This window comes from Flavobacterium sp. UBA2787, from assembly GCA_002352205.1.
Taxonomy (GTDB): Bacteria; Bacteroidota; Bacteroidia; order Flavobacteriales; family Flavobacteriaceae; genus Flavobacterium.
Map to the genome: position 1 here is coordinate 57,672 of DEHZ01000003.1, position 115,343 is coordinate 173,014.

107 protein-coding genes and 2 tRNA genes (1 of these 109 only partly in view) are annotated in these 115,343 nt (G+C 33.9%); 27 read left to right on the plus strand and 82 right to left on the minus strand.

Features of this window, described 5'->3' with window-relative positions:
* Positions 1 to 58: 58 nt before the first annotated feature.
* From B4N66_RS02095 to B4N66_RS02260, 34 genes are read right to left on the minus strand one after another with little or no spacing between them, the layout of a single operon-like run.
* Positions 59 to 871 (minus strand): zinc-dependent peptidase, encoded by an 813-nt coding sequence (locus tag B4N66_RS02095; RefSeq protein ID WP_291092089.1) that lies wholly within the window; start codon positions 869 to 871, stop codon positions 59 to 61.
* A gap of 33 nt (positions 872 to 904) precedes the next feature.
* Positions 905 to 2,197 (minus strand): phenylacetate--CoA ligase family protein, encoded by a 1,293-nt coding sequence (locus B4N66_RS02100; protein ID WP_291092090.1) that lies wholly within the window; start codon positions 2,195 to 2,197, stop codon positions 905 to 907.
* A complete protein-coding gene (locus B4N66_RS02105) occupies positions 2,194 to 3,858 on the minus strand; it encodes a C45 family autoproteolytic acyltransferase/hydolase (RefSeq protein ID WP_291092091.1) in 1,665 nt (554 codons plus the stop codon). Before B4N66_RS02105 ends, B4N66_RS02100 begins: the two co-directional genes overlap by 4 nt.
* Positions 3,855 to 5,381, minus strand: a complete 1,527-nt coding sequence (locus tag B4N66_RS02110) for a phytoene desaturase family protein (protein ID WP_291092092.1) — start codon at positions 5,379 to 5,381, stop codon at positions 3,855 to 3,857. Before B4N66_RS02110 ends, B4N66_RS02105 begins: the two co-directional genes overlap by 4 nt.
* A 2-nt stretch (positions 5,382 to 5,383) precedes the next feature.
* On the minus strand, positions 5,384 to 9,055 hold the full coding sequence (locus B4N66_RS02115; RefSeq protein WP_291092093.1) for a 1-acyl-sn-glycerol-3-phosphate acyltransferase: 3,672 nt from the start codon (positions 9,053 to 9,055) through the stop codon (positions 5,384 to 5,386).
* Positions 9,056 to 9,063: 8 nt separating this feature from the next.
* Positions 9,064 to 10,236: a DUF2062 domain-containing protein gene (locus B4N66_RS02120; protein ID WP_291092094.1), complete on the minus strand. Its 1,173-nt coding sequence runs from the start codon at positions 10,234 to 10,236 to the stop codon at positions 9,064 to 9,066.
* A 10-nt stretch (positions 10,237 to 10,246) separates the two neighbouring features.
* Positions 10,247 to 10,732, minus strand: a complete 486-nt coding sequence (locus B4N66_RS02125; protein WP_291092095.1) for a hypothetical protein — start codon at positions 10,730 to 10,732, stop codon at positions 10,247 to 10,249.
* A 1-nt stretch (position 10,733) separates the two neighbouring features.
* Complete coding sequence (locus B4N66_RS02130; protein WP_291092096.1) at positions 10,734 to 11,105, minus strand: 3-hydroxyacyl-ACP dehydratase; 372 nt, start codon at positions 11,103 to 11,105, stop codon at positions 10,734 to 10,736.
* 31 nt (positions 11,106 to 11,136) lie between these two features.
* Positions 11,137 to 11,721 (minus strand): outer membrane beta-barrel protein, encoded by a 585-nt coding sequence (locus B4N66_RS02135; protein WP_291092097.1) that lies wholly within the window; start codon positions 11,719 to 11,721, stop codon positions 11,137 to 11,139.
* A gap of 19 nt (positions 11,722 to 11,740) precedes the next feature.
* On the minus strand, positions 11,741 to 12,340 hold the full coding sequence (locus B4N66_RS02140) for an outer membrane beta-barrel protein (protein WP_291092098.1): 600 nt from the start codon (positions 12,338 to 12,340) through the stop codon (positions 11,741 to 11,743).
* 11 nt (positions 12,341 to 12,351) lie between these two features.
* Positions 12,352 to 12,984 (minus strand): hypothetical protein, encoded by a 633-nt coding sequence (locus B4N66_RS02145; protein WP_291092099.1) that lies wholly within the window; start codon positions 12,982 to 12,984, stop codon positions 12,352 to 12,354.
* Positions 12,950 to 13,576: a LolA family protein gene (locus B4N66_RS02150; protein ID WP_291092100.1), complete on the minus strand. Its 627-nt coding sequence runs from the start codon at positions 13,574 to 13,576 to the stop codon at positions 12,950 to 12,952. Before B4N66_RS02150 ends, B4N66_RS02145 begins: the two co-directional genes overlap by 35 nt.
* Positions 13,566 to 14,342: a polysaccharide deacetylase family protein gene (locus tag B4N66_RS02155; protein WP_291092101.1), complete on the minus strand. Its 777-nt coding sequence runs from the start codon at positions 14,340 to 14,342 to the stop codon at positions 13,566 to 13,568. Before B4N66_RS02155 ends, B4N66_RS02150 begins: the two co-directional genes overlap by 11 nt.
* A complete protein-coding gene (locus B4N66_RS02160; RefSeq protein ID WP_291092102.1) occupies positions 14,336 to 15,397 on the minus strand; it encodes a beta-ketoacyl synthase N-terminal-like domain-containing protein in 1,062 nt (353 codons plus the stop codon). Before B4N66_RS02160 ends, B4N66_RS02155 begins: the two co-directional genes overlap by 7 nt.
* A complete protein-coding gene (locus B4N66_RS02165; protein ID WP_291092103.1) occupies positions 15,394 to 16,593 on the minus strand; it encodes a beta-ketoacyl-[acyl-carrier-protein] synthase family protein in 1,200 nt (399 codons plus the stop codon). Before B4N66_RS02165 ends, B4N66_RS02160 begins: the two co-directional genes overlap by 4 nt.
* Positions 16,594 to 16,603: 10 nt before the next feature.
* Positions 16,604 to 16,885, minus strand: coding sequence for a phosphopantetheine-binding protein (locus B4N66_RS02170; RefSeq protein ID WP_291092231.1), 282 nt, complete (start codon positions 16,883 to 16,885; stop codon positions 16,604 to 16,606).
* Positions 16,885 to 17,445, minus strand: a complete 561-nt coding sequence (locus B4N66_RS02175; RefSeq protein WP_291092104.1) for a 3-oxoacyl-ACP synthase — start codon at positions 17,443 to 17,445, stop codon at positions 16,885 to 16,887. The genes B4N66_RS02170 and B4N66_RS02175 overlap by 1 nt, the downstream gene beginning before the upstream one ends.
* 1 nt (position 17,446) lies before the next feature.
* Positions 17,447 to 18,601, minus strand: coding sequence for a beta-ketoacyl synthase N-terminal-like domain-containing protein (locus tag B4N66_RS02180; protein WP_291092105.1), 1,155 nt, complete (start codon positions 18,599 to 18,601; stop codon positions 17,447 to 17,449).
* Positions 18,602 to 18,608: 7 nt separating this feature from the next.
* On the minus strand, positions 18,609 to 19,058 hold the full coding sequence (locus B4N66_RS02185; protein WP_248435443.1) for an acyl-CoA thioesterase: 450 nt from the start codon (positions 19,056 to 19,058) through the stop codon (positions 18,609 to 18,611).
* A complete protein-coding gene (locus B4N66_RS02190; RefSeq protein WP_291092106.1) occupies positions 19,033 to 20,319 on the minus strand; it encodes an ABC transporter permease in 1,287 nt (428 codons plus the stop codon). Before B4N66_RS02190 ends, B4N66_RS02185 begins: the two co-directional genes overlap by 26 nt.
* A complete protein-coding gene (locus B4N66_RS02195) occupies positions 20,309 to 21,064 on the minus strand; it encodes an ABC transporter ATP-binding protein (RefSeq protein ID WP_291092107.1) in 756 nt (251 codons plus the stop codon). Before B4N66_RS02195 ends, B4N66_RS02190 begins: the two co-directional genes overlap by 11 nt.
* 6 nt (positions 21,065 to 21,070) lie before the next feature.
* Positions 21,071 to 22,066 (minus strand): BtrH N-terminal domain-containing protein, encoded by a 996-nt coding sequence (locus B4N66_RS02200; protein ID WP_291092108.1) that lies wholly within the window; start codon positions 22,064 to 22,066, stop codon positions 21,071 to 21,073.
* Positions 22,066 to 22,470 carry a hypothetical protein gene (locus tag B4N66_RS02205; protein ID WP_291092109.1) on the minus strand — a complete coding sequence of 135 codons (405 nt, stop codon included), beginning with the start codon at positions 22,468 to 22,470 and terminating at the stop codon, positions 22,066 to 22,068. The genes B4N66_RS02200 and B4N66_RS02205 overlap by 1 nt, the downstream gene beginning before the upstream one ends.
* Complete coding sequence (locus B4N66_RS02210) at positions 22,470 to 22,931, minus strand: ABC transporter permease (protein ID WP_291092110.1); 462 nt, start codon at positions 22,929 to 22,931, stop codon at positions 22,470 to 22,472. Before B4N66_RS02210 ends, B4N66_RS02205 begins: the two co-directional genes overlap by 1 nt.
* 3 nt (positions 22,932 to 22,934) lie before the next feature.
* Positions 22,935 to 23,372, minus strand: a complete 438-nt coding sequence (locus B4N66_RS02215; RefSeq protein WP_291092111.1) for a hypothetical protein — start codon at positions 23,370 to 23,372, stop codon at positions 22,935 to 22,937.
* Positions 23,373 to 24,506, minus strand: coding sequence for a beta-ketoacyl-ACP synthase III (locus B4N66_RS02220; RefSeq protein ID WP_291092112.1), 1,134 nt, complete (start codon positions 24,504 to 24,506; stop codon positions 23,373 to 23,375).
* A gap of 16 nt (positions 24,507 to 24,522) precedes the next feature.
* The gene (locus B4N66_RS02225) at positions 24,523 to 25,425 is read right to left on the minus strand and encodes a dialkylrecorsinol condensing enzyme DarA (RefSeq protein WP_291092113.1); all 903 of its coding nucleotides are present in this window, start codon (positions 25,423 to 25,425) and stop codon (positions 24,523 to 24,525) included.
* Between the two features lie 55 nt (positions 25,426 to 25,480).
* Positions 25,481 to 27,133: a phytoene desaturase family protein gene (locus tag B4N66_RS02230; RefSeq protein ID WP_291092114.1), complete on the minus strand. Its 1,653-nt coding sequence runs from the start codon at positions 27,131 to 27,133 to the stop codon at positions 25,481 to 25,483.
* Between the two features lie 49 nt (positions 27,134 to 27,182).
* Positions 27,183 to 28,067, minus strand: coding sequence for a lipid A biosynthesis acyltransferase (locus B4N66_RS02235; RefSeq protein WP_291092115.1), 885 nt, complete (start codon positions 28,065 to 28,067; stop codon positions 27,183 to 27,185).
* A 5-nt stretch (positions 28,068 to 28,072) separates the two neighbouring features.
* Positions 28,073 to 28,330, minus strand: coding sequence for an acyl carrier protein (locus B4N66_RS02240; protein ID WP_248435461.1), 258 nt, complete (start codon positions 28,328 to 28,330; stop codon positions 28,073 to 28,075).
* 9 nt (positions 28,331 to 28,339) lie between these two features.
* On the minus strand, positions 28,340 to 29,560 hold the full coding sequence (locus B4N66_RS02245; RefSeq protein ID WP_291092116.1) for a beta-ketoacyl-[acyl-carrier-protein] synthase family protein: 1,221 nt from the start codon (positions 29,558 to 29,560) through the stop codon (positions 28,340 to 28,342).
* 11 nt (positions 29,561 to 29,571) lie between these two features.
* On the minus strand, positions 29,572 to 30,303 hold the full coding sequence (gene fabG, locus B4N66_RS02250; protein WP_291092117.1) for a 3-oxoacyl-ACP reductase FabG: 732 nt from the start codon (positions 30,301 to 30,303) through the stop codon (positions 29,572 to 29,574).
* 28 nt (positions 30,304 to 30,331) lie between these two features.
* Positions 30,332 to 31,441: a WG repeat-containing protein gene (locus B4N66_RS02255; RefSeq protein ID WP_291092118.1), complete on the minus strand. Its 1,110-nt coding sequence runs from the start codon at positions 31,439 to 31,441 to the stop codon at positions 30,332 to 30,334.
* Positions 31,442 to 31,469: 28 nt separating this feature from the next.
* A complete protein-coding gene (locus B4N66_RS02260; protein WP_291092119.1) occupies positions 31,470 to 32,990 on the minus strand; it encodes an HAL/PAL/TAL family ammonia-lyase in 1,521 nt (506 codons plus the stop codon).
* A gap of 113 nt (positions 32,991 to 33,103) precedes the next feature.
* Here B4N66_RS02260 and B4N66_RS02265 point away from each other — a divergent pair, with 113 nt between their 5' ends.
* Complete coding sequence (locus B4N66_RS02265) at positions 33,104 to 34,342, plus strand: NAD(P)/FAD-dependent oxidoreductase (protein ID WP_291092120.1); 1,239 nt, start codon at positions 33,104 to 33,106, stop codon at positions 34,340 to 34,342.
* A 68-nt stretch (positions 34,343 to 34,410) separates the two neighbouring features.
* On the opposite strand, the gene B4N66_RS02270 is transcribed toward B4N66_RS02265, so the two are convergent.
* The 17 genes from B4N66_RS02270 to B4N66_RS02350 form a co-directional block, all read right to left on the minus strand.
* On the minus strand, positions 34,411 to 35,010 hold the full coding sequence (locus tag B4N66_RS02270; protein WP_291092121.1) for a hypothetical protein: 600 nt from the start codon (positions 35,008 to 35,010) through the stop codon (positions 34,411 to 34,413).
* Between the two features lie 34 nt (positions 35,011 to 35,044).
* Positions 35,045 to 36,646, minus strand: coding sequence for a hypothetical protein (locus tag B4N66_RS02275; RefSeq protein ID WP_291092122.1), 1,602 nt, complete (start codon positions 36,644 to 36,646; stop codon positions 35,045 to 35,047).
* A 515-nt stretch (positions 36,647 to 37,161) separates the two neighbouring features.
* Positions 37,162 to 37,235: transfer RNA gene (locus B4N66_RS02280), tRNA-Arg, on the minus strand.
* 37 nt (positions 37,236 to 37,272) lie between these two features.
* Positions 37,273 to 37,722, minus strand: a complete 450-nt coding sequence (locus B4N66_RS02285) for a GatB/YqeY domain-containing protein (protein WP_291092123.1) — start codon at positions 37,720 to 37,722, stop codon at positions 37,273 to 37,275.
* A 117-nt stretch (positions 37,723 to 37,839) separates the two neighbouring features.
* Entirely contained in the window at positions 37,840 to 39,771 is a 1,932-nt protein-coding gene (gene ftsZ, locus B4N66_RS02290) for a cell division protein FtsZ (RefSeq protein WP_291092124.1), read from the minus strand.
* A gap of 54 nt (positions 39,772 to 39,825) precedes the next feature.
* On the minus strand, positions 39,826 to 41,187 hold the full coding sequence (ftsA, locus tag B4N66_RS02295; RefSeq protein ID WP_291092125.1) for a cell division protein FtsA: 1,362 nt from the start codon (positions 41,185 to 41,187) through the stop codon (positions 39,826 to 39,828).
* Positions 41,188 to 41,193: 6 nt separating this feature from the next.
* Positions 41,194 to 41,919: a cell division protein FtsQ/DivIB gene (locus B4N66_RS02300; protein WP_291092126.1), complete on the minus strand. Its 726-nt coding sequence runs from the start codon at positions 41,917 to 41,919 to the stop codon at positions 41,194 to 41,196.
* Positions 41,903 to 43,255 (minus strand): UDP-N-acetylmuramate--L-alanine ligase, encoded by a 1,353-nt coding sequence (murC, locus tag B4N66_RS02305; RefSeq protein WP_291092127.1) that lies wholly within the window; start codon positions 43,253 to 43,255, stop codon positions 41,903 to 41,905. The genes B4N66_RS02300 and murC overlap by 17 nt, the downstream gene beginning before the upstream one ends.
* Positions 43,256 to 43,295: 40 nt before the next feature.
* Entirely contained in the window at positions 43,296 to 44,390 is a 1,095-nt protein-coding gene (gene murG, locus B4N66_RS02310) for an undecaprenyldiphospho-muramoylpentapeptide beta-N-acetylglucosaminyltransferase (protein WP_291092128.1), read from the minus strand.
* Between the two features lies 1 nt (position 44,391).
* On the minus strand, positions 44,392 to 45,702 hold the full coding sequence (locus B4N66_RS02315) for an FtsW/RodA/SpoVE family cell cycle protein (RefSeq protein ID WP_291092129.1): 1,311 nt from the start codon (positions 45,700 to 45,702) through the stop codon (positions 44,392 to 44,394).
* 76 nt (positions 45,703 to 45,778) lie between these two features.
* Positions 45,779 to 47,110: a UDP-N-acetylmuramoyl-L-alanine--D-glutamate ligase gene (gene murD / locus B4N66_RS02320; RefSeq protein ID WP_291092130.1), complete on the minus strand. Its 1,332-nt coding sequence runs from the start codon at positions 47,108 to 47,110 to the stop codon at positions 45,779 to 45,781.
* Positions 47,110 to 48,336 (minus strand): phospho-N-acetylmuramoyl-pentapeptide-transferase, encoded by a 1,227-nt coding sequence (gene mraY, locus B4N66_RS02325; protein WP_291092131.1) that lies wholly within the window; start codon positions 48,334 to 48,336, stop codon positions 47,110 to 47,112. Before mraY ends, murD begins: the two co-directional genes overlap by 1 nt.
* 7 nt (positions 48,337 to 48,343) lie before the next feature.
* Positions 48,344 to 49,807 (minus strand): UDP-N-acetylmuramoyl-L-alanyl-D-glutamate--2,6-diaminopimelate ligase, encoded by a 1,464-nt coding sequence (locus B4N66_RS02330; protein WP_291092132.1) that lies wholly within the window; start codon positions 49,805 to 49,807, stop codon positions 48,344 to 48,346.
* Complete coding sequence (locus B4N66_RS02335; protein ID WP_291092133.1) at positions 49,804 to 51,798, minus strand: penicillin-binding protein; 1,995 nt, start codon at positions 51,796 to 51,798, stop codon at positions 49,804 to 49,806. Before B4N66_RS02335 ends, B4N66_RS02330 begins: the two co-directional genes overlap by 4 nt.
* Positions 51,789 to 52,136 carry an FtsL-like putative cell division protein gene (locus B4N66_RS02340; RefSeq protein ID WP_291092134.1) on the minus strand — a complete coding sequence of 116 codons (348 nt, stop codon included), beginning with the start codon at positions 52,134 to 52,136 and terminating at the stop codon, positions 51,789 to 51,791. The genes B4N66_RS02335 and B4N66_RS02340 overlap by 10 nt, the downstream gene beginning before the upstream one ends.
* Positions 52,137 to 53,045 (minus strand): 16S rRNA (cytosine(1402)-N(4))-methyltransferase RsmH, encoded by a 909-nt coding sequence (rsmH, locus tag B4N66_RS02345; protein ID WP_291092135.1) that lies wholly within the window; start codon positions 53,043 to 53,045, stop codon positions 52,137 to 52,139.
* Positions 53,020 to 53,493, minus strand: coding sequence for a division/cell wall cluster transcriptional repressor MraZ (locus B4N66_RS02350; RefSeq protein WP_248435497.1), 474 nt, complete (start codon positions 53,491 to 53,493; stop codon positions 53,020 to 53,022). The genes rsmH and B4N66_RS02350 overlap by 26 nt, the downstream gene beginning before the upstream one ends.
* A gap of 397 nt (positions 53,494 to 53,890) precedes the next feature.
* Between B4N66_RS02350 and B4N66_RS02355 the strand changes: the two genes are divergently transcribed.
* Complete coding sequence (locus B4N66_RS02355) at positions 53,891 to 54,655, plus strand: alpha/beta fold hydrolase (protein ID WP_291092136.1); 765 nt, start codon at positions 53,891 to 53,893, stop codon at positions 54,653 to 54,655.
* 37 nt (positions 54,656 to 54,692) lie between these two features.
* Positions 54,693 to 55,310: a ribosome biogenesis GTP-binding protein YihA/YsxC gene (gene yihA, locus B4N66_RS02360; RefSeq protein WP_291092137.1), complete on the plus strand. Its 618-nt coding sequence runs from the start codon at positions 54,693 to 54,695 to the stop codon at positions 55,308 to 55,310.
* Here yihA and gldC read toward each other — a convergent pair.
* Together gldC and gldB are read right to left on the minus strand one after the other, a co-directional pair.
* A complete protein-coding gene (gene gldC / locus B4N66_RS02365) occupies positions 55,307 to 55,639 on the minus strand; it encodes a gliding motility protein GldC (RefSeq protein WP_291092138.1) in 333 nt (110 codons plus the stop codon). The genes yihA and gldC overlap by 4 nt on opposite strands.
* Complete coding sequence (gene gldB / locus B4N66_RS02370; protein WP_291092139.1) at positions 55,639 to 56,595, minus strand: gliding motility lipoprotein GldB; 957 nt, start codon at positions 56,593 to 56,595, stop codon at positions 55,639 to 55,641. The genes gldC and gldB overlap by 1 nt, the downstream gene beginning before the upstream one ends.
* 116 nt (positions 56,596 to 56,711) lie before the next feature.
* Here gldB and nadE point away from each other — a divergent pair, with 116 nt between their 5' ends.
* Together nadE and B4N66_RS02380 are read left to right on the plus strand one after the other, a co-directional pair.
* The gene (gene nadE, locus B4N66_RS02375) at positions 56,712 to 57,527 is read left to right on the plus strand and encodes an NAD(+) synthase (protein WP_291092140.1); all 816 of its coding nucleotides are present in this window, start codon (positions 56,712 to 56,714) and stop codon (positions 57,525 to 57,527) included.
* Between the two features lie 109 nt (positions 57,528 to 57,636).
* On the plus strand, positions 57,637 to 58,266 hold the full coding sequence (locus B4N66_RS02380; protein WP_248435508.1) for a response regulator transcription factor: 630 nt from the start codon (positions 57,637 to 57,639) through the stop codon (positions 58,264 to 58,266).
* A gap of 40 nt (positions 58,267 to 58,306) precedes the next feature.
* Here B4N66_RS02380 and dnaG read toward each other — a convergent pair whose 3' ends face one another.
* The 6 genes from dnaG to rlmN all read right to left on the minus strand — a co-directional run bounded on the left by dnaG (position 58,307) and on the right by rlmN (position 65,188).
* On the minus strand, positions 58,307 to 60,295 hold the full coding sequence (gene dnaG, locus B4N66_RS02385; protein ID WP_291092141.1) for a DNA primase: 1,989 nt from the start codon (positions 60,293 to 60,295) through the stop codon (positions 58,307 to 58,309).
* Positions 60,296 to 60,421: 126 nt separating this feature from the next.
* Entirely contained in the window at positions 60,422 to 61,534 is a 1,113-nt protein-coding gene (locus tag B4N66_RS02390; RefSeq protein ID WP_291092142.1) for a hypothetical protein, read from the minus strand.
* Positions 61,535 to 61,569: 35 nt separating this feature from the next.
* Entirely contained in the window at positions 61,570 to 62,247 is a 678-nt protein-coding gene (locus tag B4N66_RS02395) for a hypothetical protein (RefSeq protein WP_291092143.1), read from the minus strand.
* Positions 62,234 to 62,794, minus strand: coding sequence for an RNA polymerase sigma factor (locus B4N66_RS02400; RefSeq protein WP_291092144.1), 561 nt, complete (start codon positions 62,792 to 62,794; stop codon positions 62,234 to 62,236). Before B4N66_RS02400 ends, B4N66_RS02395 begins: the two co-directional genes overlap by 14 nt.
* A gap of 313 nt (positions 62,795 to 63,107) precedes the next feature.
* Positions 63,108 to 64,088: a polyprenyl synthetase family protein gene (locus B4N66_RS02405; RefSeq protein ID WP_291092145.1), complete on the minus strand. Its 981-nt coding sequence runs from the start codon at positions 64,086 to 64,088 to the stop codon at positions 63,108 to 63,110.
* 47 nt (positions 64,089 to 64,135) lie between these two features.
* Complete coding sequence (gene rlmN, locus B4N66_RS02410) at positions 64,136 to 65,188, minus strand: 23S rRNA (adenine(2503)-C(2))-methyltransferase RlmN (RefSeq protein ID WP_291092146.1); 1,053 nt, start codon at positions 65,186 to 65,188, stop codon at positions 64,136 to 64,138.
* A 71-nt stretch (positions 65,189 to 65,259) separates the two neighbouring features.
* Between rlmN and B4N66_RS02415 the strand changes: the two genes are divergently transcribed.
* The gene (locus B4N66_RS02415; protein ID WP_291092147.1) at positions 65,260 to 65,901 is read left to right on the plus strand and encodes an O-methyltransferase; all 642 of its coding nucleotides are present in this window, start codon (positions 65,260 to 65,262) and stop codon (positions 65,899 to 65,901) included.
* On the opposite strand, the gene B4N66_RS02420 is transcribed toward B4N66_RS02415, so the two are convergent.
* The 8 genes from B4N66_RS02420 to B4N66_RS02455 form a co-directional block, all read right to left on the minus strand.
* Entirely contained in the window at positions 65,898 to 66,467 is a 570-nt protein-coding gene (locus B4N66_RS02420; RefSeq protein ID WP_291092148.1) for a phosphatase PAP2 family protein, read from the minus strand. The genes B4N66_RS02415 and B4N66_RS02420 overlap by 4 nt on opposite strands.
* A 2-nt stretch (positions 66,468 to 66,469) precedes the next feature.
* Entirely contained in the window at positions 66,470 to 66,817 is a 348-nt protein-coding gene (locus B4N66_RS02425) for a Sec-independent protein translocase subunit TatA/TatB (RefSeq protein ID WP_291092149.1), read from the minus strand.
* A 184-nt stretch (positions 66,818 to 67,001) separates the two neighbouring features.
* Positions 67,002 to 69,257, minus strand: a complete 2,256-nt coding sequence (locus tag B4N66_RS02430) for a M1 family metallopeptidase (protein WP_291092150.1) — start codon at positions 69,255 to 69,257, stop codon at positions 67,002 to 67,004.
* A 55-nt stretch (positions 69,258 to 69,312) separates the two neighbouring features.
* Positions 69,313 to 69,816 (minus strand): DUF6702 family protein, encoded by a 504-nt coding sequence (locus tag B4N66_RS02435; protein ID WP_291092151.1) that lies wholly within the window; start codon positions 69,814 to 69,816, stop codon positions 69,313 to 69,315.
* 8 nt (positions 69,817 to 69,824) lie between these two features.
* Entirely contained in the window at positions 69,825 to 70,625 is an 801-nt protein-coding gene (locus B4N66_RS02440; RefSeq protein ID WP_291092152.1) for a carboxypeptidase-like regulatory domain-containing protein, read from the minus strand.
* Positions 70,612 to 71,328 carry a hypothetical protein gene (locus B4N66_RS02445; RefSeq protein ID WP_291092153.1) on the minus strand — a complete coding sequence of 239 codons (717 nt, stop codon included), beginning with the start codon at positions 71,326 to 71,328 and terminating at the stop codon, positions 70,612 to 70,614. Before B4N66_RS02445 ends, B4N66_RS02440 begins: the two co-directional genes overlap by 14 nt.
* Complete coding sequence (locus B4N66_RS02450) at positions 71,321 to 72,073, minus strand: hypothetical protein (RefSeq protein WP_291092154.1); 753 nt, start codon at positions 72,071 to 72,073, stop codon at positions 71,321 to 71,323. The genes B4N66_RS02445 and B4N66_RS02450 overlap by 8 nt, the downstream gene beginning before the upstream one ends.
* Positions 72,066 to 72,821, minus strand: coding sequence for a carboxypeptidase-like regulatory domain-containing protein (locus tag B4N66_RS02455; RefSeq protein WP_291092155.1), 756 nt, complete (start codon positions 72,819 to 72,821; stop codon positions 72,066 to 72,068). Before B4N66_RS02455 ends, B4N66_RS02450 begins: the two co-directional genes overlap by 8 nt.
* Before the next feature lie 199 nt (positions 72,822 to 73,020).
* Between B4N66_RS02455 and pepE the strand changes: the two genes are divergently transcribed.
* The 3 genes from pepE to B4N66_RS02470 all read left to right on the plus strand — a co-directional run bounded on the left by pepE (position 73,021) and on the right by B4N66_RS02470 (position 74,774).
* Positions 73,021 to 73,728 carry a dipeptidase PepE gene (pepE, locus tag B4N66_RS02460; RefSeq protein ID WP_291092156.1) on the plus strand — a complete coding sequence of 236 codons (708 nt, stop codon included), beginning with the start codon at positions 73,021 to 73,023 and terminating at the stop codon, positions 73,726 to 73,728.
* A 235-nt stretch (positions 73,729 to 73,963) separates the two neighbouring features.
* On the plus strand, positions 73,964 to 74,368 hold the full coding sequence (locus B4N66_RS02465; RefSeq protein WP_291092157.1) for a hypothetical protein: 405 nt from the start codon (positions 73,964 to 73,966) through the stop codon (positions 74,366 to 74,368).
* 28 nt (positions 74,369 to 74,396) lie between these two features.
* The gene (locus B4N66_RS02470) at positions 74,397 to 74,774 is read left to right on the plus strand and encodes a hypothetical protein (RefSeq protein ID WP_291092158.1); all 378 of its coding nucleotides are present in this window, start codon (positions 74,397 to 74,399) and stop codon (positions 74,772 to 74,774) included.
* A 48-nt stretch (positions 74,775 to 74,822) separates the two neighbouring features.
* Here B4N66_RS02470 and B4N66_RS02475 read toward each other — a convergent pair.
* A tRNA-Gly gene (locus B4N66_RS02475) sits at positions 74,823 to 74,895 on the minus strand.
* A 188-nt stretch (positions 74,896 to 75,083) separates the two neighbouring features.
* On the opposite strand from B4N66_RS02475, the gene B4N66_RS02480 reads away from it, so the two are divergent.
* Positions 75,084 to 75,533: a GNAT family N-acetyltransferase gene (locus B4N66_RS02480; protein WP_291092159.1), complete on the plus strand. Its 450-nt coding sequence runs from the start codon at positions 75,084 to 75,086 to the stop codon at positions 75,531 to 75,533.
* A gap of 5 nt (positions 75,534 to 75,538) precedes the next feature.
* Positions 75,539 to 77,113, plus strand: a complete 1,575-nt coding sequence (locus B4N66_RS02485) for a L,D-transpeptidase family protein (RefSeq protein ID WP_291092160.1) — start codon at positions 75,539 to 75,541, stop codon at positions 77,111 to 77,113.
* Here the strand turns inward: B4N66_RS02485 and B4N66_RS02490 are convergent.
* Positions 77,102 to 77,809, minus strand: a complete 708-nt coding sequence (locus tag B4N66_RS02490) for a murein L,D-transpeptidase catalytic domain family protein (protein WP_291092161.1) — start codon at positions 77,807 to 77,809, stop codon at positions 77,102 to 77,104. The genes B4N66_RS02485 and B4N66_RS02490 overlap by 12 nt on opposite strands.
* A 260-nt stretch (positions 77,810 to 78,069) precedes the next feature.
* Here B4N66_RS02490 and B4N66_RS02495 point away from each other — a divergent pair, with 260 nt between their 5' ends.
* The 7 genes from B4N66_RS02495 (at position 78,070) to B4N66_RS02525 (ending at position 90,893) form a co-directional block, all read left to right on the plus strand.
* On the plus strand, positions 78,070 to 80,475 hold the full coding sequence (locus B4N66_RS02495) for a DUF5916 domain-containing protein (protein WP_291092162.1): 2,406 nt from the start codon (positions 78,070 to 78,072) through the stop codon (positions 80,473 to 80,475).
* A gap of 52 nt (positions 80,476 to 80,527) precedes the next feature.
* Positions 80,528 to 82,045, plus strand: a complete 1,518-nt coding sequence (gene gpmI, locus B4N66_RS02500) for a 2,3-bisphosphoglycerate-independent phosphoglycerate mutase (RefSeq protein WP_291092163.1) — start codon at positions 80,528 to 80,530, stop codon at positions 82,043 to 82,045.
* A 3-nt stretch (positions 82,046 to 82,048) separates the two neighbouring features.
* Positions 82,049 to 85,639, plus strand: coding sequence for a T9SS type B sorting domain-containing protein (locus tag B4N66_RS02505; protein ID WP_291092164.1), 3,591 nt, complete (start codon positions 82,049 to 82,051; stop codon positions 85,637 to 85,639).
* Between the two features lie 153 nt (positions 85,640 to 85,792).
* Positions 85,793 to 86,464, plus strand: a complete 672-nt coding sequence (locus B4N66_RS02510) for a TetR/AcrR family transcriptional regulator (RefSeq protein WP_291092165.1) — start codon at positions 85,793 to 85,795, stop codon at positions 86,462 to 86,464.
* A gap of 2 nt (positions 86,465 to 86,466) precedes the next feature.
* Complete coding sequence (locus B4N66_RS02515; RefSeq protein ID WP_291092166.1) at positions 86,467 to 88,137, plus strand: peptidase domain-containing ABC transporter; 1,671 nt, start codon at positions 86,467 to 86,469, stop codon at positions 88,135 to 88,137.
* A 1-nt stretch (position 88,138) separates the two neighbouring features.
* Complete coding sequence (locus tag B4N66_RS02520; RefSeq protein ID WP_291092167.1) at positions 88,139 to 89,485, plus strand: HlyD family secretion protein; 1,347 nt, start codon at positions 88,139 to 88,141, stop codon at positions 89,483 to 89,485.
* Positions 89,486 to 89,492: 7 nt separating this feature from the next.
* On the plus strand, positions 89,493 to 90,893 hold the full coding sequence (locus B4N66_RS02525; protein WP_291092168.1) for a TolC family protein: 1,401 nt from the start codon (positions 89,493 to 89,495) through the stop codon (positions 90,891 to 90,893).
* 43 nt (positions 90,894 to 90,936) lie between these two features.
* On the opposite strand, the gene B4N66_RS02530 is transcribed toward B4N66_RS02525, so the two are convergent.
* Positions 90,937 to 92,223, minus strand: a complete 1,287-nt coding sequence (locus B4N66_RS02530; RefSeq protein WP_291092169.1) for an acetyl-CoA hydrolase/transferase family protein — start codon at positions 92,221 to 92,223, stop codon at positions 90,937 to 90,939.
* 269 nt (positions 92,224 to 92,492) lie between these two features.
* On the opposite strand from B4N66_RS02530, the gene map reads away from it, so the two are divergent.
* From map to B4N66_RS02545, 3 genes are all read left to right on the plus strand, one after another.
* Positions 92,493 to 93,305 (plus strand): type I methionyl aminopeptidase, encoded by an 813-nt coding sequence (gene map, locus B4N66_RS02535; RefSeq protein ID WP_291092170.1) that lies wholly within the window; start codon positions 92,493 to 92,495, stop codon positions 93,303 to 93,305.
* Positions 93,306 to 93,395: 90 nt separating this feature from the next.
* On the plus strand, positions 93,396 to 94,184 hold the full coding sequence (locus B4N66_RS02540) for a DUF3667 domain-containing protein (protein ID WP_291092171.1): 789 nt from the start codon (positions 93,396 to 93,398) through the stop codon (positions 94,182 to 94,184).
* Positions 94,184 to 94,948 (plus strand): class I SAM-dependent methyltransferase, encoded by a 765-nt coding sequence (locus B4N66_RS02545; protein ID WP_291092172.1) that lies wholly within the window; start codon positions 94,184 to 94,186, stop codon positions 94,946 to 94,948. The genes B4N66_RS02540 and B4N66_RS02545 overlap by 1 nt, the downstream gene beginning before the upstream one ends.
* 86 nt (positions 94,949 to 95,034) lie before the next feature.
* Here B4N66_RS02545 and B4N66_RS02550 read toward each other — a convergent pair whose 3' ends face one another.
* The 11 genes from B4N66_RS02550 to B4N66_RS02600 form a co-directional block, all read right to left on the minus strand.
* Positions 95,035 to 97,842 carry a M16 family metallopeptidase gene (locus tag B4N66_RS02550; RefSeq protein ID WP_291092173.1) on the minus strand — a complete coding sequence of 936 codons (2,808 nt, stop codon included), beginning with the start codon at positions 97,840 to 97,842 and terminating at the stop codon, positions 95,035 to 95,037.
* A 93-nt stretch (positions 97,843 to 97,935) separates the two neighbouring features.
* Complete coding sequence (locus B4N66_RS02555; RefSeq protein WP_291092174.1) at positions 97,936 to 98,955, minus strand: FAD:protein FMN transferase; 1,020 nt, start codon at positions 98,953 to 98,955, stop codon at positions 97,936 to 97,938.
* Positions 98,933 to 99,298, minus strand: coding sequence for a Na(+)-translocating NADH-quinone reductase subunit F (locus tag B4N66_RS02560; RefSeq protein WP_291092175.1), 366 nt, complete (start codon positions 99,296 to 99,298; stop codon positions 98,933 to 98,935). Before B4N66_RS02560 ends, B4N66_RS02555 begins: the two co-directional genes overlap by 23 nt.
* An 82-nt stretch (positions 99,299 to 99,380) precedes the next feature.
* Positions 99,381 to 99,797 (minus strand): SH3 domain-containing protein, encoded by a 417-nt coding sequence (locus tag B4N66_RS02565; RefSeq protein WP_291092176.1) that lies wholly within the window; start codon positions 99,795 to 99,797, stop codon positions 99,381 to 99,383.
* An 8-nt stretch (positions 99,798 to 99,805) separates the two neighbouring features.
* Positions 99,806 to 100,147 carry a transporter gene (locus tag B4N66_RS02570; protein WP_291092177.1) on the minus strand — a complete coding sequence of 114 codons (342 nt, stop codon included), beginning with the start codon at positions 100,145 to 100,147 and terminating at the stop codon, positions 99,806 to 99,808.
* A 111-nt stretch (positions 100,148 to 100,258) separates the two neighbouring features.
* Positions 100,259 to 101,554, minus strand: a complete 1,296-nt coding sequence (nqrF, locus tag B4N66_RS02575; RefSeq protein WP_291092178.1) for an NADH:ubiquinone reductase (Na(+)-transporting) subunit F — start codon at positions 101,552 to 101,554, stop codon at positions 100,259 to 100,261.
* Between the two features lie 19 nt (positions 101,555 to 101,573).
* Positions 101,574 to 102,191 (minus strand): NADH:ubiquinone reductase (Na(+)-transporting) subunit E, encoded by a 618-nt coding sequence (gene nqrE, locus B4N66_RS02580; protein WP_248435616.1) that lies wholly within the window; start codon positions 102,189 to 102,191, stop codon positions 101,574 to 101,576.
* A gap of 29 nt (positions 102,192 to 102,220) precedes the next feature.
* The gene (locus tag B4N66_RS02585) at positions 102,221 to 102,883 is read right to left on the minus strand and encodes an NADH:ubiquinone reductase (Na(+)-transporting) subunit D (RefSeq protein WP_248435618.1); all 663 of its coding nucleotides are present in this window, start codon (positions 102,881 to 102,883) and stop codon (positions 102,221 to 102,223) included.
* A 4-nt stretch (positions 102,884 to 102,887) separates the two neighbouring features.
* Complete coding sequence (gene nqrC, locus B4N66_RS02590) at positions 102,888 to 103,619, minus strand: NADH:ubiquinone reductase (Na(+)-transporting) subunit C (protein ID WP_291092179.1); 732 nt, start codon at positions 103,617 to 103,619, stop codon at positions 102,888 to 102,890.
* A gap of 2 nt (positions 103,620 to 103,621) precedes the next feature.
* On the minus strand, positions 103,622 to 104,773 hold the full coding sequence (locus B4N66_RS02595; RefSeq protein WP_291092180.1) for an NADH:ubiquinone reductase (Na(+)-transporting) subunit B: 1,152 nt from the start codon (positions 104,771 to 104,773) through the stop codon (positions 103,622 to 103,624).
* Between the two features lie 10 nt (positions 104,774 to 104,783).
* Positions 104,784 to 106,133, minus strand: coding sequence for a Na(+)-translocating NADH-quinone reductase subunit A (locus B4N66_RS02600; RefSeq protein ID WP_291092181.1), 1,350 nt, complete (start codon positions 106,131 to 106,133; stop codon positions 104,784 to 104,786).
* Positions 106,134 to 106,514: 381 nt separating this feature from the next.
* Between B4N66_RS02600 and B4N66_RS02605 the strand changes: the two genes are divergently transcribed.
* From B4N66_RS02605 to B4N66_RS02625, 5 genes are all read left to right on the plus strand, one after another.
* Entirely contained in the window at positions 106,515 to 107,765 is a 1,251-nt protein-coding gene (locus B4N66_RS02605; protein ID WP_291092182.1) for a DUF5103 domain-containing protein, read from the plus strand.
* A gap of 3 nt (positions 107,766 to 107,768) precedes the next feature.
* Positions 107,769 to 108,893, plus strand: a complete 1,125-nt coding sequence (locus B4N66_RS02610) for a DUF3667 domain-containing protein (protein ID WP_291092183.1) — start codon at positions 107,769 to 107,771, stop codon at positions 108,891 to 108,893.
* A 3-nt stretch (positions 108,894 to 108,896) separates the two neighbouring features.
* Complete coding sequence (apaG, locus tag B4N66_RS02615) at positions 108,897 to 109,283, plus strand: Co2+/Mg2+ efflux protein ApaG (protein ID WP_291092184.1); 387 nt, start codon at positions 108,897 to 108,899, stop codon at positions 109,281 to 109,283.
* Between the two features lie 314 nt (positions 109,284 to 109,597).
* A complete protein-coding gene (pruA, locus tag B4N66_RS02620; RefSeq protein WP_291092185.1) occupies positions 109,598 to 111,223 on the plus strand; it encodes an L-glutamate gamma-semialdehyde dehydrogenase in 1,626 nt (541 codons plus the stop codon).
* Between the two features lie 105 nt (positions 111,224 to 111,328).
* Entirely contained in the window at positions 111,329 to 113,602 is a 2,274-nt protein-coding gene (locus tag B4N66_RS02625) for a T9SS type A sorting domain-containing protein (RefSeq protein WP_291092186.1), read from the plus strand.
* Between the two features lie 57 nt (positions 113,603 to 113,659).
* Here B4N66_RS02625 and rsmG read toward each other — a convergent pair whose 3' ends face one another.
* A complete protein-coding gene (rsmG, locus tag B4N66_RS02630) occupies positions 113,660 to 114,289 on the minus strand; it encodes a 16S rRNA (guanine(527)-N(7))-methyltransferase RsmG (protein WP_291092187.1) in 630 nt (209 codons plus the stop codon).
* 106 nt (positions 114,290 to 114,395) lie between these two features.
* Here rsmG and B4N66_RS02635 point away from each other — a divergent pair, with 106 nt between their 5' ends.
* Positions 114,396 to 115,343, plus strand: the 5' portion of a protein-coding gene (locus tag B4N66_RS02635) for a fatty acid desaturase family protein (protein WP_291092188.1). Its footprint extends 147 nt past the window's final position; the window shows 948 of its 1,095 coding nt (coding positions 1–948); its start codon is at positions 114,396 to 114,398; its stop codon lies off the right edge, out of view.

The window sequence follows — 115,343 nt, forward strand, 5'->3', positions numbered from 1 at the left end:
TTAAATGACCACACACAAATGACAGATATCATAGTTTAATTGAGACTTTTTTTGTATCTTATTCAATCTGAAAATTTATCATTTTTCTTACTTTTTCATACAATTCAGGAAATTCTCTTCTAAAATCATCCGGTGTTTCAAAAAAATGTTCCAACAAAACGGCTATAAATTCAAAACTGTTTGAAAAAGCATAAATTCGAAAATAATTAGATTCTATTAATTTCTGAGCCACCTGTTTTTGAGCCGTATAATCTAAAATTGCATTATAATTTCTGGCAAAAAGAATTGAGCTCTTGTCTGTTCGTTTCAACCCTTGAAAATGTATGGCGTGGGCAAATTCATGTAAGCCTAAATTCAAATTATCATTGTGGTATTCATATCCTTCCAAAAAATCTTTCCATGAAAAAACAATGGCTTTCATTCTGGGATTAAATTCTCCTTTATGCCAAGCATCATTGGAAGTAGAGTAATACGGCTCTGGATAAATGATGATTTTGTCAAACACATCAATTAAATATTTACGCATACCAAAAGTTAGCTTAACTGCTGTAGCAGCAATAAAAACTTTTATTTCATCATTCAAAACCAAATCTTCTTTGGCAATAAATTGATAGTTTGCCATAAAAGTTGCCAACCGATGCTCAAAATGTTTCTTTTTTTTATCCGAAAGACGGTTGTAAAAAGCAATTTTATGTCTTAGAATTCGCTGCTGTTCTTGCGTCAACGTTTTTGGTGAAAAATAGAAATGCACAAAAATTGGTTTGTGAAATAGTTTGGCATAAAAATACTCCACCACATAAAAAACAACAATTGAAAACAAGACAAATCCTAATAATAAAATAACCAAAATAAAAACGTTCATGCCATCCATCACTATACTTTTTGTGGTTATTTAATCAATTTACTAATTCGTTCTTTTATCAATCAACGTAGTTGGTTTTCTGTTTTCGGGAGAAAAAATAATTGGTAGTAAATCTTCTTTTGTCACGACTTCTAATTTTGGAGTAACTCTTAATTTTGCCTTGAAATGATTTTTTACTTCGTGAATAAATGCCTCCGAATTATTCGTAGTAACAATCTTAATTAAAATTTCATCTGTTCCTAAATCGTTCGTAAAAATTTCAATAACATGATTTTCAACTTCCTCAAAAGAAGTAAGCAAATCGTGCATCGCCGGCGGATACAAAGTGGTTCCTTTATATTTTATCATATGTTGTTTTCTACCAACCACCGGGCCCAATCTCAACGAATTTCTTCCGCATTGGCAAGCATCGGTGTGCAACTGAACAATATCACCGGTTTTGAATCGCAAAAGCGGCATGGCTTCTACTCCTAAAGTGGTAATGACTAATTCACCTGTTTCGCCTTGTTGAACTGGCTCATTTTCATCATCTAAAACTTCCACAATGATTAATTCCGGATGATGATGACCGCCAATAAAATTTTCACATTCGGTGAAAGCCGTACTCATTTCGGTAGAAGCATAAGATGAAAATAACTGAATCGGCCATTTCTGAGTAATTTTATCCGAAAGCAAAGTGGGATTAAAATCCTGATCCCGCAATGCTTCGCCAATGCAAATAACCCCTTTTACACTTGATGATTTATAATCTATTTGATGATTTTCAGCATATTCAATCAATTTCAATAAAAAAGATGGTACTGAAATTAAATAGGCCGGTTTATATTTTAAAATGGAATCCCATTGCAATTCCGGAATTCCGGAACCAACGCGAATGACACCCGCTCCTAGTTTTCGCAATCCCAAAAAATAAGCTAATCCGGCCATAAATCTTCGATCCATCGTGGTCATCAACTGTACGACATCGCCTTTTTGAATTCCGGCACATTGAAACGAAATGGCTTCATTATAGGCTAATCTTTCTAAATCATTATCGGTTAAACCAATGGTTACAGGACTTCCTAATGTTCCCGAAGTGGTTACGTAATCAATAATTTTATCTCGTGTAACACAAAAAAAATCATCGTTGAATTCCTGTAAATCTGTTTTAGTTGTAACGGGAATTTGTTGCAAATCTTCCAAGGCTTGAATCGCATTGATATCAATTGAATGATGCGAAAACAATCGTTTATAAAACGGTGAATTTTGATTCAAATAGGCCAATAATTCCTTAAGTTTTTCACTCTGAAATGCATAAATTTCTTCAACCGAAGCCTTTTCTATCGCTGGAATCATCCTGTTTTTTTATTAATTTTCTTTAAATAATTTTCTATCTTTTTTCTATCAGGAACAGTTGTAATTTCTTTTTCCAGAGCTTTTTTAAATTCAATTTCAGCTGCTTTATACCATTCTTTTTGATAATAATATTCTCCAATTCTTGCATAAACCAACCAAAAATCAGAATTTAAATTTTGATATTCCTTAGCAAACCCTGTTTCCAAAGTTAACTTTTCTTTTAAAACCTCATCCAACTTTCGATCTAAAATTCTAAACTTTTCATAATCGGCATATTCTTTCGTGTTTAAAAAATCATCTTTTGGAATAGTAGCAGATTCTTTCACAGAAACTGTAAAATCCCCTTTCATTTTACTAAAAACTTCTTTCAAATCATACGCTACAAATTCGCCCAATTGATAAGGATTGGAAGAAACCCAAACCATCAATTGTTCCGGTTTAAAAATCACCGCATGATGAGCCCGAAGCTGATTGAGAGCTTTTTCATTTCCAAATCCGATTTTGAGTTCGGCAAGACCATCTTTATTTCGAAGAATTTCGGCCATTTTTTCAGGAGTCATTTTGTCTTTTTCTTCCAACAGTTCATTCATTCGGTCAAAACGATATTGCGAGTGACTTTCTTTAATATGTTCCACATTTCGCTCATCTGATTGATAAGCTTTACTTTGAAAATGATTGGAACAAACAAGTTGATTGGAATTTTCAACTTCATACACATCAAAATTATCGGGAGCCATTTCAATCAAAACCGCTTTTTTGTCTTTGGCACTTCCCACCATAATTGATTCAGAAACAAAAACTTCTCTTTTTTTGGCAATTGCAATGGCTTCATCTATCGTGGAAGCATACTGCAAAATTTCTCTCGTTACAATTGATATTGGCGTTTTGGCCACCAACGGAATATCCGATTTTCCGGCATTGATAGTTACGGTCAAGCCTTCTGCATTCATTCCGGAAAGCACGCCAATCATTCCGCCCCAAGTAACATTCATAAACGGAATTCCTTTTTCGGGTTTAACAAAGAGTATGATTTTATCTTTTGCAAAATCGTCTCCGGCATAAAAATCAAAGTTTCTGCCGATGAGTAGTGAACCATCTTCCGATTTATCGCCCCAAACCGCCATCGATGAACAGCCCACCAAAGCCAAATCCTGCAAAGCATGACCAATATCGTGGGCTCCGTGGAGGTAAAGACTTCTTAAATACTTGGGTGCAATGGAGTTAAAATCTTCCGATGCATATTCGGAAATTCCGTAGATTTCGGTTTTAAATTCTTCCGGAATATGTAGATATAGTTTCCGGTTATACCATTTTAGAAATTGCCGTAATAATTTCTGTTTGAAGGTTGACGGAACCATTTCCTGTATTTTAGAAAAAAAAATACGTTCTTGGTTTAAAAATAAATCTTCGGATAAACCTCCAATTAATAATCCTCTTTGTAATTCATCTCCCGACACATGGAGTTCCCAGAGTTGTTGTTTGTTTTTGATTATAAAATTTTCACCAGAAACAAAAAGAGAATCATTCCTTTTTTCGATGAATGGTTTTTTAAATTCAGATGAAGCTAATTGTGGTTTATCCTGAAGCGATTTGGAAATTCCACAAGACAAAAAAGTGGTTCCAATAAAAAGAAAAAGTAGTATTTTGAATACAATTTTCATTCCTTCGCTTTGAGTTCGCTGTTGATTTTATTTACCAAATATTCTTTTCCGAGAATTTCAGAACAAGTTACTACAGCTCCAATTGTTACACCTAAAACGCCGTGCATGCTGATACTCTGACCGGTAAGAAAAAGATTTTCGATCTTAGTTTTTGGGGAAATAAAAGTTACCATTGGGTTGTTTGAATCTTTTACATAACCATATAAATTCCCGTTGTGACCGCCAATATAATCTCTGTAAGAAAGTGGCGTAGAAGCATGAACCGATTTAATGCATTCTCTGATATTTGGCATTTTCTTTTCGATTTCTTTTAGAAAAATTTCAATTTTATCGTTCTTGAATTTTTCATATTCTTCTCCCCTGTCTTCTTTATTGGCAACTGTGTTTTTAGTATTTTCCCATTGTTCCACTTCATCAAAACGCATGTAGGTTATTGCCGTTAAACTTTCAGCCCAAACTTGATTTTCTTCTGAAACATTCATCGAAATCATATAACATTCCGGCCAAGATTCTTGGGTATATTCGGCCGCTTTCCAAATTCGAGTGGCATCTTTTACGTGGTAATTATTATAATTTCTATAATTTAAACATTCCGGTTTTAGCACAATATAGATACTAAACGGAGCAATAATTGCTTCTAAACTTTGAATTCTGTCGTAATACGCTTTTCTAAATTTATCTTTCCCTATTAATTTTAAAGTAGTTTTGGGTTCAATATTAGAAATAAATAAGTCACCAAAGTATTCGTTACCATTTTTCGTTTTAGCTGAAACTAATTTTCCGTCTTCATAACCAAAACCAACCACTTCGCTGTGCTTATACGTTTCTCCACCATACTTTTTCAACTGTTTGATGAGCTGCTTAGTAATCTGACTTCCGCCATTTAAACATCGCCAAGAACTTTGAATATAGGAGTTAACTGAAAGTGCATGTACATAAAATGGTGTTCTGTAATCATCACCTGCATATAAGAAATTTGAACCGGCCAACACTGCTTTTAATTTTTCGTTCGACGTTAATTCATCTAATAAAGCTTTTGCATTGATAGAAAGCACTTCATTTTGATAACCACCTTCACTCTTAAGGTTATAAAGCGGAAATGAATCGCAGGCATAAACAATTTTTTCGCAATATTCTCTGAGTACTTTTTCTTCATCAGGAAAATAGTTCAACAATTGTTGTACAAAATTTTCATAGCCTTGGGCATGAGGATACTGGTTAGCATCGCCTTCAAAAGTGATAACATCATAACCATCTTCATCCATCTTTTTTAATTTAAGATGTTCCATGATTCCGATGTATGAAAAATAATTGTGTAAATTCTCGCCTTCAGACAATCCGCCGATGTAGTGAATTCCGGTATCAAAAATAGTTTTATCGCGAACAAAGGTTTGCAGATTGCCACCAAATTGGTTGTTTTTTTCTAAAACACAAACACTTTTTCCTTCTTTTGCCAAAATTATTGCAGAAACCAGACCGCCAAGACCGCTTCCCACAATGACAACATCATATTTCTTTTTCAAATTCACGATTTTATAAAAACTAATTTGGTTTTTTCTTCTTTTAAAATATTGAATCCTGCTTTTAGAATAACATCTTTCAATTCAAAATGATTAAGTAAAATGATTTTATTTGGCTTGGAAATATAATCAGTCAAAATTGATTCTTCTGTTTTTGAAGAAATTAGTAAGGTATCAAAATTACCAATTTCAGTCAATTGATCAACATAACAAATATCACGTTTTTTGACTAAATAATTAGTTCTTGCTACACTTCTTTTTTCTTCATCAAGTATATAACTTTGAATCTTTCTTTTGGCTTGTTGCAAGGTGAGCAAAACATCTAATTGACCATAATCATTCGCAAAATGAAGAATTTTTGCGGACGAAGAAATATGATCGTTCAGATTGAAATATATGCTTTTATTCTTTTCAAAATCAGCTTTTACAGCTTCGATAATTTCTGATTCTTTGTAGAGAAAACTTAAAAATAGTTTGTTTTTAAAATAATTTTCGTCTTCTCTTTCACTTCTAATTTTAGCAAATTCCTGTCTGAAAAGTTTATTAATCGACTTGGTTCTTTCTGAATAGTTTGCTCCAAAAGAAGCGTCTGAAGCTTCAATTCGTTTGCCAATTATTACTGTAATATTTTCATCATAAATAATATGATCTCCTTTGGGAAGTGTTTCTGCATTTCCATGAATATAAATCGGCAAAACATCCAAATTAAATTGTTCTGCTAGATAGAATGCACCTTTGTGAAAACGCTTAATATCATTGTCTTCAGAACGTGTTCCTTCGGGAAAAACCATCAAAAGGTATCCATGTTCAACTCTTTTTTTCAAATGTTCAACTCCGCCTTCTAATCCCTGCGAAACCGGATAATAGCCCGCTAAGCGAACCACTCCGCCAAAAACAGGCGATTTATATACCCAATCATTTACCAAATAAATCACACGATGCGTTACCATTCCGGTTGCTAACGTGTCTAAAAAAGAAGTGTGATTAGCAATAACGATGGCCGATTTCTCAAACTTTTCATCATGTAAATTCACAATTTTCTTTTTAACAAATGGATTGGAATATAAAACCGATTTCATGAATTTAGAAATGATTTTTCTAAACCAACTTGTTCTTGTTTTGGCATTTACGGGCAAGAGATACAAAATTATCCTCCCAAAAAAAGAAAAAACTAAACCACCGGTTCCATAATAAATAAAAGAAAGTGTGGAATGCACCAACAATCTAAGTGAAATGGGCGAATTTCCTCTTTTTGGTCGATTGATGATGCAGATTGTAAACAGAATTGGATAGAAAACAAATGTGATGATTAATGCCGAGAAAATTCCGATGAGCGACACGGCTGAAATGGATTTTAAAGCAGGATGTTTGGCAAAAATCAAAGCTCCAATTGCCAGAATAGTTGTGATAGCCGCCATTAATATTGATGCTCGGTAAGTTGGTAAAACATTCTTACCATAAGTATATTCTTTTTGCAACGCACTGGTCATAAAGATGCTGAAATCGACTCCAAGTCCAAAAATCATCGTACAAACAATTGTGCTAAAAATATTGAGTTGCAAACCGAACAAATTCATTAATCCGCCTGTCACAATTCCGGTTATTACGATTGGAATTGCACTTAAAATTACCAATTCAATTCGCTTGAAGAAGACAAAAAGAATCAGTAAAACGGCAATTAGTGAATAATTAATCAAATTAGTAAAATCATCACGTAATTGACCTAAAAAGGTTTCATTCATGTGTTTTCGGTCGATTACAACTAAATTTTCATGCTTTGCAATAGCTTCTACAAAATTTTCTCTTTCATTCAAATTTAATTTCACTAAAGAAGAAATAGTATAAAAACCTTCTTTTTTGGAAACAAATTCTTTTAAAAACAATGCGTTTACAGCTTCATAATCGCTGAATTGTATTGGTAAAAACTCTCCATTCAATAAATTGAAAAATTGTTGATGCGTTTCTTTTTTAAAACCCAACGATTCACCGTTTGCAATCAAACTTTTTTGGAGAAAATTTTTCTTTTCCGATGTCCAAAACGTTTTCCATTTTTCAATTTTATATTTTTGATCGTTTTCAGACAAAACCAATCCACCGATGGAACTAAAGGTCAAAATTTCTTTATTTTCTTTTCGTTTTAGAAGATCTTTATAAATTGTGTTGGAATGTGCTAATGCTTCGTCAATCGAATTCCCATAAGACGTTAGATAAATCGATTTTGAAGTTAGATTCGTTGCGTTTTCTAATTTGCTTTCTGCCAATTTAATTTCATCGGGAACATAATTAAGTTCGGATAAATTGTTGTTGAAAGTTACATTTTTGAACGTAAACAAGCTTACCACAACAATTATCAAACAAGAAATGATTAAAAATTTATTTTTATGAAACGAAAAAAAAGCAATTTTATCTAAAACTGAATCGGGTTTTTCTTCTGTTATTTCTTTTGGTTTATATAAATGCGGTACTATCAAAAGTGATGAAATGGCAGAAACCATGACGCAAACTGCAGCAAAAATTCCCAAATCTTTCAATGCTTCAGAATGAACAAAGAGCAAACACAAAAAAGCAATGGCTGTTGTTCCGCTACTCATTAGCAATGGTTTTACAATGTCTTTATAAAGTGTTTCTACATTATTGTTGTGCTTGTAATGCGTGAGAATGTGCAACGAATAATCAATCGTAATGCCCAATAAAACTGCACCAACACTTAATGAAATTGCAGAAATACTGTCTTTTATAAAATATAAAACCGCCATCGCAATTACTACTCCAAAAAGAGTTGGAATAAAAATGATAATTGGCACTAAAATATTTCTGTAGAAAAAAATCAAAATCACAACCAAAAGACTCAGTGAAATGAGTACCGTTGTCAAGATATCTGTTTTAATCTGTTTAGCATTTGCAACAGCTATAAAGGAAGAACCAAAATAAGTTAACTCGGATTTTCCTTTAAACTCATCGTTAAGCTGTTGCTGAATTTCTTGCAGTTTCTCTACAAACAACTGACTTTTTTCAGTTTCGGTTCCGGCTAATTTTGGGGTGATGAATAGTAATAATTTGGAACTGTCTTTGGTAATTAAAAAACCATCTTTCAACTGAAAATCGTCACCGCTATTGAGTTCCTGCAACTTTTTTAAACCCATAAAAGAGATGCCGATCGGATCATTTAAAATGAAATCTTTAGCCACAATTCCGGTTGGCGAAATTAGGGTTTTATAATTTTTTTCAACTTGAACAGCAATACTATCGTTGTTGAGTTTTTTATCAATTAATGCATAATCAGCTTCATCCAAAAAAAGTGGTAAATTATCATACACAAATTCAATGGTTTGTTGAATGTTATCATCATCTACTTTTCCTTGAATTTCTTCAATATACTGATTTAGTGAAGTGGTTTTTTCTAAAAATGCAGTAGCCGTTTCAATCAAATCATCCTCAGAACCATTTTTATCTTTTTCAATAATGACGGTTATTTTATCTGAAAAATTAATTTGCTGAAGGACTTTTGCCGTGACATCCGATTTTTCACTTTTGGGAATAATTCGAGTAATGTCTTCTTCAAACTGAATTTGAGAAGCAAAAAATCCAAAAAAGCACAACAATGCAACAGCTATTGCAATAGCAAAGAGTTTCTTTCGCTCAACGAAGCGATAAATTGCAATAAAAAATTGTTGCATGTTCCTTTTTATTTAATCGATTTTTTGGACAGCGAAAGTAACAAATAACTTCCAACTCCAAAAACTATTGCGGCTACAGTTGCCAATACAAAACTTCCCACAAGATATTGTGTTAAATTGGATTTTACAACATCCAATGTGATAGAATTATCAAATCGAAGTGGTTTTGTATTTCCCACAAAAAAAGAACCTATTTCTAATGACCCGAAAATAATAAACGGAATCATTGGCGGAAAGCTTATGTTTGAGAAAGCGAAAGATAAAGCTTTGTTCAACCTAAATAAAACGGCCAAAGAAATGGATAAAATGGTTTGAAAACCCCAAAAAGGAGCAATTCCGATAAACACACCCAAAGCGATGGACGATGCTTTTTTGAGAGTTGAATCTGAACTGGCTAAAACATCTTCGCGAATGAAATCTTTAAACTTTTTTTTTACCAATTTTTGAAAAAAATCTCTTGGTTTGATGTAAAGTAGTGTGATGATTACCAAAACCGTATTCAACACACTAATTCGGCTGAAATCGCGAAACGGACGAAAATGTGAAACCCGCTCATTTGGATCATATAAAATATTGATAGGAATATTTTTTACCGGAATTCCATTCCAAGCCGCTCGAACGATGACTTCTATTTCAAATTCAAATTTTCGGGTAAAAAATTTTTTTGGGATTGAATTTAATGGATACAAGCGATAACCTGATTGTGTATCGTCAAGTTTAATACCGGTTTCAAACCAAAACCAAAAGTTAGAAAACTTGTTTCCAAAACTGCTTTTCTTTGGAACTCCGTCTTGGTTCATGTTTCGGCTTCCGATGAGTAATACATCTCGCTTTTCTTCTTCCAAAGCTTTCCAAAAAAGCGGAATATCGTTTGGAAAATGTTGCCCGTCAGAATCAATCGTAATGGCAAAATTATAGTCTAATTGTTTTGCTCTTTTAAAACCTTCTCGCAGAGCAACTCCTTTTCCCATGTTTTCAGGAAAATGAATTTGTGTGAGTTGCGGATATTTTTGTAAAATTGAAAACGTTTCGTCTGTAGAACCATCGTTAACGATGATAATGTTTTTTGTATGATTTAAAACACCATCAATAACTCGTTGAAGTGTTTTTTGATTATTGTATGTTGGAATAATAACGCACGTTTCCGCTTTAATTTTACTATTGATATTGGTTTCATTCATAAAATTAGGGTTAGTTTGCCATTAACTCCTTTTCTTGTGCTGTAAACGATTTTGATTGGTTGACAAAAGCTTTTAAATGTTCTTTTAATGCTTTGTTTTGCTTGTCAAATGTAGTTAAAATAAGCTTTTTATCCTCTTGGATATTCGATTTATAATTAAGGATTTTGGGTGTATTTTCTTGAATACTTAACCTGATTAATCTAATTTCGGCATTGTTTGGATCTGCTTTCAATGCTTTTTCAAGAATTTGAATTCCTTTTGTAAAAAGGTCCTTTTTTGTTTTTCTGTCTGATGCAAATTTTGCTTTCAGTGCGATTGAAGCACCTTTGTAGGCCAACATTGTTTTATTATCGCCGGCATAATTTGCCATTGCATCACTAAATTCTTCAGATTTTTCCTTTGATTTTGAAGCATTAATATAATCTTCTCTCACGGTTGAAAGATCCTGACTACCGGAGAAAAAAATTAGAAATACTATGGAAAATAAAAACTTCAAATTATGCTATTTTGTAGGTGTTGAATAATTTTAACGCAACAGTTTCATCAAAAAAAGTAGTGTTTTTTACTTTAATTTCTGAATCTAAATCTCCGCTAAAATCTAATTCGAGTCGCAGCTTTGGATTTACTTCCGGATTGATTAATGCCATAAATTTGACATTGGAAGAGCTTTTTAAAATCAAAGAACTTCCCAAGATTTCCTGAGAAAGCTCTTTGATAATTTGCATCATACAAACGCCGGGCGTTACAGGATTTCCGGGAAAATGACCTTTAAAAATGGCATGTTCTTTATTTAAAAAAACAGTGGCATTGTATTTTTCATCTGAAATTTTCTCGATATTTTCAACTGTGTAGAAATCCTTTAGTAACATGGGTTAATTTTTATATGAAATATACGTTTTTTTATTTTAAATCAAAAGAATACGAAACGCCGAATTGAAATAACTGATTTAGTTTCACTTCATCAAAATTTCCATTGCCGTTTTCGTCGTTGTATTCGTTGTAATTATCCCCAAAGATATCGACTAAACCTTGTTTAAATCGAACATCGACAGCTAAACCATTTTCAAAAGTATAACCGATTCCGCCCATTAAAGCAAAATCTACTCCGATTAATTCATCACTAAAAAAAGTTGGTAAATTATCACCTACTTTAAAATCGATAGTTGGACCAACTAAAACATTAAATCCACCACCAAAAGTAAATTTATTTGTAATTCCCAAAGATAAATAGTCAATTGAATAGTTGTCATTGTCTGCTTTAAACCCTTGTCTTGAATAAATTACCTCAGGTTGTAAAGAGTAGAAATCTACAAATTTTAATTCAAATTGTCCTCCCACAAAAAAATCAGTTTTTGAATCAACTTCAAAGTTTGTAACTTTTGCAATATTAACCCCACCTCTCAAACCGGGTTTAAACTCAAATTGTGCATTTGAAACCAAAGTTCCTGAAAAAATAAAAACGAAAATTGCTAAACACTTCTTCATGATTAAAAATAGTTAAAGTTTATTTTATATCAAAAGTATAGGAAACGCCTAACTGAAACAAAAAGTTAGTATTATAGTCACCAACGTCATAAGAATTACTGCTAAAATAATCTGTTTCATAAATATCGATTATTCCTTTTTTAACTCTTGCTTCAAGTGATAAATCTTTAGTGACATTAAATCCTAATCCAAAAATGAATGCTAAATCAACATCAGATTGAGTAAATCTGTTTTGTCCCGCTTGAAAGTCGATTGTTGGTCCAACATGCATATTAAATTTATCCTTAAAAGTAAATTTGTTCACAATAGCAAAGGAAATGTAATCAACAGAAATATCTTCTTTAAATACATCATAATCTCCTGTTTGATTATTATAAGCTTCAACCAACACATCATCTCCACCTTGTCTGGAATAGCTAATTTCCGGTTGAAGAGTATAATATTTTGTAAGTTTCAATTCTCCAAAACCTGCAATGTAAAAATCTGTACTTGTGGAAGCATCAGATTGTGTGATTTTAGACAAATTCAAACCACCTCTAAGTCCAGGTTTAAAAGTTACTTGGGCGTTTACATGTGTTAATCCGAAGAAAAACAAAAAGGCAATAACGATTTTTTTCATGTCAATTTTAATTAATTACTAATTTGATTTAACTCTATTTTTAATTTAATATTTTTATGTTCAATGGTAATATTTTCGGCAAAAGTAGTGTTTTTTCCTTCAAAGCGAATAACAAGTTTTTCTTTTGTTTTGGTTGTATGTGCTAGTTGAATTAACTTTTGATCTGACTTATTTTTGGTTAAGTAGTTGTAACGCTTACCGTCTAATACTTTGTAAATTGTTTGTGATTGATTTTCAAAAACTTCTTCTACTTTATGATTTTGTCTGAATACTAATCTAAAATCATCTTTTAATGTGTTCAGTACAATTTTCTTATTCAATTCATCCACACAATAATTCAGTTTAAAACTATTTTCTGAGACTTCAAAATCGAGTAATGTATTTCCAAAATCAGTAGTTAAAACGGCACGATGTAGAGTGTCATTGATTTTTTTGGTTACAAAAATTCCTCCTAATTGTTTTCCATAAACGTCAATATTTGCTTTGTAAACATAATCTTTTTCAGAATCGGAAAAATAAAGGTTTTGAAAGTTTTTTTGGCTACTTTCCATCTTCGTTGCGTTTGGAATTTCATACGTTTTGCAAGAAACAAAAAGCAAGAATAACCCACTACTGATTAAAAACCGCATCATCAAATTTGGCATTTAGCTGTTTATTTTTAAATACAATTTTGGTAAAATCGTTCGATGGTTCAATTAATCTTACTTGGGAAACAGTTGACTCTCCAATTGGAAAATACAATTCCACTAATTTGATATATTTTTTTATTGTAGCCGTTTTAGGAGTTAATTTAGTGATATAAAATTCTTTGTTTTTGACATATTCAATTGAAAATTCTTCGTCGTCAAACAGGTTTCCGCTCACGCTTCCTACAATCAATTTATTTATTTTTTCAAACATTTTGCTGTTTCCGGCATTAATGCTACTTTTTTTTCCTTGATCGTTGATGTAAACTTTATTATTTTTAAAAATAATACTGTACTGATACGGATTGGTATATTGCCAATTCAATAAATTAGGCGATTTAAAATACATTTTACCCGAAGTTTCAATGTCTTTTGATAAAAAACTGAGGTGTTTGTATTGAATAAAATCAGTTTTTAATGATTTGATTGTTTTAGTTTCTTTTTCAACCGAAGTTTTAAATGTAGAAATTTCAGCTGCAGACATTTTCTGTTCTTGAGCAAAAACAACAAAATTCATACATAAAACAACAAGCAATATCCTAATTTTCATAAGCCGAGAGATTTAAAAGTTTATCCACAGAAACGATGGAATAATTTTCTGATTTCAAAAATAGCAATAACCGTTCCAATACATTGACAGATTTTTGAGAAGTATCGTGCAACAGTATAATTCCGCCCGGTTTAACTTTGTTTTTTACGCGTTCAAAAATAATATTTTCGTTTTCATAAACGGTGTCTAATGAACGAATATTCCAACCAATAACATGATGCTTTGTTTTAGAAATTGCTTTGGCAATCATTGGATTTGTTACACCAAACGGTGGCCTGAAAAAATTCATTTTAAGTCCTGACAATTGATGAACTAATTTTGTTGTTTTTGTAATTTCATCTAATACCTTTTGAGAAGAAAAAAATCCGAAATTTTCAGAATGAGAATAACTGTGATTACCAACCAGATGGCCTTCGTCAATAATTCTTTTAAAAAGCTCGGGACTATTTTCGATTTGTTGTCCGATGCAAAAAAAAGTGGCTTTCACATTAAATTGTTTCAGCAAATCAAGCACTTTTTCGGTCATTTCGTGAGGACCATCATCAAATGTCAACGCAATTTCCTTAGAAGTAGCATTTGGTTTGGATGAATACGCTTTGGTAAAATAATTCAATCGAATATCAAACGATCCCCACGCGGTTAATCCCAACCAAACTAAAAAAAGCAGCAAAAAAAATGTCCAATGAACTGCTGTAAAAAAGGTGAGAGTAAACAAAACCAATACAACAGCAACACAAAAAAGAACTATTTTTTTATGTTTTAGCATTTTTTGATTAAGGTTAAACTATGGTCTTTTCCTCGGTATTGATTGTAAAGTAAAACGGTTTGATAATTTCCTTTTTCAACAGAATTCATCTTCACATCAGCAGGAATAGTTTGTAATTTCAATATATTTGATGCCATCCAAAGTCCGAATCCCGAAGCAGTGTAAAATTCTCCGCTCAAATGTTTGTAATAGGCTTGCGAAGTTGTGTTGAATAAATCGCTAACTTGATTAAAATAAACATCAAATTCCACATCACCATTATTTCCCAACACAACTAAATCTATGTCGTTTGGATTGATTTTATTATCACTCAAAAATGTTTTTACATAACCCTGAACTTCATCAACTTCCAATGAATTTAGGATGGAAATAGCTTCCAAAGTTGCATAAGAACTTTCCTTTTGCTGATTTTCCAATACAAAAAAACTGGCTCCTTCACTCAGAATCATTCCTTTAGAAGTAGGATTTAAAACTGAAAAAGGTACATCTTCTTGTTTTTTAATTTTTCCTGCAATGCGTTGCACATCAATATTATGTTGAGCCGTTTCATCAATTCCACCCACTAAAACCGAATTGGCTTCGTCACTTTCAATTTGAAGTTTGGCATCTAACAATGCTGTTTCAAAAGAAACTGCTCCGTTTACGTACGTAAAATTATATCCTTTGCATTGTAGCCCAAGAGCAATTTGTCCCGCGACAGTATTGTGAGTAGATTGTATAAAAGAAGTTGGCGTTAAAAACTGTTCGTTATTATCTAAAATGGCTTTCAAAAACTTTTCAGAATCTTCCAAACATCCCAATCCGGTTCCGGTTATAATGGCATCGGGAACCTCAAGATTGGCTTCTTTTAAGGCTTGTGTGGATGTAAAGATTCCCATTTTTACACCTTTTGCCATTCTTCTGATGAAAGAAGGCGAAATAACTTCGGTATAAGAAGGTTGCTTCGCATTCAACACTGTTTCTGTAGTGTTGATTTCAATTTCTGATAAAAAATTGGAATCCACTGTTTTTTGAGCAGAAATGCATCCTATTCCGTTGATATAACTCTTTTTCATTTACTTTTAGAAAATAGAACGGTTGAACAATTTCCTCCAAAACCAAACGAATTCGACAGCACATGGTTGATGTTTTTTTCTTTCAATGTGGTTTGTGGAATCAAATTAAACTCTTCCATTGGTTTTTTAAAATTCATATTCTGAAAAACCAAATTATGTTGCAAAGCCAACACACTATAAACTGCTTCAATGGCAGCAGCAGCAGCTAATGTATGACCTGTAAATGCTTTTGTGGAGCTAAAATCGGGCACACTATCTTTAAAAATTCTCAAAATAGCTCTACCTTCAGACAAGTCGTTGTTGGGTGTGGCAGTTCCGTGAGCGTTGATGTAATCAATATCTTCGGGTTGAAGATTGGCTAATTTGAAAGCCTTTTGCATGGCCAAGAAAGCTCCTTCACCATTTTCTGAGGAAGCTGTTTGATGAAAAGCATCGTTGGCATTTCCAAAACCGCTGACATAAGCCAATACTTTTTTATTGTTTTTTTGAACAATTTCATCGGATTCTAACACTAAAAAAGCAGCTGCTTCACCGAGATTTAAACCTTTTCGGTCGTTATCAAAAGGTGTGTTGTATGTATCGGATAAAATCATCAACGTTTTAAATCCATTGATGGTGAATTTCGCCAAAGCATCGGTTCCGCCCACAATCACTCGGTCTAATTGCCCGGATTGAATTAATCTGCAACCTAACATAATGGCGTTGGCAGCAGAAGAACAAGCAGTACTAACAGTTGTTACCATTCCTTTCAGACCAATATAATCGGCTATTTGATGAGAAGAATCGCCTGCATCATGACTATTGAGGAATCGTCTCGTTGATTCATCTTTAAAATATTCATAAAAATATTTTTCGTTCAAATCCATTCCGCCTACACTTGTGGCAGAAATAAAACCGCTACGGCAATCGTTTATGTTGCTAATGTTGGCATTTTCAATGGCTTCGCAAACAGCAATTGCACCTAATAAAGTTGTTCTGGAAAAATTGTTGTCTTCAGACAAATTGAGTTTTTGAGCTAATTGTTGGTTGGTTAATTTAATTTCACCCACCTTAATTACCTCTTTGTGAATTGTTTCTAAATTTTCAATAGTAGAAATACCGATTTTACCGCTTTTTAACGATTGAAAGTTTTCTTCAACAGAATTTCCTATTGAAGAAATGATTCCCATTCCGGTTATTGCAACTCTTTTATTCATTAACAATTATTTATTTTGTACGATTTGCAGCGATGTAATTAGCCATTGTTTCAACCGATTGAAAGATGGTTTTTCCTTCTTTTGGATCGGTTAATTTAATACCGTAATCTTTGTCTAACAAAACGATTAATTCGAGAGCATCGATTGAATCTAAACCAATTCCGTCTCCAAACAATGTTTCGTTGTCATCAAATTCTTCAACAGAAATGTGTTCTAAATTTAATGCTGCAATAATTTTTGCTTTTAATTCTTGCTTTAATGCTTCCATATTATTATTTGTTCTTTGTTTTATTATTCTACTAAAAATAGTTTTGCCAAATACTTTTCTTCAAAATATTCTACCCATCCGCAAAGCACTTTTGTTGCTTTTTTACTTTGTAAAAGTGATTTGGCATATTGCGTCAAAAATACTTCATTATTTTCTTCAAAAACAAAAAAAGCATTTTCAGATTTTAACTGATGTTTAATACTTATTTCTCCTACACAAATGTTTGGTAACGTGTAAACAAAAACGGCAGGACTTGGAAAATAATTTCCCTTGTCATCAATGGAATGCTGGTACTTTACATCGGTGTCTAAACTAGATGATTGGTTAGCAAAAACCAAAGCAATATTGTTTTCTGATTCGGCAACTATTTGTTCACTTAAAACCATTTCTGATGCTAAAAATGCTAATTTACTCAAATTGTCCATTTTAAAAAATTTTGGATAATTTATTCCGAAATTTTTATAAGCAGACTTAGCAAATTCTGCAAACGAAACCTCGTCTGAATCAAACACTTTTTCATCATTGATAAAAATTGCATTTGCTTCAATTTTGCAGGAAGTTGTTATGGTAAATTTACGTTCCAAATTAGTTTATCTTTTCAAAAATTACAGCTGTATTGCACCCTCCAAAACCGGAAGCAGTTTTTAAAAAATAATTGATTTCACAATTTTTATTCTCTTTAATCACAGCAATAGATTGGGTTGTTCCGTCATTCTGAAATCCTTTTGATACAATCAATTGGTTTCGTTTGGCACTTTCTATCGCGATAACTGTTTCCAACAAACCGGAAGCTCCCAACGTGTGACCGTAAAATCCTTTGAGGCTGTTTACCGGAACGTTTTGCAAATGTAATCTATTGAATGCAATTGCTTCCATTTCATCATTGTATAAAGTAGCTGTTCCGTGTGCGGAAATATAATCGATTTCTTTTGATGTAATATTAGCTTCCGTTAGTGCACTTTCAATACTTCTGAATAATCCTTCGCCGGTTCTTGATGGCCCGGAAATGTGATTGGCATCGTTTATTGCTCCATCACCACATATCTTTATATCATTTGAAACAATTTTATCTTTATCTGAAGTTATATAAACTGCTGCAGTTGCCTCACCTAAAGTAACTCCATTTCGTTCTGAATCATACGGCTTACAAGGTAATTCACTCATGGCTTGAAATGAACTGAATCCGGATAACACAAATTCTGAAACCTCATCACCCGCCAAAATAAAAGCATCGTCATAAACACCTACTTGAATCATTCGTTTAGCGACTGCAATTGCCAAAACTCCTGAAACGCAGGCATTTGAAAGCACAATGGGTTCGGTTGTAAAACCAAATAATGAGCTTATTTTTTTAGCTAAGAAAGCCAATTGAGCTTCTTTTACCGGATTTGATTCTAATTCTAACGAACTGATATTTCCTTTTGTAGTTGAAAAAACAAAAGCTGTTCGGTTTGAAATTTGATGTTTTTCAACCAAAGGCAATAAAGCCAACAGCAACATTTTTTCTAATTTGGTAAATTTTTTATCTGAAATAGAAAATGGAAAAACAGTTTTATTGAAAACCTCATCCAATTGAGCAGTTGAAATAATAGAAGCGTAAAATTGTTCTAAATTTCCAACATTTTTGTGGAGTTGAATTCCGCTATTACCTTTTTGAAGTGCATCCCAATTGGAATAGACGTCAAAACCTAACGGAGTGATGCAATTGGTTTGGGTGATATAGACACTTTTATTGTTCATCAAAAAATTATTTTAAAAGCCCGACTTTTCGTTTCCATTCTTCATAAAATGGAGGATTGTTTAACGATAAATTTCCGTTTACATCCACAAAAACCTGAATTGTTTCGCCGGTACAGGCAATTTCATTATTGGCATCAAAAATTTTATATCTAAAAATCATTTTAGCTGCCGGAGTGTCAACAATAGTAGTTTCAATTCTGGCAACATCGCCGTAACGTAAAGAAAGCTTGTGCTCACAAACCGATTTTACAATTGGTGTTGTAAAGCCATATTTATGCACATCGAGATAGGAAATTCCGTGTTCGCGACCAAAGGCTTCTCTCCCATCTTCAAAATAAGTGATGTAATAGCCATGCCAAACAATTCCGAGCGGATCGGTTTCATTAAATCGCACCCTGATATCTTTGGAAATAGTTAGCTGCGAAGCTTCATCATACTGCTCTTTTCTTTTTGTCATAAACGATTGCAATGGTTACTGTGATTATAAAAAACAAAAGTAATAAACTTATTTCGGGCAAAATTTCTAAAACACCGCCATTTCGGAGTAAAACATCATAAAATGCATTCAATCCCCAGTTCATTGGTGAAATATGTGCGATGAATTGCATCACTTTTGGCATAGCAAAAACAGGAATCCACACGCCGCCCATCGCTGCTAAAATCACCACCGAAGTTGCTCCGAATGGGGCAGATTGTTCTTGTGTTTTGGCTAATGTTCCCAATAAAATTCCGAAACCAACTGCTGCTAATCCGGCAAAAATGGCTACGATACTCATTAAAAATAATTTTCCGCTTACGTCAAGAGCAGGTAAGCCGATGTGTGGAAAAAGATAAATTCCAACAGTAACCATCAAATAGAATTGAATCATACATATTACCAAATAAGTTGCTGTTTTTCCGGCAATAACCACGGCATAAGGAACAGGATTGGTAATTAAACGAACGAGTGTTCCTTGGCTTTTTTCCTTAACAATATTGATGGACAGCGGCACAACGATGAAAAAAATGGCAAACAATGTCCAAGCCGGCACATTATGCTGAACCGAATTGGGTAAAATTTCTTTGTTATCTATAGTTGGTACAATTTCTTTAAATGAAATAAAACTCTCTTGTTCAAAAACGGGTTCGTCGCCTTCGCCTAATTGTTCTTGAAAAGTGGTGTAAATAGAGCTTGTTTCAATTTGAGAAATCATTCGGTCAATGGCATTTTTTACTCCATTCTTAAACGACAATTGCGTTGCGGGGTCAAAATATAACTTTATTTCTTTGGGTTCTATTTTCTGATTTTCAACTTCGGAAGAAATGGAATCAGTTAACCCAAACGAGCTAACAATTCGATCCACATTTTGATTTACTTTTAATTGCAAATCGGAACTTAATTTTTCCGGAATTATAATTGCCAACTGATATTTTCCTTTAAAAACGGCTTCTTGAGCTACTTCTTCCGTAATATCTTTACCGTTTAATTGGGTTAGCACTTCAAACGAACCACTTTCATTCAAGTTTTGACGAACTGTTTTTGAAATTGTATCGTTATCATTATCCACTAACAAAATTGGAATTTTTACATCAGACATCGATTTATAAGTACCATCTTGAATGAGTGTGATGGTGATGATAAGAATGAGTGGCATTACAAAAAGTATCACCAAACCACCAAAATCTCTTTTGAGTAGCAGCGTTTCTTTGTAAACCGACATGAAAAACTTATATAACATCGCGAAGTTCTTTTCCGGTTAATGAAATAAAAACATCTTCTAAATTCGATGCTTTTTCTGTTTCTGCAATCAATTGTTTTGGCGTTCCTTGAGCAAAGATTTTACCTCTGTCGATAATGGCAATTTGCGTGCAAAAATCTTGAGCTTCAACTAAATGATGAGAAGTGTAGATTATGGTTGTTCCTTTGGAATTGAGTTCTTTCAAATAATCAATAATTACATTTTTCGATTGAACATCTACTCCAACGGTTGGTTCGTCTAAAAATAAAATTAACGGATTGTGCAAAATTCCGGCGATCAGGTTGACACGCCTTTTCATTCCGCCTGAAAATGTTTCTACTTTTTTATCGGCAAACTTCAATAAACCTAAATGATCCAACGATTGTTCAACTTTTGACTTTAATTCTTTTCCTGTTAAACCATACATGCTTCCAAAATACAACAAATTTTCTCTTGCTGTCAGGGTTGGATATAATGCATATTCTTGTGGAACAACGCCCATTAATTTTTTAATTTCTGTTGCGTTTTTTTGATAGGATAATTCGTTGATGGAAAATTTCCCTGAAGTAGGTTTGATTAATCCGCAAAGAATAGAAAGTAACGTTGTTTTTCCGGCTCCGTTTGGCCCCAATAATCCGAAGATTTCCTTTTCTTCAATAACTAAATTTAGATTATTTATTGAAAAATCATCGGCATCTTTATACTTTTTAAAAAGTTGTTCGATATGAATTATGGGTTTTTTCATGAAAGCTTAAATTGCTTTTTTGAGCATTTTAAAGAAATTTTCTTCTAAATCGGCAATGTGCAAAAGTTCTTTTGAAAGGCTATTATAAACATCAGTTTGGCTACTTCTGTTTTTATAAACACGGGAAGCATTTACAGCAAAATCTCTCCATAAATCCCCAATTCTGGTCATTTCTTTGGAAAGTTCATACAATTTTTCATTTTTTAGAATTGGAGCGGCTTCTTGTAAAAAAGCAGCATAAATAAAACGAAACCCTCCGCCTCCGGTGCCAATTTCTTCTTGCATGCGAACCATTTGAGCAAGGTAATGGTTGGCTATTTTATTTCCTTTTTTATCGGCCCATTTCGGAATACTTCTGGCGACCATTCTAATTCCTTTTACACCCACAATTGGAATTGGTGCTAACATTTCCCGGCAGGTATTTTTGATTCCTTTTTTAATGGCTCCCTCCCAATCAATTTCTGTGGGAATATGAATCGGATAATACATTTGACCTTTTGGAGCTAACGCACCTTTGGCAAAACGAACTTTTTCCAGTTCAGCTTCTGTTAAGGTCGTAACGGTTTCCATTACAGGATCACTAATTAAAAAATGATTGTCCTTTTTGCCGTAAACCACCAAATTGTGAGCATTGAAATGAAAGCGATATTCATCCGGGAAATAAGTTAAGTTATAAACACCTACTTGAAGTCCGGTAGGAATATTGTTTCTTAAATTTTCTTCTAATGCAATTTGAGCACTTTTTTCGTTTGAAAATTTAATTCGCTTTACTTTAATACCGAGTCTTTTTGCAGCTCTGTTAAAAATAAAACCAGGCATTGGTCTGTAACTAATTGCCGGAGCATGATTGACTTTTAAGATTGGAAGGTAGAAAAACAAGATTCCGGAACCAATTCCAAAAACCATTGGTTCGCTAATATTAATTCCTTGATGCTTCAAGAGATTGGAAGCAACACCATTTTCGCAATGAGCGGATTGATGATGAATAAAATTTGTTTCCATTATTCTCCTTTAAAATTTTTTAGCTCTTCGACAGAAATCTCAAAAGCTTCGGCATATTTTGATAAGACTTTATTGCTTAATTTTTTAAAAACGGATGGTTTTCTGTGTCTTTTTATTCTCCAAATCCACATTCCCACATAGGAAGATAATACAACCCAATCCATTTTATGCACTTCCATGAAGTAAACAATTGGACTTGAAATACCATTTTTCACATCTTCTTTTGCTTTTTCAATCCGTTCGTTTATATCTTGAAGAGAATTTTGCAATGCAATGGTTTTGGGTTCCCAACCAGTGCTTAAAGCAGTGGTATAGTTGCCATTTTCATCGGTTGCATAACACAATTCTTTGATGTTATTTTTGGACAAATTGCCCTTATCCTGAGGTACTTCTTCCTTTTTCATTAATTCGTTTTCTGGATATAGAGGTTTAACTCGGCTTCAAAAAGTAATTCGGTTTCAAAATAAGTGGTACATTTCATACTACATATTTTGTATTCATCGGCATCAAATCTGGAAATTAAACTTGCTTTTGTTTGAATTGTATTCCCAACTTGTGGTAAGGAATCAACTTGCAATTTTTTTATTCCGCTGATAAAACCAACTACACTTACATCTTCTTTTTCATTGTGATTATCATCAATAAAATAGGATTTTGCTACAATAGATGAGCAGGTTTGAGCCGCATTTTCAATTAATCCTATTTCTGAAAAAAAAGAATTTTCAACAAAAAGATTATCATTTTTAATTTCAAAAACAGTCACAACCTCATCTTCATTAAACTCAACAATATAATCAACCATTAACATCGGAGCACGATGCGGCAGATAATTTTGTATTTCGATTAAATTTTCCAGAGGCTGCATATTTTAATTTGCTAAAACAGTTTTCATTTGTCCTTTGGCAATTTCAACACTGTTTAATTTAGATGAAATATCTACCAAAGTTACACCCATAAATTCATGAAGAACCGTTACAACTGTTTCAATTTCATCATTTAATTTGGGCAAATGATTGATTTCGATGCTTTTTATTGAACCGATATAGCCCACCGGAGCAGGTTGTTTTTTCAAATAAAACTGATATCCTGTGTATAAAGCTACTGATTGAGCCATGTGTTCAATTAAACCTGATTCTTGAAAAACTTCATCTTTTACAAAAATGTTATTTTCAGGAACTGTCAAGCCTACGACAATTTCATTTTCCTTAAAATCAATCAGCTTATCAACCATGACGAATGGAAATTTTTGCGGAATTAAATTTTCCACAAAGTTTTTATCTAAAATTGGTAAAACTACATTTTCCATTTAGCAAACAGTTAAATAGGCATAAGCATATGAAAAACGACCACTCTCAGGAACTGAAAGCAATAATTTATCTCCTTTTTTCAATTTTCCGGAATTCATGATTTCTTCCACCATCAAATAAATAGAAGCAGAACCAACATTTCCTACATCTTTTAAATTCATAAACCATTTTTCCATCGGAATTTCTATTCCTTTTTCAGCTAATGATTTTGCCAATTTATCTACAAAATAATGCGAAGAAACATGTGGAAGAAAATAGGTTATTTCGTCCGGATTTATATTGTTTTTGTCCAAAGCAGCTTTCATACTTTCTGCTCCTTTTTCCAAAATATATTTGTCTAATAATTTCACATCTTGTTTGATGGCAAAAATCGATTGTTCTAACCATTCGTTTGAATGAAAATCACTCCATGGTTTGATTTCGCCATTTTCTAATTTATCACCCCCGGCATACATACAAGCTTCTAATTCGTGAGCATAGGAGAAAGCTTCCATCCATTCAATTTTTAACGGATTTTCGCCTTTTGGCTTATTTTCCAATAAAAAAGCAGCGGCTCCATCGGACAACATCCAACGAAGAAAATCTTTTTTGAATGCTAAAATTGGATGTTCTTCAATGCTCTGTTCATGCACAATTTCTGCTTCATATTTATCGGCAAGCAACCACGTTGAAACTCTTTCTGAACCTGTGCAAACCGCATTTTTTGAATTTCCGGATTTAACTGAAAGGAAACCAAACTTTAATGAATTCATTCCGGCATTACATACACCTGAAGATGAATTCAATTCTACCGATTTATTTTTCATCAAACCGTGAACCATTGCCGCATGAGATGGTAATAAGTTATCGGGAGTAGATGTTCCGCAAGAAAGCACTTCTACATCTGTTGATTTAAATGAATCATCATACAGTGTTTCTATTGCCAAATTAGTTAATTCTGCATTGGTGTGTGTTGGAACACTATTTTCGTCTAACGCATAATATCTTGAGACGATTCCGTTTTTACGAAGAATAATTTTTCGTGCTTTTGAAGCGGAATTATTAATTAAACCTAAAAAAGATTCCATTTCATCATTAGAAACAGCTTTGTTTGGCAAAAATTTTCCAGATTTTGTTATGTAAACTTCAAACATATATTCAGTTGGCAGATTAAACTCCTTTATAGTAAGTTTTTTCTTTCTTAATTTGGTTAGTTTTAAAAGGAATTGAAAAAAGGTGCAATATATATACAATTGGCGAAATTATCCATATCGCTATGAACAAATATAGGTTAAAGAATTTTAACCATGTTGGTCTTGAATCCGTTTTTTTTATGATAAAATTTGCCCATTTGGTAAACATTTTGTTGGCTTTTTTATCCATTTCTATTAAAAAAGGTCTAATTTCTACAGCATTATTGGCGACTAATTCATCTTGAAGAGAATCAAATTGATTAATTTTTAAATGTTTTACGATGATTTCACCAAATTTAGATGAATTAGAAATTTCTTCATCAGCCACTCCCGGTTTTGGAAAAAAACCTAAATATTTTGTTTGTTTTCCTGTAAACATCCAATGTACGATGGTGATTACACTAATATGGTTAATATGTCTGTCTACCAAAGCAATATTTCCCACTAATTTAGCATTCGTTTTTTTAAGGATATTTTTCATTTTTTCCTGAGCCATTATCCACATATTTCTTGCACCAATTACAGTAACAACCGGGGTATCTTTTATAATTTTCTGACCAAAATCACTTTTTAAAAATGAATTAATTGGAACAGAAGGTGTTAGGTACCACACCTGATAAGCCAAAATAACCAAATCATATTTTTTGCCTAAAATCTCTTGTGAAGGCTTATGAATTGGTGCCGGAATTTGCAAAAATGATTCAGGAAATGCATCAAAAAAATCAGCTTTTGGCCAAGGAAAAGGAAAAGGTTTTTCCATTTCAATGTTATAAAAAGTAACCGAAATCTCCTCGTCATTCAAGAGTGGTTTGGCTATATTTTGGGCAATTTTTTCTAATTGTCCTGATTGAGTGTAATAGATTACAATAACGTTTTTCATTACTTCATTGTTCCTTTCGTTGGTTTTTAAAGATATTAAAAAAAATAAATAAATTCTATTGAATTTTTACTTCTTTAAAAGTTCTGATTTTATCTTCTCTTTTTGCCAAGACATACTCATTCCAAGTAGAAGAATCTTCTGCATCAAAAATGGTTATCTTTTGCGATTCATCATCAATAAGAAAATCGGTTGATTTACAATTTAATATCCTTGCAGCAGCTTCCAAACCGGAATAACTTGCACCTGTTACACCGTGCGATAAAGTACTAGCTCCACACAAATAGAGATTTTCGAATTCTGTTTGATTTTTATAAGCAAAAGGACCAATTTGACGCAATGTTTTTTCAGTTCCATAAACGTTTCCTCTAGTGCTGTTGATGTAAAATTGGTTTGTTTTAGGAGTTCCCAATTCGGCTTGAACAATATTTTGTCGTACGGGCGGAATTAATTTTTCGACAGTATTTAGGAATTTTTCGATGATTTTGTTCTTGAATTCTTCGTATTCTGGTGTGTGATACTCTTCTTGGTTGAATTTCTTAAAACTGTCAAAATCAACGTACGTTACAATTTCAAAATTATGATATCTTCCATTAAAACTAACCGGATCTTTGAGTGTTGTGCAACTCATAAAAAGAGCAGGAAATTCTTCGCCTTCGGTAATGTTTCCTTTAGTAAGCACATCAAAATGTCCGTCGATGTCTTCATTTTTGAATTTCCAGATATTTCCGGAATCAATGCCAAAAATAGTAACATCAATATCTACCGTTAAAAACAAAATCAATGAAGTTACAGAATAGCGAGTTTTATCAAGTCTTTTGAGTAATTTTTCACTGCAATTTTCTTTTCCGATAAATTTTAAAAAAGTAGTCGATGGATCTGCATTTGAAATGATATTTTTAGCATAAAAACGTTTTCCATCTTGCAATTCTACACCTATTGCTTTTTTATTTTCGAGTAAAATTTTGCTGACTTTTTGCTTTGTTTTAATTACTCCTTCAAAACTTTTAATTTTGGTTGTCATGGCTTTGACTATTCCGCCGCCGCCGCCCATTGGATAATAACCTCCTTCAAAATAATGATTCATTACTGAACAATGAACAGGAAAACTGGCTCTGTTTGGAGGAAGTCCGTGATCGCCACATTGAGCATTTAAAATTGCTTTAACCATCGGATCTTTGATGTGCCAACCAATCACTCTTTTTAGTGAAAATAAAGCAAATTTTCCAAAATGTTTCGTGCGAAAAGGAACAGTTATTTTTTGCCAAAGTCCCTTTAATTTCGGGATTAACTGAAGTTCGTAATTTACTTTTTCAATTAACGAAAGGTATTCTTTGATATTTTTTGCTTCGTGCGGAAATTCAGAAGCGAGTTTATTTTTAAGATTTTCGATGCCGGCAGGATAATCAAATCGATAATCTCCAATGTGGCAATGATCATAACCCCTTTTATTCATTCTGAAAAAAATCAGGTCATTGGCAATGCCTAAACTTTTATAGAGTTGGTTGGTTGATTGACCTTCTGCTAACAAGCCAATATAATGAACTCCCGGGCTAAAACGTTGACCGTTTAAGGTAAAACTATGGCACCAACCACCGGGAACATCGTGTTGTTCTAACACTAAAACTTTCTGACCGGCTCTTGCTAAACAAAGAGCGGTAGTTAATCCGCCGGCTCCTGAACCAATAATGATTGAATCAAATTCTTCCATACACGTTGTGGGTCGTTAGCTAAAGAGAAATCTGATTAGCTATCATTATTTAGTTAGTTTTTATATCATCCCAAAAATCAAAATAATTGAACCATTGTAATGGATACTTTTTTAGCATATATTCCACGCTTTCAATGTATGTTTTGAGCAATCCTTTCTCGTCTCGGTATTTTGTATGTGCTTCTCTAGCATAAAGGTGATAATGCAGGTTATTTTCTTTCATTACATAAACAAATACCACAGGAACTTTCAATCTGGATGCGATTAAAAACGGTCCTGCCGGAAAATTTGCTTCTTTGCCAAGAATTTCTTCTGTTAAGCATTTCGTTCCTTGAAAATAACGATCGCCTGTAAAACAAATTAACTCATTGTTTGCTAAAGCATTATTAATATCAAAGATATGCGACATATCTTCTTTTACAAATATAAATTTTATGAAAGATTTTTGAGCTATACTATCCAAGTATTCTTTGATGATGGTGTGTTCTAAGTCAGTAGTAACGAGATTTATTTGACAATCTAAATCAATGTCTGCAAAAAAATGTTCGGCTATTTCAAAATTTCCGATGTGAGCACTGATAAGCACACCGCCTTTTTTTTGAGCTAAAAGATCTTTGAGCACATCAATCCCATCAAATTCGTAGGTAAATCGATGACGAAGTCCAACAGAAATAGCAGTTTTATCAATTATAGTTTGTCCAAAAGTGAAATAGCTTTTATAAACAGCAATTTTGGTTTTAAAATTTGAATATCCTAATCTATTTTTAAAGTAATAACCAATGGCCTGATTGCTTTTCTTTAGAAATAAAAAATAGTAAGAAGCTACGAAATAAAGCACAAAATATGATGCTTTGATTCCTAACTTCTTTATACAAAAAACAAAAATTTTATAACCCAGTAGTGTTCCTCTCGATTTTCCGTCCCACTTGCTCATGACGGTTATACTTTTTCTTTTACTTTAATCTTATTTTCAATTAAATCATAAAAGTTTTGAAAGGTAGCTATTCCCACAAAGTCTGCTTCACCTAGCTTTACACCAAAATTAGATTCGATTGTAACAACCAAATCAACATAATCCAAACTATCTAATCCAAGTGTGTCTTTTAAATTAGCTTCTGGAGAAATTGTATCTCCATCTACCTCAAACTCCTCTACTAAGAAACCATTGATAGTTTCAATAATATCTGCTTTATTCATTTTTTAAAATTATACTTTTTTAACTACAAGTGCTGAATTTGTTCCTCCAAATCCGAAGGAATTCGACAAAAATATATTAATTTTTGAATTTATTGTACTTTTAACAATATTTAATTTTGCAGAATCTTCATCGGGATTTTCAAAATTGATGTTTGGAGCAATAAAAGAGTGTTGCATCATGAGGATAGAATAAATTACTTCACTCGCTCCGGCCATCCAGCATTCGTGGCCTGTCATTGATTTTGTAGAACTTACAGGAGTATTATTTTCTCCAAAAATTTCAAAAATTGCTTTGGCTTCATTACCGTCTCCAACAGGAGTTGAAGTGGCGTGAGCATTGATATAATCTATTTGATCGGGTGTAACGTTTGCTTGTTCCATCGCACGTTTCATAGCTGTGGAAGGTCCATCAACATTGGGAGTTGAAATATGACCTCCATTAGAAGAAAATCCGTAACCGATTACTTCGGCAATGATTGGAGCTCCTCGTTTTACGGCCGATTCATAGCTTTCTAAAATTAAAGTTGCCCCGCCACCGCTTGGTACTAATCCATCGCGAGAAGCGTCAAATGGTCTGGATGCTTTGGATGGATTTGCTTCGTCAAGAGAAAAAACACCTAATCCATCAAAACTCGACATGGCATATTTGTTTATTTCTTGAGCTCCACCGCAAATAATGGTGTCTTGTAAACCACTTTTTATCAAATGATAACCCAATCCGATTGAATGCGAACCACTTGCACAAGCTGCACTTACGGTTAAATTGATTCCTCGTAATCTGAAAATCGTAGATAAATTCATCGTTACGGTAGAATTCATCGATTTAAAAATTGCCCCTGAACCAATTAAAGTTGTATCTTTTTTCTCTCGAATTATATCGGTTGCTTCAATGATTGCCATTGAAACACTATCGTTTCCGTAGAGAATTCCTACTTCGTTTGAGTCAAAAAAACTGTCGTCAATGTTTGCATTTCGCAACGCTTCGATGGTAGCCATGTAGGCATATTCGGTTTCTTCTCCAATGCTGATTCGTTGTCTTCGGGTGAGCAAAGCTTTCAAGTCTGGTCTTGGCACTTTTCCGGTTAAGGCAGAACGAAATCCAAAATCTTTTCTTTCTTGGTCAAAAACAATTCCTGATTTACCTTCATAGAGTGATTGTTTCACCTCGTCTAACGAAGTTCCAATGCAGGAATAAATTCCCATTCCGGTAATAACTACTCTTCTATCCATTCTTATTTTAGTTAAGAATATATCCCACCATTAATATTAATTACTTCCCCTGTAATGTATCCTGCTTTTTTGGAAACTAAAAAACTCACTAAATCGGCCACTTCTTCTGCTTCACCGAAACGATTGGCTGGAACTAGTTTTATTAATTCACTTTCATCAAGCGAACTAGTCATGTCTGTACGGATGAATCCAGGAGCTACTGCGTTTACGGTGATATTTCGTTTAGCAACTTCTTGAGCCAATGCTTTTGTAGCTGCAACGATTGCACCTTTTGCTGCAGAATAATTGGTTTGACCGGCAGTTCCTTTTACACCGGAAACTGATGCCATATTTACAATTCGACCATATTTATTACGAAGCATTTTTTGGATAAAGAAGTTTGTAACATTGAAAAAACCGTTCAAACTAGTATTTACCACATTGCTCCAATCGTCGTGTGTCATCCACATAAAAAGACCATCTTTTGTGATTCCGGCATTGTTTACGATAACTTCTACGATAGCTTCAGGATTTTTTTCCTGCCAATCTGATAAAGCAGCGGTAACTGCTTGAGCATCGGAAACATTAAATTGAATAATTTCTCCGGTTGCTCCTTTGTTGATTACTTCCTGAAGCGTTTTTTCGGCAGCTTCTTTATTACTTTGGTAATTGATAAGGATGTGGTAATTACTTTCTTCGGCTAATTTTTGACAAATAGCACTCCCAATTCCTCTTGAACCACCGGTTATTAATGCACACTTCATACTATAATTATACTTTTTTATTCTTATTTTATTTTTGAAAAAGTTCGGCGTTATCAAAATATTGATTTCCTAAAATTGAACCATCCGGTTTAAGAAAACACCATTTTTTGTTTGCTTTTACCCGTGCCAAACCGTTTACGAATCCCTTGTCTTCACTATTAAACATACTAAATCCAACGGCAGTAATTTGATAATTTGTTGGAATTACTAATTTTCCATTTGCATCAATAAAACCCCAATCTTTTGATTTTACGGCCGCTAAACCATCGGCAGAAAAAACTTCGGCATCATCATACATCGGTAGAACAACAAACTCACCTTTGGTATTGATATAACCCCATTTTTTCCCTTCTAAAACAGGAGCTAATGATTTAGAAAAAGCCCTTACTTTCTCAAATTTTGGTTCGATTGCCCAATTGCCATTTAAATCGATAAAGCCCATTTTTTTATTTTTTCTGGCATAGGTTAAATCTTCTGAATGGAAATCCCAAATTTTATCGGCTCCTTCCACTTGTTTGAATGCATTTGCTTTTACTAATCCAAACGCTTCGCCTTTTCTGGCCCAAGTTGTATTTTTATAATAATTCCCAATTTCATCATATTCTGTATTCACAACTTCTTTTCCGGATTTATCAATAATTCCCCATTTGTCGTTGTTTTTCACACGTGCGTAGTTTCCTTCAAAAGATTTAATCACTTGGTATTTTGGTTGTAAAATCACTTCTCCTTTTGGATTAATCAAACCTATATTTTCTCCTTGACGAATGAATGCTACTCCATCTTCAAAATCATATAATTTTTCGGATACCGGCATTTGCATTTCTTTTCCGGTTTTATCGATGTAGAACCATCTTTTTTCTTTTTCAACCAAACACAAACCACTGTTAAAATACTTTACTTTTGTGAAAGTAGCCGGAATTACCCAATCTCCTTTTGAATTGATAAATCCCCAATTCCCGTTGTCTAAAGCGGCAGCCAATCCATCTGAAAAATTTTTGGCGTCTTTAAATTTTGGTAATATAGCATATTCTCCGGTTTTGGAAATATAACCGAATTTGTCACCTTGTTTTACTAAGGCAAATTCTTGTGCTGTTACGAACTGAACAAACAACACTACTAAAAGAGTAAGCTTTTTCATGTTTATAAATGTTTTGGTTAGTACTAACTTATATTGACATTAAATATTCTTTCACTTTTTGAATGTACGGATACATCACTTGATCTTCCTTGAATTCCGGTATAATTGAACGCACATCATCATATAATTTCTTTGTAATTGAAGAAACTTTATCATCATATCCTAACGCATCAATAGCTTGAACAATCGTTATTGTTTCGATGGCTAACACTTCAAATGCATTTTCAATTACTTTGCCAGTAATCACTGCTGCATTGGTTCCCATACTAACAATATCCTGATTATCATTATTATTAGGAATACTGTGCACATACATTGGATTAGACAACATTTGGTTTTCTGCTGTTGTTGATGTGGCTGTAAATTGAACTCCCTGCATTCCGAAATTGAAGCCTAAGGTACCTAAATTTACGAAAGGAGGCAAAATTTCGTTTAATTTTGAATTCAAAAGATAATTTAATTGTCTCTCAGATAACATGGTTAATTTTGTGATTACCAATTTCAACTTGTCCATTTCAAGTGAAATATAGTCGCCATGAAAATTACCACCATGATAAACGTGTTTGTTTTTTACATCAACAATCGGGTTGTCGTTGGCAGAATTTATTTCTTTTTCTAACACCGAAGCTACTGATTTTACAGTATCTAAAACCGGACCTAAAATTTGCGGCACACAACGTAATGAATAATATTCTTGTACTTTTTCTTTAAAAACATCTTCATTATTTTCACCCGAATACAAATGATCTTCTCTTTTTCGGATGAGCTGGCTATCGTTTAGATTATTTCGCATTATTTTGGCGATTTCCTGTTGACCAAAATGAAGTTTAGTTTCATTTAATTCAGCAGACAAATGATCGTCATACGCAGAAACAATTTCATTAATGGCACACGAACATTTTACAGCCCAATCGATTAATTTTTGAGCATGAAAAACATTTACAACGCCAATTCCTGTCATCACCGAAGTTCCGTTCATTAAAGCTAAACCTTCACGGATTTCAACTTGAATAGGTTGAAGATTTTCAATTTTAAAAACCTCTTGCGTTGCCATTCTTTCACCTTTGTAAAACACTTCACCTTCACCAATTAAAACCAAAGCTAAATGAGCTAGTTGTACTAAATCTCCACTGGCTCCTACCCCACCATGTTCAAAAATTAAGGGTGTAATATCGCGGTTTATAAATTCTTTCATTAAATGAATAACCGATGGATGAACACCTGAATTCCCTAATGAAAGTGTATTTAGTCTGGCTAAAATAGCTGATTTTACAAAGAATGGATTTAATGGTTTTCCCGTTCCTGAGGAATGGCTTCTAATCAAATTATATTGTAATTGAATTTGATCTTCTTTTTTAATACGGTATTGAGCCATTGGACCAAAGCCAGTATTTACGCCATAAATCACTTTATTTTGAGCAAACTCTTTTAAAAAACTATAACTTTCTTTTACTCTTTCTAAAACTTTATCACTTATTTCTGCTTTATCATTTTTAAAAACGATTGACACAAATTGTTCCAAGTCTAAATACTCTCCAATGACACTCATTATAGTTATTTTTGTTTACTAATTTTTTTATGAATTTATTTTTAATTTAATGGGAATGTAATTACATTTGAACGGCAAAGATACTATATTCTAAAATACAAAAAAAAGAAATAATGACAACAGAATCAGTGGATGTTTTGGTAATTGGAGCTGGACCATCCGGGTGTGTTTCAGCATCTTATTTACACAATAATGGTGTTTCGGTAAAAGTTGTTGAAAAAACAAAATTTCCTCGACTTGTTGTTGGTGAGAGTTTGATTCCCAGAGTAATGGATCATTTTGATGAAGTTGGATTATTTCCTGCACTCGATGCCATGAATTTTGAGAAGAAATTAGGAGCTCGATTTATTCGTGGTGAAGAAATTTGTGTGTTTGATTTTAGTGATAAGTATTCCGAAGGTTGGGATTGGACATGGCAAGTGCCCAGAGCTGATTTTGACAATACATTGGCACAAGAAGTTATTAAAAAAGGTGTTGATCTAGAGTTTGAAAGTGAGGTAATCTCTTTATCTTTTGAAGGAAAAAATTCAACAACCGTTATAAAAGATAAAGACGGAAATTTAAAAGAAATAAAAGCAAAATTCATTATTGATTCAAGTGGTTACGGAAGGGTTTTGCCTCGATTGTTGGATCTGGATACTCCGTCGAAATTAGACCCTCATTCGTCTATTTTTACCCATGTGAAAGATGTGAATCGTCCGGAAGGCGAAGAAGGAACGTTGATTTCTTTTGATATTTTAGAAACAGAAGTTTGGTTATGGGTGATTCCGTTTTCGAATGGAAACACAAGTCTTGGTGTGGTTGGACCAACAACTTTTATCAATTCTTTATCAGATAAAAATAATGCTGAAGCATTGCGTAATGCCATTCAATTGTCTGATTATTACATCAAGCGTTTTGGTAATGTAGATTTTTTATTTGATCCCGTGAAGTTAGAAAACTATTCCCGTTCGGTAAAAAAAATGTATGGAGATGGTTTTGCATTAACAGGCAACAGTTCAGAATTTTTAGATCCGGTTTTCTCTTCCGGTGTTGCTTTTGCAACCGAATCAGGAATTTTGGCCGCCAAATTAATTCACAAAGAATTTAAAGGAGAAACCGTAGATTGGGAAACTGAATTTACCGGATATATGAAAAGTGGAATTGGTGTGTTTACCACTTATGTAAAAGAATGGTACACTGGTAATTTGCAAACTTTATTCTTCCATCAACCGGAAAATCCGGATGTGAAAAGAAAAATTTGTGCAGTTTTGGCCGGATATGTTTGGGATGAAAGCAATCCATTTGTTAAAAAGCATGACAATGTGATTAAAAATATGGCTCACATGATTAATATGGAGAAAGAAACTTAGAAGAATTTTATAAAACTAAAAAAGCCGTTGAAACAAAAATTTCAACGGCTTTTTCTTTTAGAATGCTATTACTTCTTTGTATGCTTTTTAATTCCTGCAGCTAATTCTTTTGCTAATTTTGCATATCCTTCAGAAATTCTGTAACCTGAGTTAAAGTCATATCCCATTGCTCCTTCACCGTGTGTTTTTTCATATTGAACTGAAACCAAAACATTGGAAGGATTTGCTGTTTCATAAACTGTAACAATTGCTGTAACATAAGCATCTCTTCGCACTACTCCAACATTAAATCCGGGAGAAATCCAAACTGTTTTAACACTCATGGTATATTTTGCACTCGACAAACCTTTTGCTACTTTAATCTCACCATCATCAAATCTTTTATTGAAAGATTCGATAAATTTTGGTTCATATCTTTCCTCTCTGTCGGCGAACCAAGACTTTCTAAATTCCTCATCAGTTCCTTTTTCTTCTCTTTTTTTCATTTTATCTGCCAAAAACTCTTCTTCTGTTTTGAATTTATCGACTTTGATATCTTTGTAATCAAACTCTAAATTGTATTCAGAAATTCCTTTTAGGCTTTTAAAATCACCCGATAAAACTTTAACTTTCTGTGCACTCACTGCACAAGAAATTAAAAAAATTGCAAAAAATACTACTTTTTTCATTGTTTATTTATTTTAGATTAAACATATTTATAGATTAATTCAATTCTACTTTAATCATTACATCTTCTTTATTCTTTTTATATGCTTCAAACATAAAAGCATTTTCAGAAACTTTGAAAACCCGGTTTGTTGAAAATTGATGTAATTTAAAATCTTCAACTTCTCTTGCATTTAATATTGATCCTTTTTTTAAAGTCCCATCAGAATCAGCAATTTTAACTGCCGTTAAATACCCTCCTTTTCCGTCCATATGTCTTTCAGGTGCCTTGTCTGTTGCAATTTCAATGTTTTTGATATTATCTAAAAACACAAGGTAATGATTGTTATTGGCAAAGAAATATTTATAAGACATTCCGGACTGACCTTGGGTTCCATATTGATTTTTTGGGATTTTTTTCATCCAATCTAATCCTCCTGCTTTATTAATTTTAGCAGCGAAGATATCTTGATAAAAATACCTGTAATATGTGTTTCCCTTTGAATTTGTGTAAGCAATAACAAAATCTTGTTCTCCAATCAAAACAACATTACCTTCTTTATCTACATTTAGATTTTTAAGTTTTAGGTCTTTAAATTTAGCTTCTTCTCCTTTTTCCTCTTTTTTCTCATTCTTTTTTACTGTTTTCTTGCTTTCAAACATATTTAAAAGTTCCAATGGAATATCATGATAAACTTCATCATATATCCCTCCAGTATTATTTATTTTAAAACTCATAATCCCATCCGAGTCATTTCTTTCTCCTTTTCCATTACTATAAAACCCACCACAAACTAAGAAATTATTTGGTGTATCAAAGATCCATAGTTTATTAATGAATTTTTCTTTATTTTCAAATTTAGTAATCTCAATTTTAGAAGTTCCTGCTTTAACAAAAAATAATTCTATGTGATAATTTGCTTCTTCGTCTTTCTTTTTCTTTTTATCCTTATTACTATCATCATGAAAGACTTTTGTAAGCAAATATAAATTCCCATCATTATCAAGATGATAATCTAAATTATCCATTCTTCTTTCGGTATATGGCATTTTCAATTCATTTCCAGAAGTTTTTACTAAATTTTCATCAAATGACATTAAACCAATTATATCATAACTATTAACGTCTCTTTTAACTTCTGGTTTCTTTCTATATTTAATCAAGATATTTTTTTTATCATGAGATAGTAAAAAAGGAAATTTGTCTTGTACAGAGAAACCCATTGATGTTCCTGTAACTTTACCTTTTACGTCAAACAACATTTTTGAAGAACCCACAAATTCTCCTTTTTCAAAATCTATTTCATTATAAAACAACTGCTCCTTTTCATTGTCACCATCCCATGAAGAATAGAAAAAATAAAATTTATTATTAATTTCAAGTATATCTTCAACTACAAAATTCTTAGGAAATTTCTTTTCATATAATTCTTCTTTTGCAAACGAAGGTTGATCTGTATTAAATTTTTGAATCAGCACCTCATCTTTATGTATTTTAACAGTCATTGCCTGATTACCTTTTGCAAAATAAAATTTCTTTGCAGCATCAAATACTTTATATGGCTGACTAACTTTATATGAATAATCCGCAGAAAGTTTCTTTTGTGAATAACTCAACATTGAGATAGTAATACAAAAAACAAGCAATAATTTTTTCATGAATAATGATTTACGTGGTTATTTAATTGAATTATTAAGAATTAATTGCATAAATACATTATTTAGTTGAATTATTGTGAATTTTATATGGAATATTTTCATAGATACAAATGAACTTTTTTTAATAAATTGAAAAACAATTACTTACACGAAAAAAGTTGTTCAATTTATTTGGCATGAAAGAAAAAAATATTGAGCTAATAAAAAACATGTTCTTTGATTTAGGATGGGATGTATTTTTTCTCCTTGTATAAAAACATAATTGACTTTGTCTTTTCTGACAAATCTCATCTTTGAGTACAACTAATAAGAGATATATGTTTAAATGAAGATACGAATCAGGATTGACTTCGTCCATCCTGACAAAGCTTCGCTTTGAGAATATAACCAATAAAAAAATACGCTCAAGTGAACGCACAAATCAGGATTGACTTCGTCCATCCTGACAAAGCTCCGCTTTGAAAAACCAATAGGATGAATAAAATNNATTTTATTCATCCTATTGGTTTTATTCGTGACCTCGACAGGATTCAAACCTGTAACCCTCAGAGCCGAAATCTGATATTCTATTCAGTTGAACTACGAGGCCGTTTTATTTTGAGAGTGCGAATCTACAATAATTTATTTTATGCTAAAAGCTTTTTTACAATTGTTGAAATTGTTTTTCCGTCTGCACTTCCTGCCAATTGTTTAGAGGCTATTCCCATTAATTGACCCATAGAAGCCATTCCTGAAAATCCGTTTTCTGTAATGATTTGAGCAACAACAGCTTCCACTTCTGCTTCAGTTAGTTGTTTTGGCAAAAACTTTTCAATAATAGCTGCTTGTTGAACTTCTGGGTCTGCCAAATCTGGTCTGCCTTGCTCTACATAAATTGCTGCACTGTCTTTGCGTTGTTTTACCAATCTTTGCAAAAGTTTAATTTCATCTTCCTGAGACAATTCATCTTTTGCACCACCTTCTGTTAATGCTAACAAAATAGCTGATTTTACGGCACGTAATGATTCTAACGCAATTGTATCTTTGGCACGCATAGCGTTTTTAATTTCTTCATTGATTTGGCTTTGTAAACTCATATCTGTCTATTTTTAAATTATCCTTTAAAATTAATTCTTAACGGCCTGCAAAGATAAAAAAAATAACCCGAAAATCATGTTCTGATTTTCGGGCTAAAAAGGATTTGTTTGAGTTAGTTAATCCACATTATCGTGCAGAAAAGAATTATTTGACCTCAATTGAGTATCATTATTACTATCTGTTCCCAACGATGTTCTGGATTGATTATTTAAAGGTGAATTTGTTGGTAAATCCACTCCCATTCTTTTGTAAGCCGGCACTTTTTCCATCTCATCTAAACGAGAAGAATTGTTGTGAAACTTATAATTGAATTCTTTTAATTTTTTTCTTCTTTCATCGGCACGCATTTTTAACGTTTCTTCGATGGTTAATTCTGCTGTTGGATTGATTTCATCAAATGAAGGTGTGAATGCTGAAGGTGTTTCCACTTTTTTCATCGTAATATTCATTTCTTCATTGATTGGTTCTTCTACCACATTTACAACTGGTTTAGAATTCAACAACTCGGATTCAATTTCCATATATTCCTCTAAAGAATAGCGTACAACTCCGGTTTCATTCACTTCAGTCATTGGAATAACCTGCTTTGGTTCATTCACAATAATTTCGTTTGTCGCAATCGGGTCAAGTTCAAAAAGAACTGTTTTTTCTTCTTCTGCTTCAACCGTTTTATCAATTGATAAATCAAAAGACAAGGTTACTTGTTCTTTTTCAACAATCACAAATTCAGGTTCTTTTACGATAATTTCACGAACTTCCGGTGTTGTAGCAAACAAATGGTTTTCTGAAAAAGGTGAAACGATTTCATACGCAACATCTATATTTCTGATTAAATCGGTTGTTTGAATTAGTTCTGAAACCATTTTAGGTTCTACCACTTCCATTTCATCAATTAATTCAAAAACAATTTTGTCTTCTGTTGAAGCTTTTGGTGTTTCTTTTTCAATGGCAACATCTAAAATCGGAGCCACAATTTTTTGACTCAAGTCGATCGTATTGGTTTGATTCTCTTCTAACGAATGAATTATTTTTTTAGGCTCAGCATTCACGATCTCTTTTTGCTGTTCCACATTAAAACCCGTAGCAATAATGGTTACTGCGATAGAATCTCCTAACGAATCATCTTCACCAACTCCCATGATGATATTGGCATTATGACCTGCTTCGTTTTGAATGTGGTCGTTAATTTCACCAATTTCATCAATCGTAATTTCGGTTGAACCGGAAACGATAAGCAACAATACGTTTTTGGCTCCTGTAATTTTATTGTCATTTAATAACGGTGAATCTAACGCAGAAACAATAGCATCTTTGGCTCTGTTTTCGCCTTCTGCAATAGAAGAACCCATGATAGCTGTTCCGCTGTTTGACAACACAGTTTTAGCATCTTTTAAATCGATGTTTTGCGTGTAGTGGTGCGTAATAACTTCTGCAATTCCGCGAGAAGCAGTAGCTAACACTTCATCTGCTTTCGAAAATCCGGCTTTAAAACCAAGATTCCCATATACTTCTCTTAATTTATTATTGTTGATAACGATAAGTGAATCAACTTGCTTACGCAAACGTTCTACACCGGACATAGCTTGTTCGGAGCGAACTTTACCCTCAAATTGAAATGGAATCGTTACAATTCCTACTGTTAAAATATCCTTTTCTTTGGCCATTTGAGCAATTACAGGAGCTGCACCAGTTCCGGTTCCACCACCCATTCCTGCGGTAATGAAAATCATTTTGGTGTTGCTATCCAATAATTTATCAATGTCTTCCATACTTTCTAAGGCAGACTGTTGACCTACTTCCGGGTTTGCACCGGCACCTAATCCTTCTGTCAGGTTTACACCTAACTGGATTTTATTAGGCACAGGGCTATTTTGAAGTGCTTGTGAGTCGGTGTTACAAACCACAAAATCTACTCCTTTAATCCCTTGTTTAAACATGTGGTTGATAGCGTTGCTTCCGCCTCCACCTACACCAATTACTTTAATTACATTTGATTGATTTTTAGGTAAATCAAATGAAATGTTTCCAAAATCTGAGTTGCTTGTCATACTACTTGGTTTTTCTAATTCATTCTAAATTTCTTAATCGTGCAGAACTAGGTTCTATTCTGCATTATCTAAAAATTCTTTTATCTTCTCTACATATTTATCAAAGAAAGAACGTTTGATTTTATTCTCTGTACTTTCATTTTTTGGTTCTGCTGCTTTTGGGGTTTCGGCAACAGACTCAATTTTTGGTTCTTCAACGGTTACTCCTTTTGGAATTGATTGTTCCATTTCTGACATCAAAATGGCACTTTTGGTGTTGTTGTTGATGCTATTCATCATTAATCCCACCGCGGTAGCATATAACGGACTTGACATTTCTTCATCGGAATTTCCGGCTAAATGTTCATTTGGATAACCGATTCTGGTGTCCATTCCGGTGATATATTCTACTAATTGTTTGATGTGTTTTAATTGCGAACCTCCTCCTGTTAAAACAATTCCGGCAATCAATTTCTTTTTTGGATCATCACATCCATACGATTTAATTTCATCAAAAACTTGCTCAATAATTTCAACCACACGAGCGTTAATTATTTTTGAAAGATTTTTAAGTGAAATTTCTTTTGGTTCACGACCTCTCAATCCAGGAATAGAAACAATTTCATTGTCTTTGTTTTCTCCCGGCCAAGCTGATCCGAATTTTACTTTTAGCAATTCAGCTTGTTTTTCGATGATTGAACATCCTTCTTTGATATCATCGGTAATCACATTTCCTCCGAAAGGAATTACAGCTGTGTGACGAATTATTCCGTCTTTAAAAATAGCTAAATCGGTTGTTCCACCACCAATATCAATTAATGCTACACCGGCTTCTTTTTCTTCTTGACTTAAAACTGCATCAGACGAAGCAAGTGGTTCCAAGGTTAAGCCCGACAATTCAATTCCGGCACTTTGAATGCATCGGCCCACGTTTCTGATGGAAGCGGCATGACCAACAACCACATGAAAACTACTTTCTAACCTTCCGCCATACATTCCGATAGGTTCTTTGATTTCTGCTTGACCGTCGATTTTGAATTCTTGTGGCAACACATGAATAATTTCTTCACCGGGCAACATAGCCAATTTGTGCACTTGATTAATCAATTGCTCAATGTCTTTGTCGCAAATTACTTCTTCGGGATTACTACGGCTGATGTAGTCGCTATGTTGAATGCTACGGATATGTTGACCCGCAATTCCCACCACCACATCTTTGATCATGTAGCCCGAATTTTCTTCTGCTTCTGCAATAGCCGTTTGAATAGACTGAATAGTTTGCGTAATATTGTTAACCACTCCTCTGTGAACACCCAAACTTTTGGATTTTCCCACACCTAAGATTTCGAGTTTGCCATACTCGTTTTTACGACCAATCATGGCCACAATTTTTGTGGTACCAATGTCTAAACCTACTGCGATGTTTTCATTTTTCATGTGCTTCTATTTTGTGCAAACTACTTGTTGCGTGAACTTCAGATTAATTAGTTGGTAACCATGTATGGAACTATCTTGAACTGCTTTTTGAAAAAAGGCTTTGTAATTCCTAAATTTCTTTTCCATGTTGATGGTTTTTCCAAAATCAATATCATAATCAAAATTTCTGTTCTTCATTTTCAAGCTACCCGAGGGCAAAACTTGAATACCAATGATATTTTTTTTCAAAAACTCATCGTCATGAATCATTCGAAATAATTCGTTTAAATCGTCTCTGTTTTTGTCGTTTATCCCCCCCGAAACAAGCGGAACACGAGCAGTGTGAATAGCTGACAATGGCATTTTAGTTCCTTTATAATCAATATAATACGAACCATTCCTTTCAAATATTCTAGCAACTGGTGTCTTCTGCTTGACAACTGCTTTTAAATGACCATCTACACTCACGAAGACTTCTGCTTTTTCAACCATGTCGTGTTGATTGATGGTATTTTCCAAATCATTCAAATCTAACGTAACTTTCCGTATACTGGAAGCATCTTTTTTATTTTCTATTAACAATTTATTAACCGTTTCATGTGTTACAAAAAGTTGCTCGCCATCTTGAAATTCAACAGTTGCATTTTGCAATTTTCTGTTCTCATTTCTTTTGGATGTAAATGAATACAAAAAAGCCAAAAGCATGACCATCAGCACTAAACGCAAATTTGTCCAGTTAAAATACTTTTTCATTTAATCGCTCTTTTATCGGTTTAACTAATTCGCCAATATCACCTGCTCCGATGGTTACAATTACGGTTGCATCTGAGGCTAAAACTGCTTCTATTAAATTATTTTTTGTTACTAATTTTTTGGTTGGATTATCGATTTTAGACAATAGCCATTGTGAGGTAATTCCTTCCATGGGAAGTTCTCTTGCCGGATAAATATCTAACAAAATAATTTCATCAAATTGAGAAAGACTTTTAGCAAAATCATCTGCAAAATCTTTCGTTCTACTGAACAAATGCGGTTGAAAAACAGCCAACACTTTTTGTTGGGGATACAATTCACTAACGGCTTGGTGAACCGCATTTATTTCAGTAGGATGATGTGCATAATCATCAATAAAAACCAATTTTTCTGTTTTAATTTGATAGGAAAACCTACGTTTAATTCCGTTGAATGTGCTCAAAGCTCTGGCAATACCGTCGGTTGGGGATCCATATGTTTTTGCCATTGCCAAAGCCATGAGAGCATTCATTAAATTGTGTCTTCCCGGCAAATTGAAATGTATATTTTTAATTGTTTCGGATGGTGTTTTTACATCAAAAACATAAGCACTATTTTCTATTCTGATGTTGAAAGCGGTAAAATCGGCCTCCTCTTCAATGGCAATTTTCATTCCTTTGAGTGGTAAACTTTTTGGAGTGAAAAGCAATTTTTTATCTTCCACTTTATCAGCAAATTCTACAAATGTTGCTTCAATAGCATCCGAATTTCCATAAATATCCAGATGATCGGCATCCATTGAGGTTATGCATGCCATGTTTGGATGAAGGTGAAGAAAAGAACGATCAAATTCATCGGCTTCCACCACAGTTACTGTTTTTCCGTTTCCGATTAGGTTGGAATTATAATTTTCTACAATTCCGCCTAAAAATGCGGTTACATCGACGCCACATTCATACAAAACATGTCCTAAAATACTGGAAGTTGTTGTTTTTCCGTGTGTTCCTGCAACAGCAAAACAATAGGTGTCTTTGGTAATGATTCCTAACACTTCTGCTCTTTTTTTTATGACATAGCCTTTTTCTTTGAAAAAATTCCATTCGCTATGCGAAGTCGGAACAGCTGGTGTGATAATAACCAATGTGTTTTCCTTATCAAAACTTGATGGAATTTTATCAATAGTATCATCAAAATGAATCTGCATTCCAATCGCTTCCAATTCTTTGGTAAGTTCGGTTTCGGTTTTATCGTAGCCGGCAATTTCTTTTCCTAAAAAGCTGAAATAGCGGGCAAGAGCACTCATTCCGATTCCTCCGATTCCTATGAAATAAACGTTATGGATTTGATTTAGATTCATATTTTTTTTGCCACAAAGGCTAAAGGACATAAAGTCTTCTTTATTTTTTTATTAGTTTATTAATTTCTTTAACGATGTCTTGTGTTGCATTGGGTTTAGCCAATTTCCTGATTTGATTTCCTAATTCTATTTGATGATTTTCATCGTCAATTAGATGAGAAAAAACAGGTTGAAATTTTCCGTCTAACTCACTTTCTTTTAACAAAATTGCTCCGTTTTTATCTACAATTGCTTTTGCATTTTTGGTCTGATGATCCTCTGCTACGTTGGGAGACGGAATGAAAATGACCGGTTTGCCCACTAAACAAAGTTCTGAAACAGAGGAAGCTCCAGCACGGGAAATAATGATATCTGCCGCAGCATAAGCCAAATCCATTCTGTCAACAAACGATACAACTTTCACATTGGGCTTTTCATTAAAATGACTGTATTCGTCAAAATAAAGTTTACCACACTGCCAAATCACTTGTATATTCTGATTAGTTATAAAATCCAATTCTTTTGCAATAAGCTGATTGATTCTTCTTGAGCCTAAACTTCCTCCTAAAACCAACAATGTCTTTTTTGTTGCATCCAAAGCGAAGTAAGTCAACGCATCCAGTCGTTTATTATCAATAGAAAGCAAATCTTCGCGAACAGGATTTCCTGTTAATTTTATTTTATTTTTTGGAAAAAAGCGTTCTAAATTATCATACGCCACACAAATCACAGAGGCTCTTTTGCTTAAAATTTTATTGGTAATTCCGGGGAAAGAGTTTTGCTCTTGCACCACAATTGGAATATTCATTACAGCCGCAGCACGCAATAAAGGACCTGAGGCAAAACCTCCTGTTCCGATAACTACATCCGGTTTGAATGCTTTTATGATTCGTCTTGATTTTATTAAACTATCAATGACTTTTACCGGAAACATTAAGTTCTGTAAAGTTAATTTTCGTTGTAAACCCGCAATCCACAACCCTTTTATTGGATATCCGGCTTGTGGCACTTTTTGCATTTCCATTTTATCTTTTGCACCGACAAACAAAATTTCGCAATCGGGAAATTGAGCTTTCAATTCATTGGCAATAGCAATCGCCGGGTAGATATGTCCACCGGTTCCGCCACCACTTAATATGAATTTAAAACTGCTCATCTTAACTTTTGTTTAAAACTGCATTCATTGGATTATCTTCGATAGAATAATCTTCCTCTTTTTGTTCTTCAGATTTTATCAAAGCCTTTTCATCTTCTTTCAATTGCTTGTCAATCATTTTTTGAAGAGCCGCATCTCGCATGGCTTTTTCTTTATTTTCGGCAGCAATTTCTTCTTCTTTTTTGGTTACATTGATGATGATTCCCAATGCCAAACAAGTTACCCAAATGGAACTTCCTCCACTACTAATTAAAGGCAATGTCTGTCCGGTTGTGGGTAATAATTCAACTGCAACTCCCATATTAATCATGGCTTGAAACACGATAGGAAAACCGAGTCCGACGACGACTAATTTTCCGAATAAGGTAGTAGCTTTGTGAGCTGCTATTACAATTCTAATAAATAGCAAAAGATAAATTCCCAGAATTGCTAATCCGCCGGCTAATCCGAATTCTTCGACAATAATGGCATAAATAAAATCGGAAGAAGATTGTGGTAAAAAGTTTTTCTGAACGCTTTTCCCTGGTCCTAATCCATATACTCCACCGGTTGCTATAGCTGTTTTTGCTCTTTCAATTTGATATACTTCGTCCGGATCTTGAACGTCATCGTTAAAAAAACGTTCGATACGAGCTTCCCATGTATTGACACGAGTTGTTAACGGATTTGGAAATGCTTTGGCTATCAGAATAAAAAATGCTAATGATACAATTCCGATTCCCAATACTGCTCCTATATATTTTAACGGATACTTTCCAACGAAAACCAACATTAAAACCATTGCAAAAATCAATGCTGCCGTGGAGAAGTTAGCCGGAAGAATAAACATCAATGTGATTCCAACCGGAAGCCATAAATCAATAAATGACGATTTGAATGTGAGTGGTTCTTCTCTGGTTTTGGATAAATAACGAGCCACAAAAATCATCAACACAATAAAAGCTAACGTGGAGGGTTGAAACGAAATTCCAACAAACGGCACTTGAATCCATCTACTTGCATTAGCACCTGCAATTACTGTTCCTTTAAACAATGTATAGGCGAGTAATAGCCAAATAAAGGGCAATAAAATTCTTGAAATACTTCTAAAATAATGATACGGGATTTTATGAATTCGATATATGATAAAGAATCCAAGAGCCACGTGTACTAAATGTTTTATTAGATAACTTACTGTATTTCCGGTACCTTTTCCGGCATAAGCCAAATTGCTACTCGCACTAAAAACCGGCATAAATGAAAACAGAGCCAATAGGGCTATTAATGCCCAAATGACTTTGTCTCCTCTTAAACTTTTTATTAGTGCTAACATATTTAATTTCAATTACAAATATCAATTTCAATAACAATATCAAAAATCAAACTCTTTACTCCCAACTCAAAACTCCCTACAAATTGCGTACTGCTTGCTTGAATTGTCTTCCTCTATCTTCGTAATTTTCGAACAAATCGAAACTCGCACAAGCTGGTGATAATAAAACAGTATCGCCTTTTTCTGTTAGATGTTGGGCTGTTCGAACGGCATCGCTCATGGAGGTTACTTCTACCATCACATCGACAACATTTCCAAAAGCATCTATAATTTTTTTATTATCAACTCCCAAACAAATGATGGCTTTCACTTTTTCGCGAACCATTGACATTAACTCTGAATAATCATTTCCTTTATCAACGCCACCAACAATCCAAACCGTTGGTGTGGACATGCTATCCAAAGCAAAAAATGTAGCATTTACATTCGTCGCTTTACTATCATTGATATATTGTACATTTTGGATTTTCAACACACGCTCCAAACGATGTTCCACTCCCTGGAAATTCGACAAACTTTCTCTAATAGTTTGTTTTCTGATACGCATCAATTGAGCCACAGAAGTTGCTGCCATTGCGTTTTTCATGTTATGTTTGCCTTCCAAAGCCATTGTTTTGGTTTCCATTGTAAATTCTTCTTCGTTGATGTACATTTCCATAGTGTCGTTGTTTATAAATCCTCCCATTTGGTGCTTTTGTTTAAGCGAAAATGGAATTAATTGTGCTCTTGTTTTGTTGTTTTTTAACCAATTTGTTGTTGCTTCATCATCTGCATCGTAAATCAAATAATCATCTTCGGTTTGATTCATTGTTATTCTAAATTTTGAAGCGATATAGTTTTCATACTTATATTCATATCTGTCCAAATGATCTGGGCTTATATTGGTGAGAATGGCGATATGCGGTTTATAGTTAATGATGCCGTCTAACTGAAAACTGCTTAACTCCAGCACATACACATCAAAATCCTCATCAGCCACTTGCCATGCAAAACTCTTTCCTATATTTCCAGCTAATCCCACATTTAACCCTCCTGATTTAAGGAGATGATAGGTTAACATGGTGGTTGTCGTTTTGCCGTTACTTCCTGTAATTCCGACAGTAATCGCATCTGTAAATTGTGCCGCAAATTCAATTTCTGAAATAACCGGAATTTGCATTACTTTCAATTTCTTGACAATTGCCACTTTATCAGGAATTCCGGGACTTTTCATTACCACATCGGCATTTAAAATCATCTCTTCGGTGTGCTTTTCTTCTTCCCAAGCAATACCATTAAGCATCAGAACTTCTTTGTAATTCTCTTTTATTTTTCCAAAATCGGATAGAAAAACATCATATCCTTTTTTCTTTCCTAAAATGGCGGTTCCCACCCCACTTTCTCCTCCTCCCAACACAACCAATCGCATTATCTTAATTTTAAGGTTACGATTGATAAAATGGCCAGCAATATCCCTACAATCCAGAATCGGGTTACAATCTTACTTTCATGATAGCCTTTTTTCTGGTAATGATGATGCAAGGGCGACATGAGAAAAATTCGTCTTCCTTCGCCAAATTTCTTTTTGGTGTATTTAAAATAACTGACTTGCATTACCACTGATAAATTTTCGGCTAAGAAAATTCCGCAGATAACAGGAATTAGCAATTCTTTTCGGATGGCAATGGCGATTACGGCAATGATTCCGCCAATGGTCAAACTTCCTGTATCGCCCATAAAAACGGCAGCGGGATAACTGTTGTACCATAAAAATCCAATGAGTGAACCCACAAATGCGGAGATAAAGACCGTCATTTCTCCCGAATTGGGGATGTACATAATATTCAGGTAATTGGAAAAAATAATATTACCTGAAACGAATGTAAAAATCCCAAGTGTAAGCACAGAAATAGCGGAAGTTCCGGCTGCGAGACCATCAATTCCGTCGGTTAAATTGGCACCATTTGAAACAGCTGTGATGATAAAAATTACAATCGGAATAAAAATTAACCAAGCCCAATCTTGATAACCATCGCCTAAAAAGGAAAGGATTTCGGCATAATCAAATTCGTTATTTTTGAAAAACGGAATTGTTGTTGATGTCGATTTTTCTTCTAAAGAAGCAGGATTTATAACTGTTTGCGTTGTAGTTTGAACATTGGTTAATTGCGTATCTTTTCGAACGGTAACACCCGGATTGAAATACAAAACCGAACCAACTATCAAACCTAAACCAACTTGTCCTATTACTTTGAATTTACCTTTTAATCCTTGTTTGTCTTTTTTGAAAATCTTAATATAATCATCAATAAAACCGATTGTTCCCATCCATAATGTGGTAACAATCAACAAAATGATATAAATATTATCCAATCTTGCCAATAAAACTACCGGAACTAAGGTGGCTAAAATGATGATTAATCCACCCATGGTTGGTGTTCCTGCTTTTTGGGTTTGACCTTCTAAACCAAGTTCACGAACCGTTTCCCCAACTTGTTGATTTCGAAGAAAATTGATAATTCTCTTTCCAAAGATGGTTGAAATTAATAGCGATAAAAGAACCGCCAAACCTGAACGAAATGTAATGTACTGAAAAACTCCTGTTCCGGGAACATCGAGTGTTTTGTCTAAATATTCAAATAAATAATACAGCATATCGGTTCTATTGGTTTCGTTCGTCTAATAGTTCTTTTACGGTTTCCATGTCGTCAAAATGATGACGAACACCTTTGATTTCCTGATAGGTTTCATGACCTTTTCCGGCAATCAGAATAATATCGTTTGGTTTTGCTAATTGGCAAGCTACTTTTATGGCTTGTTTTCTATCTAAAATGGATAATGTTTTGCGATGATTTTGCGGTTCAACACCTTTTTCCATATCCATTAAAATATCCGTAGGATCTTCATCTCTTGGGTTGTCTGACGTTAAAATGACTTTGTTGCTTAAAGTAGATGCAATATTGGCCATAATTGGACGCTTCGTTTTATCTCGATTTCCTCCGCACCCCACGACTGTGATTAATTGTTCGTTTTTGGTTCGAATATCATTGATTGTGCCTAACACATTTTCCAACGCATCGGGTGTGTGAGCATAATCAACAATGGCGGTGATTTTATCATCTGAAACGATGAATTGAAAACGTCCTGAAACACTTTCTAATTCTGATAATAATCGAAGAACCTCTAAACTATCTAGCCCTAATTCGACAGCAGTTCCATAAATTGCCAGTAAATTATAGGCGTTAAATGTTCCGATTAATTTTACCCAAACTTCGTTTCCGTTTATTTTTAATAATAATCCGCTCAACTGATTTTCTAAAATGGAAGCTTTGTAATCGGCATACGATTTTAGAGCATAAGTCAACTTTTTTGCTTTTGTGTTTTGCAACATCAAATTGCCGTTTTTATCATCTACATTCGTTAACACGAAAGCTGACTTTGCTAAATGGTCGAAAAATGATTTTTTTACATCGCGGTATTCTGCAAATGAGCTATGATAATCTAAATGATCATGAGAAAGATTAGTGAAAATTCCACCCGAAAATAGCAAACCTTCTGTTCTTTTTTGATGAATTCCGTGTGAGCTGACTTCCATAAAACAGAATTCAACACCGGCTTTATTCATTTCTGACAAATAATAATTTATCGATAGTGAATCCGGAGTAGTATGTGTGGCTGGAAATTCTTCTTCATCAACCAAAATTTTTACGGTAGAAAGCAATCCAACTTTATAACCTGCTTTTTTAAATAATTGATACAACAAAGAAGCAATTGTTGTTTTGCCATTTGTTCCGGTAATTCCAACTAATTTTAAGTTTTGCGATGGATTTTCATAATAATTCGAAGCCAAGAAAGCTAATGCCAAATTGGTATCTTTTACTTGAATATAGGTTACTCCATTAACAATTATATCAGGAAAAGTATCGCAAACAATTACAGCAGCACCTTGATTAAGGGCTTTTTCGATAAAATCATGTCCGTTTGAAATTGTTCCGCGAATGGCCACAAAAACATCATTCAATTCCACCTTTCGTGAATCGAATTCAATTTTATTGATGGTGGCATCAGTTGAACCTTTGACCGCTTCAATGCTTACTTTATATAATATGTCTTTTAGCGTTATCACGATAATTCTAATATAATTGTGCTATTTTTCAGTAATGGTTCTCCGGGTTGAATGGATTGCTTTTTTACTTTTCCGATTCCAATGATTTTTACTTTTATTTTTAAATTTTCTAATAAGGCCAATGCATCCATACCGGACATTCCTTTTACATTTGGAATGGTTTTGATTTCTTTAGATGAATTGGTATAGTAGGTGTCATAATTCTTGTCTTGTATTGGAATATTTTTCTCTAAACTTTTCACTTCATTGGTTGAAGGAACATCGGTAAACACTTTTTGTGCAATTCGTTTGAAAACCGGACCGGAAACATCTGCACCATAATATCCTTTGGATTTACTAGGTTTGTGAATCACAACAATGCAAGAGTATTTTGGTTGATCTGCAGGAAAATAACCTACGAATGACGAAGCATAATACAAATTAGCCTTGTCTGAATAGCCCATTTGAGCTGTTCCTGTTTTTCCTGCCATCGAAAAATCTTTGGAATACAACTTAGAACCAGTTCCTTTTTTGACAACATTTTCTAAAACCGCTTTTATTTTGTCGATTGTTTCTTGTGAGGCAATTTTTGGATTAATCACTTCTTTATCAAACTTTTTAATGGTTTTGTTCCATTCTTTAATTTCTTTTACAAATAATGGTTTTACCATTTCACCGTTATTTGCCACAGCATTATATAAAGTCAAGGTCTGAAGTGGTGTCATTGAAACTCCGTACCCATAAGCCATCCAAGGCAAAGTGGTGCCATACCAATTTTTGTCACCGGGTTGTGGAATTTTAGGTTTACCTTCTCCTTTTATTTGTAAACCAAGTGGTTCGTGCAATTTCATACGTTTAATATGATCTACAAACTTTTGAGGATTACTTTTATAATTGTCATGAACTGCTTGAACTAAAACTGTATTAGAAGACAATTCAAATCCTCTTCCAAGCGAAATTTTACCATAACCTCCTTTTTTAGAATCACGTACTTTTCTGTTATAATATGTTATTTCACCACCTCTTGAATCATAAACACTGCTTGTATCTGCCAATTTATCTTCAAAAAGAGCAATTAAATCAATCAATTTAAAGGTAGAACCAGGTTCATGTGATTCTGCTACGGCATAATTCACGGTTTCTGTATAATTCCCGTCTTTGTCTCTTCCTAAATTTGAAATAGCTTTTACTTCACCGGTGTGCGTTTCCATTACCACTACAGAACCGTGCTCTGCTTCATAATATTCTAACTGCTTCAGCAAAGCGTGATGAGCAATGTCTTGGATGTAAACATCGATTGTAGAAATGATGTCATAACCATCTTGTGGTTCTACTTCATTTTCGTCGCGAATAGGTTTCCACTGACCTTTTGCCATTTTTTGCATGAGTCGTTTTCCATCTTTCCCGTTTAGATAATCTCTAAACGCCCATTCGATTCCTTTTCCGTCCGGAGTTCCGTTTGGTCTGATTCGTTCATAACCTATGGTTCGTTCTGCAACTAACCCAATCGGATGTTCACGAACTGTTTTTTGTTCGGTTATGATTCCACCGCGATAAGCACCTTTATTGAATAGTGGAAAACTTTTGATTTTCATGTATTCGGTATAACTCAAATTTCTGGCTACCAAATAGTATCTGTTCTTTGTTGATCTCGCTCGTAAAAATTCTGTTTTATAAAACTGTGATGGCTTCCCTAAAAGTTTTGACAATGAATCGCAAAGTGGTTGAAGATTTTTGTCGAAATCTTCTTTTTTGGGAGCCATGGCATCAAAACGAACTTTATAATTTGGGATAGAGGTTGCTAATAAACTTCCATCAGAAGAATAAATATTCCCTTTATTTGCAGGTATTACGAAGTTTTTCACACTTCGTTCTTTGGCTAACTTTCGGTAATATTCACCTTCAACCCATTGAATATTGGTTAACTTAACAGCAACACCAATAGCCATCAAAAAGACGACTACGGCAACCAAATAAATTCGGTAAGAGATATGTTTATCTGTTACTTCCATATTTTTTCTGTTAATGTTTTTTCTTTCGGTTTAACCACTTTTATTTTTGTTGGAGGCACGTTGGAAGGAAATATTCCTTTTTCTTCCATTTTTTTAGAAATGGTGCTTTCCATTTTTAATTTCATTAATTCTGAACGACGATCTACAAATTCTGAACGCAGTTCTTTAACTTCTTTATTTAATTCAACAATTCTGAATATTTTTTTTTCGTAATGATGAATATTTGCAATCATTATCATTGCTAATGCAATTAGAAATACGATGAATCGCCAGTTTTTAACCGCATCCTGATTAACCAGAAATCTTGCTTTTAATATGTCGTATATTCCGGCTTTCATTTACTTTTTTTCAGCGATTCGCAATTTGGCACTACGAGCTCTGTTGTTTATTTTAATTTCAGCATTATCAGGAATAATCAACTTTCCTATTGATTTGAATGGCACAGAATAATTTCCAAAGAAGTCACGTTCAGGTTCGCCTTCAAACATTCCGTTTTTCATAAATCTTTTTACCAAACGATCTTCGAGAGAATGATACGAAATCACACTTAATCTTCCACCAGGTTTCAGAATATCTAATGATTGTTCTAAGAATTCTTTTAGAACTTCCATTTCTTGATTTACCTCAATTCGGATGGCTTGATAAATCTGAGCCAAAATCTTATGGCTCTTATGAGCCGGTAAAAATTTTGAAAGAACTTGTTTTAATTGTTCCGTATTTTTAATTGGAATATCTTTTCGTGCATTTATAATTGTATTAGCAATCGCTCCCGCATTCGATAATTCACCAAATTCAGCAAATACTTTTTTAAGTGTAGCTTCATCATATTCATTTACAACCATAAAAGCATTTAACTCTCCTTTTTGACTCATTCGCATATCTAATTCTGCATCAAAACGGGTAGAAAAACCTCTTTCAGCTACATCAAATTGATGCGAAGAAACGCCTAAATCTGCCAAAATCCCATCTACTTCTTTCACACCATAAAATCGCAAGTATCGTTTGATGTTTCTAAAATTTTCATTAATTAATTTGAATCGTTCATCAGGTAAAGCATTCGCCAACGCATCTTCATCTTGATCAAATGCGAATAATTTCCCATTCGGACCTAGCTGACTCAAAATCTCTTTTGAATGTCCGCCACCACCAAAAGTCACATCTACATAAACTCCGTCCGGCTTGATTGTCAAACCTTCAACGGATGTTTTTAACAAAACCGGATTATGATATTCCATTGTCATCATCATTAACATTTCCCATTACGTCTTCTGCCAAATCAGCAAAATCGATAGTTGCATCATCAATTGATTTTTCATATAAATCTTTATCCCAAATCTCCACAATATTAACCGCCGAAGACAAGACAATATCTTTGGAAATAGAAGCAAAAACCACTAAATCTTTTGGAACCAACAAACGACCCAACGCATCGATTTCAACAACTTTTACACCAGCAGTAAATCTTCTGATGAAATCATTGTTCTTTTTCACAAAACGATTGAGCTTGTTGACTTTATTCATCAAAACGTTCCATTCTGCCATCGGATACAATTCCAAACACGGCTGAAAAACCGATCTCTTCAAGACAAAACCATCTTGCAATGAAGCAGCCAACTGCTTTTTCAAAGGAGCAGGCAAGAGCAGCCTTCCTTTGGCATCGACTTTACACTCATATGTTCCAACAATGGTATTCAAGGAGTTACAATTTTGATGGTTTGATAGCAAATATAAAAACATTTTACCACAATTTACCACAAAATACCACTTTGTTAATAAGTTTTACCACTTTGCTCTTCAAAACGATTTCGAGGTAACCAACTGAATTATTGCACATTATTTAACAAAACATTTAGAATTGTACAGTTTGAAAGAAAATATTCAACAGTTTAACAAACTGGCTTCAGTTTTTATATGATTTGTGTTATATTGGATGAATTGACTTGACTTGAAAAAATGTTGATAATTAACCACTTATCCAATTGGTGCATTTTTTTTAATCGAACCCTAAAATTCATTTCAAATAAACAGTACAATTCTTCTTTTTTATGGATAAAATCATATATTTGTGTTGAATTGAAAGATCTCATTTTTGATGAAAGAAAACTTTAAGAAAGAAGGAAAATATACTTATTTTGAAGCCGGAGAAGGAACTCCAATTATTGTTTTGCACGGTCTTATGGGCGGTTTGAGCAATTTTGGCGGAGTAGCTGATTTTTTTCCAAAAAATGGATATAAAGTCGTTATTCCTGAACTTCCATTATACACACAAAACATTTTAAAAACCAACGTAAAAGCTTTTTCAAAATTTGTAAAAGACTTTATTGTTTTCAAAGGATTTGAACGCGTTATTTTATTGGGAAATTCATTGGGAGGTCATGTTGGTTTATATCACACAAAAATGTATCCTGAAAAAGTTGCCGCATTAATACTAACCGGAAGCTCAGGCCTTTATGAAAGTGCCATGGGTGATAGTTATCCAAAAAGAGGTGATTATGAATACATCAAACTAAAAACCCAAAATGTATTTTTCAATCCGGAAATGGCTTCAAAAGAATTGGTAGATGAAGTTTTTGCAATTGTAAATGACCGCATTAAAGTAATCAAAACACTAACTATTGCCAAAAGTGCCATTCGACATAATATGGCAAAAGATTTGCCAAAAATGCAAACCCCAACTTGTTTGATTTGGGGTAAAGACGATAAAGTCACGCCACCTGAAGTTGCCGAAGAATTTCACAAATTATTACCGAATTCAGATTTGTACTGGATAGATAATTGTGGACATGCTGCGATGATGGAACATCCGGATGAGTTTAACAAAATCATGTTGGAATGGTTAGAAAAAAATAAACTATAAAAAGTCCGAATGGACTTTTTTGTTTTACTTAAATACTATGAAAATTAACACTGCCGAATTTGTAATCAGTAATTCTGAAGTAAGCAAATGCCCGAAAGACCCGCTTCCGGAATATGCTTTTATTGGAAGATCAAACGTAGGAAAATCATCGTTGATTAATATGTTGACTAACCACAAAAGTTTGGCAAAAACCTCATCTAAACCGGGAAAAACACAGTTAATTAATCATTTTAAAATAAATAACAATTGGTTTTTGGTCGATTTACCGGGTTATGGTTATGCAAAGGTTTCTAAAAAATCAAAAGAAGTCTTTCAACAATTTGTGACTGATTATTTTGAAAAAAGAGAACAACTGGTTTGTGCTTTTGTATTGATTGACATTCGATTAGAAGCTCAAAAAATTGACTTGGAATTTTTCACGTATTTGGGCGTAACCGAAGTTCCGTTTTGCATCATATTTACCAAAGCAGATAAAGTTGGCAAAACCCGAATTCATTCCCACATTGAAGCCTACAGAAAACAAGTTTTAGCCAGTGGCTGGGAAGAAATGCCGCAACACTTTATTACTTCGGCAACAGAATCAACCGGAAAAGAAGAATTACTTTCTTTTATTGACGAAATAAATCAGGAAATGTTTAAAAACAATAATTTCTAACTTTTCAATTCCAATTTCTCGGCAAAATATTCGCAAAAATCACGCATCGTATCGGCCATTTTATCATCAGTTGTGGCACGTTGAAATGTATCTGCCATTGCCACTAATGTTTGGTGAAAGAAGATTTTCATTTCATCCACAGGCATATCTTTAGTCCATAAATCAATTCGAAGAGATTCTTTCGCTTTAGAATCCCACACCGAAAGCATAATCGCTTTTGTTTCTTGATTTTCTATTCCACCGTCTTTGGCAGTCCATTTCAACGATTCAGGAACTTTATTTTCATCTAAAGTAACGTCAAATTTTATTTCAGAAGTAATCAAACTCATTATTTTTTAGGTTTATATTTTGATCGGGTAAAAATTTCTTTCGCATCCATTGCTAAAAATTCGTCCAAAGATACTTCATTATTTTTCATAAAAGAACGAACGATTTGCCAACCAATCCAAACTCCGGTTCTTCCCGGCGACTCGGCATCAATTTCAAGATAGAATTTAGAAAAGGGTGCCGGAGCGATGAAACGTTGTACTAACTTGGTATCGGAATCATACAATAAATTATCTTCTATAAAGTATCGCCAAATTTCGCCTTCGTTTTCTTCACACCATAATTGCTGTTCTTTAGAGTATCCTATTTTATCAAAATCTTCATAAGTTGGAAGAATCAAATCTTTGATATACATTTCTTTTCCAAAATAAATCATTTGGTCTAAAAATGTTTTTTCTCTAGGTTGAGCAATCACGCGAGTAGAAAAATCGGAAACCACATCGGGCATAATTTGTGATCGTTGAAAAGTTTGACGGAAATAATCTGGGAATTCATAGAATTTATGTTCCTTTCCTAAATACAAATCTAACGAAATCAGCAAAAGACTATCGGTATAAATTACTTTATTTTGATAATCCATTTCAGAAATTAATGTTGTTACTTTTGAAGGTAGTTTTTGGTTGGGAAAGTAAAATTTTATACGACGGAAAACTTCTTCCAATTCTTCTTGTACCGGTGTAAAATTGCTGTATTTTTTTTGCACTTCGTGATACAATTCTCGGTACAAAGTATCTTTCATTTTGCTCACAAAAACACTATCCGGAAATTGACTTGGGAAAAAAGCCGGATATTCTGATTTCATTTTTTGAAAATCTTCTACTGGAGTTTCGTAAAAAATTTTGTCGAAACGTTCAACTGTAAGTGAAACAGGAATCTCCTCTATTTGTTTTTCTATTTTAGACTTTTTATCGCACGAAGCAACTAAAACAACTAGAAAAAATAATATGATTTTTCTCATTATGATTTGAATTATGATAACATTAATTTGATTTAGAAAATTGAATGTATTTTTCTATTTTTACCACATTAATTTCAATGCAAATATACATTGCCAAATCGTATTCCCTTTAAAAAATGACACAAAAAAACACAACAATTAATGTAGAAAAAGTAAACGAACACATTGTTAATTGGTTAAAAACGTATGCAGAAAACGCAAAAGTAAATGGTTTTGTTGTGGGAGTGTCCGGTGGAATTGACAGTGCCGTAACATCGACACTTTGTGCTCAAACAGGATTAAAAACACTTTGTCTTGAACTTCCTATTCATCAGGCGGCTTCGCATGTTAGTCGAAAAAAGGAACATATTGCACAGTTAAAAAAACGTTTTCCAAATGTTGAAAGTGATTCTGTTGATTTAAGCAATACGTTTGAACAATTTAAAAAAGATGTTCCAAGTTCTGAAAACGAAGCTAAATTAAATTTATCGCTTGCCAACACAAGAGCAAGGCTTCGTATGACGACTTTGTATTATTTTGCAGGAATTCACGGATTACTTGTTGCCGGCACCGGAAATAAAGTAGAAGATTTTGGCGTAGGTTTTTATACAAAATATGGCGATGGCGGAGTAGATTTGAGTCCGATTGCCGATTTGATGAAATCGGAAGTGTATGCATTGGGAAGGTTCTTAAAAGTACCGGATTCTATTTTAACCGCAGCTCCAACAGATGGTTTATTTGGCGACGATCGTTCGGATGAAGATCAGTTGGGAGCAAGTTATGACGAATTAGAATGGGCGATGCTTCAGGACGAAGCAGGTAAAAATACTACAGATTTTAATGGGCGGAATTTAGAAGTCTTTAACATATACAAAAGGCTCAATAATGCTAACAAACACAAGATGAACGCTATACCTGTTTGTGAAATTCCTAAAGTTTTAAGACAAATCTAAAATTTTTCTTAAAATTTTTTGTCAGAATTACATTCCATTAAAAAAAAATATAGTATCTTTAACAGCCCTAAAAAAATATTAATCATTTTCTAACTAAATACCACTTATTATGATTAAAGTTTGTTTAGCCGATAATCAACCCGTTGTACACTTCGGAGTGAAATCGTACTTTAAAGATCATGCTGAAATAAGTATTGTAGGCCATGTGGGTAACTACAATATGATTTTGGACATGCTCAAAATTAAACCCATTGACATTTTAGTCTTAGACTTGGAGCTTGAAGGGCTAACGAGTATTAACTTAGTGAAGTACATACTTAAAGAATTTCCGAGTACTAAAATTATTATTTTCAGTAACCTTTCGGAAAACATTTATGCTCCAAACGCTTTAAAAGCGGGTGTTTCTGCCTATTTGCACAAAACATCCAAATTAGAAACACTTGGAAATGTAATTGTGAAAGTAAATAATGGTGCTGTTATTTTTAACGATGCCATTAAGAAAAGTTTAGCTCTTATTGCTAAGCAAAACAAAAGCGAAAGATTGTACCGAAAACTTTCTAACAGAGAAATTGAGGTATTGCGTTTTTTGAGTGATGGAAAAAAGAACAATGAAATTTCTAAAATTTTGGGACTGAACGAAAAAACCATCAGCACCTATAAATTGCGATTACTCACAAAATTGAATGTGACGAATTTGGTAGACTTAGTTAACAAAGCAAAAACATTAGAGATTGTATAAAAATACTTAGAAAAAAAGACCTCAAATTAGAGGTCTTTTTTTAGTTATAATCCGAACGCATTCTACCTATTCGTCGAGTGATGTTTACTTTTAGTTTATTATAATCATTTATCATTGTTATAATTTCTTCAGGAGTAAATTCAGGCGTTTCCGCTTGAATTTGAAGCATTAATTCTTGATTTAGCTTATTGATTAGGTATTCTCTAAACGTAACAATTGTTTCTGTAACCAATCGCGAGAGAATTTCTAAATCGTCTTTTTCTTTTACAAAAACTTGCTTTTTATCTAACCATCCGTGCAATTGATATTTCTCATCATTCATTAAAATATCAGTGACTACTTCGGCATGTTCGGGAACTAAATTATTGAGGTAATGATTCTTGTCAAACAATTCATTTTGATGAAATTGAGCAACTAAATCAATATAAATGGCATTAAAAATCGGATTAGCCAGTTCAATTTCGTCTTCTTGTAAACTCAAATAAATGCGTTCATAGATTTTATGATTAACTTTTTCAATGATTTCTAATTCTTTTCCATTTTCATCAAATTGAATAAAAACATTTTCAAATTCCACTTCATGATGACCATATAATAGTAGAATTTCCAGAATCGATTTTTCCAATAACGTAACAACATCAATTTTAGCGATGGTTTCGGTTGAATCATTTTTAACAACATCAAATACTTTTTGCTCTTGTTTGAATTTTTTGTTGGCTTCAGACAAATCTTTTTGAGCCATTTGTGCCAACGTGCTAAACAAAACATCTTCCGAAATATCCATGATTCGGCTACATTCCTGAATGTAGATTTCACGTTTAATTCGATCCGGAATTTTTGAAATACTAATCACCATATCCCGAATTAAATCGGCTTTTTTGATGGGATCATTCTTGGCATCCTGCATCAATAAAGAAGCTTTGAACTGAATAAAATCTTTAGCATTTTCATCTAAATACTTGACCAATTCATCATACGGTGTTTTTTTGGCAAAACTATCAGGATCATCTCCATCCGGGAAAGTACAAACTTTAACGTTCATTCCTTCTTCCAAAATCAAATCGATTCCGCGAATGGATGCTCGTAAACCTGCCGCATCACCATCAAAAAGAACAGTAATATTTTTGGTCAATCGATTAATTAATCGAATTTGATTTGGTGTTAAAGCCGTTCCGGAAGACGAAACAACGTTTTCAATTCCGGCTTGATGCATTTGAATCACATCGGTATAACCTTCTACCAAAAAACAATTATCGAGTTTGGCGATGGATTGTTTGGCATGAAAAATTCCGTAAAGCACATTGCTTTTATGGTAAATTTCACTTTCGGGAGAATTTAAATATTTGGCGGCTTTTTTATCATTCGTCAAAATTCGTCCACCAAAACCGAGTACTCGTCCCGACATACTTTGAATAGGAAACATCACACGACCTTTGAATCGATCAAATTGCTTGTCTTCGCCAACAATTGTGAGTCCGGTTTTTTCAAGAAATTCTAATTTATACGCTTTTCCGAGAGCTTCTTTGGTTAACGCATCCCACGTGTTTGGTGAATAACCTAAATTAAATTTTTTGATGGTTTCATTTGAAAAACCGCGTTCTTTAAAATACGATAATCCGATTGCTTTGCCTTCCTCCTCTTCCCACAAAACATATTGAAAATATTTACTCGCAAATTCGGAGACCAAATACATGCTCTCTTTTTCATTGGCAACCAGCTTATCTTCGTCACTTGAAACGGTTTCTTCAATTTCAATATTGTACTTTTTGGCTAAATACCGAATAGCTTCTGGGAACGAAAAATGCTCATGTTCCATTAAAAAAGTAACAGAATTTCCGCCTTTTCCGGTACTAAAATCTTTCCAAATCTGCTTTACCGGAGAAACCATGAACGAAGGCGATTTTTCATTGGAAAACGGACTCAACCCTTTCATGTTACTACCGGCACGTTTGAGTTGCACAAAATCACCAATCACCTCCTCAACTCGGGCGGTTTCAAAAACTAAATCGATGGTATTTTGCTTAATCATTGGTGTTTTTTCGTAGCCTGTAAAAGTACAATTCAGTTTTTAAAAATAAGGAATTAAAACAATAAAAAAAAGGTGCTTCTTGACGAAAACACCTTTCAAACAAATGTATATTAACTCAAACAAATTTTAATTGAAATCGAAACGCAAACCTAACGAAATGTTGTTTTGATCAACTGTATTATTTTTAAACATCGGATTTAAGTCGTACTTTAGATACAAACTTGTGGCACGATAACCTATGTACGTTGATAAACCATAGGTAAAATCAGACGTGTTGAAATCGCCTTTTTCTTTTACTTTTACACGAACATCGTCTTCATTGAATTTTAGAATTTGTTTCGATTTAATATTAAATCCGGCATATCCTCCAATTCCAAGTCGGACACTTTTATGTGATCTAAATCTCGTATCACCGTTTTCGCTAACCGATTTTGGTGTAAAATCAAATTCTAAATGCAAGGGTAAAACTAAACTTACATTTCTAAAACGACTTTCTTTTAAATTCAAATCAAATTCTTGTAAATTGGTTTGTTCACCTTGTTTTACGAAGTAACGATTATCGGTAGGACGTAAATTGTTATACATCAAAGACAAACCGTATTTAGCGTGCAACAAGTTATTATTTTTGAAAATTCTGGTATTATAAGTAAAACCCCATTCGTAGAAATGTGAACCCCAAACACGGTAATCGCTGTCTTCCAACGAACCGGAGTCTCCATCCGTAACAAGATTATTTAATCCGAAAGCAAAGACAAATTGAGAAGTAGTTCGTTTTGAATTTCTTTTGAATTTTTCTTTTTCGCCTTTGAAAATTTTCATGGAACCAATATTAATTTCTGTGTGATCTTCTCCAATGGAATCATTTGCACTAGAACCTAAAATAATAGTTGTTCCACCTTTAACCTTTTCTTCAGAATGCTTTACTTTACCATCAACCGCATCTTTAACCAATTGTTGCAGTTTAGCTTCTTCCAGAGCAACTTTCTCTTCAATGTTTTTAGCTCTCACTTCGGCTGCTTTTCGTTTTTCAACTTCTGCTTTTTCGGTTGTAATTGTTCCGTTTTCTAACAATTTATTGATGTCTTCTACCTCTTGTTTAAGGGCTTCTTTTTCTTCAGAAGTAATCTTTTTGATGTTTTCAGAAATGGTTTTTGCCCTACCATCAAATGTTTCCTGACCATACATTTGAGTAACTAACGTGCATAGCAATACTGCTGCATAAAGGATAATTTTTTGCATAATTTAAAATTTAACTGTTCGTGATTTGATTGTTTTTACTCGTAATTTCGATTGGCCAAGGTTGACTTTACCGAATTGTATTTTTTGTTTATCGATTGAATAACTTTATCCCTAAATGTTTCATCTACTTCTTTTTCTGCCGAAGAAAGCAATGCATTAGCATCAACTTTTACAGATGGTTTTTTTGAAATATTCGGAATTTCAATTTTTTCTCCGGTTTCAATTTCGGCCAAAAGCGATTCGGCATTGATGTATTTGGCTGTTGATTCTTTTGGTTGACTTTCAACAATTAGTTCCTCGTTTTTAGAATGATTATCCAACAGAAAATCTTTTTTTGGATTGATTTCAGTAGATGGCTTTTCTATTTTTTTGGTTAATTGATGAACGACTGCTTCAACTTCTTTTGCTTCAGATAAATTATTTTCAATTTTAGGAGTTGACTCATTTTCAATCAATTTAGTTTCATTTTCCAAAACAATTGGGTTGGATAGTATTACATTCTCAGTTGAATTTTCTTTGTTCATCATAAAAATTCCAATCAGCGTAAATCCAACAAAAACTGCCGCAATAGAAAGCCACTTGTAACTTCTTTTTGGTTTTTGTTCTTCTACTGAAAGCATGGCATCCAAACGATCCCAAGCATTGGCAGAAGGCTGAATCTCTCGTTGATTCAACTTTTCTTTGATTTGTTTATCTATATTATTCGGTTCCATTGTCGTAATTCTTTAATTTGTTAATCTGATTCTGAAGCATCTTTCTGGCATGTGATAATTGCGATTTTGATGTTCCTTCATTAATACCTAACATTTCTGCAATTTCTTGGTGTTTGTAACCTTCGATGGCGTAAAGATTAAAAATCATTTTATATCCATCCGGTAAACTATCTATGAGAAACTGAATATCATCAACTGAAAATTTGCTTTCGATGTCGTTATGTCTTTCTTCAAAAAAAGTTTCGTCTTCAATAAACTTTACTTGTTTTTGAACTCTGATAAACGAAATACATTCATTTATCATAATCCGTCTAATCCAACCTTCAAAACTGCCTTTGTGTTCAAAATTTTTCAAACTAGAAAAAACTTTCATAAAAGCGGTAATCATTACATCTTCGGCTTGCTGCAAATCCTTGATATACTGTCTGCAAACTCCCAACATTTTTGGCGAAAATTTTGTGTAAATCTGATGCTGTGCGTGTCGGTTATTTTCGACAGCCAATCGGATTGTGTTTTTCTCGTCTTGATGTAAGTTGATTACTTTCATTTTTTATTGTAATTGGTAAATGGTCAGTTCCGTTTAACAATTTGTTTAAAATCAGATTCTATAGTTATAGACGAATGAAGTTTGAATTTAGTTGCATGGGTTTTGAAAAAAAATTGAAAAAAGTTACAATTAACTAAAATTCAATGATTTAAAAATAACAAAAAATAGTTACGCTTGATAAACTTTTATTTCAAAAACAGTTTTTGCCTGCTTCGCAGGAGATTTTTATTTCAACTTCGTCATCTTGCAAAATGACAAAACTGTGACTGAGACTGAAAACTGAGACTGAGACTGAAAACTGTAAAACTGAACACTACTTTTTCCTCTCAATAACATAATTCACCATCAAAATCAAAGCATCTTTGTAAGGTGATGTTGGAAAGTGATTCAATAACTGAAGAGCTTCTTGTTGGTAAGAAACCATTTTTTCTTCTGCATAAACCAGTCCGTTGCTTTGTTTCACAAAATTGATTACCTCTTTTACTCTTTTCTTGTCTTTGTTGTGGTTTTTAACGGAATTGATAAGCCAACTTTTTTCTTTTGGCGTACAATTATTTAAAGTATAAATCAACGGCAATGTCATTTTTTGCTCTTTGATGTCAATTCCGGTGGGTTTTCCTATGGCATCGTCGGTATAATCAAACAAGTCGTCTTTAATTTGAAATGCCATCCCGATCAATTCACCAAATTTTCGCATCCGTTCTACGATTTCCTGATTCTCGGGTAAAACAGAACAAGCTCCAAGCGAGCAACAAGCAGCTATTAACGTAGCTGTTTTTTGACGGATGATTTCATAATAAATATCTTCTGTAATATCTAATCTTCGGGCTTTTTCGATTTGAAGTAATTCGCCCTCACTCATTTCACGAACAGCAACAGAAATGATTTTCAATAAATCAAAATCATTGTTATCAATGGAAAGCAGTAATCCTTTGGATAATAAAAAATCACCCACTAAAACGGCGATTTTGTTTTTCCACAACGCATTGATAGAAAAAAATCCGCGACGGCGATTACTGTCATCTACAACGTCGTCGTGAACCAAAGTTGCCGTGTGAATCAATTCGATAACCGAAGCACCGCGATAGGTTCTTTCGTTTACAAAACCTTCCGATACCATTTTGGCAGTCAGAAAAACAAACATCGGACGCATTTGTTTTCCTTTTCGGTTTACGATATAATAGGTGATTCTGTTGAGCAACGCCACTTTGGAAGACATCGATTCATAGAACTTTTTTTCAAAAAGTTCCATCTCTTTGATGATGGGTTGCTTGATTTGTTCGGTGATTTTCATGAAAGTTCAAAGATAGTTAGAAAGTTAGAAAATCACAACTTGAATTATTAGGAAACTGCTTCGTTTTTATTGGCCAATTGACCACAAGCGGCATCAATATCTTTTCCGCGACTTCTTCGCACTTTGGCAATCACGCCGATTTTGTCTAATGCTTTCACATATTCATCCAAAGCAGCATCCGAAGCCTGTTGAAACATCCCATCATCAATTGGGTTATATTCAATTAAATTGACTTTGCAAGGCACATACTTGCAGAATTTCACCAAGGCATCAATTGATTTTTTATCGTCGTTGATTCCTTTCCAAACTACATATTCATAGGTAATCTTGCTTTTGGTTTTTTGGTACCAATATTCTAAACTTTCACGCAATTCTTTCAGCGGAAAACTTTTGGAAAACGGCATAATTTCAGCACGAATTTCATCAATAGCCGAATGTAGTGAAACAGCTAATTTGAATTTCACTTCTTCATCGGCCATTTTTTTAATCATTTTAGGGATTCCCGAAGTGGAAAGTGTGATTCGTTTGGGCGACATTCCTAATCCTTCCGGCGAAGTAATCATTTCGATGGCTTTGATGACGTTGTTATAATTCATCAATGGTTCGCCCATTCCCATAAAAACGATGTTAGAAAGCGGTCGATCAAAATACAAACGACTTTCATTATCGATGGCTACGACTTGATCGTAAATTTCATCGGGATTTAAGTTTCGCATTCGCTTTAAACGAGCCGTTGCACAAAAATTACAATCTAAACTACAACCTACTTGACTGGAAACGCAAGCGGTGGTTCGGGTTGCGGTTGGAATTAAAACGCTTTCTACCACCAAACCATCATACAAACGAACGGCGTTTTTAACGGTTCCGTCTTCGCTGCGTTGCATTTGATCTACTTTGATGTGGTTAATAACAAAATTATCTTCCAACATTTGACGGGTTTCTTTGGAAACATTGGTCATATCTTCAAAAGAATATACTTTTTTGCTCCACAACCATTCATACACTTGATTGCCCCGGAAAGCTTTGTCGCCATTGGCTACAAAAAAATCTCGTAGTTGAATTTTGGTTAATGCCCGAATGTCTTTTTTGGTGGTATTCATGGTGCAAAAATAGCAACTATTTACGGAATTGATTGATTTGTAATTTGTAATTTTGTCGAAAATCATTTTACATGCATTTCCTTTCCGAAGATTTAGAAGATTACGTGACGGCTCATTCGCAAGATGAACCGGAATTATTAGCTCAATTAAACAAAGAAACCTACCAAAAAATATTGTTGCCTCGAATGTTGAGTGGACATTTTCAGGGACGGGTTTTGAGTATGTTATCGAAATTAATTCGACCAACTTCTATTTTGGAAATTGGAACCTACACTGGTTATGCTACCCTATGTTTATGTGAAGGAATGCAAGAAAACGCCATCGTTCATACCATTGATATTAAAGAAGAATTAGTTGATTTTCAACGGAAATATTTTGATAAATCGCCTTGGGGAAGTCAGATTGTGCAACATTTGGGTGAAGCTGTAGATATTATTCCAACCTTAGAAACAAAATTTGATTTGGTTTTTATTGATGCAGATAAAGAAAACTACCTCAACTATTATGAGTTGATTGTGCCGAAAATGAGCAAAGGCGGTATTATTTTATCGGATAATGTTTTGTGGTCCGGAAAAGTGATTGAGCCTCTGAAAGAAGGTGATTTGAGTACTAAAATTTTATTGGAATACAACCAACGATTGAACTACGACCCAAGAGTGGAATCGGTGTTGTTGCCTATTCGAGATGGATTAACTGTTAGTCGGGTGCTTTAATTGGTCGGGAAATACTTAGGCTGCATTATTTTATAAATACGATAAAATAAAGTTCCGGTAAAAATTCCGAAAATATAGCCTGAAATAATATCTGCAGGGAAATGTAATCCGAGATAAATGCGACTGTAAGCAAAAATCAATGGAAAAAGGAATAACAAAAATAAATACTTAAAATGTTTTCTAAATAGAAAAAAAATAAAAGTCGTGGTTGCCATTGAATTGGATGCATGACCGGAAAAATAGCCAAATGATTTTCGTGCCCAACCTTCTTTCATTCTAATTAAACCTTCTAACGTTGGATCGTTGCAAGGGCGAAGTCTTTCAAACATATATTTGGCAAGATTAGTTAATTGGTCTGTGAATGTAATTAAAGCCGCCAAAAAAAGTACTAAAATTCCAAATTGTTTCCAGCCAATTTTTTTGATGATGAAGTAGAAAACAAAAATAAATATTGGAGACCAATAGATTTGTTTGGTGATGATTAACCAAAATCCATCCCATTGCTCTGAGCCTAAATTATTGAGAAATAGAAATAAATCTTTGTCGAGTTGAATGAGTTCTTCCAAGGCTAAAATTGTCTTTTAATAGGTCCGGTAATTTGTTCGATGTCTTCTTTTGCTTTTTCTATTTCGGTTGTAAAGTTGGTGTCAACTCCTGTTGTTGAATTCACTGTGCTGTTAAAACTCTGTTTTACTTTATCAATTTCTTCCGAAATTCCCCCAGTGATGCTATTAGTGTCTATTCCGTTAGCTTCGGCACTTTTTGTGATTTCACTTTTAATATCATCGGTGGCGTGTTTCAGTTGACGAAACATTTTGCCTAAGGTTCTGGCTATTTCGGGAACTTTATCGGATCCGAAAAGCATGAGTACCACTAATATGATGAGTATGAATTCTCCTCCTCCTATTCCAAACATAATCCTATTGTTGTTTTGACTGCAAATGTACGAAGATTTTTTAGCCCTGATAGCAGCGGAAATATTTTGCCGTTTTTTGCTTGATTTTGTTGGCAAAAAAAAGCGACCAGAGGAAGCTCTTTTTTTGACTTACAAAATCTGCAAAAAACGGTAAAATATTGCAGTGGATAGCAGGATTAGCTCTTTATTTTGATTTATCTAATTCGTCAAATTTTGATTTTACTGCTTCTTTTGGCCATGTATTGTTGGTTACATCAATGTCGGCTGTTTCCAATTTTGGATCAAGCTGAATTTTTTTGATTGGCTTTCCGGTAGCAAAAACTCTCGTAGCTGTTTGATTGCTTTTTCGCCAAATTTGTGCCGGAAAATGATGTGTTTCTGATGTTCCGTCTTCAAATTGTAATTCGACAATAATTGGCATAATCATTCCGCCCGGTTTATCAAATTCTACTTCGTAGAAATATTTTGGCGATTTTAATTTTGCCTTTTCTTCGGGTGTAAATTTTGTTGAAATAAACTCGTTCAGCGAACTGATATCTTCGTTTGCCAATGCTTTTTTGCGGTTATTTTTAAGTTCTTTATGATTGGATTCCACCAAATAAACATAAGGTCCGGTCGCGGTTCCAAAGCGACCTCTGCGGGCTTTCACATCTTTTAATTCGGTAGTTGGCTCATCGGTTACGAAATATTGCTTGACTTCTTTGATGCCGATATCCACATAATCGGTGGAGAAAAACCAGCCTCTCCAGAACCAATCTAAGTCAACGGCTGAAGCGTCTTCCATCGTTCGGAAAAAATCTTCCGGCGTAGGATGTTTGAATTTCCAACGGTTGGCGTAGGTTTTAAAAGCGTGGTCAAACAACTCGCGTCCCATAATCGTTTCTCGTAAAATATTCAATCCGGTTGCGGGTTTGGAATAGGCGTTTGCTCCAAATTGGTGAATGCCTTCAGAGTTGGACATAATCGGTTCTAAAAATCGTTGGTCGCCACTCATATAAGGCACTATTTTGCTCGCCGGTCCGCGACTTGATGGGTAATTTTCGATAAAATCCTGTTCGGCTAAATATTGCAAAAATGTATCCAAACCTTCATCCATCCAAGACCATTGGCGTTCGTCGGAATTGACAATCATTGGAAAATAGTTGTGTCCGATTTCGTGGATAATTACGCTAATCATTCCGTATTTTATGCGGTCTGACACAAATCCGTTGGCATCGGGACGACCGTAATTCCAACAAATCATTGGATATTCCATTCCTTGATCTTCGGCAGAAATAGAAATGGCTTTGTGGTACGGATAATCGAACGTGTGACGTGAATACGTAATCAACGTTTGAGCCACAGCACGGGTTGAAAATTCTTCCCACAACGGATTACTTTCGTTTGGATAAAGTGAAATCGCCATCACATTTTTGGTATCCAATTTTACCGCCATTGCATCGTAAATGAATTTTCGGGAAGAAGAAAAGGCATAATCACGCACGTTTTCTGCTCTAAATTTCCACGTTTTTGTTTTGGTAGAAAAGCCTTTTTCGTTTGCTTTTGCTTCTTCGGGTGTGATGATTAAAACCGGTTTGTCGAATGTTTTTTCAGCTTGTTCGTAGCGTTTGATTTGCTCTGAAGTAAAAACGTCTTTTCGGTTGAGTAAAACGCCGGTTGCTTCCAGAACGTGATCAGCAGGAACGGTGATGTTAACGTCATAATTTCCGAACGGAAGAGCAAACTCTCCACGTCCCCAAAATTGCATATTTTGCCAACCTTCTACATCATTATACACTGCCATTCTTGGGAAAAATTGTGCAATAACGTACAATCTGTTGCCGTCTTTCTCAAATTCTTCGTAGCCGGAACGACCGCCATCTATTCTGTAATTATTGATGTTGTACCACCATTTGATAGAGAAAGAAACTTTTTGATTTGGTTTTAAAGGTGTTGGCAAATTAATTCGCATCATCGTTTGATTGATGGTATGTGAAAGTGGTTTTCCAGAAGCATCGTGTACATAATCGATGTTGAAACCACCATCAAAACTTTCTTGCATATGTTTTTTTACAAAACCATCAACCGGCATTGCACCATCCATTTTTTGACTGTCAATTAATGGTGTTTTTGATTGACGGGAACGCATATTTTGGTCTAATTGAACCCATAAATATTCTAATTCATCCGGAGAATTGTTGTGATAGGTAATGGTTTCAACACCGTCTAAACGTTTGTTTTTATCGTCTAGAACAATATCCATTTTATAGTCAGCTTGCTGCTGATAATAAGCCGGTCCCGGAGCACCGGAAGCCGTTCTGAACATATTGGGTGTAGCCAATAAATCATACATTTGGCTAAACTTATTGGTATCATACCTACCCGGCTCACGCTTGGTTTGGGTCTTTTCTTGAGCAAATAATAAGGCTGGAACGAAAAGTAAAAGTAAAAACTTTTTCATATTAAAAATTTAAAGCAACTAAAATAAGCATTTTAGAATTGTAGTTTGATTTTTATCAGTAATTTAACAACTCTTCACGATTTTCTAAAGTCAGCAAAGCACTTAATTTTTTACCCAAAATTTGGGTGTGAATGATGTGTTGTTGTTCAGGAAGGAAGTCAAAAAGTGTAGTGTTTTTTATTTCTAACGAATTTATTTTTGATACATCGCGGATAACGTAATATAAAATAATCACATCTTCTTCGACTTCTTTGTCTAAATAAACAGTTGGTTTTATTTTTTTATTGACTTTGATAGAAAAATTTTCATTGAAATAATTCTTCATAAGTTGAATTTCTTCTTCTGATTCTTTCGTTGATCCGATGTAAAATTTCTTTTTATGTTTTTTTTCTAACGCATTGTTCAAATCATCAATGAAAATTCTGCTAGTGATTTGAATGTTTTTTTTGTCTTGAGCAAAATTAATTTGTGTGACAGAAACGTAAAATTTATGCATTTCAAACGACGAAATAGCCAATGAAAATACAATCAAAAAAAGAACAAATCTTTTATTTTTCATAGAAATAATTAATCTTTTGGAAGTTCTTTGTACTTTTTGCTTTTGCTAATTAAAAAATCAATTAAATCGATTTCTTTGTTCACCGCAAGTAGATTTCTCACACTTGGATCGGAGTCGCAATAATTCAAAAACAAACCTATTTCTTCTTGTTTCAAACCTAACGTTTCAGTAAAAAAATGATAGGTGAATTTGTCTTTCACTGCTTCTTGGAAATTTTTATTCGTTGTAAAAACCATCGGTTCACTTTTTGGTTTGTCTTTTGTAAATAATTTGCCGACCATTTTACCTATTTTCACAAAATCCATCCCATATGGAATTGATAAATCGCTTGGCATCGCGGTGTTGAATTGTGTAGATTGAAAATCTTTTTCCATTTGCATATCGGCAATTTCTCTACTACTAAAAGCACTTTGTTTATCAGTAACTTTGATGTTTTTGGCATCTTTTTCTAAATCACCTGTTAAAGTTGAAGGCGTTACGATAACCTCATCCAATTCGTTGATAAACTCTTCCAATTTAATTTTTAGAACGATGACTTTAAAATCATTTTCGTTTAAAACCAATTTCTTCGATTTAAAAATTACACTTGAAAAAACTAAGGTATCCGATGGTCTGGCATACATTGTAAATAAACCAAATTTATCGGTTACAGCTCCTTTGTTCGAAGAAATATTAAATACCGTAACGTTGTCAATTGCTGTTGAATCGGAAATAATTTGCCCATTAATAATTTCTCTCGAACCTAATTGTGCAAAAGAAAATTGAGCAAAAAGCAAAGTCAAAAAGAGTAATAGTTTATTTTTTTTCATCTTTTAAAAAGTTTAAAAAGTCTTGTGCCAATTCTCCTAACAAAAAAGTAACACGTGTTTTATTTTTGGCTTGAATGGCTTGGGCTAAATCAATATCTTCCACCACATAAAATTTGAATCCTTTTACATATTCCGCTGGAATTTTAAATGTATTTGTAAAATCTGTATCTTCAAAATTATCATCTAACCAAATGATCATGAATTCCTTTTTTTCAATTTGAACTTCATTTTTCAACATTTTAGTTCTCCCCGAAATCCAATTCAATACTATATCAACCGGACCAGATGAAGCTGCTCGCAACCTTCGTTCGGCAGGTGTATATGATTTGGGTGTGTAATTTATTATACCTAAATCTTTTGCATTAATTCTGGAATAATCTGTGACTACCACTTCATCCAATTCACTTACTTTGGCGGTCATTACAACTTCAATTTTTTCTGTTTTAATATCATTTGCCGAAATACTTTTTCGCCAATAATTTAAATGAACAGCAGAAAAAACAATCAAATCGTCTTCTTTTACATCCAACCAAAACTCACCTTTTTCATTTGTAATGGTTGCCTTTTCCGAAACCAAATTGGTAACATGAATGCCTTCTGCGGAGGCGTTTTCAACCGTTACAACACCATAAATTGTTTTTTGACCATAGCTAAAAATAGTGGTTAAAATTGAGATTATAAGATACAAAAAAAATCTATTCATCGGTGTTAAGGTACGTTAAAAATTCATCTGCTAATTTAGAAATACGCAAACTTCCATTAGTAGTATCATTAGAATTAAGGTAATTTATAAATTCGTCGTCATAAACTACAAAAACTTTGAAACCGTTTATATATTCTTCCGGAATAGTTAACTGATTGACGTAGAATTCATTTTCATACCAATCGTTCAACTTTTTTAGTAATATTTCCTTTTTTTCAATTTGAACCTCTTTTTTTAATTGATTTGTTCGTCCGCTAATTTGATTAATAAGGCCGTCAACACTCATTCCTCCTAACGGAATTAAAAGTGGGCTGTACCATTTCAATTTTTCGGCTGTTCGCAATCTTCTTTCTGCCGGTGTATATTTTTTTGGTTTATAATCAATAATTCCCAAATCTTGAGCATTGATTTTGGTGTACTCTGTGACAACCACTTCATCTAATTTTTGTTCTTTAGTGGTCATAATTACCTCAATAAAACCATTTTTGATATCGTTTTCCGAAATACTTTTTCGCCAATAGTTCAAATGAACAGCAGAAAAAACTAGTAAATCGTCTTCTTTTACCTCCAACCAAAATTCACCTTTTTCATTGGTAACTGTTGCTTTTTCCGAAACCAAATTGGTGACATGAATTCCTTCTCTAGAAGCGTTTTCAACTTTTACAATACCATGAATCTGCTTTTGGCAATAAGCAAAAACAGTAAGATGGAAAAAGATTATTGAAAAAAGTAAAATTCTATTCATCGGCATTCAGTTTAACTAAATAATCTTCTGCTAATTTTATAATTCGAAAATTACCGAGCACTTTGCTGTTTGAATTCAAATAGCCCGTTAATTCCTCATCATAGACAATATAATATTTGAATCCGTCAACATATTCTTCCGGAATTTTAAGTTCAGTGATATAAAAATGATTTTCATTCCAACTATCTAATTTTACGCGGAGAAATTCTTTTCTTTCCACTTCAAGTTCTTCTTTCAACATTTTTGTTCTGCCGGAAATCCAATTAAACAAAGGGTCCAACGAAATTGATCCGCCTACCATTGTACCTGCTCCCAACGTTGGATCTAAATCGGTTGCGGTTTTCAAACGACGTTCTGCCGGGGTATAGCTTTTGGGTTTATAATTGATGATTCCCAAATCTTGAGCATTGATTTTGGTATATTCCGTTACCACTACTTCGTCTAATTTCACTTCTTTGGGTGTAATTTCCACTTCAATAAAACCTTTTTTGATATCGTTTGCAGAAATACTTTTCCGCCAATAATCCAAATGAACGGCAGAAAAAACGAGTAAATCATCTTCGTTCACTTCTATAGAAAATTCTCCGTTGATGTTGGTTACAGCTGTTTTTTCCGAAACTAAATTAATCACATGAACGCCTTCTGCCGATTGCTCTTTCACTACAACTTTTCCTTTTATAGTTGTTTGCGAAAATAGCAATGGAACCCAAAACAAAAAACCGATTATGACAATTTTACTTTTGCTCATCGAGCAAACTAATTTTATAACTTTCTACCAATTTTTTACAATTTAACAACAAAGTTGAAACAAAATTTTAGTATTCACCACTGAATCAAGTAAAAGTATTACAAATGCTTCCCAAGAATTTCCCAACAACTTTGTAATTTTTTGTTAATCTGATGAAAATCCAATCGCCACGATGCGTATTTTTGTAAAAACAATACAGATGAAAAACCTACTTATTGCCAGCACTTCTACCCTACACGGCGGAAATTACCTCGAGTATTTATTGCCCGAATTACAACTTCATTTTGCACAATGCAAAACTATTTTATTCGTGCCGTATGCCAGACCGGGCGGAATTTCACATGATGATTACACCTTAAAAGTAAAAACATTTTTTGCCTTGTTAAACAAAGAAGTGAGAGGTTTACACGAATTCAATAATCCAACCGAAGCCATCGAAAAAGCGAAAGGTATTTTTACCGGAGGCGGCAACACATTTTTACTCGTTACGCAACTCCACCAAAACAACCAAATGCAAACGCTCAAAAAAGTCATCGAAAACGGCACACCTTATTTGGGAACCAGTGCCGGAAGCAACATTTGCGGCCTCACGATGCAAACCACCAACGACATGCCGATTATTTATCCGCCGAGTTTTGAAACGTTGGGAGCCATTCCGTTTAATTTGAATCCGCACTACTTGGATGCAGATTTGCAATCGATACACATGGGTGAAACCCGTGAAACCCGAATCAAAGAGTTTCATCAGTTTAACGCACAACCTGTTATTGGTTTGCGAGAAGGTAGTTGGCTCGATGTAAAAGGCGACCAAATTGTTTTAAAAGGAGAATTATCCGCACGATTATTTCTGCAGAATCAAGAAGCGATTGAGGTGGAAAGTGGGAGTGAGATGGAGGGATTTTTGTAAATAATTTTTCTCACTGAAAACACTGAAAGCACGGAAATAATCTATTATTAGAGAAAATTTTATTAATTTCTAAATAACAATCATAGGTTAATTCAATGGATTACTATAAATCAAATAAAAAATTATTTTGTTTATTTTACACACATCAATTTATCGAAGTTGTATCTGTAGCATATAAATCAAACAAGTATTTAAATATGTATTTTATATATTTATTTTTACAATAATCGGCTCATTGCTTTATGGATCTTATAGACCATGGGGTCTTGACACTTCAAGTATTTCTTTTTGGTTAGGATCTACAATAACAATTTTAATTTTATTGTATTTATTTACGCCGATTTTTTCTGAAGATACAGTCAAAGAAATTAGAGTTAGCTCAACTAAAATTGAAGCTGATTATTTCAAAAATAAATCTGTGGTTTTTAGTTATTCAGATATTTCAAAAATTAGTTCTATTAGAATTAGACAACAAGGTAAAGCAGGATTCATAAGTGATGGGTATCTCTTAACCACTATTCATCTGAAAAACGGTATAGAAATCAATATTTCTCAAGCTGAAATTGAAAATTATCGGGAAATAGTTGCTGCAGTTGAATATAATTTGAGGAATGAAGATAAAACAAACCCACATTCTTAAAGTAACATAACTACTAATAAAATGAAATATGATTGATTTAGTATACTTTACATTTATGTTCATAATTGTCTACTTATTGTATATTTCTGCAATTACTCATCATTTCTCTTTAAACTTTACGAAACAAAAAAAAAGACCTTTTTGGCAATTTGTTGAAGAAGAATTTGTGAATAATCAAAAAAGTAATGCATTTAGAGAATTAAAACTATTTTTAAAAGAATTTATAAACTCTGTTTGGTTATCGGATAAAAAATTAAAAAAAATTGAAAATGTCAATAATTTAGAAAACTTTGAAGAATTAATTCAAAAATATAAAAATAGAAGAAATAATTCTTTCAAAAATTTTTTAGCTTTTTTTTTAATACTAATTTTTATTAATTGGGTAGGATTTAAGTATCTTACTTAAGATTATTTAAAACAAAAAACCCCAAATTTTCATTTGAGGTTTTAGCAGAGCGGAAGACGAGGCTCGAACTCGCGACAACCAGCTTGGAAGGCTGGAGCTCTACCAACTGAGCTACTTCCGCTTTTATCTCACAAAGGCTTATTTTCATTGGTGTTCGATGAACTGCGTTTGTGAGTGCAAATATAGACAAATAGTTTTCTTTGTTGCAAATTTTTTTTCAAAAAAATTATCAAAAAGCTAATAGAATTTATAACCAATTTATTCTGAAAAAGTTATACCTTTAGTTTTCCAAGTTTTACGAGAGAAATTATGCTTACTTTAAAAGAAATAACAGCTTTGGACACTTATTCCGTGAGGCATCCCGTTCTTCGGGAAGGAAAACCGTTGGAAACCTGCCACTTTGAAGGAGATAATTTGCAATCCACCATTCATCTTGGGCTGTTTATTAATTGTGCTTTAATTGGCGTTGTTTCGCTTTTTAAAACCCAAAACAAAGAGTTCAACGAAGAAAAACAGTTTCAAATTCGTGGAATGGCAGTCTTAAAACATCATCAAAAAAGAGGCTACGGCGAAAAACTACTTCACGAAGCAGAAGAAATTGCAGAAAAATATAAATGTAACCTATTGTGGTTCAACGCACGCGAAACCGCCATTCCGTTTTATAAAAAAGCAGACTATTCCATTCACGGAAAACCTTTTGAAATTGGCGATATTGGCACTCATTTTGTAATGTATAAAAAAATGAACCCGATTTCTTAGTTGCTATGAAGCATTTTTACCTACTTTTTTTTGTACTCATTTTGATTTCTTGTAACAAGAAAAAAAATCCTGATGCTGTCAAAAAACCACCCGCCATTGAAATTACCGATGAGGGAAAAGTACTGGTCATCGACTCCACTTTTCTATCCAAAAAAAACGATTCTATTCTTGCTGCTTTTTATCAAGTAAATGAAAACAGAACGTTTTGGTTGGCATTCAATTGCAGGGAATCGCTACTTACCATTTTAAAAAATGTGGCAGAAGAAGGGTTGAATCCAAAAGACTTCGATTTAAAAAAAATCGAAAAATTAGAAAAATCAATTCCAACCTTATCAGATAAAGAATTGATAGACTACGATGTTTTGCTTACAGAAAATTTAAAAAAGTATGTAGAAAAAACGGCGAAAGGTTCTTTAAACCCAAAAGAGTTATACAAAGATTGGGATTTAAAAGAAAACAAAATCGATGTGCAACAATTGCTTTTGAATTTTCAGCGAAAAGATTCGTTTGATTTTGCTGTGAATGAAGTAAAACCCAATCACATTATTTATCAAAAACTAAAACAAAGTTTAAAACTAATTGACCAATTCCCGGATGAAAATTTCAAAAAACTGGAAATCAAAGACAAAATTGTACTGAATGATACAAATGATGTGTTAATCGAAGTAAAAAAACGGCTCGCCTATTGGTACGACATGAAAAAACCGGATTCGTTGACTAATATTTATGATGAAACCACGTTTAATGCCGTTAAAAACTTTCAAAGTCGGCACGGTTTAGCTCCTGATGGTGTGATTGGAAAAGGAACAATTGCATCGCTGAATTTTACCAAGCAAAAAAGAAAAGAGCAAATTATTGCCAACATGGAACGCTGGCGATGGTTTCCGCGAAATTTTGAAAAAGAATACCTCATCATCAACATTCCCGATTATTCGTTGCAGGTGGTGAAAGAAAAAGATACGGTAAAAACACATCGAATTATTGTGGGTAAAGCAAGTCGAAGCACACCTATTTTATCATCCAAATTGAGTTATGTAGTTTTTAATCCAACTTGGACCGTTCCTCCCACAATTTTAAAAGAAGACGTAATTCCGGCAGCGACCAAAAACAGAGGCTATTTTGCTTCCAAAAACATTACAATTTATAGCGGAAGCACTGTTGTGAGTCCGTATGATTGGAATCCTGCGAGAGGAAGATCGTACCGTTATGTGCAATCTCCGGGAAGCTTCAATTCGCTTGGATTGGTTAAAATTATGTTTCCAAATCGGTTTTCGGTATATCTGCATGACACGAATACAAGAGGTTATTTTGAGCGAGAAAATCGTTCATTAAGTTCCGGTTGCGTAAGGGTACAAAACCCGTTTGAATTAACAGAATACTTATTATCAGATTCTATTAATTGGAATAAAGAAAAAATCGATGAAGTGTTGGCAGAATCCAAAACAAAGAATGTAAACTTTACCAAACCAATTTACCTGCACCTTTTATATTGGACAGCTTGGAGCGATAAAAATCTACTGATTTTTAGAGATGATATTTACGGTTTGGATGCCGAATTGTATAAAAAACTACGAAATTAATTTCGAAGCTACTTTATAACTTCTTGATGGATGATAAATAAACAAACATGATTTGTCTTTTATCGTTTTGATGATTTCTTGGTTTAATTCCACCGGCAACGCTGGACAACCTTGACTTCTTCCTAAACGTTTGTTTTGTTTGATGAATTGCTCAGACACATAATCTGCACCGTGAATCACAACGGCTCTTTCGCGAGCTTTGTCATTAATTCCTCTTTCCAAACCATCCAATCGAAGCGAAAGTCCATGTTTTCCTTGATATGTTTCTCCGGTAAGATAAAAACCTAAACTACTTTGGTATGATTCTGATTTATTCGAAAATGTGGTAGCAAATTCTTCACCTGAATTTCTTCCGTGTGCCACTAGAGAATGATATAAAACTGTATTGGTGCTCATATCAATTACCCACATTCTCTTGGAATTGGCAGACAAACTAAAATCGACAAGTGTCAAGATATCGTTTTGAATTAAACCTTTTTGCTTTAATTGGTAAAAACCTTCTAACGCTTTGGTAAAACTCTCTAATTGCGGAAGTTTAAAATTTTTAGCATCTAAATTATTGTACAAAGAACTCACTTTTGATTCAAAAGTTACTTTGGTATTGGATGCGATAATTTTAGGGTCTGTGGTATTATTTGATGGTGTTGTGAATGAAAATAATCCAAACAACAAAACCGATAAAATCTTGTAATTCATTGGTAATCTACAGGTTAAAAATTAGACTTGGGATGCCAAAAATATAAATTAAAAGTTTAAAACCAAATTATTTTAAACTAAATGTCAACTTTTTTGGAAATTAGCTCACTTTCAATGGGAGAACTAAGCAGAAAACGGAAAAAAACTACAATTCGTATCGCGAAAATGTAACATAACGAAACTTTAACGTCTTTATAAAATATTTCTTAATGAAATGATAAAGTAATTGTTACTCTAAATCCAATAGTTAATTTTGAATTATGAATTCAATCAGGCCACTCTTTTTCATCGTTTTATTTTTAATAATAGGAATAACCCAATCGTACAGCCAGAAAAAAACAACTGCTCTTCGTGTCGATGAGTCTATTTCTATTGATGGAAAATTGGATGAAGCTGTTTGGATGAAAACACCTGTAGCCAATAATTTCATTATGCTCGAACCGGATAATGGTGTGCCGGAATCTCCTGAGAGAAAATCGGAAGTTAAAGTGATTTATGATGATAATGCCATTTACATAGGAGCAATTTTATACGACAATGAACCAGCCAAAATAGAAAAAGAAATTACACAACGGGATATTTTTGGAACAGCAGACCATTTCGGAATTTTCGTTAACGGTTTTAACGATGGTCAGCAAGATTTTCGATTTTTTGTTTCCGCTTCCGGAGTTCAAATGGATTGTTTGGCAACCGAAAATAATGAAGATTTTTCGTGGGATGCCATTTGGAACAGCGAAGTAAAAATCACCGATTATGGTTGGGTGGTAGAAATGGAAATTCCGTATGCAGCTCTTCGTTTTTCAAAAGAAAATGTTCAAACTTGGGGTGTAAATTTTTTTAGAGAAATTCGTCGTTTCAGACAAAAAGTAACGTGGAGCAAAATCGACAGAGCAGTTGGTTCTGTCATCAATCAAGCCGGTGTTTTGGAAGGAATTGAAAACATCAAAACCCCTACTCGACTATTTTTTATTCCCTATACTTCGGGCTATGTGGAATCAAACAATTTGGGAACAGAAAGCACTTTTAAAGCCGGAATGGATATCAAATACGGCATCAACGATTCATTTACATTAGATGCGATTTTGGTTCCTGATTTTGGTCAAGCCGCTTTTGATAATGTGGAATTAAATTTAGGCCCGTTTGAACAACAATTTAATGAAAACAGACCTTTTTTTACGGAAGGAACGGATTTATTCTCCAAAGGAAATTTGGTTTATTCACGAAGAATTGGCGGACCTCCATCTTCATCACCTGCAACAAATGAAAACGAAACGGTTGAAAGTTATCCCAGCACGGTAAATCTGTTGAATGCTTTAAAAGTTTCAGGAAGAACAGCAGAAGGTTTGGGAATAGGTTTTTTAAATGCCATTACCGAAAAAACGTATGCTCGAGTTAGAAATACCGATACAAATGAAGTTCGAAATCAATTAGTTGAACCCTTATCTAATTATAATGTATTGGTTTTTGATCAACGATTTAACCAAAATTCCTCAGTTTCGTTTATCAACACCAATGTAACACGAGTGGGTGATTTTAGAGATGCCAACGTAACCGGAATTGTGTATGACATCAATTCTAAAGGAAACAAATATAATTTTTCCGGCGATTTAAAAATGAGTAGCATTTATGATGATGTAAAAGGAAATGGTTATTCAACGTATATGAATTTTGGAAAAACGTTCGGGAAATATCGTTATTCGATTGCTTCTCAATATGTTTCAAAAGATTTTGACATCAATGATTTAGGTATCAATTTCATAACGAATTATCACAATGTAGCAGCGAATTTTAATTACCGAATTTTAAATCCAACCAAACTATTCAATTCCTTTAACCTAAATACAAATTATTACATTGAACTTGAAAACACTACCGGAAAAGCACAAGATCATTGGATTAATTTGAATGTAAATTCCAATACTTTAAAAAACGATTACATTGGATATGGGTTTTTGGTAAGTCCGTTTGTTACTTATAATTTTTATGAATCAAGAGTTGCTGGCAGACCATTGGCTTTTCCGGCAAGTGGAAATGCGTGGATTTATTTTTCATCTAATTATAATAGAAAATTTGCATTGGACATTGAACCTTCAATTAGAATTTTTGATCAAGAAAATCGTATGAACTATGGTTTATTTATTAGTCCGAGATATCGTTTTAACGACAAAATGACATTAATTTATTCCACCAACTTTTCTCGTCAAAACAGCGATATTGGTTGGGTAGATTTTTCAGAAAGCGACATTATTTTAGCTGAAAGAAATCGTACCACTTTAACCAATTCTATTTCAGGAAAATATGCCATCAATAATAAAATGACATTGAATTTAACAACAAGACATTATTGGTCGTTTGCCGAAAATGTTCAGTTTCACACGTTGTTGGAAGATGGAACTTTTACACCAAACAACAATTACACAACCAATAGAGACGCTAATTTCAACTTGTGGAATTTTGACTTGTCTTATTCTTGGTGGTTTGCTCCGGGAAGTCAAATAACCGCTTTGTATCGAAACAATGCTCAGAATTTTTCCAACGAAATTGATAAAAGCTACGGTTCAAATTTCAATAATGTGTTTGAAGATAATTTAAACCACGTTTTTTCTGTGAGTGTTCGCTATTTTATTGATTACAACAAAGCCAAAAACTGGTTTAAAAAAGTATAAATCATACTTTCAGAAAGCCGTATTTCATTATCTTTGCGTCAAATTTTTTCCTATGAACAAGAAAGTAATCCTGATGATTTTAGACGGATGGGGACATTCGCCTGACCCAAAAGTTTCTGCAATTGACCATGCCAACACGCCTTTTATTGATTCTTTATACCAAAATTACCCAAATGCCGAATTACGCACTGATGGCTTAAATGTTGGTCTTCCAGAAGGTCAGATGGGGAATTCAGAAGTTGGTCACATGAATTTAGGAGCCGGAAGAATTATTTATCAAGAACTTACACGAATTAATTTGGCGGTTCAAAATAAGACATTGAACAACGAAAAAGTGTTGCAAGAAGCTTTTCAATATGCCAAAACAAATCATAAAGATGTTCATTTTTTAGGATTGGTTTCAGATGGTGGCGTGCATTCTCATATTGATCATGTAAAAGGATTGGTTGATGCTACACAAGATTTTGGTTTAAACAACGTTTATATTCATGCGTTTACAGATGGTCGAGATGTGGATCCAAAATCAGGTGTTCGATTTATATCAGAATTAGAAAATTATTGCAAAAATACCACCGCAAAATTAGCATCTGTTATTGGTCGCTATTATGCAATGGACAGAGACAGAAGATGGGAAAGAGTAAAGTTGGCCTATGATTTATTGGTGAATGGAATAGGAAAGCATTCTCAAAATGCTATTGATAGTATTCAAGATAATTATGCTAATGATATAACCGATGAGTTCATTGAACCTATTTTGATGGTCGATGAAAATGACAAACCATTAACCACCATTAAAAACGGAGATGTGGTCATTTTCTTCAATTTTAGAACCGATAGAGGAAGACAATTGACCGAAGTTCTAACCCAATTTGATTGTCATGAACAAAATATGCACCAATTGGATTTGTATTATGTAACGTTGACAAATTATGATGAAACGTATAAAAACATCAAAGTAATTTACAACAAAGATAATATCACAGAAACATTGGGTGAAGTTTTGGAAAGAAACCATAAAAAACAAATCCGGATTGCGGAAACAGAAAAATATCCACACGTAACTTTCTTCTTTTCCGGTGGTCGCGAAGAACCGTTTGAAGGCGAAACCCGTATATTAAGAAACTCACCAAAAGTAGCAACATACGATTTAAAGCCGGAAATGAGTGCTTTTGAATTAAAAGATGCTTTGGTAGAAGAACTCAAAAAAGGTGAAGTTGATTTTGTTTGTTTGAATTTTGCAAACGGAGATATGGTTGGTCACACCGGTGTGATGGAAGCCGCTATCAAAGCATGTGAAGCCGTTGATGTATGTGTAAAAGAAGTAATCGAAACTGCTTTAGCAAATAATTATACCACCATCGTTATTGCCGATCACGGAAATTGTGAAACAATGATGAATTCAGATGGCTCGCCAAATACGGCTCATACAACCAATCCTGTTCCGGTTATCTTGGTTGATAAAGAAATAAAAGCAATTAATAATGGTGTGTTAGGTGACATTGCTCCTACCATCTTAACCTTGATGGGGATTGAAAAACCAGATGTAATGACAAGGCATTCCTTACTATAAACTATGTTGAAATCACTTCATAAATTTTTTTTTCTACTTTGGATTTTAATCATTCAAAACACTTTTGCTCAAGGGGGTGCTCCGTCATGTGCAGAATTTCAATCTAATTTTGAAGCGTATCAATCTTGTGCTACAAGTATTCCGTTTCAGAATTCAACGGGAGCCAATAGCGAAACTTTTCAGACAACTTGTATTCTTGAACCTTTTAGAGGTCCAACTTGGTTTTTTATTCAAATTCAAACACCAGGGAATATTGTATTACAAATTAGTCAAGTAAACAATGGCGGTGTGGGAACAGATGTTGACTTCGTTCTATGGGGTCCGTTTACTAATTTAAATAACATTTGTAGTCAATTAAATATTTCTCAAGAAGTTGATTGCAGTTGGTCTGCCAGCGATATTGAAATTGTAAATATTCCTAATGGACAAGTGGGGGAATTATATGTACTTTTGATAGATAATTATTCAAATCAACCAGGAGAAATATCCATTTCTCAAATTGGTGGAACCGGAAGTTCAGATTGTAGCTTTTTATCTTCGGTCGAAATTACTGATGATAGTGGAAACGAAATTACACAAACTGAATACTGCAAACCGGAGACAAAAAGTATTACGGCAACCATAGATGTTACTGATTTTGATGGAAATGTAACCGATTTACGTTTTAATTATACATGGTATCGAAACAATGTGGTGCTAAGTACTATTACAGACAGCACAATAAGCACAAACACTTTAGCTGATATTGCAGAATCTGGGACTTATCGGGTTGAAACAACCGCTTATGATAGCACCGACCCAACAGTGGATATGAATAATTTACCTGTAAGTGAGGCAGAGATTGAACTAAAATTCTTTGTCTTACCGGAGGTTTCTATACAAAATACAGCAACAGAATGTTTAAGCTCAAATCCGATTTTGCAAGGTACTATCTCGAATCAAAATCTCTTTGATTCTTTTGTTGACAATCCGATTTATCAATGGTACAGAAATGATGTGGCTGTTTTTGGAATTTCAAATGACAATTTTACTCCAACTCTTCCCGGAAAATATAATTTAGGTGTCAAAAATGGTGGTTGTAACGAAGTTATTTCAAACTCAATTTTTATTTATGACACTCCTCAAATTGTCATTTTAGACAATGCTTCGATTTGTGATAATGATAGTTTTACGATAAATTCCGCAATTACAAATGCTGGAAATCTGAATAATTTAACTTATCAGTGGTATCAAAACAATATTGCTTTAGTGGGAGAAAATTCGGTAACATTAGTTGTTTCTACAGCAATTCAAGCTTCTAATTCAACCTCAGATTATTATTTACAAGTAACTGAAGAAGGTATTTGTGTTGGCAATTCTAATACCGTTTCCATTCAAATAAATTCGATTCCGGTGCTCAATACAAATCCTGTAGCAATGGAACAATGTGATTATATTGCTCCAAATAACGACGGTATTGCCACAACTAATTTAACGGAAGCGTATGATGAAATTACCAATAATGTTTCAGGTTTAACGCTATTTTATTTTTTAGATAGCGGTTTAACACAACCTATTTTGACTCCGGAAGCATTTGTAAATTCCACTCCAAATCAGACAATTTATGTGATTGCGGTAAATGAAAATGCAACGCCAAGTTGTACCTCATCAACTGTTGCTTCGATTGCTTTAACAGTTAATCCAACAAGTTTGTCATCTTATCCGGATATGGCAGCGGTTTGTCCTGCATTAAACCAAAATTTTGGATTAGTAGATTTTTCTACACAAGAAAACATTATTCGTACTAACTTTTTTGGAGGCAATCCGGTTGAAATCACTTTTTATTTGACAGATACTGATGCTTCTGTAAAAACAAATCAGTTGACGAATTTGTCTCAAATTCCAATTGGAATTCAAACTATTTACACAAGAGTAGAAACCAATAATATTTGTGAGGGTGTTGGTACATTTCAAGTAGAAATTACTACACCACCACTTCAAAACACTGTCACTTCCATAGCTATTTGTGAAAATGAAAGTATTGTTTTAAACAGTTTTGACACGGAAGCTTTATTAAACCAAAATCCAACAGTTCAAGCAACTTATTTCAGAACATTTCTATTAGCAGAAAGTAATTCTAGTGCTTTAAATAAAAACATTCCTCAAGCTTTTCCGGTTGGTAATAATAACATTTTTATTCGTTTATTTGATACGGCTACTCAGTGTTTTTTGATTGTTGATTTTACGATTGAAGTTTTTACTAATCCGATAATTTTTACACCAAATGAAATATCCATTTGTGGCGATACAGTTTCAGCTTTTAATTTAACCCTCAGAAATAATCAAATAACAGGTGGAAATTCAAATTATCAGGTTTTTTATTATGAAACGCAGGCCGATTTAACGGCTGATAATTTCATTCCACAACCGGATTCTTATGAATCATCTACAAAAACTATTTTGGTAAAAGTTGTTGACCCTACCAATAACAATTGCTTCTCAACAACTAGTTTAAATTTGGCAGTAGTAACTATTCCGGGAAGTTTGACCAACCCTACTCCTATAGAAAAATGTGATGATAGCGGTTTTGCTAGTTTTGATTTAACAGAGAGAACAACTGAAATTACCGGGCCTTCTGATTTAAATAATATTGTTATCAGATATTTTGAAAATTTTATTGATGCTCAAAGCAATAACAATTCGTTTATTCCAAACCCTACTAATTTTACCAATACTGTTCAAGATTTTCAAACAATTTATGTTCGTGTAACTAGCACCACAAATTTTGACAGTGAGACTGGATTGGCCTGTTTTAGAGTTTTAGAATTAAACCTTTATGTACGTCCGTTTCCGGAAAATAATTTAAGAACATTTCCCTATTATATCTGTATTGATGAAAGCGGAAATATCTTAAGAGAGGCCTTCATACGAACTTTGCTAAACGAAACAGATTACACTTTTGAATGGTTTACCGAATTTGATGCTCTTTCAGGAAATGAAATTTCAGGAGAATCCTCAAGCACATTTTCAACGGATATCGAAGGAAATTTTTCTGTTCTAGTAACAAATATTTCTAATGTGGCTCTTTGTTCGAGCGTTTTTAATTTTACAACCATAAAAACATTAGCTCCAAATGCTGTTACAATTTCTCCGCAAAACCTTATCGGATTTGAAAACCAGAATACTATTACCGCAACAGCTACACCAACATCAGCAGATTATGAATATTCGATTATTCCGGATTTGTGGCAAGAAAGCCCGGTTTTCACAAATATTCCTGCCGGTGATTTTGTTTTGAGAGTTCGTAATAAATTTGGTTGTGATGAAATAAGCACCACATTTACCGTGTTAGATTTCCCAATTTTCTTTACGCCAAACGGTGATGGTTTTAATGATACTTGGAAAATTATTGGCTCCCCTATTATTGAAATTAACCACATCTATATTTTTGATCGTTACGGAAAATTACTCAAAGAAATTGGTCAAAACGGCAACGGTTGGGATGGAACTTTCAACGGAAGACCAATGCCATCTGATGACTATTGGTTTAAAGCGATTTATACTAAAGATGGGAATAAACTGGAATTTAGATCTAATTTTAGTTTGAAGAGATAATCTACATTTTAAAATATAAAGTTTAAGTCCTGCGAAACGGGACTTTTTTTATTTCAAACTTTAACAACTATTAAAATTAAGTTAATCAATTTCTAAATCAATAGTAATACTATTACTTTTGCGTTGTAAATTTATTTTTGTAAAGCTCAGCGTATGAAAAACATTTTGGAAGGCATCAAAATAAACATCAGTCCAAAAATATATGTCAAAGATCCGGAGACATCTGAACTGGGCAAAAAAATTCTTGAAAACAGTATTTTGTTGATTGATGAAATTGGGTTTGATAATTTTACATTTAAAAAATTAGGTCAAAAAATTGGTTCGAATGAAAGTTCAATCTATCGCTATTTTGAAAGTAAACACAAACTTTTATTGTATCTTAGTTCTTGGTATTGGGGTTGGATAGAATTCAAATTAGTCCTTTCCACTAACAGCATTTCAAACCCACAAGATAAATTGATGAAAGCGATTGAAATTGTAACCGAAGAAATCACTACAGATAATAATCAACCACACATTAACGAAGTCATCTTAAACAAGATTATCATTTGCGAATTCTCTAAATCATATCTAACAAAAGTAGTAGATGACGAAAATAAAGAAGGGTATTTTTTAATTTACAAACGCGTAATTAATCGAATGATTGAAATGGTAAACGATGTAAATCCGAAATTTCCGTATGCAAAAAGTTTGATTTCCACTGTTGTGGAAGGGGCTTTACATCAACATTTTTTAAAAAATCACTTTAAATCGATAACGGATTGTTCAGATACTATTACACCAACTGAATTTTTCAAATCATTAGTTTTAAAACAGATTAACTAACTATGGAAAAATCATCAAAATCTCCTCTAAAACGTTTTATCAACTTATTAAAATTAGATAAAAAAGACATTTATCAAGTGTTTTTTTATGCGATTTTTTCAGGAATTGTAAGTCTTTCATTGCCATTAGGAGTTCAAGCAATCATCAATCTTATTCAAGGAGGACGAGTTAGTTTGTCATGGATTATTCTCGTTGCTGTAGTAATTTTAGGTGTGGTTTTTAATGGAATTTTACGCTTGATGCAACTGAGAATTACTGAAACCATTCAACAAAAAATATTTATTCGGTCGTCATTCGAATTTTCCTATCGTTTTCCAAAAATCAAATACACCGAATTTCACAACAATTATCCGCCGGAATTAGCGAACCGCTTTTTTGACACAATAACTGTTCAAAAAAGTGTCGCAAAATTAATTTTGGATTACTCTGAATCGTTGTTGCAAATTGTGTTCGGGTTACTTTTACTTTCAATTTATCATCCATTATTCATTCTTTTTGGACTTCTACTTTTCATTGTCTTGTATTTAATTTTCAGGATTTCTTTTGAAACCGGCCTAAAAACAAGTTTAACCGAATCAAAATACAAATACAAAGTAGCCCATTGGATTCAGGAAATTGCTCGAAATTATTTTGGTTTTAAAAGTAAAATAGAATCGGAATTTGCATTGACCAAAAACGATAAATTAGTGACCGAATACCTCAAATCCAGAGAAAGTCATTTTGAAGTTATTAAACGACAATTCATTCAATTAATTGGGTTCAAAGCTTTAATTTCGGCTGGTTTGTTATTGATTGGTGGATATTTAGTAATCAATCAACAATTGAACATTGGTCAGTTTGTGGCTGCAGAAATCATCATTTTATTAGTGATTAATTCGGTTGAAAAAATCATCGTTGGATTAGAAACTTTTTACGATGTATTAACTTCAATTGAAAAGATTGGTCAGGTGGTTGACATGGAAATTGAAGAAGATGAAACCTCCGAAAGCACCTATTGTTATAAAAATATTCACTTTGAAATTGATGAGTTAAATTTTGTTTTTCCAGATTCTACCAAGAAAATCCTAAACGCAATTTCGCTTCACATCCACCAAAGCGAAAAAATATATTTGGATGGAAGAAATGGTTCCGGAAAAACAACTTTGCTTCGCATTTTAGCTGGATTGATTCACACTAATAGTAGTTCAATTTATATTAACGACGAACATTATAATAAAATAAATTTCGAACAATATCGGGCTCAAATTGGTGTAATTACTGAAGGTCAATCACTATTTGAAGGCACAATTTCTGAAAATATAACTTTCAAAAATCCGAATGTATCTACAGAGAAATTAAAATTAGTATTGGAAAAAATTAAATTAACCGAAGTTATAAAGAAAATGCCAAAAGGATTAGACGAAAAAATTCTTACCGAAGGTAAGCAGCTGCCCTCTTCTTTGTCACAAAAAATTCTTTTAGCAAGAGCAATAGTAAATGATCCTCTTGTACTATTTTTAGAAAATCCTTTTGATAAAATGGATGATGATGAAAGTAAAGAAATCATCGATTTCATTTTGTCAGAAGAAAATAATTGGACGGTAATAGTCACTTCCAAAAATGAGTATTGGAAACAAAAATGCGACCGAATTATAACATTAGAAAAAGGAAAATTAATTTCAGATTCAAAGTAATATGCTGAATATCGCTAAAAATAATATCAACGAAAAAGTAAATCTAACTCGGTTTAAAACCATTCGGAAATTGAGTGAAAGACGTTATTTTAAAACGTTTAATCGACTTTTAATGTGGTTTTTTATCGGAAGTTTTCTGTTTGTTTTACTGCCTTGGACGCAAAATATTCAAGGAACCGGTTTTGTGACCACCATTTCACCTGAACAACGTCCGCAAACAATTCACACAGCAATTGCCGGTAGAATTGAAAAATGGTATGTGGCGGAAGGTCAATATGTGAATAAAGGTGATACAATTTTATTTATTTCGGAGGTAAAAGAAGATTATTTTGACCCTAATTTGGTAGATAATACCGAAAACCAAATGAAGGCGAAAATGCTTTCGGAAGAATCGTATGAAGGAAAAGCCAACTCACTTTCGTCTCAAATTGCCGCTATTGAACGCGAACGAATTTTAAAATTAGAACAAGCCAGAAACAAAATAGAACAATCACTTTTGAAAGTAAAAAGTGACAGTATGGATTTGGAAGCAGTGAAAACGCAACTTAAAATTGCTCAAACCCAATTTAAACGTTCGGAAGATTTAAATAAAGAAGGTCTAAAACCAATGACCGATGTGGAGGACAAACGATTGAAATTGCAAGATGCAGAAGCAAAAATCATCACACAGCAAAATAAATTATTAACCGCCAGAAACGAATTAATCAATGCAAAAGTTGAAATTAATCGAATCACAGCAGAATATACCGATAAAATTTCGAAGGCTCAAAGCGAACGTTTTACCGCATTAAGCAGTCAATTTGACACGGAAGCTCAAGTGAATAAATTGCAGAATCAGGTTACGAATTATAAAATGCGGAATGAACTTTATTACATCAAAGCTCCGCAAAATGGGTATGTGAACCGTGCGTTGCAATCGGGAATAGGTGAAACGATTAAAGAAGGAACGCCTGTCGTGAGCATTATGCCATCAAAATATGATATTGCGGTTGAAACGTATATTCAACCCATCGATATGCCGTTAATTCACAAAGGTGAAAAAGTGCGAGTTTGGTTTGATGGCTGGCCAACCATCGTTTTTAGCGGCTGGCCCAATTCTTCCTACGGAACATTTGGCGGCGAAATTATTGCTGTCGAAAATTTTATTAGTGTGAATGGAAAATACCGCGTTTTAATTGCCCAAGATCCAAACGACAAACCGTGGCCAAAAGAACTCAACATTGGTGCGGGTGCTCAAACATTTGCTCTACTAGATAATGTTCCAATTTGGTATGAATTGTGGCGAAAATTAAACGGATTTCCACCGAATTTTTATACGCCAACACAAACCACAGAAACTAAAAAATAGGAATTTGATGAAAAGAATTTTGCCAATTTTACTGTTTTTATCCGCTATTTCTTGGTCGCAAAATAGTGCATCGGATTCTATTTTGACGTTGGATGCTTATTTGGGTTATGTCAAGCAATTTCATCCGTTGGTCAAGCAAGCCAACTTAGAAGTGAGTCAAGCTCAAGCCGGAATTATTGCAGCTCGTGGTGGATTTGATCCAAAAATTGAAGTGGACTATGAAAATAAACAATTCAAATCAACGGAATATTATGACTTATTAAATGCGACGTTTAAAATTCCAACTTGGTACGGAATTGAAATTAAAGCCGGTTTTGATCAAATGGAAGGTGTGTATTTGAATCCGCAAAATACTGTACCTCCAAATGGATTGGCGATGGCAGGAATTTCTATTCCGATTGGTCAAGGTTTGCTCATTAATAACCGAATGGCCGATTTGAGAAAAGCTAAAATTTATGCCAATTTATCACAAGCCGAAAGAGATTTGGAAGTAGCCAACGTGCTTTATGCAGCAGCAAACGGCTATTTTAATTGGTATAGAAGTTATAATGAATACAAATTATATGAAACTTTTTTAACGAATGCGGAAGTGCGTTTTAATGGAATTAAAGGATTAATTACTGCCGGAGATCGACCAGCCATTGATAGCATTGAAGCCGGAATTTTGATTAAATCCCGAAAATTAAATTTAGAGCAATCACGGTTAAAATTACTAAAATCGAAATTGGAATTGTCAAATTTTTTATGGTTTGAAAATAATCTTCCGTTAGAATTACAAGATGGTATTTCGCCGGAAACAGAATTAGAAAAAAAGGTTGAAAATACATTAAAAACAAACGGTTTATTGTTAGCCGATATTGATTTTCAAAATCATCCAAAAATTAGATCATTACAAAATAAAGTTTCAATTCTAGAGGTTGATAAACGATTGAAAGGCGATTTATTGAAACCAACCATCAATTTGAATTACAATTATTTATCGGAACCGGAATTTGTGAGGGATTTTAATACTGTGAATTATAAGTATGGCATAAATTTTAGTTTTCCTTTGTTTTTGAGAAAAGAAAGAGGAAATTTTAAAATTGCCAAATTGAAATTGCAAGACGCTGAATTAGATTTGAAATTTGAAGATCAAGTACTCAGAAACAAAATCGATTATCAATTGGAAGAAATCAGTTCACTGAAAAATCAAATTGAAATTGCGAATGAATTGGTTGATGATTTTAATACGATGCTCGATGCCGAAGAAAGAATGTTTTTTTATGGAGAAAGTTCGTTGTTTTTAATTAATTCCAGAGAAAACAGTTTGCTAAGCACAAGTTTACAACAAATTGAAACCGAATTTCGATTTTTTGCTGCCAATGCCGATTTGTTTAAGTTGATTGCTAATCCGCAGTTTAATGAATAAACAATTAAACCTGACAGGTTTTAAAAACCTGTCAGGTTTACTATCAACAAATCATTTTTTTAATATCCATCATTTCATAATACGCTTTATCAATCCATTCACGGTGATTTGGATGGGCAATTTTGACCATTTCTGCCACGCGTTGTTTGAGTGTTTTTCCGTAAAGGTTTGCGATTCCGTATTCTGTGATGATGTATTGAACGTGTGAACGCGTGGTGACAACACCTGCTCCTTGTTTTAAAAACGGTACAATTCTACTTTCGCCTCGTTTGGTTTGGGATGGAAGTGCAATAATTGCTTTTCCACCATCACTCAATGAAGCTCCTCGCATAAAATCCATTTGGCCTCCTACTCCGGAATACATTTTTCCTCCGATGGAATCGGCACAAACTTGTCCGGTTACATCAACTTCGATGGCGGAATTGATGGCAACCATTTTTGGATTTTTACGAATTCGTGCCGTATCATTCACGGCTGAAGATTCTTTCATTTCAATGAATGAATTGTCATCTACAAAGTCATAAAGTCGTTTGGAACCCATTAAAAAAGTAGCTAAAACACGACCGCGAGTTGTTCCTTTGTAGTTGCAATTGATGACATCATTTTCGATCAAATCGATCACGCCATCCGAAAACATTTCGGTATGTAATCCTAAATCTTTATGGTTGGTTAATTTGCTTAAAGCGGCGTTCGGAATGGACCCAATTCCCATTTGGAGTGTGCTTTTATCTTCGATAAGTGATGCGACAAATTCTCCTATTTTTTCTTCTATTGGAGTGAAGGGTTCGATGTGATGAGGGTAAATTGGCACGTTAACATCTACTAAATAATCAATTTCTGATTCGTGTAGAATTCCGTCGCCAAAAGTTCGTGGCATATTTGGGTTGACTTGTGCTACCACAATTTTTGCGTTTTCAATGGCTGCTATGGAAGCTTCTATGGAAACTCCGAGCGAACAATATCCGTGCTTATCCGGTGGCGACACATGTATGAAAACAACATCCAACGGTAACACATTCTTTCGAAACAAATTGGGTAATTCACTCAGAAAAACCGGTGTATAAGAACCGTTTCCGGCTTTGAGTGTATGACGAACATTGGCTCCGATGAAAAAAGAATTGACGTGAAAACTTGCTGCTAATTCCGGATTGGCATACGGTGCTTCGCCTTCGGTGTGAAGGTGACAAATTTCTACATTTTTTAGTTCGGATGCTCGTTGGGTTAAAGCTTTGGTTAAAACGGTGGGTGAAGCAGCAGCAGCCTGAACGTAAACCCTATCGCCTGATTTTACTACTTGAACTGCTTGTTCTGCGGTAACATATTTGCTCATATTTCCTAAATTTTGAACAAAGATAAGGGTGAAAAACTGTTTAAAACCTGATATTTCTCATTGTTTTTGGGATTTCTAGCCCCGATAGTAGTGTAAAGCCTTTTGCAGGATTGTTGCAGTTTTTCTTGGCAAAAAAAAGCGACCAACGGAAGCTCTTTTTTTGCCTTAGAAAAACGCAACAAGACAAAAAAGCTTGGAACGGATAGCGGGATTTTGCTTCTTAAAAAAAATGATAAATTTGTTTACCTTTGCCTCTTTAAATTTTGATTATGATTATTCCGAAAACCCGAGAAGAAATTGAGTTGATGCGAGAGAGTTCGCTACTGGTTTCGAAAACGCTTGGTATGATAGCAAAGGAGATTAAGCCTGGTGTAACAACGCTTTATTTAGATAAATTGGCGGAAGAATTTATTCGTGACCACGGTGGCGTTCCTGCGTTTTTGGGCTTGTATGATTTTCCGAATTCGTTGTGTATGAGTCCGAATGCTCAGGTGGTTCACGGGATTCCGAACAATAAACCGTTGGAAAGTGGCGATGTGATTTCGGTGGATTGTGGTGTTTTGAAGAATGAATTTTATGGTGATCACGCGTATTCTTTTGAGATTGGCGAAGTGGCTCCTGAAACAAAAAGGTTATTGAAAATTACGAAGGAATCGTTGTATGTTGGCATTCGTCAGTTTAAGGCTGGCAATCGTGTGGAAGATGTGGGGAATGCGATTCAAACCTATTGTGAATCACATGGTTATAGTGTTGTGCGTGAATTAGTTGGTCACGGTTTAGGACGAAAAATGCACGAAGATCCGGAAATGCCAAATTATGGTAAACGCGGTCGCGGAAAATTGTTTGTAGAAGGTATGGTGGTTGCGATTGAGCCGATGATTAATATGGGGACAAAAAACATTAAACAACTAAAAGACGGTTGGACGATTTTGACGGCAGATATGAAGCCAAGTGCTCATTTTGAACATAATGTGGCATTGATTGATGGGAAACCGGAGTTGCTTTCTACGTTTCAATATGTGTATGATGCGTTGGGGATTGTGAGTGATGAAGAGAAGGAGTTTAGGAGGAAAGCTTTATAAACCTCCCCCCGACCCCCTCCAAAGGAGGGGGAGACTAGACGTTGAAATTTCTGCTTTCATGGCATTTAATTGAAATAAAACATTCAACTTATGAATTGTAAAACGTGTGATTATTCCATCGATCCTAATGCAAGATATTGCCCTAATTGCGGTGCTAAAATAGTTGATGAAAGACTTTCTTTGAAAGGAACTTGGGAGGAATTTATCGGTCCGTTTTTTAGTTGGGATAATAATTTTTGGAGAACCTTTTTTGGGATGTTCAAAAATCCGAAGGATGTTTTGGAGGCTTATATTAGTGGGGCGAGAAAAAAATATTTTCACCCCTTTTCTTATATTATTTTGTATGCAACGGTAGCTGTTTTTTTCTATAAATTCTTTCCGATGGAATCTATCATGGAATATTCTGAAGGAATTTCTGACGGGGTTTCTAATAGCACAAAAAATGGTGCTAAAGCTCCAAAGATTGACATGAAACCTTTTATGGAGGCTATGATGAACTATTACAACTTTTTGATTTTGTTACTTATGCCTATTTATGCACTTACAAGTTACATAGTTTATCATAAAAGAGGTCATAATTTCTTTGAACATTTGGTTTTCAATAGCTACATTCAAACAAATCTAGGTTTTATATCGTTGGTTTTACAAGTACTATTGGTTAGCATATTAGGGATGACTTTTCAAAGTTATGCTACTCTATTTATGATCGTATTTGTATTTTATACAGTATACATTTTAAAGAAATTGTACAATCAAAATTTAAAACAAACCATTTTTTCAGGCATTAAATATGTCCTTTTATTTTTTGGATTGTATTTAGGAGTAATGACCATCTTCTCATTTCTTTTTGTCATAATCTTCTTTCTAACTAAGATGTAATGAAAAAAGTTTTTAAGCTTATATTAAATACTATTCCGCGACCCATTCTTATTCGGTTAAGTTATGTGGCAAGACCAATCTTAGAATTTTTATTGAAAGGAAGTCGGTTTACAGATCCAATTGATGGAAAAAGTTTCAAGATGTTTTTACCATACGGTTATGGAAAACAACGCAATAATGTTTTGTCTCCGAGTACACTTTCGTTGGAAAGACATCGGTTGTTATGGTTGTATTTGAATAATGAAACCGATTTTTTTACAGCCCCAAAAAAAGTGTTACATTTTGCACCTGAACAAGCGTTTTACAAGCGTTTTAGGAATCAAAAGAATTTAGATTATACGACTACTGATTTATTTTCGCCTTTGGCAGATGTGAAAGCGGATATTTGCAATCTTCCGTTTAAAGATGATTCGTATGATGTGATTTTGTGCAACCACGTTTTGGAGCACATTCCGGATGACACAAAAGCAATACAGGAATTGTACCGAGTTTTAAAACCGGGTGGGATGGGGATTTTTCAAATTCCGCAAGATTTGTCGAGAGCTACCACTTTTTCGGATGATTCAATTACAGATCAAAAAGAACGAGCAAAAATATTTGGTCAGTATGATCATGTTCGTGTATATGGCAGAGATTATTTTGACAAATTGAGAAGCATTGGTTTTAGAGTTGTTGAAGAAGATTATACTTCCAAAATTTCACCTGATTTGGTGGAGAAATATTGTTTGGCAAAAGGGGAAATTATTCCGGTTTGTTTTAAATAATTTTTATTTATTTTATCATTTTCAATGATAAAAAAAACCCACGGTTGAAACCGTGGGCTAGTAAATAAAATCATATTATTAGTGTTTTATTCCTCCGGCATTAACATCGCCACAACCTTATCTTTTGAAAGGTATTTTTTAGCAACAGCCTGAATGTCTTTTGCAGTAACTGCATCTATTTTTTGTTCCACTTGTAAAATTTCATCTGCTGAAACTCCATAAGTAAATGAACGGGTTAGATAAGACATCCAATAATTATTTTGCTTGATTTTTTCTTTGTAATCTAATTTTTCGGCTTCTTTGAACTTGTTTACATCTTTTTCTTCAGGACCATTTTCGATAATTTTGTTTAATTCTCTCAAGGCTGATTGCGTTAATGTTTCTGCATTTTCAGGTCCACAAGGGAAATTAATTGTGAAATTATAGCTTCCGTTAGGCACTTTGTTCATGCTTCCTCTGGCATTTGCTCCATAAACACCACTTTCATTTTCACGAAGTTCTTCTATTAATTTAATGGTAAGAACTTCTCCGGCAGCTCTTAAAGCTAAAGCTTCTTTTGCATCATACTTACAATCGCCATAGAACATAATGTTAACTGTGCTTTTTGGATCTTTACCTTTTTTAACCACTTTTTTCAAGTCGCCTTTCAACATTCTGTAGCCTAAATCAACAGCTTTTTCAGTTGTTCCGTTGGAAGGCAATGAAGCTAAATATTGACTTGCAAATTCTTCTAATTTTTGATCGTCAATGTTTCCAACAAAATAGAAATGGAAGTCGGCTGCATTGGCAAAACGCTCTTTGTATTTTTTATATGCTAATTCGTAATCTGTTTTTTCCCAAGCGGCATCATCTGGTAAAATTCCTTTGAAACGCGGGTTGTCTTGATTCAAATAAGTATATAATTCATTTTGAAAATGCATTGTTGGCATGGCTTTCATATTAGCCATAAAACCATTTTGTTTGATTTTATAACTTTCAAACGCTTCTTTATCCATATTCAAATCAGTAAAGTAAGCATAAACGGTTTGGAAAAGATATTCTAAATCTTTTGGTGCTGCTGAACCTCTAAAACCTTCTTGCGTTCCTCCTACATACGGATTAACTCTTGCAATTTTACCGGTCATGAATTTATTGATGTCATTCAATTTCATTCCGGAGAAACCGGCCTCCGTAAGTCCGCCCATTGCCCATTGCACTTTTTCGTATTCTTCGTTACCAATTAAATTTGATCCTCCAAAACTTAGAGCTTCAAAAAGAACTTCGTCATTTTTAAAGTCTGTTTTTTTGTAGGTTACTTTAGCTCCGTTTGATAAAGTTAACGTTGTTGTTCCAATTTTATCGTTTGTTTCTTTTTTGGTAACAGAACCTTTTTTTACAGGGTTTCTAAGTAAACTTTCAGCAACAGCTTCATCAACATAGGCAGTGATAGAAGATTTATCAACTTTAATTGAATTTAAAACTTCTTGTTCGGTTGGTTTAACCATACCTTCTTTTTCGGGTCCGGTTAAAATAATTACTCTATTATCTTCTTTAATGTAACCGCTAATCAACTTGTTGGTTTCTTCCACTGATATAGTTGGCAATAGTTTTTGCATGGTTTTAAAAGTCCACTCTATGCCTGGAACCGGATCATTTTGTAGAAAATTACCTTGGTATTCCCATACATAATTTTCTGATTCTGTTTTATCTCTTTCGTTGTATTGTTGTTCGATTTGCGATAAAAATTCAGTTTTAGCTCTTTCTAATTCACCAGCTGTAAAACCAAAAGCTTTTACTCTTTCATTTTCTTCAACTAGAATTTTTAAAGCTTCTAATTGCTTGTCTTGAGGTACCATCGCGAAAGATTGGAATGCTTTTTTTGTTTTAGCATACGTTCCTCCATAATACGAATAACCATAAGTGAAAGGTGGATTTGGTGAATTTCTCTTTTCTTCTAAACGATTGTTTAGCATTGTAGCAAACAAACCGATAGTTAGTTCTTCCTTCATATCACCAATTGTTTTAACCACTTTTGGCTCATCATAATCTTTATAAAGCAATTGCACTTGAGTGAACGCCGCTTCGGGATCACTTTCTACTGCAACAAAAGTTTCTTTGTGATTTGGAACATCAAATTTAGTTCTTGGACGTTCTTTTTTAGGGTTTTTGTAAGGTGAAAAATGAGAAATAATCTTTTTCTCCATTTCAGCCACATCAATATCACCAACTACTATCACGCTCATCAAATTTGGTCTGTACCAATCTTTGTAGAAATTAACCACTTTATCATAAGTAAAGTTTTCTAGAATTTCTTTTTGCCCAATAGGAAGACGTTTTGCATAATGTGAATTATACATCATTTTTGGCATAAATCGACCCATCATTCTCTTGTCTGCACCTAAACCAATTCTATATTCTTCTAAAACAACACCTCTTTCTTTGTCAATTTCTTCGGGAGTTAACGTTGTATTAAAAGCCCAATCTTCAATGATTTGAAAACCTTTTTCCAATTTTTCAGGATCATCAGATGGAATTGGTAAAAAATAAACAGTTTCATCGAAACTTGTGTAAGCATTCAAATGCTGACCAAACTTTACACCAATGCTTTGTAAATAATCTACTAATTCATTTTTTGGAAAGTTCTTAGTTCCGTTGAAACACATATGCTCCATAAAGTGAGCTAAACCTTGTTGATCATCATTTTCAAGAATGGAACCTGCGTTGATGACAAGTCGCAAATCAACTTTGTTTTCAGGTTTCGCATTCTTTTTAATGTAATACGTTAATCCGTTTTTTAATTTTCCGGTTTTCACTGAAGGATCCATCGGAATCGGACTGTCAAGTTTTAGTTCTTGAGCAAAAACCAATGATGGTAATGCTAACAAAAACAAGAATAGTTTGTTTAGTTTTTTCATATAAAAATATTTAATGGTTTGTAAATCTAAATGTATAACTTCAAATGTTAAAACTTATTATATTTTCTTTAACGAAAAAACCTACTTTTAGAATCATTCTAAAATAAGTGACTGAAAATTAGTCGTTTTAAATTGTTGAATTTGGTTTTCTTCGTCAGAATAAATTAGTAAAACATATAAGTCTTGTCTTGACTGAAGTAACTTTTTGATGTTTTCCATTTCCATAATCATAAAAGCAGTGGCATAACCATCCGCTTCAATGCTTCTTGATGCTAAAACGGTCGCACTTAAGATTGAACCTTTTTGAGAAAGTCCGTTTTTGGGGTTGATTATATGAACGAATTTTTGTCCGGATAATGAATCGGTCACTACTTTTCTGTAATTTCCTGATGTTGCCATTCCGAGGTTTTCTAATTTAATTTTGGCGATTAATGTTCGTTCTTCCGGTTTTTGAGTTGGATCATCAATACCGATTACCCAATTTTTGTTTTCTATGGTATTTTTACCAAAAGCAAAAATTTCACCACCAATTTCAACAATTCCGTTTAGAATACCTTTTGATTTTAGAAAATCAGCTACAACATCCACAGAATAACCTTGAGCAATGGCATTAAAATCAAAATAGGTTTGATTGAATTTTTTTGAAATGGTTTTATTTTCATTTAATTTAACTTTATCAAAACCGACAAATTGTAGCAAACTATCAACTTTAAATGGATTTAAATCTATTTTTTCTTTAGTTGGACCAAAACCATAAGCATTGACCAAAACACCAATTGTTGGATCAAAAAGGCCATTTGTTTTTTGATAAATTTTTTGCGAAGTTTTAAACGTTTCCACAAAAAAATCATCAACTACAATTGTAGAATCTCCAGCATTAATTTTTGAAATTTGTGAATCTGGTCGATAGGTGGAAAGTGACATATCAAAAGCCAATAACAACGAATCGATTGATGATTTTTTAATAACTTCTGTAGAGTTTATGTATTTTATGGCATACGTACTTCCTTGTGCTTCTCCTTGAATTACAAAAATCTTTTCTTTTTGATTTTCTTGACAACTAATCATAAGAAACGCAAAAACGAAAACACTAACTAATTTCTTTAATTCCATTGTAATTGATGATATAATCTTGATTTTTTGTAACTGGTTTTTCGTAATCTAAAGCATTGGCAATTCCTACTCCGGCATAAAGAACTTTTGCTTTGAGTTTTGTAGCGTGTTCTTTAAACGTTTCCATCCAAATTGAATCATATTCTTCCGGATTATTTGGATAATCGAAAACAGTAACCAGAACAAAATGCAGTGTATTGGTTGGTTTGTCAACACAAACAAATTGAGGGTGTCGCTTAAGTTGACTATTCACTGCGATGAACTCAAACCCTTGGCTTTCGAGTTCTTTACCAACATAATTCATCGCTATGTTGTGGAGGTCTTGATCTGATAAAATTTCCATTTCACAAAGGTAAGTTTTTAATTGTTATACATAAAAAAACCGACTCATTTCTAAATCGGTTTATATCGTTTTTATTAAAAAATTATGCTCTCAAATATCTTGCGTAAGCATAACCTTCTTCGCCGTCTTTGGTTCTGATTATCCACCACTCGTCTGACGTTTGTTCAACTAAAGTAACCACTTCGCCTTTTGCAGCTTTACCAACAATTGATCCTTCTGTGGAAGGTTCTCTTCTAATATTTAAGTTACTGCTTTCAGTAGCTACAACTAAAGTTGTACCGGGAACTAATCCAGCTACTTGAACATCAACATTAATATCACTTGCCGAAAAATTTGGGTCAATTAGTCCTAATGCATCCCAAACAGCATCTTTTGATTTATTATATGCAGTAGTTCCGGAAACATAAAGAATACCATCTTGTTCTACTACTTGTAAATTATTAATTCCTGCAGATTGAGCAGCTGCTACAACACTTGCATATTTATTGGATAATGTCATAGTTTGAATTAATTAGTATAGTTATAATTTACTTTACCAACTTTTAATGCATCAATAGACATTTTGATTGCTCTGGCTTGATCTGGAGTAACCTTTCCAGTAATGGTAAGTTCATCATTAACAACTTCTGCTTTAACGTTAGGAAAATCCTTTAAAGCATCATTTACTTTTTGCACTACTTCGGGAGAAACTGCAGAAACAGTTTCAACTTGAATGGGTTCTACTGGAGCTGGTTCAACAACTTCAACTGGTGTTTCAACTGAAACAGGCTCAGTTGCTTTCTTTTTACAAGAAACAACTGCTGCAGCCATCAATAGTGATAGAGCTGCGATTTTGAATGTTTTTTTCATAATAAATAATATGTGTGTATAAATATTAACAAATTTATGCTAAAAAACTTTACTAAAAATAAAAAAACCGATTCATTTCTGAATCGGTTTAAGTATTTTATTAAAATTGGACTATCCTCCAAAGTCATCAAAACGAATGTTTTCCGGTGGCATTCCGAAATCTTCACCCATTTTTTGAACAGCATTGTTCATCATTGGTGGACCACAGAAATACAACTCAATATCTTCCGGATTTTCGTGTTTAGATAAGTAATTATCAATTACAACGTTGTGAATAAATCCAACAAAACCATCGCCTTCTCCACTTGTTCCGTCTTTTACTTTCCAGTTATCTTCCGGTAATGGTTCAGACAAAGCCATGTAGAATTTAAAGTTCGGGAAATCCTTTTCTAAAGCTCTAAAATGATCAACATAGAATAATTCCCGTTTTGAACGACCACCATACCAATAGGTCACTTTTCTTCCTGTTTTTACAGTTCTGAATAGGTGATATAAATGTGAACGCATTGGAGCCATTCCGGCACCACCTCCAACATACAACATTTCTGCTTCACTTTCATTGATAAAAAATTCTCCATAAGGTCCAGATACAATTACAGGATCACCTGCTTTTCTTGAGAAAATGTATGATGATGCAATTCCAGGGTTAACCGATGTCCAACCATTTTTAGCTCTGTCCCAAGGCGGCGTAGCCACACGAACATTTAGCATAATTTTTCTTCCTTCTGCCGGGTAAGAAGCCATTGAATAGGCTCTTTCAACCAATTCAGTGTTTTTCATCACTAATGGCCATAAATTGAATTTATCCCATTCTGCTTTAAATTTATCAGGTTCACCAGGATGTTCTTCCGGATGAGCAGTAATATCAATATCGGAATATTTTACTTCACATTTAGGAATTTCAATTTGAATATATCCGCCTGCTTCATAATGCATATCGTCCGGTAATTCAACAATGAATTCTTTAATAAACGAAGCAACGTTATAATTTGAATATACTTTTGCTTCAAATTTTTTGATGCCGAAAACCTCCTCAGGTACTTCGATAACCATATTGTTTTTTACTTTCACTTGACAACCCAATCGCCATCCTTCGGCAATTTCTTTTCTTGTAAAATGTGGTTCTTCTGTTGGAAGAATTGATCCTCCTCCATTCGTTACAATACATTTACATTGTATACAAGTTCCACCGCCACCACAGGCAGATGGAAGAAATATTTTACTGTTTCCAAGTGTAGTAAGTAGTGTATTTCCAGATTCTACTTCTAATTCGTTTTCTCCGTTAATTTTAATTTTTACCGGACCGGATGGAAGTAATTTTGATTTGGCTCCTAACAACATTCCCACTAAAAGGAAAACGATGACTAGGAAAACTACAACACTGGCTAAGATTACTGGTGTATTCATTATATTGTATCTTATTTAATTATATTTTAATTCCCATAAAACTCATAAAACCAATCGCCATTAAACCTGTAATGAGGAAAGTAATACCTAATCCACGTAATGGAGCAGGAACGTGTGAATAAGCAATTTTTTCACGAATGGCAGCAATGGCTAAGATGGCTAAAAACCATCCGATACCTGAACCTAAACCATAAGTTACTGCTTCGGAAATTCCTCCGAAATCTTTTTGTTGCATAAATAACGAACCTCCTAAAATTGCACAGTTAACTGCGATTAATGGAAGGAAGATACCTAAAGCTCCGTAAAGTGCCGGTGCAAATTTTTCAACAACCATTTCAACTAATTGCACCATCGAAGCAATTACGGCGATGAACATAATGAAACTAAGGAAACTTAAATCCAAAGAGGCATAATCTTCACCTAACCAAGCTAATGCTCCTTGTTTTAATAAATAATTATCCAATAAGTAGTTGATTGGAACTGTTATCGCTAATACGAAAATTACAGCAACACCTAAACCAACGGCTGTTTTAACTGTTTTTGATACCGCTAAATAGGAACACATTCCTAAGAAGTAGGCGAAAATCATATTTTCGATGAAAATACTTTTTACAAATAAACTTGCTAATTCTTGCATGTTATAATAATTTAATAGCTAAGCTATGATTAGTGTTTTTCAATTAATTTACGGTTTTTTGAACGTTGAATCCATATGATGATTCCAACTACTATTAATGCCATTGGCGATAATAACATCAAACCGTTATTTTCATATCCGTAAGCATATAGTCCGGTTTTATCAGTAACATTTCCTAAAACTTCATAACCTAACAATTTGCCAGAACCAAGTAATTCACGGAAAAACGCTACTACAATTAAGATTACTCCGTAACCCCAAGCATTACCAATTCCGTCTAAAAATGATTTCCATGGTCCATTTCCTAAAGCAAAAGCTTCCAGACGTCCCATTACGATACAGTTGGTAATAATTAAACCTACGAATACTGATAATTGTTTACTAACATCATAGGCAAATGCTTTCAAAACTTGGTCAACTAAAATTACTAACGAAGCAACAATTACAAGTTGAACGATAATTCTAATTCTGTTTGGAATTAAATTTCTGATTAACGATACAATTACGTTACTGGCTGCCAAAACTACTAATACCGAAATTGCCATAACGATAGCCGGTTTTAACTGAACAGTAATTGCTAACGCAGAACAAATTCCTAATACTTGAACGGTGATTGGATTGTTATCATTGAATGGATCAGACAACAATGTTCTATTTTTCTTTGAGAACAACGGTTCTTTTTCTTCTGACATAATGCTAATTTTTTAGTGCAAGTTTAGATTTTTGACTGGAAAAATAATTTCCGTAATGAGATAATCTTTCTTTGATCATCGCTGATACTCCATCGCCGGTAATCGTTGCACCAGAGATTGCATCTACTTTATTATCGTCTTTATCGTTTCCGCCAGTGTATCCTTTCTTTACTTCAATTCCAACTAATTCACCTTCGGTTGTAAATATTTTTTCACCTACAAAACGATCTAAAAACCAAGGCTGAGTAATTTCAGCTCCTAAACCAGGTGTTTCACCTTTGTGATCAAAAACAACACCTTTTACCGTATTCATATCTTTTTCTAAAGAAACATAACCCCAAATTGCATCCCAAAGACCTGCTCCACGAAGCGGAATGATGTAAAAAGTTTCTCCATCTTTCTCAGCTACAAATAGTGGAAATTTTTGTTGAGCTACATCTTTCTTTACTTCCGTTTTTAAATCAATTTCAAACGTTTTCTGTCTATCTTCAGTTGCAGTACCATCGGCATTAATTAAATAACCACTTTTGATTACTTCATCAAATTTTGCTTGTGCCTCTTCTCTACTGATTCCGGTAACTCCTACAGTAGTTAGAATATTTTGCATTTTTTCATTTCTTACGTTAACATCTTGCATCGGCTTTAATGAAGTAGCTGCAAAAGCTAACAAAGCTCCCACGACTACCACCATAATTCCGGCAAATAAAAACGTATATCCGTTACTATTTCTATCCATGATTAAGCAGTTTTTAATTGTTTAGCAACTCTTTTCTTTCTTCTTTTGACGTTACCTTCCACCACATAATGGTCGATGGTTGGTGCAAATACATTCAATAATAATATCGCCATCATCACACCTTCCGGATAAGCCGGATTGAAAACTCTAATTAAAATACTAAAGAATCCAATTAAAAACCCATATATCCATTTTCCTCTGGTTGTTTGAGCGGCAGATACAGGATCTGTTGCCATAAATACGATACCAAATGCTAAACCTCCTACTAATAGGTGGCTCATACCAAAGTTCATTAAAGGATTTGCCCCCCATAATTCGAATAAGAAAGCGGTAAACGCAGCTCCTAAAAATCCGCTGACAATGATTCTCCAACTTCCAACTCCGGTGATGACTAAAATGGCGGCACCAACTAGAATCCAAAGTACAGATGTTTCTGAAATAGATCCCGGAATGGTTCCCGCAAACATACTCCACGTATCATAACCTGCTTCTTGCCCAGCAGCTAATTTTCCTAAAATTGTTTCTCCAGAAATTGCATCCGTTGTAGTGGCATCTGAAACCCAAACTTTATCTCCAGACATATAAGTTGGATAAGCAAAAAAGGCAAATGCTCTAGCGGTTAATGCAGGGTTTAATATGTTCATACCGGTTCCTCCGAAGGCTTCTTTACCGATAATTACTGCAAAAATAACAGATAAAGCCAACATCCATAATGGTAAGTCGATTGGCATGATCATCGGAATTAACAATCCGGTTACTAAGTATCCTTCGTTTACTTCGTGACCTCTTACTATGGCAAAGTAGAATTCAATTCCTAATCCAACTCCGTAAGAAACGGCGATCATAGGCAATACTTTCCACATTCCGTGAACCAAAGCATCCATAAATGGAACTACTTCTTGAATTTGCGACAAACTTTGGTAACCTGCATTCCAAGTTCCAAAAATTAATGCAGGAATTAAAGCCAAAACTACCGTAATCATGGTACGCTTTAAATCTACTGCATCTCTAATGTGAGCTCCGTGCTTAGTTGTGTGATTTGGAACATATAAAAATGTGTCCAATGCATTGACAGCCGGTGCAAATTTTTCCAATTTTTCACCTTTTCCGAAAGGCTTTTTTATTTGGTCTATTTTATCTCTTAAAAACTTCATAGCTATATTTTTAACCTACTTCGTTAATCATTAAATCTAATGCTTCTCTGATAATTACTTGAGCTTCTAATTTAGAAGTATTCGTGTAATCTATCAAAGCAAAATCTTCAGGAGCTACTTCGTAGATTCCTAAACTTTCCATTTTATCGATGTCATTTGCTAAACAAGCTTTTAGCAATTGCATTGGATAAATATCCAACGGCATTACTTTTTCCATTTCGCCAGTTACAACTAATGCACGCTCTTCACCGTTTAAATTTGTATCAGCAACATATTTTTTCCCCGGCATTAACCAAGACAAAGCTGTACGTTGCATACTGTGTTTATTTGCTCCTGCAAATGGCAACCAACCAAACATTCTGTATTGATTTCCTTCCGGAATAACCGTTACAGTGTTTGAATAATAGCCTAAATTTCCGTTTGCTGAAACTTTATCGCCTGTGAAAACATCACCGGAAATGATTCGAACATTATCTGAAGCTAATTTTCCGGAAACAATTTCTTTCATTTGAGCTCCAATTCGAACGGTATAATATTGTGGTTTTGTTACTTCTGAACCGGTTAATGCAATTACTTTGGTTGCATCAAATTTTCCGGTTAAAAATAAATCACCAATGATGGCAACGTCTTGTGGTGCAACAATCCAAACTCTTTCTCCTGCATTGATTGGGTCAATTTTGGAAATTTGAACACCAACGTTTCCTGATGGATGCGGACCAAAAACTTTATGTAATTCTACTCCCGAAACAGAACTGAAAATTGAATTTACTTTTCCGTTTACCGAAAGATGAACTTTTCCTTGGGTTAATTTTGATAAAGCATCAACTCCGGCTTGAAATTGAGTTAATTTATCTTTTAAAGCCACTTCAACATCGGCAGATAAGGGTGCCGAATTATAAGCAGAAATAAAAATTGCTTTTGGAGTATCGGTGGAAGTTGCTACAACATCATACGGACGTTGTTTGATGAAAGGCCAACATCCTGAAGCAAGTAAATGTGATTTTACTTGTTCTGCTGACATTTCTTTTGGATTTTTCTTTCCGTGCTCCACAAAAGTGTCTTGTGCATCGGCTAGAATGTTGATTTCCAAAATAACTCTTTTTTCTCCACGCTTGATTTCACTAATTTTTCCGGAAACGGGGGAAACAAACTTTACTGCTTCATCGTTTTTGGAATAAAAAATGACTTCTCCTGCTTTAACTTCGGCTCCTTCTTTAAGCACCAGTTTTGGTGTAACTTTATGAAAATCAGAAGGCTTTATGGAATAAACTTGTGATCGTGAAGTTGCATCAACTTTTGCTTCTGCCTCTCCAACGAGTTTTAAGTCTAACCCTTTCTTGATTCGAATGTCTTTTGACATATTTTATGAAGATATGATTAGTAAATAGTTTTACATAATTTTAAACGGTGCAAATTTAAAAATTAAATAACAATTGAGCGACATGATTAACAAATGTCTAATGGTTTTTCATTTATTTATATTAATTCTAAATAACGATTTGATTTTCAATCGAAATGATTCACTTTTAATGAATTCCTCCTCAGCCCCGATTGAAGCCAATAGCTTTTTGTTCTGGTGTTCAGAACAAAAACTATGGCGAAAAGCGGGAACATGGCTAGCTGATAATGCCCGAACCTTTCGCTCCAAAAAATTTAAAAAATATTCTATCGGAAAATTATGTGGCATCTTTTATGTTAGCAAATAAATAGTATATTTACCTTTTGATTAAAAAATTCTCTCATGCGAAACCTTTTTTTACTCGTTTTTTGTTGTATCTGTTCTGTTTCTTTGGCTCAAATTGAACAAGAAATTGCTCCGCCTTATAACATTAAAACGGCTACGTTTATTCAGAATAACATTAATGCGATTCCGATTTTTAGGTTGGGTGATCCTTTTCAATTTGTTTTTGATGATTTGTATGGCGATGAAGCAAACTACTATTACACAATCACGCATTGCGATTATAATTGGACAAAATCGCAGTTGAATTTGAATGAATATATTGTGGGATTGGACAATCAACGCATTATAGATTATGAAAATTCTTTCAATACGTTGCAATTGTATTCGCATTACAGAGTTTCATTTCCTAATCAGTTTACTAAAGGTTTTAAAGTGAGTGGAAATTATATGTTGAAAATCTTTAACAACAGTCAGGAATTGGTTTTTTCAAGAAAGTTTATTTTATATGAAGATTTGGTTTCGGTTCCAATGCAAGTGAAAAGTGCTCGTGATGTGCGGGTTTTGAATCAGAAGCACAATTTAGAATTTTCGATTTTGCCTAACAATATGTTGTTGCAGAATCCGATTCAGAATATTAAAATTATGTTGTTGAAAAATGGGATTTGGAACACCGCCATTACCAACGTAAAACCAATGTTTACATTAGGCAACGATTTGATTTATAAATACGATAAAGAAACCCAGTTTTGGGCAGGAAATGAATTTTTGTTTTATGAAAACAAAGACATTCGAAATGCAGTGAACAATGTTCGTTATATTGAATTAAAAGGAATTTATAATACCTATTTAATGCCTAATGCCAGCAGAGGAAACTTAGAATACACTTATTTTCCTGACTATAACGGAAACTTTTTGATTAACAACGTGGGTGCAAGAGAAAATGTTAACGTGGAAGCTGATTATTCATGGGTGTTTTTTACTCTAAGTGCTCCGACTTATTATGGTAAAAAGGATATTTATATTACCGGAATGTTCAACAATTATGCTTTGACACCGGAATATAAAATGGATTATAATAAAGAAAAAGGCATCTATGAAAAAGCCTTGATTGTTAAACAAGGTTTTACAAATTATGAATACACATTAGCCGATTCTAATGGCCTAGTAGATTTTGAGAATGCATTAGATGGCAACTTTTTTCAAACGGAAAATAATTATTTTTGTATAGTTTATTACCGTGCCAACAACGATCGTTTTGACCGCGTAATCGGTAAAGGAATGGCAAGTTCGGTTGATATTATCAAATAATATATGTCTGAATCTACAAGAGAAATTAAAAATTACCGCGGATTAAAATGCTTAAACTGTAATCATCCGCTAGACATTTCAGATAAATTTTGCCCCAATTGCGGACAAAAAAACACCACCAAAAGACTAAGTCTAAAAGACTTTGTAGATGAGTTTTTGGCTAATTTTTATGCCTATGACTCCAAGGTAAAAAATACCATCATAAAACTTTTTACCAAACCCGGCAAAGCTGCAAAAGAATTTATTGATGGTAAACGGCAAACATATGCCAATCCGTTTCGGTTTTATTTAAGCGTATCGCTAATCTATTTTATTTTCAGCGGTTTGGTTACCAAGTTCAGCGAAGAGACAATTGTTGATTTGGACCAGACTATCATCAAAAAAAGCGAACAAAATAGTCAAGAAAAAGATTCTACAAAAACAACTAAAGATTCACTCGATTTAAACGACCCAAAATCACCCGTTCAAATCAGCCTTGGCAACAATAATATTAAAATAAAAAAGGATACCTTAAAAAAGCAAAAATTTTACACCGAAAAACAAATTGCAGGTTTTGGTTTTTTAAAGAGAACGTCTCGAAAAGTTCAAACATATGCCAATTTTTTTGACCATTCTAAAACAACTTATCCGCCAAAGATTCTCGATTCACTAAAACATGAAAAATCAAAATGGAATTTGTATTTACTCAAAAAAACCTATCAATTTAAAAAATTGAATGAAGAGGACAATTTTGGCAAAAACGGTTTTGAGCTATTTTTTGATTATTTGTTAGACAAACTGCCATTTATTTTATTTATTTCTTTACCCTTTTTAACAATTGTATTTGCTGTTTTATATTACAGAAAAAAATTATCCTACGCAGAACACATGGTTTTTGTCTTCAATTTTATGACATTCATGTTTTTAATCATATTTGTAGTAGAAATTATCGGATTACTAACAGGTTTAGACTTAGGTTGGATATTTCTAATCATAACGCCCATTTATTTTTACAAAGCATTAAGAAATTTTTATCAACAAAGTAGGTGGAAAACAATTTTAAAATTTGTAATTTTGAACTTTCTATTACCAACAACTGCTTCATTTGTAGCACTTTTGGTTTTATTTATAGGATTTTTGTTGTATTAAATTATGGTTTCACAAATAACAAGAGGCATAAAAATTTCAGTTACTACTAGTTTTGAAGGCACTTACTTCAAGAACTACAAGCTTCATTTTGCCTTTAGTTACCACATTACCATCGAAAACCACAGCAAAGATTCCGTACAATTAATGTCGCGGCATTGGGAAATTTTTGACTCACTCAACCACAAAGAAATCGTTGACGGCGAAGGAGTTATCGGAAAAAAACCCGTTCTAAAACCCGGCGAAAGTCACACCTACAGTTCAGGTTGTTTATTGTCGTCGCCTTTTGGAGCCATGCGAGGTCATTTTAATATGATTAATTTCACGTCAACCCGCAATTTCAGAGTCATTGTACCTACTTTCAAGTTAGGAGCTCCATTTGCTTTAAATTAATTTCCAGAAGCTATTTCCCGCTATCCGTTGCAAGCTTTTTTGTCTTGTTGCTTTTTTCTATGGCAAAAAAGTAGCTCCCAAGGTCGCTCTTTTTTACCAAGAAAAAATGCAACAATCCTGCAAAAGGCTTCCTGCCTACCGGTAGGCATGGTCCACTTCTATCGGGGCTAGTCGGGAGTCCTAACAATTCCCTAAAATACAAACACAGTTATCAAAAATTCAAAAAAACCTTTGTACTTTTGTGTTCTATTACATAATTCACACAGAAAGAATTATATAATTACCAAAATGTCTAATAATCAAACAACACACTTATGTTAAAAGGATTTTTTCACGTACCCAAAGCAATTAACGAACCCGTAAAATCATACGCTCCCAACAGTCCTGAAAAAGCAGCTGTTTTAATGGCTTACAAAGAAATGTGGAACAGCAAAATCGATGTACCATTATATATAGGTAGCGAAGAAATTCGCACCAAAAATACCCGCAATATGACCGCACCACACGATCATAAACACATCGTGGGAACCTATCATTTAGCCGAAAAAAGTCACGTAGAAAAAGCAATCGCAAACGCATTAGAGTCTAGAAAAGCATGGGCAGCTATGCCGTGGGAACAACGTGCCGCTATTTTCTTAAAAGCAGCCGAATTGATTGCCGGACCGTATCGTGCTAAAATCAATGCCGCCACAATGATCGCTCAATCCAAAACCATTCACCAAGCTGAAATTGATGCTTCGTGTGAATTAATTGACTTTTTGCGATACAATGTCGAATTCATGACGCAAATTTATAACGATCAACCCGCTTCCGATTCTTCGGTTTGGAACCGTGTAGAATACCGTCCGTTAGAAGGTTTTGTGTATGCCATCACACCTTTTAACTTTACCGCAATTGCCGCCAATCTTCCTGCTAGTGCAGCAATGATGGGCAACGTTGTGATTTGGAAACCAAGTGATAGTCAAGTATTTTCAGCAAAAATCATCATCGATGTTTTTAAAGAAGCCGGAGTTCCTGATGGTGTAATCAACGTTGTTTTTGGAGATGCTGTGATGATTTCCGATACTATTTTTGATCACGCAGATTTTGCCGGAGTTCATTACACCGGTTCAACATTTGTTTTCAAAGAAATCTGGAAAAAAATCGGAACCAACATTCACAAATACAAAACCTACCCAAGAATCGTTGGCGAAACAGGCGGAAAAGATTTCGTTGTCGCTCATCCAAGTGCCAATGTAAAACAAGTAGCCACCGGATTAATTCGCGGAGCTTTTGAATTTCAAGGACAAAAATGTTCGGCAGCTTCCAGAGCTTATATTCCAAAAAGTTTATGGCCAGCTGTTGAAGCCGAATTAAAATTGGAAATGGCAACCATCAAAATGGGTTCGCCCGAAGATTTTTCTAATTTCTTTACCGCTGTAATTCACGAAGGTTCGTTTGATAAATTAGCTAAATTCATCGATCAAGCTAAAAAAGACAAAGATGCCGAAGTAATCATCGGTGGAAATTATGATAAATCAGTTGGTTATTTTATCGAACCTACGGTTATCTTAACCACCAATCCAAAATATGCCACAATGGAAACCGAATTATTCGGACCGGTTTTAACCATTTATGTTTACGATGATAAAAAATGGAAAGAAACCTTAACATTAATTGATGAAACTTCAGAATATGCCTTAACAGGAGCTGTGTTTAGTCAAGACCGTTACGCCATTACCGAAGCAACGCAAGCCCTGGAAAATTGTGCCGGAAACTTCTACGTAAACGACAAACCAACCGGAGCCGTGGTTGGAATGCAACCTTTTGGTGGAGCAAGAGCTTCCGGAACCAATGACAAAGCGGGTTCTGCACAAAATTTATTGCGTTGGGTTTCGCCAAGAACAATCAAAGAAACGTTTGTTACACCTGAAAATTACCGCTATCCATTTTTGGGTTAATTAACTATAAATCAAAAAATTTAAAAGTCCGAATGTTAACTATTCGGACTTTTTTTTATATTTGATAGAAATAAACCAATTAACCTCAAAAATCATCTCTCGCTAATGAAAACAAAAATTACTTTTTTCGCTTTATTTTCAATTTTATTTTCTTTTGCTCAAAAAGGAGAATATGATTTATTGAAAGAACACACGCAAACTAAGATTTTATATAATCAGGTATTTGATATTTCTAAAATTACAAAAACCAAAAAGGATGAAATTTCTGCGATGTACTTCAGACAAGTCTATCACGAAATTCAACGAGCTGATTTTTTGCAACGTTTACCCAGTTATGAAGTGTTGAAAAAAGAAGCGGATGATGCTTTTTTTTCTAAACAAATTCCGCTTTCAATCTTAATTTCCGAAGTAGAAACCATCAAAACAGAAACATTAGAAAATAACATCATTTCTAAAAATAACAATCAATTTGTTTTAAATAATCCATCTGCAGATGCTTTTCAAAAACACGAAATTGCGTTGATGGCTCCGTTGGTTTCCAAATCAAAAAACAAAACAGTTGAATTTATTTTAAAAGACAAAAATATTTTCAACACAACGTCTAAAAACATTCAAGCCATTTACATCAGTTTTACTGAGAATGATCTGTGGCTAACGGTTTCAGTTAATCAACCTTTCAAAGTAGATTTTGCAACTTCCGGCAAAAAATCAATTTCATTTAAAATTGAATTCACAAATGGAGAGAGTAAAATCATCAAATCAACTTTCGATGTTCAAGGAAGTTCAAATTTGGCCAATCGAAACGGAAATGAAATTTTAGCACAAAACATAACGGCTTCAATTCCATATCAAGGTTTTGGCGAAAGTGCTCCTTATCTAGGTCAAGGCGAATATGAAATTTATTTAGACAATGTTGACCAAGTTTTAGACAAACCCATTTTTTTGGTTGATGGATTTGATCCTGGCGATACGAGAAACACCGAATTGATTTATTCTTTATTGAATTATGGCGGAACAGATCAAAACTTAGCCGATATTGTTCGCAACGAAGGTTTTGATATCGTTGTATTAAACTTTCCGCAATACTCTCCCGCAGACGGAGTAGTGATTGATGGTGGAGCCGATTTTATTCAACGAAATGCGATGATTTTAGTTGAACTTATCAATCAAATTAATGCTCAAAAAGTAGGAACAGAAAAAAATGTCGTGATTGGACCAAGTATGGGCGGACTCATTTCGCGTTATGCCTTGCGATACATGGAACAAAACGATATGGAACACGACACTCGTTTGTATATTTCGTTTGACTCTCCACATTTGGGAGCGAATGTTCCGATTGGGTTTCAACATCTTTTTAATTATATGGCAAATGGTCCGTTGGGTGATGTAACGCTTCAAGAAATTGTGAATAGTGTTTTGTCAAGTCCTGCGGCCAAACAAATGTTACTCGATCATTACAGCGGTCATTTGCAAACCGGAAGTGCGACCGAGTTTGATAATGCCATTCAATTGCCAACCGGTGCTCCGAATTTTAGAACGGCATTTCAAAATGAATTAAACGCAATGGGATTTCCAACAGAAACCAGAAATGTGGCAATCAGCAACGGAAGCGGTAGCGGAACCATGACCGGAACCCCGGGAATGTTTGTGTTAAATGATTATATTGTGAATGCCTCCGACACGCAAAGAGCACGTTTTGATATTCGTTTTACACCACCGGCAGGCGTTTCAAATCAATTGGTAAGCCGATTTAGAGCACAACAATTTATATTTATTTGGGTAACTGTTTTAACCAGCCAAGCGAATGCTGCTTCTCCGGCAACTTCTTCCGGATTCGATTCTGCTCCTGGTGGATTATTTAATATGGCTGATTTTGTAGAGGCAGGAAGTGGCAACCCAACAATAGATGATTTTTTAGCAAATTTAGCAATTGATCGTTTTTGTTTTATTCCCACCTTGAGTTCATTGGCAATTACCAATCCGAATTGGTATGCAAATGTAACGGATGCTTCAATTACACCTTTTGTCGCTACTTTTGTACCAACAGAAAATGAAGATCACGTGACGTTATCAGCAGGAAATGTAGAATTTGCTTTGAATGAAATTTTGAACGAACCTTTATCTGTTGAACAACCAATTTTATCTAAAAATATTTTAATCAAAAACCCAATTAAAAATACGATTGAAATGTATAGTTCAAGCTTACTTTCAAACGTAACTATCTCGATTGTTGATGCTTCAGGTAAAAAAGTCTTCTCTCAAAATAACATTTCTATCGAAGGAAACCATCAATTAGAAATTAATTTATCAAACGGATTTTACTTTATCAAAATTGAATCTGCTGAAAGAAGTTTTGTGCAGAAGTTGATTAAAAATTAATTTTATTATCATAAAATTTAGCCACGAATGCACTAATAAATTTGTGCATTCGTGGTTTTACACTTTAAACTTCAACGGCAAATGCACCACTTTCTTCGTTTCAAAAAATTCTTCCGAAAAATAATCGGCTAAATTATATTGAGTAACATTAGGAAAATCTTTTAATTCCTCGGTTAAATCGCCACCTTTTAAATACAAAATTCCGTTTTTAAGTTCGTGGTTGTTTTGCTTTTTGATTTTGTCTTTTATCCAAGAGACAAAATCAGGCATATTTGTTACGGCTCGGCTTACGATAAAATCAAAATCTCCTTTGACATTTTCGGCACGCAATTGTTCGGCTTTTACATTTTTTAGACCTAAAGCAGTAGCTACTTCATTGACTACTTTTATTTTTTTGGCAATCACATCAATCAAATAAAAACGAGTTTCCGGAAACAAAATCGCTAACGGTATTCCGGGGAAACCACCGCCGGTTCCCACATCCAAAACTGTCGATTTCGGTTGAAATTCCATCACTTTGGCAATGCCTAATGAATGTAAAACGTGTTTCACGTACAATTCATCAATATCCTTTCGGGAAATTACATTGATTTTGGCATTCCATTCGGGATACAATTGACCTAATTTTTCAAACTGAACTACTTGGTTTTCAGATAAATTAGGAAAATACTTTAAAATTTCTTCCATGTTGTGCTATTTTTAACAAAAGTAAACATTTTGGTGTTGAAATTTTATTGTTTGTTCAACGTTATGATTTATATTAATACTTACCTTTGAAAAAATTTTTAATTACATGAATACCACAATTCCCACATTTTCTAAAGAAGACAATCTAAAGTTTTTTAGAACGCTTAATAGTCGAGTTAATAATTACTTCAAAGAAAATAATCTACAAAAAACCGGAAACTGGAAACTTCACCTTAAAACGATAGTGATGTTTACTATTTTCTTAACACCTTACTTCTTCCTTTTGGCTATGGATATGCCATTTTGGACGTATCTATTACTTAACGTCGTAATTGGCGTTGGAATGGCCGGAGTTGGAATGAACGTTATGCACGACGGAAATCACGGTTCGTACTCCAATAAACCTTGGTTAAATAAAATTATGGGTGGAAGCATTTATATTCTTGCCGGAAATGTTTACAATTGGCAAGTACAACACAATGTTTTACATCATACTTATACCAATATAGTTGGTCACGACGAAGATTTAGATGCTGGTAGAGTTATCCGATTTTCAAAACAATCTGAATGGAGATATTTTCATAAATTTCAACATTATTACTCTGTTTTTTTATATGGTTTGTTAACATTCAATTGGGCGATCACTACTGATTTTAAACAAATGAGAGCCTACATGAAACGTAAATTATCATATGGTGAACCTAAAAGTCCTAAAATTTTATGGACTACTTTAATCATCACTAAGGTGATTTATTTCTCAATTTGGTTAGTATTACCAATGGTTATGGGAATCACTTGGTGGAAAGTTATCCTTGGTTTTGCAGTAATGCACTACACAGCCGGTTTAATTTTAAGCATCGTTTTCCAATTAGCTCACGTTGTAGAAGAAACAACTAATCCTGTTCCGGATGAAAATGGTGAAATCGAAAATACTTGGGCAATTCACCAATTGTTCACGACTGCTAATTTTGCTCCTAAAAACTGGATTGTAAATTGGTACACTGGTGGTTTAAATCACCAAATCGAACACCATATTTTCCCTCATATCAGTCAC

What these genes read in the sequence shown, in the direction of transcription:
- pruA (WP_291092185.1), top strand. Translation starts at nt 109,598, where the DNA reads ATGTTAAAAGGATTTTTTCACGTACCCAAAGCAATTAACGAACCCGTA.
- B4N66_RS02570 (WP_291092177.1), bottom strand. Translation starts at nt 100,147, where the DNA reads ATGAAAAAAACATTCAAAATCGCAGCTCTATCACTATTGATGGCTGCA.
- B4N66_RS02515 (WP_291092166.1), top strand. Translation starts at nt 86,467, where the DNA reads ATGGAAAAATCATCAAAATCTCCTCTAAAACGTTTTATCAACTTATTA.
- gldC (WP_291092138.1), bottom strand. Translation starts at nt 55,639, where the DNA reads ATGAGTTTGATTACTTCTGAAATAAAATTTGACGTTACTTTAGATGAA.
- B4N66_RS02510 (WP_291092165.1), top strand. Translation starts at nt 85,793, where the DNA reads ATGAAAAACATTTTGGAAGGCATCAAAATAAACATCAGTCCAAAAATA.
- B4N66_RS02220 (WP_291092112.1), bottom strand. Translation starts at nt 24,506, where the DNA reads ATGTTTGAAGTTTACATAACAAAATCTGGAAAATTTTTGCCAAACAAA.
- murC (WP_291092127.1), bottom strand. Translation starts at nt 43,255, where the DNA reads ATGAATCTAAATCAAATCCATAACGTTTATTTCATAGGAATCGGAGGA.
- B4N66_RS02415 (WP_291092147.1), top strand. Translation starts at nt 65,260, where the DNA reads ATGCATTTCCTTTCCGAAGATTTAGAAGATTACGTGACGGCTCATTCG.
- B4N66_RS02565 (WP_291092176.1), bottom strand. Translation starts at nt 99,797, where the DNA reads ATGACATTATCCAATAAATATGCAAGTGTTGTAGCAGCTGCTCAATCT.
- B4N66_RS02405 (WP_291092145.1), bottom strand. Translation starts at nt 64,088, where the DNA reads ATGAAAATCACCGAACAAATCAAGCAACCCATCATCAAAGAGATGGAA.
- B4N66_RS02210 (WP_291092110.1), bottom strand. Translation starts at nt 22,931, where the DNA reads ATGCAGCCTCTGGAAAATTTAATCGAAATACAAAATTATCTGCCGCAT.
- B4N66_RS02560 (WP_291092175.1), bottom strand. Translation starts at nt 99,298, where the DNA reads ATGGAAATTTTATCAGATCAAGACCTCCACAACATAGCGATGAATTAT.
- B4N66_RS02545 (WP_291092172.1), top strand. Translation starts at nt 94,184, where the DNA reads ATGAAAAAAGTTTTTAAGCTTATATTAAATACTATTCCGCGACCCATT.
- B4N66_RS02215 (WP_291092111.1), bottom strand. Translation starts at nt 23,372, where the DNA reads ATGGAAAATGTAGTTTTACCAATTTTAGATAAAAACTTTGTGGAAAAT.
- B4N66_RS02135 (WP_291092097.1), bottom strand. Translation starts at nt 11,721, where the DNA reads ATGAAGAAGTGTTTAGCAATTTTCGTTTTTATTTTTTCAGGAACTTTG.
- nqrE (WP_248435616.1), bottom strand. Translation starts at nt 102,191, where the DNA reads ATGCAAGAATTAGCAAGTTTATTTGTAAAAAGTATTTTCATCGAAAAT.
- B4N66_RS02240 (WP_248435461.1), bottom strand. Translation starts at nt 28,330, where the DNA reads ATGAATAAAGCAGATATTATTGAAACTATCAATGGTTTCTTAGTAGAG.
- B4N66_RS02335 (WP_291092133.1), bottom strand. Translation starts at nt 51,798, where the DNA reads ATGGAAGTAACAGATAAACATATCTCTTACCGAATTTATTTGGTTGCC.
- B4N66_RS02495 (WP_291092162.1), top strand. Translation starts at nt 78,070, where the DNA reads ATGAATTCAATCAGGCCACTCTTTTTCATCGTTTTATTTTTAATAATA.
- B4N66_RS02625 (WP_291092186.1), top strand. Translation starts at nt 111,329, where the DNA reads ATGAAAACAAAAATTACTTTTTTCGCTTTATTTTCAATTTTATTTTCT.
- mraY (WP_291092131.1), bottom strand. Translation starts at nt 48,336, where the DNA reads ATGCTGTATTATTTATTTGAATATTTAGACAAAACACTCGATGTTCCC.
- B4N66_RS02260 (WP_291092119.1), bottom strand. Translation starts at nt 32,990, where the DNA reads ATGAGTGTCATTGGAGAGTATTTAGACTTGGAACAATTTGTGTCAATC.
- B4N66_RS02610 (WP_291092183.1), top strand. Translation starts at nt 107,769, where the DNA reads ATGTCTGAATCTACAAGAGAAATTAAAAATTACCGCGGATTAAAATGC.
- B4N66_RS02235 (WP_291092115.1), bottom strand. Translation starts at nt 28,067, where the DNA reads ATGAGCAAGTGGGACGGAAAATCGAGAGGAACACTACTGGGTTATAAA.
- B4N66_RS02430 (WP_291092150.1), bottom strand. Translation starts at nt 69,257, where the DNA reads ATGAAAAAGTTTTTACTTTTACTTTTCGTTCCAGCCTTATTATTTGCT.
- B4N66_RS02600 (WP_291092181.1), bottom strand. Translation starts at nt 106,133, where the DNA reads ATGTCAAAAGACATTCGAATCAAGAAAGGGTTAGACTTAAAACTCGTT.
- B4N66_RS02585 (WP_248435618.1), bottom strand. Translation starts at nt 102,883, where the DNA reads ATGTCAGAAGAAAAAGAACCGTTGTTCTCAAAGAAAAATAGAACATTG.
- ftsA (WP_291092125.1), bottom strand. Translation starts at nt 41,187, where the DNA reads ATGAAAAATGAAAACATCGCAGTAGGTTTAGACATTGGTACCACAAAA.
- B4N66_RS02445 (WP_291092153.1), bottom strand. Translation starts at nt 71,328, where the DNA reads ATGAATAGATTTTTTTTGTATCTTATAATCTCAATTTTAACCACTATT.
- nqrC (WP_291092179.1), bottom strand. Translation starts at nt 103,619, where the DNA reads ATGGATAGAAATAGTAACGGATATACGTTTTTATTTGCCGGAATTATG.
- rsmG (WP_291092187.1), bottom strand. Translation starts at nt 114,289, where the DNA reads ATGGAAGAAATTTTAAAGTATTTTCCTAATTTATCTGAAAACCAAGTA.
- rlmN (WP_291092146.1), bottom strand. Translation starts at nt 65,188, where the DNA reads ATGAATACCACCAAAAAAGACATTCGGGCATTAACCAAAATTCAACTA.
- B4N66_RS02450 (WP_291092154.1), bottom strand. Translation starts at nt 72,073, where the DNA reads ATGAATAGAATTTTACTTTTTTCAATAATCTTTTTCCATCTTACTGTT.
- B4N66_RS02205 (WP_291092109.1), bottom strand. Translation starts at nt 22,470, where the DNA reads ATGAAAAAGGAAGAAGTACCTCAGGATAAGGGCAATTTGTCCAAAAAT.
- B4N66_RS02425 (WP_291092149.1), bottom strand. Translation starts at nt 66,817, where the DNA reads ATGTTTGGAATAGGAGGAGGAGAATTCATACTCATCATATTAGTGGTA.
- B4N66_RS02400 (WP_291092144.1), bottom strand. Translation starts at nt 62,794, where the DNA reads ATGAAAGTAATCAACTTACATCAAGACGAGAAAAACACAATCCGATTG.
- B4N66_RS02300 (WP_291092126.1), bottom strand. Translation starts at nt 41,919, where the DNA reads ATGAAAAAGTATTTTAACTGGACAAATTTGCGTTTAGTGCTGATGGTC.
- B4N66_RS02150 (WP_291092100.1), bottom strand. Translation starts at nt 13,576, where the DNA reads ATGAAAATTAGGATATTGCTTGTTGTTTTATGTATGAATTTTGTTGTT.
- B4N66_RS02120 (WP_291092094.1), bottom strand. Translation starts at nt 10,236, where the DNA reads ATGAATGAAACCAATATCAATAGTAAAATTAAAGCGGAAACGTGCGTT.
- B4N66_RS02530 (WP_291092169.1), bottom strand. Translation starts at nt 92,223, where the DNA reads ATGAGCAAATATGTTACCGCAGAACAAGCAGTTCAAGTAGTAAAATCA.
- apaG (WP_291092184.1), top strand. Translation starts at nt 108,897, where the DNA reads ATGGTTTCACAAATAACAAGAGGCATAAAAATTTCAGTTACTACTAGT.
- B4N66_RS02490 (WP_291092161.1), bottom strand. Translation starts at nt 77,809, where the DNA reads ATGAATTACAAGATTTTATCGGTTTTGTTGTTTGGATTATTTTCATTC.
- B4N66_RS02455 (WP_291092155.1), bottom strand. Translation starts at nt 72,821, where the DNA reads ATGAGCAAAAGTAAAATTGTCATAATCGGTTTTTTGTTTTGGGTTCCA.
- B4N66_RS02160 (WP_291092102.1), bottom strand. Translation starts at nt 15,397, where the DNA reads ATGAAAAAGAGTTATATCAACGGAATAGGATGCATTTCTGCTCAAAAA.
- B4N66_RS02605 (WP_291092182.1), top strand. Translation starts at nt 106,515, where the DNA reads ATGCGAAACCTTTTTTTACTCGTTTTTTGTTGTATCTGTTCTGTTTCT.
- B4N66_RS02230 (WP_291092114.1), bottom strand. Translation starts at nt 27,133, where the DNA reads ATGGAAGAATTTGATTCAATCATTATTGGTTCAGGAGCCGGCGGATTA.
- B4N66_RS02550 (WP_291092173.1), bottom strand. Translation starts at nt 97,842, where the DNA reads ATGAAAAAACTAAACAAACTATTCTTGTTTTTGTTAGCATTACCATCA.
- B4N66_RS02265 (WP_291092120.1), top strand. Translation starts at nt 33,104, where the DNA reads ATGACAACAGAATCAGTGGATGTTTTGGTAATTGGAGCTGGACCATCC.
- B4N66_RS02190 (WP_291092106.1), bottom strand. Translation starts at nt 20,319, where the DNA reads ATGTTATATAAGTTTTTCATGTCGGTTTACAAAGAAACGCTGCTACTC.
- B4N66_RS02115 (WP_291092093.1), bottom strand. Translation starts at nt 9,055, where the DNA reads ATGCAACAATTTTTTATTGCAATTTATCGCTTCGTTGAGCGAAAGAAA.
- gldB (WP_291092139.1), bottom strand. Translation starts at nt 56,595, where the DNA reads ATGAGAAAAATCATATTATTTTTTCTAGTTGTTTTAGTTGCTTCGTGC.
- B4N66_RS02340 (WP_291092134.1), bottom strand. Translation starts at nt 52,136, where the DNA reads ATGAAAGCCGGAATATACGACATATTAAAAGCAAGATTTCTGGTTAAT.
- B4N66_RS02185 (WP_248435443.1), bottom strand. Translation starts at nt 19,058, where the DNA reads ATGACAAAAAGAAAAGAGCAGTATGATGAAGCTTCGCAGCTAACTATT.
- B4N66_RS02525 (WP_291092168.1), top strand. Translation starts at nt 89,493, where the DNA reads ATGAAAAGAATTTTGCCAATTTTACTGTTTTTATCCGCTATTTCTTGG.
- B4N66_RS02225 (WP_291092113.1), bottom strand. Translation starts at nt 25,425, where the DNA reads ATGAAAAACGTTATTGTAATCTATTACACTCAATCAGGACAATTAGAA.
- B4N66_RS02355 (WP_291092136.1), top strand. Translation starts at nt 53,891, where the DNA reads ATGAAAGAAAACTTTAAGAAAGAAGGAAAATATACTTATTTTGAAGCC.
- B4N66_RS02195 (WP_291092107.1), bottom strand. Translation starts at nt 21,064, where the DNA reads ATGAAAAAACCCATAATTCATATCGAACAACTTTTTAAAAAGTATAAA.
- B4N66_RS02200 (WP_291092108.1), bottom strand. Translation starts at nt 22,066, where the DNA reads ATGGAAACAAATTTTATTCATCATCAATCCGCTCATTGCGAAAATGGT.
- ftsZ (WP_291092124.1), bottom strand. Translation starts at nt 39,771, where the DNA reads ATGACAAGCAACTCAGATTTTGGAAACATTTCATTTGATTTACCTAAA.
- B4N66_RS02480 (WP_291092159.1), top strand. Translation starts at nt 75,084, where the DNA reads ATGCTTACTTTAAAAGAAATAACAGCTTTGGACACTTATTCCGTGAGG.
- B4N66_RS02285 (WP_291092123.1), bottom strand. Translation starts at nt 37,722, where the DNA reads ATGAGTTTACAAAGCCAAATCAATGAAGAAATTAAAAACGCTATGCGT.
- rsmH (WP_291092135.1), bottom strand. Translation starts at nt 53,045, where the DNA reads ATGATGATGACAATGGAATATCATAATCCGGTTTTGTTAAAAACATCC.
- murD (WP_291092130.1), bottom strand. Translation starts at nt 47,110, where the DNA reads ATGCGATTGGTTGTGTTGGGAGGAGGAGAAAGTGGGGTGGGAACCGCC.
- B4N66_RS02395 (WP_291092143.1), bottom strand. Translation starts at nt 62,247, where the DNA reads ATGGAACCGAATAATATAGATAAACAAATCAAAGAAAAGTTGAATCAA.
- B4N66_RS02165 (WP_291092103.1), bottom strand. Translation starts at nt 16,593, where the DNA reads ATGAATAAAAGAGTTGCAATAACCGGAATGGGAATCATTTCTTCAATA.
- nadE (WP_291092140.1), top strand. Translation starts at nt 56,712, where the DNA reads ATGACACAAAAAAACACAACAATTAATGTAGAAAAAGTAAACGAACAC.
- yihA (WP_291092137.1), top strand. Translation starts at nt 54,693, where the DNA reads ATGAAAATTAACACTGCCGAATTTGTAATCAGTAATTCTGAAGTAAGC.
- B4N66_RS02270 (WP_291092121.1), bottom strand. Translation starts at nt 35,010, where the DNA reads ATGAAAAAAGTAGTATTTTTTGCAATTTTTTTAATTTCTTGTGCAGTG.
- B4N66_RS02555 (WP_291092174.1), bottom strand. Translation starts at nt 98,955, where the DNA reads ATGGAATTAAAGAAATTAGTTAGTGTTTTCGTTTTTGCGTTTCTTATG.
- B4N66_RS02435 (WP_291092151.1), bottom strand. Translation starts at nt 69,816, where the DNA reads ATGAAAAATAAAAGATTTGTTCTTTTTTTGATTGTATTTTCATTGGCT.
- B4N66_RS02380 (WP_248435508.1), top strand. Translation starts at nt 57,637, where the DNA reads ATGATTAAAGTTTGTTTAGCCGATAATCAACCCGTTGTACACTTCGGA.
- B4N66_RS02505 (WP_291092164.1), top strand. Translation starts at nt 82,049, where the DNA reads ATGTTGAAATCACTTCATAAATTTTTTTTTCTACTTTGGATTTTAATC.
- B4N66_RS02140 (WP_291092098.1), bottom strand. Translation starts at nt 12,340, where the DNA reads ATGAAAAAAATCGTTATTGCCTTTTTGTTTTTCTTCGGATTAACACAT.
- B4N66_RS02155 (WP_291092101.1), bottom strand. Translation starts at nt 14,342, where the DNA reads ATGCTAAAACATAAAAAAATAGTTCTTTTTTGTGTTGCTGTTGTATTG.
- B4N66_RS02100 (WP_291092090.1), bottom strand. Translation starts at nt 2,197, where the DNA reads ATGATTCCAGCGATAGAAAAGGCTTCGGTTGAAGAAATTTATGCATTT.
- map (WP_291092170.1), top strand. Translation starts at nt 92,493, where the DNA reads ATGATTATTCCGAAAACCCGAGAAGAAATTGAGTTGATGCGAGAGAGT.
- murG (WP_291092128.1), bottom strand. Translation starts at nt 44,390, where the DNA reads ATGAGCAGTTTTAAATTCATATTAAGTGGTGGCGGAACCGGTGGACAT.
- fabG (WP_291092117.1), bottom strand. Translation starts at nt 30,303, where the DNA reads ATGAAGTGTGCATTAATAACCGGTGGTTCAAGAGGAATTGGGAGTGCT.
- B4N66_RS02440 (WP_291092152.1), bottom strand. Translation starts at nt 70,625, where the DNA reads ATGAAAAAAAATAAACTATTACTCTTTTTGACTTTGCTTTTTGCTCAA.
- B4N66_RS02485 (WP_291092160.1), top strand. Translation starts at nt 75,539, where the DNA reads ATGAAGCATTTTTACCTACTTTTTTTTGTACTCATTTTGATTTCTTGT.
- B4N66_RS02520 (WP_291092167.1), top strand. Translation starts at nt 88,139, where the DNA reads ATGCTGAATATCGCTAAAAATAATATCAACGAAAAAGTAAATCTAACT.
- B4N66_RS02275 (WP_291092122.1), bottom strand. Translation starts at nt 36,646, where the DNA reads ATGAAAAAATTATTGCTTGTTTTTTGTATTACTATCTCAATGTTGAGT.
- B4N66_RS02540 (WP_291092171.1), top strand. Translation starts at nt 93,396, where the DNA reads ATGAATTGTAAAACGTGTGATTATTCCATCGATCCTAATGCAAGATAT.
- pepE (WP_291092156.1), top strand. Translation starts at nt 73,021, where the DNA reads ATGAAAAACCTACTTATTGCCAGCACTTCTACCCTACACGGCGGAAAT.
- nqrF (WP_291092178.1), bottom strand. Translation starts at nt 101,554, where the DNA reads ATGAATACACCAGTAATCTTAGCCAGTGTTGTAGTTTTCCTAGTCATC.
- B4N66_RS02595 (WP_291092180.1), bottom strand. Translation starts at nt 104,773, where the DNA reads ATGAAGTTTTTAAGAGATAAAATAGACCAAATAAAAAAGCCTTTCGGA.
- B4N66_RS02095 (WP_291092089.1), bottom strand. Translation starts at nt 871, where the DNA reads ATGGATGGCATGAACGTTTTTATTTTGGTTATTTTATTATTAGGATTT.
- B4N66_RS02255 (WP_291092118.1), bottom strand. Translation starts at nt 31,441, where the DNA reads ATGAAAAAGCTTACTCTTTTAGTAGTGTTGTTTGTTCAGTTCGTAACA.
- B4N66_RS02180 (WP_291092105.1), bottom strand. Translation starts at nt 18,601, where the DNA reads ATGAACAATAAAAGTGTCTATATCACCCAAACCAATTGCATCACTCCG.
- B4N66_RS02245 (WP_291092116.1), bottom strand. Translation starts at nt 29,560, where the DNA reads ATGGATAGAAGAGTAGTTATTACCGGAATGGGAATTTATTCCTGCATT.
- gpmI (WP_291092163.1), top strand. Translation starts at nt 80,528, where the DNA reads ATGAACAAGAAAGTAATCCTGATGATTTTAGACGGATGGGGACATTCG.
- B4N66_RS02315 (WP_291092129.1), bottom strand. Translation starts at nt 45,702, where the DNA reads ATGTTAGCACTAATAAAAAGTTTAAGAGGAGACAAAGTCATTTGGGCA.
- B4N66_RS02130 (WP_291092096.1), bottom strand. Translation starts at nt 11,105, where the DNA reads ATGTTACTAAAGGATTTCTACACAGTTGAAAATATCGAGAAAATTTCA.
- B4N66_RS02145 (WP_291092099.1), bottom strand. Translation starts at nt 12,984, where the DNA reads ATGCCAAATTTGATGATGCGGTTTTTAATCAGTAGTGGGTTATTCTTG.
- dnaG (WP_291092141.1), bottom strand. Translation starts at nt 60,295, where the DNA reads ATGATTAAGCAAAATACCATCGATTTAGTTTTTGAAACCGCCCGAGTT.
- B4N66_RS02105 (WP_291092091.1), bottom strand. Translation starts at nt 3,858, where the DNA reads ATGAAAATTGTATTCAAAATACTACTTTTTCTTTTTATTGGAACCACT.
- B4N66_RS02390 (WP_291092142.1), bottom strand. Translation starts at nt 61,534, where the DNA reads ATGCAAAAAATTATCCTTTATGCAGCAGTATTGCTATGCACGTTAGTT.
- B4N66_RS02470 (WP_291092158.1), top strand. Translation starts at nt 74,397, where the DNA reads ATGATTGATTTAGTATACTTTACATTTATGTTCATAATTGTCTACTTA.